The 102,444-nt window shown below is 58.2% G+C and carries 110 protein-coding genes, 2 tRNA genes, 2 pseudogenes and 1 riboswitch; of the genes and pseudogenes, 81 read left to right on the top strand and 33 right to left on the bottom strand.

Translation table 11 applies throughout. From position 1 onward, the window contains the following. Positions 1–197: 197 nt before the first annotated feature. The 3 genes from mobV to GT748_RS09590 form a co-directional block, all read right to left on the bottom strand. Positions 198–1,142: a MobV family relaxase gene (gene mobV, locus GT748_RS09605; protein WP_122790866.1), complete on the bottom strand. Its 945-nt coding sequence runs from the start codon at positions 1,140–1,142 to the stop codon at positions 198–200. A 182-nt stretch (positions 1,143–1,324) separates the two neighbouring features. Continuing rightward, positions 1,325–1,720, bottom strand: coding sequence for a replication initiator protein A (locus tag GT748_RS09595; protein WP_008666017.1), 396 nt, complete (start codon positions 1,718–1,720; stop codon positions 1,325–1,327). A 111-nt stretch (positions 1,721–1,831) separates the two neighbouring features. Next, entirely contained in the window at positions 1,832–2,245 is a 414-nt protein-coding gene (locus GT748_RS09590; protein ID WP_058722955.1) for a cysteine-rich VLP domain-containing protein, read from the bottom strand. 338 nt (positions 2,246–2,583) lie between these two features. On the opposite strand from GT748_RS09590, the gene GT748_RS09585 reads away from it, so the two are divergent. From GT748_RS09585 to GT748_RS09570, 4 genes are all read left to right on the top strand, one after another. Continuing rightward, entirely contained in the window at positions 2,584–3,381 is a 798-nt protein-coding gene (locus GT748_RS09585; RefSeq protein WP_002578724.1) for a helix-turn-helix domain-containing protein, read from the top strand. A 24-nt stretch (positions 3,382–3,405) separates the two neighbouring features. Beyond that, positions 3,406–4,176, top strand: a complete 771-nt coding sequence (locus tag GT748_RS09580; protein ID WP_002578723.1) for a nucleoside phosphorylase — start codon at positions 3,406–3,408, stop codon at positions 4,174–4,176. 24 nt (positions 4,177–4,200) lie between these two features. Further along, the gene (locus GT748_RS09575; protein ID WP_002578722.1) at positions 4,201–4,977 is read left to right on the top strand and encodes an ANT(9) family aminoglycoside nucleotidyltransferase; all 777 of its coding nucleotides are present in this window, start codon (positions 4,201–4,203) and stop codon (positions 4,975–4,977) included. 199 nt (positions 4,978–5,176) lie between these two features. Continuing rightward, positions 5,177–5,722, top strand: coding sequence for an AAA family ATPase (locus GT748_RS09570; protein ID WP_161213558.1), 546 nt, complete (start codon positions 5,177–5,179; stop codon positions 5,720–5,722). 724 nt (positions 5,723–6,446) lie between these two features. Here GT748_RS09570 and GT748_RS09555 read toward each other — a convergent pair. The 8 genes from GT748_RS09555 to asnA all read right to left on the bottom strand — a co-directional run bounded on the left by GT748_RS09555 (position 6,447) and on the right by asnA (position 13,130). Continuing rightward, positions 6,447–6,575: a helix-turn-helix transcriptional regulator gene (locus GT748_RS09555; protein ID WP_161222337.1), complete on the bottom strand. Its 129-nt coding sequence runs from the start codon at positions 6,573–6,575 to the stop codon at positions 6,447–6,449. A 401-nt stretch (positions 6,576–6,976) separates the two neighbouring features. Beyond that, positions 6,977–7,447, bottom strand: a complete 471-nt coding sequence (locus GT748_RS09550) for a hypothetical protein (RefSeq protein ID WP_021658424.1) — start codon at positions 7,445–7,447, stop codon at positions 6,977–6,979. 30 nt (positions 7,448–7,477) lie between these two features. After that, complete coding sequence (locus tag GT748_RS09545) at positions 7,478–8,239, bottom strand: hypothetical protein (protein ID WP_021658425.1); 762 nt, start codon at positions 8,237–8,239, stop codon at positions 7,478–7,480. Continuing rightward, entirely contained in the window at positions 8,239–9,108 is an 870-nt protein-coding gene (locus tag GT748_RS09540) for an ABC transporter ATP-binding protein (RefSeq protein ID WP_021658426.1), read from the bottom strand. Before GT748_RS09540 ends, GT748_RS09545 begins: the two co-directional genes overlap by 1 nt. Positions 9,109–9,131: 23 nt before the next feature. Continuing rightward, on the bottom strand, positions 9,132–9,506 hold the full coding sequence (locus GT748_RS09535; protein WP_021658427.1) for a GntR family transcriptional regulator: 375 nt from the start codon (positions 9,504–9,506) through the stop codon (positions 9,132–9,134). A gap of 160 nt (positions 9,507–9,666) precedes the next feature. Further along, positions 9,667–10,302 (bottom strand): flavin reductase, encoded by a 636-nt coding sequence (locus tag GT748_RS09530; protein ID WP_021658428.1) that lies wholly within the window; start codon positions 10,300–10,302, stop codon positions 9,667–9,669. A gap of 213 nt (positions 10,303–10,515) precedes the next feature. Then, positions 10,516–12,120: a peptide ABC transporter substrate-binding protein gene (locus GT748_RS09525; RefSeq protein ID WP_021658429.1), complete on the bottom strand. Its 1,605-nt coding sequence runs from the start codon at positions 12,118–12,120 to the stop codon at positions 10,516–10,518. Next, the gene (gene asnA, locus GT748_RS09520) at positions 12,117–13,130 is read right to left on the bottom strand and encodes an aspartate--ammonia ligase (RefSeq protein ID WP_044991981.1); all 1,014 of its coding nucleotides are present in this window, start codon (positions 13,128–13,130) and stop codon (positions 12,117–12,119) included. The genes GT748_RS09525 and asnA overlap by 4 nt, the downstream gene beginning before the upstream one ends. 343 nt (positions 13,131–13,473) lie before the next feature. Here asnA and murD point away from each other — a divergent pair, with 343 nt between their 5' ends. The 6 genes from murD (at position 13,474) to GT748_RS09490 (ending at position 19,085) form a co-directional block, all read left to right on the top strand. After that, positions 13,474–14,862 carry a UDP-N-acetylmuramoyl-L-alanine--D-glutamate ligase gene (murD, locus tag GT748_RS09515; RefSeq protein WP_021658432.1) on the top strand — a complete coding sequence of 463 codons (1,389 nt, stop codon included), beginning with the start codon at positions 13,474–13,476 and terminating at the stop codon, positions 14,860–14,862. Between the two features lie 22 nt (positions 14,863–14,884). Next, positions 14,885–15,919 carry a M42 family metallopeptidase gene (locus GT748_RS09510; protein ID WP_021658433.1) on the top strand — a complete coding sequence of 345 codons (1,035 nt, stop codon included), beginning with the start codon at positions 14,885–14,887 and terminating at the stop codon, positions 15,917–15,919. Further along, the gene (locus GT748_RS09505; RefSeq protein WP_044991983.1) at positions 15,913–16,923 is read left to right on the top strand and encodes a M42 family metallopeptidase; all 1,011 of its coding nucleotides are present in this window, start codon (positions 15,913–15,915) and stop codon (positions 16,921–16,923) included. The genes GT748_RS09510 and GT748_RS09505 overlap by 7 nt, the downstream gene beginning before the upstream one ends. Then, the gene (locus GT748_RS09500; protein ID WP_073261218.1) at positions 16,910–17,617 is read left to right on the top strand and encodes a GNAT family N-acetyltransferase; all 708 of its coding nucleotides are present in this window, start codon (positions 16,910–16,912) and stop codon (positions 17,615–17,617) included. Before GT748_RS09505 ends, GT748_RS09500 begins: the two co-directional genes overlap by 14 nt. After that, positions 17,614–18,879, top strand: a complete 1,266-nt coding sequence (locus GT748_RS09495; RefSeq protein WP_368034051.1) for an aminotransferase class I/II-fold pyridoxal phosphate-dependent enzyme — start codon at positions 17,614–17,616, stop codon at positions 18,877–18,879. Before GT748_RS09500 ends, GT748_RS09495 begins: the two co-directional genes overlap by 4 nt. 119 nt (positions 18,880–18,998) lie before the next feature. Further along, positions 18,999–19,085, top strand: a tRNA-Leu gene (locus tag GT748_RS09490). Positions 19,086–19,846: 761 nt separating this feature from the next. Here the strand turns inward: GT748_RS09490 and GT748_RS15790 are convergent. Then, positions 19,847–23,326, bottom strand: a complete 3,480-nt coding sequence (locus tag GT748_RS15790; RefSeq protein WP_161213419.1) for an SEL1-like repeat protein — start codon at positions 23,324–23,326, stop codon at positions 19,847–19,849. A gap of 247 nt (positions 23,327–23,573) precedes the next feature. Here GT748_RS15790 and GT748_RS09480 point away from each other — a divergent pair, with 247 nt between their 5' ends. Further along, entirely contained in the window at positions 23,574–24,707 is a 1,134-nt protein-coding gene (locus GT748_RS09480; protein ID WP_021660457.1) for a hypothetical protein, read from the top strand. 87 nt (positions 24,708–24,794) lie between these two features. On the opposite strand, the gene gluQRS is transcribed toward GT748_RS09480, so the two are convergent. Both gluQRS and GT748_RS09470 read right to left on the bottom strand, forming a co-directional pair. Continuing rightward, on the bottom strand, positions 24,795–25,760 hold the full coding sequence (gluQRS, locus tag GT748_RS09475; RefSeq protein WP_073261296.1) for a tRNA glutamyl-Q(34) synthetase GluQRS: 966 nt from the start codon (positions 25,758–25,760) through the stop codon (positions 24,795–24,797). An 88-nt stretch (positions 25,761–25,848) separates the two neighbouring features. Then, on the bottom strand, positions 25,849–26,805 hold the full coding sequence (locus GT748_RS09470; RefSeq protein WP_073261294.1) for an L-lactate dehydrogenase: 957 nt from the start codon (positions 26,803–26,805) through the stop codon (positions 25,849–25,851). Between the two features lie 250 nt (positions 26,806–27,055). Between GT748_RS09470 and GT748_RS09465 the strand changes: the two genes are divergently transcribed. The 6 genes from GT748_RS09465 to GT748_RS09440 all read left to right on the top strand — a co-directional run bounded on the left by GT748_RS09465 (position 27,056) and on the right by GT748_RS09440 (position 34,816). After that, positions 27,056–29,143: an elongation factor G gene (locus GT748_RS09465; RefSeq protein ID WP_021660173.1), complete on the top strand. Its 2,088-nt coding sequence runs from the start codon at positions 27,056–27,058 to the stop codon at positions 29,141–29,143. An 820-nt stretch (positions 29,144–29,963) separates the two neighbouring features. Next, positions 29,964–30,950 (top strand): nucleoside hydrolase, encoded by a 987-nt coding sequence (locus GT748_RS09460; RefSeq protein ID WP_073261292.1) that lies wholly within the window; start codon positions 29,964–29,966, stop codon positions 30,948–30,950. Positions 30,951–31,018: 68 nt separating this feature from the next. Further along, positions 31,019–32,008 carry a nucleoside hydrolase gene (locus GT748_RS09455; RefSeq protein ID WP_073261290.1) on the top strand — a complete coding sequence of 330 codons (990 nt, stop codon included), beginning with the start codon at positions 31,019–31,021 and terminating at the stop codon, positions 32,006–32,008. A 208-nt stretch (positions 32,009–32,216) separates the two neighbouring features. Then, a complete protein-coding gene (locus tag GT748_RS09450; protein ID WP_161213420.1) occupies positions 32,217–32,921 on the top strand; it encodes a Crp/Fnr family transcriptional regulator in 705 nt (234 codons plus the stop codon). A 174-nt stretch (positions 32,922–33,095) separates the two neighbouring features. Beyond that, entirely contained in the window at positions 33,096–33,581 is a 486-nt protein-coding gene (locus tag GT748_RS09445) for a DUF4830 domain-containing protein (protein WP_021660182.1), read from the top strand. Positions 33,582–33,970: 389 nt separating this feature from the next. After that, positions 33,971–34,816 carry a YitT family protein gene (locus tag GT748_RS09440; protein WP_021660184.1) on the top strand — a complete coding sequence of 282 codons (846 nt, stop codon included), beginning with the start codon at positions 33,971–33,973 and terminating at the stop codon, positions 34,814–34,816. A 73-nt stretch (positions 34,817–34,889) separates the two neighbouring features. Here GT748_RS09440 and GT748_RS09435 read toward each other — a convergent pair whose 3' ends face one another. The 6 genes from GT748_RS09435 to GT748_RS09410 form a co-directional block, all read right to left on the bottom strand. Then, positions 34,890–36,608: an ABC transporter ATP-binding protein gene (locus GT748_RS09435; RefSeq protein ID WP_021660185.1), complete on the bottom strand. Its 1,719-nt coding sequence runs from the start codon at positions 36,606–36,608 to the stop codon at positions 34,890–34,892. A gap of 195 nt (positions 36,609–36,803) precedes the next feature. Beyond that, on the bottom strand, positions 36,804–37,937 hold the full coding sequence (locus GT748_RS09430) for a DUF4179 domain-containing protein (protein WP_143161658.1): 1,134 nt from the start codon (positions 37,935–37,937) through the stop codon (positions 36,804–36,806). Continuing rightward, the gene (locus tag GT748_RS09425; protein WP_021660188.1) at positions 37,924–38,484 is read right to left on the bottom strand and encodes an RNA polymerase sigma factor; all 561 of its coding nucleotides are present in this window, start codon (positions 38,482–38,484) and stop codon (positions 37,924–37,926) included. The genes GT748_RS09430 and GT748_RS09425 overlap by 14 nt, the downstream gene beginning before the upstream one ends. Positions 38,485–38,643: 159 nt before the next feature. Next, positions 38,644–39,039 carry a D-ribose pyranase gene (rbsD, locus tag GT748_RS09420; protein ID WP_021660190.1) on the bottom strand — a complete coding sequence of 132 codons (396 nt, stop codon included), beginning with the start codon at positions 39,037–39,039 and terminating at the stop codon, positions 38,644–38,646. A 327-nt stretch (positions 39,040–39,366) separates the two neighbouring features. Further along, positions 39,367–40,929 carry a sensor histidine kinase gene (locus tag GT748_RS09415; RefSeq protein ID WP_021660192.1) on the bottom strand — a complete coding sequence of 521 codons (1,563 nt, stop codon included), beginning with the start codon at positions 40,927–40,929 and terminating at the stop codon, positions 39,367–39,369. After that, on the bottom strand, positions 40,916–41,593 hold the full coding sequence (locus GT748_RS09410; protein ID WP_044992946.1) for a response regulator transcription factor: 678 nt from the start codon (positions 41,591–41,593) through the stop codon (positions 40,916–40,918). Before GT748_RS09410 ends, GT748_RS09415 begins: the two co-directional genes overlap by 14 nt. 167 nt (positions 41,594–41,760) lie before the next feature. Here GT748_RS09410 and GT748_RS09405 point away from each other — a divergent pair. Next, positions 41,761–41,842 (top strand) — tRNA-Leu (locus GT748_RS09405). A 59-nt stretch (positions 41,843–41,901) separates the two neighbouring features. Here GT748_RS09405 and GT748_RS09400 read toward each other — a convergent pair. The 4 genes from GT748_RS09400 to GT748_RS09385 form a co-directional block, all read right to left on the bottom strand. After that, a complete protein-coding gene (locus GT748_RS09400; protein WP_161213421.1) occupies positions 41,902–43,008 on the bottom strand; it encodes a tyrosine-type recombinase/integrase in 1,107 nt (368 codons plus the stop codon). Between the two features lie 229 nt (positions 43,009–43,237). Next, on the bottom strand, positions 43,238–44,575 hold the full coding sequence (locus GT748_RS09395) for a DUF4041 domain-containing protein (RefSeq protein ID WP_243148075.1): 1,338 nt from the start codon (positions 44,573–44,575) through the stop codon (positions 43,238–43,240). Between the two features lie 75 nt (positions 44,576–44,650). Further along, a complete protein-coding gene (locus GT748_RS09390) occupies positions 44,651–45,124 on the bottom strand; it encodes an ImmA/IrrE family metallo-endopeptidase (RefSeq protein WP_161213422.1) in 474 nt (157 codons plus the stop codon). A gap of 2 nt (positions 45,125–45,126) precedes the next feature. Then, positions 45,127–45,543, bottom strand: coding sequence for an XRE family transcriptional regulator (locus GT748_RS09385; protein ID WP_161213423.1), 417 nt, complete (start codon positions 45,541–45,543; stop codon positions 45,127–45,129). Positions 45,544–45,758: 215 nt separating this feature from the next. On the opposite strand from GT748_RS09385, the gene GT748_RS09380 reads away from it, so the two are divergent. Together GT748_RS09380 and GT748_RS09375 are read left to right on the top strand one after the other, a co-directional pair. Beyond that, on the top strand, positions 45,759–45,965 hold the full coding sequence (locus tag GT748_RS09380; protein WP_161213424.1) for a hypothetical protein: 207 nt from the start codon (positions 45,759–45,761) through the stop codon (positions 45,963–45,965). 46 nt (positions 45,966–46,011) lie between these two features. Next, entirely contained in the window at positions 46,012–46,164 is a 153-nt protein-coding gene (locus GT748_RS09375) for a hypothetical protein (protein ID WP_161213425.1), read from the top strand. Here the strand turns inward: GT748_RS09375 and GT748_RS09370 are convergent. Then, positions 46,161–46,334, bottom strand: coding sequence for a hypothetical protein (locus tag GT748_RS09370; RefSeq protein ID WP_021661129.1), 174 nt, complete (start codon positions 46,332–46,334; stop codon positions 46,161–46,163). The genes GT748_RS09375 and GT748_RS09370 overlap by 4 nt on opposite strands. 69 nt (positions 46,335–46,403) lie before the next feature. Between GT748_RS09370 and GT748_RS09365 the strand changes: the two genes are divergently transcribed. From GT748_RS09365 to GT748_RS09150, 44 genes are all read left to right on the top strand, one after another. Further along, the gene (locus GT748_RS09365) at positions 46,404–46,739 is read left to right on the top strand and encodes a hypothetical protein (RefSeq protein WP_021661130.1); all 336 of its coding nucleotides are present in this window, start codon (positions 46,404–46,406) and stop codon (positions 46,737–46,739) included. Next, positions 46,736–46,900 (top strand): hypothetical protein, encoded by a 165-nt coding sequence (locus GT748_RS09360; protein WP_161213426.1) that lies wholly within the window; start codon positions 46,736–46,738, stop codon positions 46,898–46,900. The genes GT748_RS09365 and GT748_RS09360 overlap by 4 nt, the downstream gene beginning before the upstream one ends. After that, positions 46,897–47,091, top strand: coding sequence for a hypothetical protein (locus tag GT748_RS09355; protein ID WP_161213427.1), 195 nt, complete (start codon positions 46,897–46,899; stop codon positions 47,089–47,091). Before GT748_RS09360 ends, GT748_RS09355 begins: the two co-directional genes overlap by 4 nt. Then, positions 47,088–47,468: a hypothetical protein gene (locus tag GT748_RS09350; protein WP_161213428.1), complete on the top strand. Its 381-nt coding sequence runs from the start codon at positions 47,088–47,090 to the stop codon at positions 47,466–47,468. The genes GT748_RS09355 and GT748_RS09350 overlap by 4 nt, the downstream gene beginning before the upstream one ends. Then, the gene (locus tag GT748_RS09345) at positions 47,461–47,826 is read left to right on the top strand and encodes a hypothetical protein (RefSeq protein WP_161213429.1); all 366 of its coding nucleotides are present in this window, start codon (positions 47,461–47,463) and stop codon (positions 47,824–47,826) included. The genes GT748_RS09350 and GT748_RS09345 overlap by 8 nt, the downstream gene beginning before the upstream one ends. Before the next feature lie 12 nt (positions 47,827–47,838). Next, complete coding sequence (locus GT748_RS09340) at positions 47,839–48,777, top strand: ATP-binding protein (protein WP_161213430.1); 939 nt, start codon at positions 47,839–47,841, stop codon at positions 48,775–48,777. Then, the gene (locus GT748_RS09335; protein ID WP_161213431.1) at positions 48,764–49,369 is read left to right on the top strand and encodes a hypothetical protein; all 606 of its coding nucleotides are present in this window, start codon (positions 48,764–48,766) and stop codon (positions 49,367–49,369) included. The genes GT748_RS09340 and GT748_RS09335 overlap by 14 nt, the downstream gene beginning before the upstream one ends. Then, positions 49,369–49,926, top strand: coding sequence for an HD domain-containing protein (locus GT748_RS09330; protein ID WP_154669025.1), 558 nt, complete (start codon positions 49,369–49,371; stop codon positions 49,924–49,926). Before GT748_RS09335 ends, GT748_RS09330 begins: the two co-directional genes overlap by 1 nt. Positions 49,927–49,928: 2 nt before the next feature. Beyond that, positions 49,929–50,360, top strand: coding sequence for a DUF669 domain-containing protein (locus GT748_RS09325; protein WP_161213432.1), 432 nt, complete (start codon positions 49,929–49,931; stop codon positions 50,358–50,360). Between the two features lie 50 nt (positions 50,361–50,410). Then, positions 50,411–50,893, top strand: a complete 483-nt coding sequence (locus GT748_RS09320; protein WP_161213433.1) for an ERCC4 domain-containing protein — start codon at positions 50,411–50,413, stop codon at positions 50,891–50,893. Then, a complete protein-coding gene (locus GT748_RS16015) occupies positions 50,776–51,510 on the top strand; it encodes a CHC2 zinc finger domain-containing protein (RefSeq protein ID WP_368034535.1) in 735 nt (244 codons plus the stop codon). The genes GT748_RS09320 and GT748_RS16015 overlap by 118 nt, the downstream gene beginning before the upstream one ends. Continuing rightward, entirely contained in the window at positions 51,422–53,263 is a 1,842-nt protein-coding gene (locus tag GT748_RS09310) for a DUF927 domain-containing protein (protein ID WP_161213435.1), read from the top strand. The genes GT748_RS16015 and GT748_RS09310 overlap by 89 nt, the downstream gene beginning before the upstream one ends. A gap of 298 nt (positions 53,264–53,561) precedes the next feature. Next, a complete protein-coding gene (locus tag GT748_RS09305; RefSeq protein ID WP_161213436.1) occupies positions 53,562–53,978 on the top strand; it encodes a hypothetical protein in 417 nt (138 codons plus the stop codon). Further along, the gene (locus GT748_RS09300; RefSeq protein ID WP_161213437.1) at positions 53,954–54,373 is read left to right on the top strand and encodes a 3D domain-containing protein; all 420 of its coding nucleotides are present in this window, start codon (positions 53,954–53,956) and stop codon (positions 54,371–54,373) included. The genes GT748_RS09305 and GT748_RS09300 overlap by 25 nt, the downstream gene beginning before the upstream one ends. Positions 54,374–54,377: 4 nt before the next feature. Beyond that, complete coding sequence (locus GT748_RS16010) at positions 54,378–54,632, top strand: Lar family restriction alleviation protein (protein ID WP_161213438.1); 255 nt, start codon at positions 54,378–54,380, stop codon at positions 54,630–54,632. Beyond that, on the top strand, positions 54,619–54,900 hold the full coding sequence (locus GT748_RS09290) for a hypothetical protein (RefSeq protein ID WP_161213439.1): 282 nt from the start codon (positions 54,619–54,621) through the stop codon (positions 54,898–54,900). The genes GT748_RS16010 and GT748_RS09290 overlap by 14 nt, the downstream gene beginning before the upstream one ends. Positions 54,901–55,074: 174 nt before the next feature. After that, positions 55,075–55,383: a hypothetical protein gene (locus GT748_RS09285; RefSeq protein ID WP_161213440.1), complete on the top strand. Its 309-nt coding sequence runs from the start codon at positions 55,075–55,077 to the stop codon at positions 55,381–55,383. Next, positions 55,380–55,625, top strand: a complete 246-nt coding sequence (locus tag GT748_RS09280; RefSeq protein WP_161213441.1) for a hypothetical protein — start codon at positions 55,380–55,382, stop codon at positions 55,623–55,625. Before GT748_RS09285 ends, GT748_RS09280 begins: the two co-directional genes overlap by 4 nt. Beyond that, positions 55,622–56,011: a hypothetical protein gene (locus tag GT748_RS09275; RefSeq protein ID WP_161213442.1), complete on the top strand. Its 390-nt coding sequence runs from the start codon at positions 55,622–55,624 to the stop codon at positions 56,009–56,011. The genes GT748_RS09280 and GT748_RS09275 overlap by 4 nt, the downstream gene beginning before the upstream one ends. 495 nt (positions 56,012–56,506) lie before the next feature. After that, positions 56,507–56,857, top strand: a complete 351-nt coding sequence (locus GT748_RS09270; protein WP_161213443.1) for a helix-turn-helix domain-containing protein — start codon at positions 56,507–56,509, stop codon at positions 56,855–56,857. Continuing rightward, entirely contained in the window at positions 56,835–58,070 is a 1,236-nt protein-coding gene (locus GT748_RS09265; protein WP_161213444.1) for a PBSX family phage terminase large subunit, read from the top strand. The genes GT748_RS09270 and GT748_RS09265 overlap by 23 nt, the downstream gene beginning before the upstream one ends. Beyond that, positions 58,067–58,291: a hypothetical protein gene (locus GT748_RS09260; RefSeq protein WP_161213445.1), complete on the top strand. Its 225-nt coding sequence runs from the start codon at positions 58,067–58,069 to the stop codon at positions 58,289–58,291. Before GT748_RS09265 ends, GT748_RS09260 begins: the two co-directional genes overlap by 4 nt. Beyond that, positions 58,272–59,651 (top strand): phage portal protein, encoded by a 1,380-nt coding sequence (locus tag GT748_RS09255; RefSeq protein WP_161213446.1) that lies wholly within the window; start codon positions 58,272–58,274, stop codon positions 59,649–59,651. Before GT748_RS09260 ends, GT748_RS09255 begins: the two co-directional genes overlap by 20 nt. Before the next feature lie 12 nt (positions 59,652–59,663). Next, entirely contained in the window at positions 59,664–61,217 is a 1,554-nt protein-coding gene (locus GT748_RS09250; protein WP_161213447.1) for a phage minor capsid protein, read from the top strand. After that, the gene (locus GT748_RS09245; RefSeq protein WP_161213448.1) at positions 61,210–61,422 is read left to right on the top strand and encodes a hypothetical protein; all 213 of its coding nucleotides are present in this window, start codon (positions 61,210–61,212) and stop codon (positions 61,420–61,422) included. Before GT748_RS09250 ends, GT748_RS09245 begins: the two co-directional genes overlap by 8 nt. Before the next feature lie 192 nt (positions 61,423–61,614). Next, entirely contained in the window at positions 61,615–62,175 is a 561-nt protein-coding gene (locus GT748_RS09240) for a phage scaffolding protein (protein ID WP_161213449.1), read from the top strand. A gap of 14 nt (positions 62,176–62,189) precedes the next feature. Further along, positions 62,190–63,068, top strand: a complete 879-nt coding sequence (locus GT748_RS09235; RefSeq protein ID WP_161213450.1) for a hypothetical protein — start codon at positions 62,190–62,192, stop codon at positions 63,066–63,068. 10 nt (positions 63,069–63,078) lie between these two features. Next, positions 63,079–63,210 (top strand): C2H2-type zinc finger protein, encoded by a 132-nt coding sequence (locus tag GT748_RS09230; protein ID WP_161213451.1) that lies wholly within the window; start codon positions 63,079–63,081, stop codon positions 63,208–63,210. 12 nt (positions 63,211–63,222) lie between these two features. Continuing rightward, a complete protein-coding gene (locus GT748_RS09225) occupies positions 63,223–63,600 on the top strand; it encodes a hypothetical protein (RefSeq protein ID WP_161213452.1) in 378 nt (125 codons plus the stop codon). Next, positions 63,594–63,941, top strand: a complete 348-nt coding sequence (locus GT748_RS09220; protein ID WP_161213453.1) for a hypothetical protein — start codon at positions 63,594–63,596, stop codon at positions 63,939–63,941. The genes GT748_RS09225 and GT748_RS09220 overlap by 7 nt, the downstream gene beginning before the upstream one ends. Then, the gene (locus GT748_RS09215) at positions 63,938–64,378 is read left to right on the top strand and encodes a minor capsid protein (RefSeq protein ID WP_161213454.1); all 441 of its coding nucleotides are present in this window, start codon (positions 63,938–63,940) and stop codon (positions 64,376–64,378) included. The genes GT748_RS09220 and GT748_RS09215 overlap by 4 nt, the downstream gene beginning before the upstream one ends. After that, on the top strand, positions 64,375–64,821 hold the full coding sequence (locus GT748_RS09210; protein ID WP_161213455.1) for a hypothetical protein: 447 nt from the start codon (positions 64,375–64,377) through the stop codon (positions 64,819–64,821). The genes GT748_RS09215 and GT748_RS09210 overlap by 4 nt, the downstream gene beginning before the upstream one ends. Then, positions 64,822–65,541, top strand: coding sequence for a hypothetical protein (locus GT748_RS09205; protein ID WP_161213456.1), 720 nt, complete (start codon positions 64,822–64,824; stop codon positions 65,539–65,541). It abuts the gene before it with no gap. Positions 65,542–65,550: 9 nt separating this feature from the next. After that, complete coding sequence (locus tag GT748_RS09200) at positions 65,551–66,003, top strand: hypothetical protein (RefSeq protein ID WP_161213457.1); 453 nt, start codon at positions 65,551–65,553, stop codon at positions 66,001–66,003. Beyond that, positions 65,996–66,556, top strand: coding sequence for a Gp15 family bacteriophage protein (locus GT748_RS09195; RefSeq protein WP_161213458.1), 561 nt, complete (start codon positions 65,996–65,998; stop codon positions 66,554–66,556). Before GT748_RS09200 ends, GT748_RS09195 begins: the two co-directional genes overlap by 8 nt. A gap of 267 nt (positions 66,557–66,823) precedes the next feature. Next, a complete protein-coding gene (locus GT748_RS09190; RefSeq protein ID WP_161213459.1) occupies positions 66,824–69,655 on the top strand; it encodes a hypothetical protein in 2,832 nt (943 codons plus the stop codon). A 10-nt stretch (positions 69,656–69,665) separates the two neighbouring features. Then, positions 69,666–70,019, top strand: coding sequence for a DUF6711 family protein (locus GT748_RS09185; RefSeq protein ID WP_161213460.1), 354 nt, complete (start codon positions 69,666–69,668; stop codon positions 70,017–70,019). Positions 70,020–70,023: 4 nt separating this feature from the next. Further along, the gene (locus GT748_RS09180) at positions 70,024–71,955 is read left to right on the top strand and encodes a hypothetical protein (RefSeq protein ID WP_161213461.1); all 1,932 of its coding nucleotides are present in this window, start codon (positions 70,024–70,026) and stop codon (positions 71,953–71,955) included. Positions 71,956–71,966: 11 nt separating this feature from the next. Beyond that, positions 71,967–74,657 (top strand): DUF859 family phage minor structural protein, encoded by a 2,691-nt coding sequence (locus GT748_RS09175; protein ID WP_161213462.1) that lies wholly within the window; start codon positions 71,967–71,969, stop codon positions 74,655–74,657. Between the two features lie 13 nt (positions 74,658–74,670). After that, positions 74,671–74,955 carry a hypothetical protein gene (locus tag GT748_RS09170; protein ID WP_161213463.1) on the top strand — a complete coding sequence of 95 codons (285 nt, stop codon included), beginning with the start codon at positions 74,671–74,673 and terminating at the stop codon, positions 74,953–74,955. 11 nt (positions 74,956–74,966) lie between these two features. Continuing rightward, the gene (locus GT748_RS09165; RefSeq protein WP_161213464.1) at positions 74,967–75,116 is read left to right on the top strand and encodes a hypothetical protein; all 150 of its coding nucleotides are present in this window, start codon (positions 74,967–74,969) and stop codon (positions 75,114–75,116) included. Continuing rightward, on the top strand, positions 75,067–75,426 hold the full coding sequence (locus GT748_RS09160; RefSeq protein WP_161213465.1) for a hypothetical protein: 360 nt from the start codon (positions 75,067–75,069) through the stop codon (positions 75,424–75,426). The genes GT748_RS09165 and GT748_RS09160 overlap by 50 nt, the downstream gene beginning before the upstream one ends. A 58-nt stretch (positions 75,427–75,484) precedes the next feature. Then, complete coding sequence (locus GT748_RS09155; RefSeq protein ID WP_021660815.1) at positions 75,485–75,781, top strand: phage holin family protein; 297 nt, start codon at positions 75,485–75,487, stop codon at positions 75,779–75,781. Continuing rightward, a complete protein-coding gene (locus GT748_RS09150; RefSeq protein ID WP_021660816.1) occupies positions 75,781–76,365 on the top strand; it encodes a M23 family metallopeptidase in 585 nt (194 codons plus the stop codon). The genes GT748_RS09155 and GT748_RS09150 overlap by 1 nt, the downstream gene beginning before the upstream one ends. Positions 76,366–76,417: 52 nt before the next feature. On the opposite strand, the gene GT748_RS09145 is transcribed toward GT748_RS09150, so the two are convergent. From GT748_RS09145 to GT748_RS16100, 4 genes are all read right to left on the bottom strand, one after another. Then, entirely contained in the window at positions 76,418–76,810 is a 393-nt protein-coding gene (locus GT748_RS09145; protein ID WP_021660817.1) for a type II toxin-antitoxin system HicB family antitoxin, read from the bottom strand. A gap of 18 nt (positions 76,811–76,828) precedes the next feature. Next, positions 76,829–77,017, bottom strand: a complete 189-nt coding sequence (locus GT748_RS09140; RefSeq protein ID WP_044993133.1) for a type II toxin-antitoxin system HicA family toxin — start codon at positions 77,015–77,017, stop codon at positions 76,829–76,831. A gap of 335 nt (positions 77,018–77,352) precedes the next feature. Continuing rightward, on the bottom strand, positions 77,353–77,817 hold the full coding sequence (cptIN, locus tag GT748_RS09135) for a type III toxin-antitoxin system CptIN family toxin (RefSeq protein ID WP_021660819.1): 465 nt from the start codon (positions 77,815–77,817) through the stop codon (positions 77,353–77,355). An 857-nt stretch (positions 77,818–78,674) separates the two neighbouring features. Continuing rightward, positions 78,675–79,076, bottom strand: coding sequence for a hypothetical protein (locus GT748_RS16100; RefSeq protein WP_044993197.1), 402 nt, complete (start codon positions 79,074–79,076; stop codon positions 78,675–78,677). A 339-nt stretch (positions 79,077–79,415) separates the two neighbouring features. Between GT748_RS16100 and GT748_RS15785 the strand changes: the two genes are divergently transcribed. Next, positions 79,416–80,405, top strand: coding sequence for an AIPR family protein (locus tag GT748_RS15785; RefSeq protein ID WP_161213466.1), 990 nt, complete (start codon positions 79,416–79,418; stop codon positions 80,403–80,405). Next, positions 80,321–81,094 (top strand): AIPR family protein, encoded by a 774-nt coding sequence (locus GT748_RS09120; RefSeq protein ID WP_161213467.1) that lies wholly within the window; start codon positions 80,321–80,323, stop codon positions 81,092–81,094. The genes GT748_RS15785 and GT748_RS09120 overlap by 85 nt, the downstream gene beginning before the upstream one ends. Before the next feature lie 117 nt (positions 81,095–81,211). Here GT748_RS09120 and GT748_RS09115 read toward each other — a convergent pair whose 3' ends face one another. Next, on the bottom strand, positions 81,212–81,652 hold the full coding sequence (locus GT748_RS09115; protein WP_044993195.1) for a hypothetical protein: 441 nt from the start codon (positions 81,650–81,652) through the stop codon (positions 81,212–81,214). 128 nt (positions 81,653–81,780) lie between these two features. Between GT748_RS09115 and GT748_RS09110 the strand changes: the two genes are divergently transcribed. Beyond that, the gene (locus GT748_RS09110; protein ID WP_044993193.1) at positions 81,781–82,911 is read left to right on the top strand and encodes a DUF4317 domain-containing protein; all 1,131 of its coding nucleotides are present in this window, start codon (positions 81,781–81,783) and stop codon (positions 82,909–82,911) included. 344 nt (positions 82,912–83,255) lie between these two features. Here the strand turns inward: GT748_RS09110 and GT748_RS09105 are convergent, their stop codons facing one another. Next, positions 83,256–84,317: a cation diffusion facilitator family transporter gene (locus GT748_RS09105; RefSeq protein WP_021660898.1), complete on the bottom strand. Its 1,062-nt coding sequence runs from the start codon at positions 84,315–84,317 to the stop codon at positions 83,256–83,258. A 324-nt stretch (positions 84,318–84,641) separates the two neighbouring features. Between GT748_RS09105 and GT748_RS09100 the strand changes: the two genes are divergently transcribed. Next, on the top strand, positions 84,642–85,952 hold the full coding sequence (locus tag GT748_RS09100) for an MFS transporter (RefSeq protein ID WP_021660897.1): 1,311 nt from the start codon (positions 84,642–84,644) through the stop codon (positions 85,950–85,952). 57 nt (positions 85,953–86,009) lie between these two features. On the opposite strand, the gene GT748_RS09095 is transcribed toward GT748_RS09100, so the two are convergent. Further along, complete coding sequence (locus tag GT748_RS09095) at positions 86,010–87,944, bottom strand: putative bifunctional diguanylate cyclase/phosphodiesterase (RefSeq protein ID WP_021659852.1); 1,935 nt, start codon at positions 87,942–87,944, stop codon at positions 86,010–86,012. A 185-nt stretch (positions 87,945–88,129) separates the two neighbouring features. On the opposite strand from GT748_RS09095, the gene GT748_RS09090 reads away from it, so the two are divergent. From GT748_RS09090 to GT748_RS09030, 13 genes and pseudogenes are all read left to right on the top strand, one after another. After that, positions 88,130–89,320 carry an Mbeg1-like protein gene (locus GT748_RS09090; protein WP_021659854.1) on the top strand — a complete coding sequence of 397 codons (1,191 nt, stop codon included), beginning with the start codon at positions 88,130–88,132 and terminating at the stop codon, positions 89,318–89,320. 638 nt (positions 89,321–89,958) lie between these two features. Then, positions 89,959–90,150: riboswitch (cobalamin riboswitch) on the top strand. Positions 90,151–90,289: 139 nt separating this feature from the next. Beyond that, on the top strand, positions 90,290–92,392 hold the full coding sequence (locus tag GT748_RS09085; RefSeq protein WP_021659856.1) for a ribonucleoside triphosphate reductase: 2,103 nt from the start codon (positions 90,290–90,292) through the stop codon (positions 92,390–92,392). Then, positions 92,389–93,078: an anaerobic ribonucleoside-triphosphate reductase activating protein gene (locus GT748_RS09080; protein WP_021659857.1), complete on the top strand. Its 690-nt coding sequence runs from the start codon at positions 92,389–92,391 to the stop codon at positions 93,076–93,078. Before GT748_RS09085 ends, GT748_RS09080 begins: the two co-directional genes overlap by 4 nt. Positions 93,079–93,413: 335 nt before the next feature. After that, complete coding sequence (locus GT748_RS15540; protein ID WP_044992782.1) at positions 93,414–95,189, top strand: GGDEF domain-containing protein; 1,776 nt, start codon at positions 93,414–93,416, stop codon at positions 95,187–95,189. A 236-nt stretch (positions 95,190–95,425) separates the two neighbouring features. Continuing rightward, positions 95,426–95,563, top strand: a complete 138-nt coding sequence (locus GT748_RS09070; RefSeq protein ID WP_161213469.1) for a hypothetical protein — start codon at positions 95,426–95,428, stop codon at positions 95,561–95,563. Positions 95,564–95,729: 166 nt separating this feature from the next. Then, complete coding sequence (locus GT748_RS09065; protein ID WP_002604486.1) at positions 95,730–95,948, top strand: hypothetical protein; 219 nt, start codon at positions 95,730–95,732, stop codon at positions 95,946–95,948. A 128-nt stretch (positions 95,949–96,076) separates the two neighbouring features. Then, complete coding sequence (locus tag GT748_RS09060) at positions 96,077–97,021, top strand: DUF6017 domain-containing protein (protein ID WP_002604485.1); 945 nt, start codon at positions 96,077–96,079, stop codon at positions 97,019–97,021. Positions 97,022–97,057: 36 nt separating this feature from the next. Beyond that, complete coding sequence (locus tag GT748_RS09055) at positions 97,058–97,531, top strand: PcfB family protein (RefSeq protein WP_002604484.1); 474 nt, start codon at positions 97,058–97,060, stop codon at positions 97,529–97,531. Continuing rightward, positions 97,528–99,309, top strand: coding sequence for a VirD4-like conjugal transfer protein, CD1115 family (locus GT748_RS09050; protein WP_002604483.1), 1,782 nt, complete (start codon positions 97,528–97,530; stop codon positions 99,307–99,309). The genes GT748_RS09055 and GT748_RS09050 overlap by 4 nt, the downstream gene beginning before the upstream one ends. A gap of 67 nt (positions 99,310–99,376) precedes the next feature. After that, a pseudogene (locus GT748_RS09045) lies at positions 99,377–99,529 on the top strand (Maff2 family mobile element protein); the annotation flags it as partial. Between the two features lie 73 nt (positions 99,530–99,602). Then, positions 99,603–99,872 (top strand): annotated as a pseudogene (locus tag GT748_RS09040) (helix-turn-helix domain-containing protein); the annotation flags it as partial. 230 nt (positions 99,873–100,102) lie between these two features. Beyond that, the gene (locus GT748_RS09035) at positions 100,103–100,630 is read left to right on the top strand and encodes a hypothetical protein (RefSeq protein WP_007884079.1); all 528 of its coding nucleotides are present in this window, start codon (positions 100,103–100,105) and stop codon (positions 100,628–100,630) included. Between the two features lie 43 nt (positions 100,631–100,673). After that, a complete protein-coding gene (locus tag GT748_RS09030) occupies positions 100,674–101,099 on the top strand; it encodes a hypothetical protein (protein ID WP_022261510.1) in 426 nt (141 codons plus the stop codon). A gap of 44 nt (positions 101,100–101,143) precedes the next feature. Here the strand turns inward: GT748_RS09030 and GT748_RS09025 are convergent, their stop codons facing one another. Then, positions 101,144–101,965 carry a helix-turn-helix domain-containing protein gene (locus GT748_RS09025; RefSeq protein WP_161213470.1) on the bottom strand — a complete coding sequence of 274 codons (822 nt, stop codon included), beginning with the start codon at positions 101,963–101,965 and terminating at the stop codon, positions 101,144–101,146. Positions 101,966–102,444 lie beyond the last annotated feature (479 nt).

Below are 102,444 nucleotides of genomic sequence, written 5' to 3'. Positions count from 1 at the left end.
CCTGCGGCGAAGTGTTCGGAGATTTTTATACGGTTGTTCCCACATACAAAATACTGCGTGCCGTTCTCTGCTTGTATAACCTGCCCTGTTCGGGGTGTAAAAATATCGCTTTCACTTTTTGCCATCCAGTGTCCTCCATATTCAGTTTTCAAGGTACAATGCCGCACAAAGGCGGCGAAAATTTCTGCTTATATCTATCACCTTTCCTTTACCGTGTGCCGCTGCTGACGTTTCAGTTCCGCCAGTATATCCGGCGGGATACGGTCAACCAGCCGCTGTAAATTGTCCAGTTCGCTTTTCAGCTTTGCCCGTTCCATCGTATCTTTCATCTTTCCTTTTTCGCTGGCCTTTGCCCTTGCTTCCAACTTCTCATTCTCCGCCAGCAGGTCATTGATTGTGACCTTGTACTTTTTCAACTGCCCGGAGAAATTCTCCATCTGCGGGAACCACTTTTTCAGCATGGAGAGGGCTTCCTCTTTTTTCTTTCCGGCGTTCAGCGGGTTAATGCCGTCCAGTGTGGCTTCAATGGCTCTTGCCTGCCGGGAGAGGGAAACCGCCTGTTTGAAAAGCCGGGTGGGGATATGCTTCCGGCCTGTCCTGCTGGCGCTCTCCCCACGCTCCAAGTCAGGATATTTCTCCACCATATAGGCGTGAAAATCGTCCTGCCACTTCGTCAGGTTTGCCCGGTTGCCGATAATCTCCTTTGCACACAGGCGGTTGTCCTTTGTCAGCGGAACAAAGGTCAAATGCAGGTGGGGCGTTTTCTCGTCCATGTGTACCACCGCCGACACGATATTTTCCCGTCCTACCCGGCCAATGAGGAAGTCCGCCGCCCTCTGGAAAAACGCCTGTATCTCCTTTGGGGATTTCCCCTTGAAAAACTCCGGGCTGGCAGTTACCAGCGTATCGACAAACCGTGTGCTGTCCTTGCGGGTTCGGCACCCGGCCTGCTCAATCCGGCTCTGAATGAAGTGGTAATAGCGTCCCTCCGGCTTGACGATATGGAAGTTGTATTTGCTCCGGCTTGTGTCAATGTCGGGATTGCTGGCATACTGTTCTTTCTGTCTTTCGTGATGGGCTTCCAGCGGCCTTGCCGGGTTGCCCTTGTGCTTCTCAAACCGTAAAATTGCGTGTTGTGCCATTCTGCTCCTTTCCCCATTCCTTTCCTATCCGGGGTTTTCCACAGGGAAAATCCCGCAGAAAATAGCTCGGATAGGATTGGAATGGATAGAATATAAATCAATCTTTTTATCTTTGTATTTCTATATACCGTCCGGTTTTCGTACGTCTCAGGAGTGATTTCCGTACTTCATGGGTACGGTTTTCAGTCCTCCGGTGTACCAGAACGGGATTTCTTAAAGTCGGTGTTTGGAACCGCTTCATAGGATTTTGGGAAAATGCGGTTGGGTTTTCCACAGCCCTGCTTCTGGATCTCCACCAGTCCGGCGTATTGCAGTTCCCGCAGGGTATTCACCGCTTTCTGCCGCCCACAATGGAGCAGTGTGACCACTTCACAGATAGGGTAATACAGGAAAATCCGTCCGCAGTCATCCGCCCACCCATTCTTGCGGGATAACTCTGTCCGGCGCAGGATAAAGGCGTACAGAACCTTTGCCTCGTTGGACAGGGGCTTGAATGTGGGGGCTTCAAAGAGAAAATTCGGGAGCCGGGTGAAGCTGAACGCCTTTTCCGGCTGGTGGATATAGATGGTATTTGTCATAGTTCGTTTTGTGGACGGTTAGAAGCCCGTTTTCCGGGGCGGGCGATACTTTATACCACCTGCCCCGGTTTGGGGCTTGCAAAGCCTGATAAATCAAGGCTTTTTTCGCTCCTAACTGTCCACAGCAGACCTCCTTTTCCGTTCACTTTCTGTTTTCTGCCGCCTGTGAACTCTGGCGGCACAGCCGGGGCAGTATTTTGCCCGGTTGGATTTGGGGACGAACACGCCACCGCAGACCGCACAGCGTTTCAAGTCCTTATCCCGGAAAATTTCCGCTTCCAGCGTCCCGTCCAGCGGCAAGACCGCCCAGCGGAACCACTTACAGCAGACCGAGAAAGAAATCGTCTGCGGGCAGGTGCAGGTGTCCCCATCATCAAGGACAATGCAGTTGCCGTCCTCACAGCAACAACACTCCCGGCGTATCAGGCTGGCCGCCTGTTTTCTCTGCGCCGGTGTCATGCGGTAAAGGGAACCGTCCGGCCTGCGTTCCAGTGGCGGCAAGTCTTTATAGGGGTTATCTCTCATGCGTTCCCTCCATTTTGCTTTCCGTTGCCGTTCTCCCCGAAAAGGTTTCCTGCCCCATTCCTGCGGCGTGTTCCGGCGTTGGCACGCTCCCCGCAGCTTCGGGACATTTTGTCTCGAAGTCCGGTTCCTTGCGGTGCTTCCCCAGCCGGGGTATTCCTTTTCGGACGGTCATTCTGTTTTCAAGGTGCTGTCCATCGATGAACTACCCTAAGTCTACACGAAAAAAATGCAATCCCCGGAATTTTGCGAGAATTGCATTTTGATGAAGTTTACACTTTGGAAATTGCATTTTTGCAATCATTCTGTATAATGGAAGTATGCGGAGGAGGTGCGTATCTATGGCTTTACCCGGAACACCCGGACAGCGGATTTCCGATTTATGCAACGGGAACCACATCACACAAAAGGAGCTTGCGGAGAAGATAGGGGTTTCCGCTTCCCAGTTGAGCCGCATTGTCAGCGGCGAAACGAGAACGGTCAGCAGTGATATTCTCATAGGCGTGGCAAAGGAATTTAAGGTATCGACAGACTACATACTGGGCTTATCCACCGTGAGCGTCCGTAAAAGCTACGATATTTCTGAATTAGGCTTGTCCGAGGGAGCCGTGAGGGGGCTCGTGACGGGTGCTGTTGATGTGCAAATCCTCAACCGCCTGTTGGAACACAGGAATTTCCCTAAGCTGATAGATTTGATACGGATTTATTTTCAGGACACAGCGGCAAAAGGCATAACAGCAAGAAACCAGCTTATCGAGATAGCAACGGCTTCCCTGTCCGACCTGATGAAAGAACACCCGGAACACCGGGCGGAAGCAAAGCAGGATTTACAGCTTTTGAACGCCCAGAAGATGGGGGAACATGAGGCGGAGATTGAGAAAATCAAAAATGTGTTCCTTGCTATCCTGCGGGATATTAAGAAAGACATTGACAACGGGGAACAGCCGGGAGAAGCTGTGACCGCCGCGATGTTCCAAGCCATGCGGGACGCATTGGCGGAACAGAAGCAAAACCCGCTTTCCATTGACGATGTAGCGGCGATGGTTGCCGGACAGATCGGACAGCTTACGCCGATGGATGAAGAAACTGCCGACCTGTTCAAGCAGTTGGCAAAAAAGATGATGAAAGGAATAGAATAATAGCCTGTTATTCGAGATAATAATATGCCATTAGTAAAGCATGACTACCCTGTTTTAGAGTACGATACCGCATCAAAAGCTGTTTTTCAGCCGGGAAATGGGAAAAAATGTTTTCCTGCAAAAGCAGTGTTTGCTTTTTTAGGAGACGAGGTTGAAAATTATGCACATACCCATGATGGAATACAGATAGATGAATTTGAAAGTGCAACAAGACGATATCCTATTTATGAATGTCTTTATAATCAGGAGAAAATATGTCTATGTCCGGCTCCTGTGGGAAGTGCTGCTGCCGTCCAAGTTTTAGAATATTTAATTGCAGGGGGTGTAACAAAGATTATTTCCGTCGGCTCCTGCGGCGTATTGGAAGACATCCCGGAAAATAGATTTTTGATACCTGTTTCTGCATTGAGAGATGAGGGAACATCTTACCATTATCTTCCTCCCTCCCGAGAAGTAGAGATTTCAAAGGCTGGTATAAATGCGATTGAATCTGCTTTAAGCCAAAAGAATATACCATATTGGGAAGTTAAAACATGGACAACAGACGGTTTTTATCGAGAAACAGTAGAAATGGTTCAGTATCGGAAAGAAGAGGGATGTCAAGTAGTAGAAATGGAATGTTCCGCATTGGCGGCGTGTGCAAAATTTAGAAAAGTTACATGGGCTATGCTGCTTTTTTCAGCCGATACTCTTGCAGACCCTCATAAATACCAAGAAAGAGAATGGGGAAAAACAAGTATATCCATAGCCTTAGAATTAGCCTTAGACGCTGTTTTATCAGTTGTTGAGGAGTAAAAATAAATACATATAGGAGTTACAATGAATATAAATGAATTTCCACAACAAGTAAATCAAGTTATTTCAATAGCAGAAACCATATTACAAGGTCAAATATTGGGGATATATTTATATGGTTCAGCAACAATGAATGGGCTGCGTCCAGATAGTGATATAGATATACTGATAATTACTAAACAAGAATTGAGTAATTCAATCAGAGCAGATCTAACAAAGCAATTATTGAAAATTTCTGGCTCCGTAGGCTGTATTGAAAAAAGACCTTTAGAGGTAACTATTATCAATCAATCTGATATTGTTCCGTTGCAATTTCCGCCAAAATGTCAGTATATGTATGGTGAATGGCTAAGGGGAGAGATGGAAGCAGGAGAATATCCGCAAGCCTGCAATGACCCAGATATAATGATTTTATTATGGCAAGCAAGAAAAAATAGCATAACTTTGAAGGGGGCGGAAAGCAAAGAGCTTATTCCCGCTATCCCATTTCACGAAATTAAAAAAGCAATTCGGTTTTCTTTACCTGGTTTGATTTCCAGCTTTAAGGGTGATGAAAGAAATGTGTTATTAACCTTATCACGAATGTGGTTTACTTTAGTAACAGAAGAAATCACGACAAAAGATGTTGCCGCAAAATGGGTAATTTTAAAATTGCCGGAGAGATTTCCCCCCCTGCTAACAACGGCAAAGGAAGCTTATTTGGGAAATTTGTCTGATGAATGGGAGACTGTAGAAAAGGAAGCGATGGCACTTGTAGAATATATGAAAAAACAAATTGAGGAATTACTTAGAACAGAGTAGCAAAGTTAGCGGGGCCAATCAACGGTCAAGATGAACGGCGCATAAATGCGCCGCCGTTGACAGTCCCGCCCGTCTTTGCTGATGGGCAATCAAGGCGGGAAAGCCCTAAAATGGCTTCCCGCCCATTTCAATCTTGAGAGAAGAAACGCTCCAAAATCAGAAAGAGAGCGGTAAATCTGAATTGCGAGGGAGAATGTAGATGAATCAAGGAAGAATTATTGTGATTACAGGTTCGCCGGGAACAGGAAAGACAACAACTGCGTCGATTGTCGCAAAAGAATCGAACATGGATAAATCTGTGCATATGCACACAGACGACTTTTTTCATTATTTAAGCAAAGGAGCAATATCGCCGCATTTACCAGAGTCCAACGAACAAAATTTAGTTGTCATTGAAGCCTTTTTAGAAGCTGCAAAGCGCTATGCCCGCGGCGGATATGATGTAATTGTAGATGGAATTGTCGGGCCGTGGTTTTTAGAACCATGGAGAGCCCTTGTTCGAGAAGATTATGAAGTACACTATATTGTTTTAAGAGCCAGTAAAGAAGAAACTATGAAACGAGCTGTGGAACGTTCAAAATTAGACAGAAAAACAAATGTTGAATTAGTAGAAACAATGTGGGAGCAATTTTGTAATTTGGGGATATATGAATCGAATGTTATAGAAACGACAACCTATTCTATCCAAGAGGCTGTTTTTGCAGTAAAAGAAAAAATTTCAAGTGGAGCCGCATTGCTATCTTAAACGATTTCTAAAAATCGAAATTTCATTTATCAGAGAAATAGCAAAGCCAGTCAACGGTCAAGATGAACGGCGCATTTCATGCGCCGCCGTTGACCGTCCCGTCTGGCTTTGCTGATGGGCAATCAAGGCGGGAAAGCCCTAAAATGGCTTCCCGCCCATTTCAATTATGAGAAAAGAAACACTCCAAAATCAGAAAGAGAGCGGCCAAGCACTTTGAGGGATTGGTCGCCTTGTTCACCCATTCAGCGGGACGGCGGGTGGCGGTCAAGGCCGGGTGTAAGCCCGTTCATTTCAGCCTTGACGGTTGCCCGCTGTCCTGTTACTTTTCCGGGAGTGTAGCCACAACTTCGGGACACTTTGTCCACAAGTCGGAGCGTAGGACGAGGGACGGGGGCTTTCATATACGCCCAGTCTGCTGTTGAAACCAGACCTGTGCTTACGGCTCTACGCCACGCAAGCACAGCCCTGTTTTCCTGCTGCTCCAAATGCCCTTGCCCTCCCCGGCGGCAACGGCATTTTCACGGCAACGCCGACAGAGCGTATAACACACTACACTTTGCTTCGCAAAGTCGTGTGCCAAATGGGGGCGTTGCCCCCTTTGGAAACCCCCACAAGAAAAGGCGGTACGCTACCCCTCCACGGGGCGCATACCGCCTTTTCTTGTTATCCAGCCCTCCGGCTGTATCGGTTGAGCAAAAGTCAGCGTGGGATTGATGTGGTATCTTTATCTAAGTGAACCCCCGGACTCCCACTTCTGCACCGCTTGGCGGGAGACCCCCAGGATCTCGGCCAGCTCCTCCTGCGAGAGTTGGCGGCCCCTGCGCAGGGCGTACAGCTTTTCAGATATGTCCATCGATTTCATCCACCTTGTCCATTGGTTTGCCGGGCGCTGTCGCCGCGGCTGTCTCCACCATAGGGGAAAAGCCCCTCTCCTTCCACCAACCGGGGGAGGCAATTTTGACAACCGCTGGTTGCAACCGCATGGCGGCGCGGTTTTTTAGGAGAAAGCCCCGCCATTTCAGTATACCCCATCTGCGCGGGGAATCAAAGGGGGGAAGGGGAGAGCCCCCCTCTTTTGGCAGGGGGAAGGACGGGCTGCCCATTGATGGGAAGGCATCTGTGGGGAGGGCGGCCGCCGGCTGCCAAGCGGGGTGCCCTTGCCGGCAGCGCTTTAGCGGCAAGGGGCGCCCAAAGGAAAGACAGAAAAAAGCCGCCCCTTTTGGGGGCGGCTTTTTGAAGAGGGGGGAGGGGGATTCACCCCTCGATCTCCCGGCGGTGTTGCAGGTGGATGCCGATGTGCCCCACCCCCAAGACCAGGGCGGCCAGCACCATCCAGACCACCCGGCCGTAGATGCCCAGGGCGAGGAAGGCCAGCACCGGCAGGGTCGCCCCGGCCACCGGGACGCCCAGCAGTGGGCGGTAGAAGTCCCGCAGGGTGCGCCCGCTGCGAAAGTAGCGCACCCACCAGCACTCGTAGGCCATCATCAGGACGAGGGAGAGGGCCAGCCAGAGGCTGCGGGGGGAGAGGGGGCGCAGGTTGAAGTCGGAAAAGACCAGGGCGCAGCAGGTGACGCCGGCTTCCCCTATCCGCTCCAGGGCCGCCAGCAGCCGGCTCTCCCCGGCGGCGGTGTAGCCGGTGGGCTGGCGCTTGACCCAGTACAGGTTGGGGACGAAGAGCATTGCCAGCCAGAGCAGGCCGATGTAGGAAAAGCCTAGGTGTCCCATACCAATCCCCCCTTTCTGCCGCCCAGGCGGCTATTTCTTGAGGACGGCCCGCCGGGTCAGCAGCCAGCCGCAGAAAGTGAGGAGCAGCGCCAGCACCATGGCGGTGCCCATGGCGGGCCAAGCGCTGTGAGAGGTGATCCCCAGAATGGCCGCAAAGAAGCGGATCACACTGCCGGTAAAGGACTGGGGCAGGGTCGGCCACAGAAGGGAGAGGAGGACCACCAGCAGCCAGGGGATGATCCAGAGGGTCATCCGCAGGAGTTTGTTCATCCGGTAGAAGAGGGCGCTGATGAAAAAGCCGACCAGGTAGATGGAGAAGCCCAGCACCGCCAGGAAGAGGAAGCTCATCAGCAGGGTGAGGGCCTCTTTGCCCGCACTTTGGGCGACGATGGCGATGCCGTCCGGGCCAAAGACCAGCCGCTCCCGCTCAAAGCAGAGGGTGTACAGGGTGGGCATGGGGTAGAAGAGGCTGATGAGGCGGTTGATGACGATCATCACCGCCGCCGAACCGATGGACGGCAGCAGCCCGCTGAGGGCGGTGCCCAGGAAGAAGTCCCGGCGGGAGATGTTGTTGGCCATGGCGAAGAAAAAGTTGTAGCGAAAGCCCACCACCCCGCAGACAAAGAGGAAGATGAGGATGGCCAGGTCGCTGCCGACGGTGTTCCCCCCGGGGAGCAGGTAGGAGAGCAGGGCGTTGAGGAGGACGAAGGCGGTGTAGATGGAGAAAAAGATGGCCGTGGGCCGCAGGAAGTCGGACAGATTGTACCGCATGACGGTGAGGGTGTGTTTCATTACAGTGTACCTCCTTTGCCCTGGGTCAGGTGGATGAAGAGATCTTGCAGTTTGGGTCGCATCAGGGTCAGGTTCAGCCGGTCGGCCTGTTCCCGGTCGGCCGGGCCGGCCACCGTGGCCGAGAGGTAGGGGCCCATCCGCTCGGTGTGGACGACTTCTCGCCCGGAGAGGTAGCCCATCACCTCGCCCTCGGCGCCGGAGACGCAGTGGTAGCGCTCTAGCAGCCCGTCCACGCTCTCACTTGCCAGCACCCGGCAGTCCTCCAGAATGATCACCGACTCCAGCAGGTCGGAGATCTCCTCGATGATGTGGGTCGAGAGGACCACCGTGCAGCCTTTCTCCCCGTAGAGGGAGAGCACCTCTTTGTAAAACAGGCTGCGGTGCCCCGCGTCCAGTCCCAGCACCGGCTCGTCGAAGATGAGCACCTCGGCGCCGGAGGAGAGGGTGACGATCAGCTTGACGATGGAGGCGTAGCCGGTGGAGAGGGACTTGATCCGCTTTTTGGGGTCGAGGCCGAAGGCGGCGGTGAGCCGGTCGGCCCGGGCCCGGTCGAAGTGGGGGTAGAAGTCGGCCGTCCAGCGGTAGAGCTCGGCCACCCGCATGTTCTCGGGGTAGAGGGCGGCCTCGCTCATGCAGTAGATTTTGCGCAGGGGGTCCCCGGGTCCGCCCACGGGGACCCCGTCCACCGCGATCTCCCCCCGGTCGGGGAAGATGCGCCGGGTGATCAGGTTGAGCAGGGTGGATTTGCCTACCCCGTTGCGCCCCAACAGGCCGTAGATGCGTCCCTCCTCAAAGGTCAGGTCGATGTCTCTGAGCACTTCGGTCTTGCCGTAGCTCTTGCAGAGGCCGTGAATTGCAATGGTTGCCATAATCAGACTCTCTCCTCTCTCTTTCAGCCGCGGTCGGCTTTGGCGCGCTGCAACAGGGCGATGACGTCGTCCACGCTGATTTGCAGCTTTTCGGCCTCTTTGAGCAGGGCGCTCACATAAGTGCCGTAAAAGTCCTCTCTCCTCTTGGCCAGGAGGATCTCCCTGGCCCCTTCTTTGACAAACATTCCCACGCCTCTTCTCTTGTACAAAATTCCCTGTTCCACAAGGAGGTTATACCCCTTGGCCACGGTGGCGGGATTGACCTTGTAGCCCACCGAGATCTCGGTGGTGGAGGGGATCTGTCCCTCTTCCGGCAACACCCCCAGGACGATGTCGTCCTCGATGGAGCGGGTGATCTGCTGATAGATGGGCAGGTCGCTGCCAAAGTCCAGGTGCACGGCGATCCCTCCCTCTTGTTATTTAGTTCATTACTTGTGTAACTAACTATATAACTTTGCGCTCCCTTTGTCAACCGTTTTCTTCCTGAAATTTTGGTCGGGGGGTGGCAGACAAAAAAATCCCCCGCCCAAAAGGGCGGGGGAGAGGGGGCGGAAGGGGTCACAGCTTGACGAACTTGTCGGCCCCTTGGTGGCAGATGGGGCAGACAAAGTCGGGGGGAAGGGTCTCCGACTCGAGGATGTAGCCGCAGACGGTGCAGCGCCAGCCCTTGACGGCGAGCTGGGCGGCCGCCTCTCCCTTGTAGGAGGGGGCGTTTTTGGGGGTGCCGCCCTTTTTGACGGTCTGGTAATAGGTGTAGGTGAGCACCTCGTCCTGGCTCAGGGTCTCGGCCTCCTCCGCCTCGCCGATAAAGAGGATGTGGGTGCCCAGGTCCAGCTGGTCGATGACCTTGCAGCTGACAAAGGCGGCGGCGCTCTCGGTCACGTAGGGGATGCCCGCCCTGTCCCGGGCGTGGGGGGTGGCGGCAAACTTGTCCTCGTCGGCGCTGGAGCGAAAGCCAAAGCGCCCGATGAGGTCCATGCTGGCCTCCTGCAACAGCGAGGTGGCAGCAAACCGCCCCGACTTGGCGATGATCTGGGTGGTGAAGTTGTCCTTGCTCACCGCCACCGCCACCTTGACGGGCTCGGCCGTCACCTGGGTGAGGGTGTTGACGACGCAGCCGGCCGCCTTTCCCTCAAACTCGCTGGAGAGGATGTAGAGCCCATAGGTGAGTTTGTAAAATGCTTTTAAGTCCATACCTGCGCCTCCGTTATGACAATAATAGGAATCATTCCTGTTTCTGGTATTAACTATACTATGTTTATCCAAGAAATGCAAGAGGTTTTGCAAAAAAGAGGAGAGAGACAGACATCCCCCCTTCCAGGATAGGCCGCCGGGGGGCAATTTATGAGGGGGGCGGACCGATCGGCGCAAAAAAACCGCCCAGCAGGTGCGGGCGGTCTTGGAAAATCAGCCCTTGCGGGCCTCTTTGAATTTGACGTAGCCGAAGAAGGGGTTGTACTCGATGTGTTCGGCCTTTTCCCCCTGCACAAAGAACTGCGCCTGGTAGTAGAGGGGGATGATGCAGCCGGTGTGGAGGACGACCTCCTCCAGCTGCTTGCAGAGGGCCTCCTTCTCGGCGGTGGAGGTGGCGTTGTTGATCTGCTCCAGCAGATTGTCCACCGTCGGGTCGGAGAGGCGGGGCAGGTTCCACTCGCTGCCGGTGGCAAAGTCGCCCAGGTAGGCCTCGACGCTGTTCTGGGTGGAGGTCACCGGCATCAGGGCGATGTCGAAGTTGCCGGCATCCACCAGGGCCTCCACCTCCGACAGGGGCTGGGCGGCGGCCTGGACGGGGAAGAAGTTCAAATCCCGCTGCCAGAGCTGCATCAGCTCGCTGAGATAGCCCTCGCTCCCCTCGGGGCAGAGGACGGTGAGGGACTCGGGGCGGTCTTTGCCCAGGGCCGCCAGACCCTGGGAGAAGAGCTGCTTGGCCGTCGCCGCGTTGGGGGCCTCGATGACGGTGGCCCCGGCGTACTCCCGAAAGGACTGGCCCATCATGGTGACGCTGGGGGGCACCAGGCCGCCAGCCACCTTCAGGTAGTCGGGCAGCAGGTCTTTGATGGCGCTGGTGTCAGTGGCCAGCATCAGTCCGCGGCGAACGGACTGGTTTTGCAGCATCCCCCGCTGGGTGTTGAGCACCAGACACCAGGTGGTGTTGTCGTAGGTGAGGGCCCGCTCGGCCAGCTTGCCCCCCGGGTGTTCCCGGTACAGGAAGCAGTCGCTCTTGCCGCTCTCAAAGCGGGCCTTGCGCTCGCCGTAGCCCCCCTCCACCGAGAGCAGCACGCTCCCTGCCACCACCGGCGAGTCGGACTTGTAGGTGCTGTTGGCCTTTAGGAAGAGGTAGTTGGCGTCCTCGTTGTCGATCCAGGTGTCCAGCAGGAAGGGCCCGTTGGAGAGCAGGTCTTTGCTGCTGAGGCCGTAGCCGCCCTTGGTCCCCTCGAAGAAGGCCTGGTTGCAGGGGAAGGCCGCCGGGGTGGTGAGCAGGTCGGTGAAGAAGGGGTCGCTGTGCCAGAGGTCAATGACCAGGGTGCGCTCGTCCACCGCCTTGACCCCCAGCCCTTCCAGCGAACCGGTGCCCTCGTAGTAGGCGCGGCTGCCGGAGATGGAGAAGAAATCCCCCGCGTAGGGCGAGCGGGTGGCCTTGTCGAACAGGCGCTGGAAGGCAAAGGCAAAGTCGTAAGCGGTCACCGGAGTGCCGTCGGACCAGGTGGCGTCGGCGCGCAGGGTGAACCGGTAGCGCTTTTCGCTGTTTTCGGTGGTGTAGGACTCGGCCACCCCGGGCACGATCTCCCCGCTGGAGGTCTTGACCAGCAGCCCCTCGAAGATGTTCCCCACCACCGTGAGGGAGGCGCTGTCACTGGCCAGTTGGGGGTCGAGGTTTTCGGGGTTTTGCTCCAGATCGTAGACGATCTTTTTTCCCCCGCCCCGGTTGCCGCAGGCCGTCAGCGACAGGCAGAGGGCGGCGGACAGCAGGGCGGCCGTCCACCGTTGCAGCCCCTTTTTGAGCGCCCTCACAGCAGGTGGATGCCGTGGCGCGCGCAGGCGGCCACGTCCTCCTCCGGCCAGACGCTGGCCTGCACCTCGCCGATGTGGGCCTTTTGCAGAAGCAGCATGCAGATGCGGGACTGGCCGATCCCCCCGCCGATGGTCAGGGGCAGGGTCTCGTCGATGAGCATCCGGTGGAAGGGGAACTTCACCCGGTCGGTGGCCTTTCGCTCGGCCAGCTGGTAGAGGAGGGCCTCCCTGTCCACCCGAATGCCCATGGAGGAGATCTCCAGCGCCCGCTCCAACAGCGGGTACCAGACCAGGATGTCCCCGTTGAGGGACCAGTCGTCGTAGTCGGGGGCGCGGCCGTCGTGGGGCTCGCCCCCCCGCAGCTTGCCGCCGATCTGCTGCAAAAAGACCAGCTTCTTCTCCCGGCAGATCAGGTCCTCCCGCTCCTTGGGGGTGCGATCGGGCCAGCGGTCTTCCAGCTCCTGGGTGGTGACAAAGGCGATCTCGCTGGCGATCACCGGCTCCACCTGGGGAAAGGCCTCGCAGAGTTTTTGCTGGGTGGTGTAGAGGGCGTCCACGATCTGGTTGACCGTCTCCCGGAGGGTGTATTCGTTGCGGGTCTGGCGGGTGATGACCTTCTCCCAGTCCCACTGGTCGACGTAGACCGAGTGCAGGTTGTCCAGCACCTCGTCCCGGCGGATGGCGTTCATGTCGGTGTAGAGGCCGGCGTCCGGCCCAAATCCGTATTTTTTGAGGGCCACCCGCTTCCACTTGGCCAGGGAGTGGACGATCTCCACGTCCGACCCGGCGTCGCGGATGTCAAAGGAGACGGGACGCTCCACCCCGTTCAGGTTGTCGTTGAGGCCGCTGTCCTGGGTGACGAAGAGGGGGGCCGAGACCCGGGTCAGGTTGAGGTTTTGCGCCAGCTCCCGCTCAAAGGTGTCTTTGATCAGCTTGATGGCCACCTGGGTCTCCATCACCGAGAGGGGGGCGCAGTACCCCTCGGGAAAGATGAGGGCTTGTACAGACATGGGCATTCTCCTTTTTATAGGGACAGAGGGCGGCTGCCGGGCAAACAAGTTGCACAGGAACGGCCCTTGATATTTGTGACATTTATGGATAAAAATATCATACCATCCCCACCCACCGATTTCAACCGCAACCGGCGCTCTTTTGCCCTTTTTCGGGGGATTTGGTTGCCTTTGGCAGGGGGAAAACGTATAATAAAAATATCTGTGGGCAGCGCGCCGCGGGTCTGGCCCCGCCGGCTGCCGAAAATCGTGTGCAAACGGGCCGGGAGCCGGGGCGGATCGTCCGCACCGGCGATTGCCGTGCGCCCGGACGGGCCAGAATCAATGCAGGGGGGATTTGCCGATGAAGAGCAAAGCAGCACTTTTTTTTGAAGAGATGAAGGGGAAGACCGTCTCCTTCGTGGGGGCCGGGGTCAGCCATTTTGACTGCATCCGCCTGTTTCGCGAGAAGGGGATCCGGGTGCTGGTGCGCGACCGCGCCGACCGCGAAAAGATGGGGGAGACCGCCGACCGGCTCGAGGCCATGGGGGTCTCCCTGATCCTGGGGGAAGACTACTTGAAAGACATCCGCGAGGACGTTCTCTTTCGCACCCCCGGTATGAAATTTTACACCCCCGAGCTCACCGAGGCCCGGGCCCGCGGGGTGGCGGTCACCTCTGAGATGGAGGTGTTCTTCGCCCTCTGCCCCTGCACGATCATCGGGGTCACCGGCAGCGACGGCAAGACCACCAGCACCACCATCCTCTCGGAGTTTTTGAAGGCCGAGGGGAAGACCGTCCACCTGGGGGGGAACATCGGTCGGGCCCTACTGCCCATCGTCGAGGAGATCGCCCCCGAGGACTTTGCGGTGGTGGAGCTCTCCAGCTTCCAGCTGATCTCCATGCGCCAGAGCCCGGACATCGCCCTCATTACCAATGTGGCCCCCAACCACCTGGATATGCACAAGGACATGGCCGAGTATGTGGACGCCAAGCGCAACCTCTACCTCCACCAGGGGGCCTTCTCCAAGACGGTGCTCAATTTTCACAACGACATCACCCGCTCCTTCGCTGAGGGGGTGCGGGGGGACCTCTACTGGTTTGACCGCTTTGCCCCGGTGGCGCGGGGGGCCTTTTTAAGCGAAGAGGGCGTGCTCTGCATGGCCGACGGGGCGGGGGTGCACCCTCTCTTCCACAAGTCGGAGATCCGCATCCCTGGGGAGCACAACGTGGAAAACTACCTGGGGGCCATCGCCGCCGCCTGGGGCCTTGTCTCCCCCGAGGCGATGCGGAAGGTGGCCGCGGCCTTCGGCGGGGTGGAGCACCGCATCGAATTTGTGCGGGAACTGGACGGGGTGCGCTACTACAACGACTCCATCGCCAGCAGCCCCACCCGCTCCATCGCCGGGCTGCGCTCCTTTGACCGGCGGATCATCATGATCGCCGGGGGGTACGACAAGAAGATCCCCTACGAACCCCTGGGGCCGGTGGTGGCCGAGCGGGTCAAGGTTCTGGTGCTGATGGGCGCCACCGCCGAAAAAATCGAGGCGGCGGTCACCGGCTGCCCCGCATACGACCCCCAAAAACTGCAGATCCTGCACGCCGCCGACATGGCGGAGGCGGTGGCCAAGGCGCGGGCAGCCGCCCAGCCGGGGGACATCGTCAGCCTCAGCCCGGCCTCGGCCAGCTTTGACCTCTACAAGAATTTCGAGGTGCGGGGCAACCACTACAAGGATATTGTCAACGCCCTCTAGGGCGCCGGAAGGGAGAGAGAAGATGGACACATTTGAACTGCTGAAGGCCCTCTGCGACGCCGACGGTCCCGCCGGGGACGAAGGGCGGGCGGCCGACTGGGCGGCGAACTGGTTGGCCGACTGCTGCGGCCCGGTGGAGCGCAGCCCCCTGGGCAGCGTATGCTGCACCGTCGTGCCCCCGCAGGAGGGCAGGCCCCACCTGCTGCTGGACGCCCATCTCGACGAGGTGGGCTTCATCGTCACCCACATCGACGAGGACGGCTTTGTCAAGATCGCCCCGGTGGGGGGGATCGACCACCGGCTCCTCCTCTCGGCGCGGCTGAGCATCCTGGGGCGGGAGGAGGTACCGGCGGTGGTCAGCTGCCTGGCGCCCCACCTCTCCGCGATGGAGGGGTTCAAAAAGGCCCCTCCTGTGGACAAGCTCTACCTGGACACCGGCTTTGGGAAGGAGGAGCTGGAGCGGCTGGTCGTCCCCGGCGACCGGGTCTGCTACCGGGCCCCCCTGCGGCGGTTGCTGGGCGGCCGGGTCACCGGCAAGGCGCTGGACGACCGGGCCGGCTGCGCTGCCGTCTGCCTGGCGGCCAAGGCCATCAAGGAGGCGGGCTTTGCCGGCTGCGGGGTCACCGCCCTCCTCTCCACCCGGGAGGAGGTGGGCGGCCAGGGGGCGGCCACGGCGGCCTTCCTCGCCGCCCCCACCCACTGCGTGGCGGTGGATGTCTCCTTCGCCCTCTCCCCCGGCTGTGACGCCGCCGACTGCGGCGAGCTGGGGGCGGGGCCGATGATCGGCTATGCCCCCACTCTGGACAGGGGGATGTACCGGGCCCTCTGCCGCGCGGCGGAGGGGGAGGGCATCCCCTTCCAGCAGGAGATCATGGCCGGGCGCACCGGCACCAATGCCGACGGGGTGTCGGTTGCCGGGGGCGGGGTGCGCTGTGTCACCCTCTCCATCCCCCAGCGGTACATGCACACCCCGGCCGAGGTCTGCGACCTGACGGACATTGAGAACACCGCCGCCCTGCTGGCGGCCTATGTGAAAGGGGGCGAGTGGTCGTGCTGAACACCCTCAAACAGCTCTGCGCCCTGGACGGCGCGTCCGGCAGCGAAGAGCAGGTGCGCTATTTCGTCACCGACCGCCTGAGCGAGATGGGGCTTTCCTACCAGGAGGACGCCCTGGGCAGCGTGATCGTCGAGAAGAAGGGGGCCCGCACCCCCGCGCAAAAGCGGATGGTCTGCGCCCACATGGACGAGGTGGCGCTGATCGTCACCGACGTCGACGGGGAGGGCTATCTCCGCTTTGACTGTGTCGGCGGGATCGACGAGAAGGTGCTCCCCGGCAAGGCGGTGCGGGTGAACGGCCTCGCCGGGGTCATCGGCGCGGTGCCCATCCACCTGCAAAAGGCAGAGGAGCGGGAGGGGGAGATCCCCCTGCGCCAGCTGCGCATCGACATCGGCGCCGCCAGCCGCGAGGAGGCGGCCCAGCGGGTACAGCTGGGGGACATCGCCTATTTCGACACCCCCTTTACCCCCCTGGGCGAGGGGCGGATCGCCGCCAAGGCCATTGACGACCGGGCGGGGGTCGCCATCCTGCTGGCGCTGCTCAAACAGCCCCTGCAAAACGACTGCACCTTTGTCTTTACCACCCAGGAGGAGGTGGGCTGCCGGGGCGCCCAGGCGGCGGCCTACACCGTGGCCCCCGACGTGGCCCTGGTGCTGGAAGCCACCACCGCAGCCGACAACCTGGGCCTGCCCGAGGGGCAGCGGGTCTGCGCCCTGGGCGGGGGCGCGGTGGTCGGCCCCATGGACCGGGGGACCATCTACGACCGGGAACTCCTGCAGTTGGCCCGCCGGATCGCAGAGGAGCGCGCGATCCCGATCCAGCAAAAGCAGGGGGTGTTCGGCGGCAACGACGCCGGACAGATCCACCGTAGCAGGGGCGGGGTCAAGACCCTGGCCCTCTCGGTCCCCTGCCGCAACCTGCACACCGCCAGCTGCGTGGCCAGCGCCGCCGACATCCACGCCGTCTACGAACTGGCCAAAGGGCTCATCGATGCCGTCGATTGACCCCCTGGCCCCCGGCGGCGCCCTCCCCCTGAAGGGGCGGGAGGGCTCGTTGACCGCCGTCAAGCTGGCCGCCCTCTACCGGGTGTGGGAACCGGCGCTGGGGGCGCGATTTTACCGTTTTTCGGGCGGGGGGGCCCTCTGCACCCTGGGGGAACAGGCGACGGTCTGTCTGGCGGATGCCGGGCAGTGGCCCCAGGCGGAGGAGTTCCTCCGCTTTTGCGGGGTGCGCCGCTACCTGGTCGACCTGCCTGTCGGGGGGGAGGAGCGGCGGGTGCTTGCCTGCCGCTGCCCGGCGGAGGGACACCCCGCCGCCGAGAGCCCACCCCTGGCCGAGGTATCGGCCCTGCTGGCCCGGTGGGACGCGGCCTTTGGCAGCCCCGCCTTCTACGGCGAACTGTCCCACCGGCTGCGCCACGGGGCCGCCCTGCTGGCGGGGGTGCGGGCGGACGGGGCGCTGCGGGCCACCGCCGGGGTCTACGCCCTGGACCTCGTCTCCCGCCAAGGGGTGATCGAGCAGGTCTACACCCAGCCGCAGTACCGGGGCCGGGGCTTGGCTGCCCGGGCGCTGGCCGATCTGCGGGCCGCCCTGCCCGGCTGCCGGCTGCTCCTCTGCTGTGCGCCGGAGCGGGTGTCGTTTTATCAATCCCAGGGCTTCACGCCCTGTCAAAGTACATGGGAGGGAATCATACAGTGACAGCATTTTTCCATTTTTCCGAGCGGGTCGAGGCCCTTGCAGAGGCCGCCGAAAAGCGGTGCCGGGGGGCCTTTGACCGCATTGAAGAGATACAGGCCTACAACCAGCAGAAGATCCTCCACGCCTTTCAGGAGCAGCGCATCGGCGGCTCCCACCTGACCGACACCACCGGCTACGGTTACGACGACCGGGGCCGGGACGCCCTGGACCAGGTCTTTGCCACCGCCGTGGGGGCGGAGGACGCCCTCTTTCGCGCCGGCTTTGCCTCGGGCACCCACGCCATCACCGTCGCCCTCTTCGGGGTGCTGCGCCCCGGCGACGTGATGCTCTCGGTCTCCGGCAGGCCCTACGACACCTTGGAAGAGGTCATCGGCCTGCGGGGGGAGGGCAACGGCTCCCTGAAGGACTTTGGGGTGGAGTACCGCCAGCTGGAACTGCGGGAGGACGGCCGCTTCGACCTGCCCGCCATCGCCGCGGCCTGCAGGGGGGTCAAGCTCTGCTACATACAGCGCTCCCGCGGGTACAGCCTGCGTCCCTCCTTCACGGTGGAGGAGATCGCGGAGGTCTGCCGCACCGCCAAAGAGGCCAACCCCGACTGCATCGTCATGGTGGACAACTGCTACGGCGAGTTCTCCCAAAAGGTCGAGCCGGTGCAGGTGGGGGCCGACATCATGATGGGCTCCCTCATCAAAAACGCTGGCGGGGGGATCGCCCAGTCGGGCGGCTATATCGCCGGCCGCCACGACCTGGTGGAGCTCTGCGCCTACCGGCTCACCTCCCCGGGGACGGGGCGGGAGCTGGGCTGCTCCCTGGGGCAAAACCGCGCCCTCTACATGGGGCTGTTTCACGCCCCCACCGTCACCGGCGAGGCCATGAAGGTCTCCTGCTTTGCAAACGCCCTCTTCGAGGAGCTGGGCTACCAGGTCTACCCGGCGGTGGACGACACCCGGGCCGACATCATCTCGGCCATCTGCCTGCAGGACAAAGAGCGGCTCTGCGCCTTCTGCCGGGGCATTCAGGCCGGGGCGCCGGTGGACTCCTTTGTCACCCCCGAGCCCTGCCCCATGCCCGGGTACGAGGACGAGGTGATCATGGCGGCAGGGGCCTTCACCATGGGCTCCTCCATCGAGCTGTCGGCCGACGCCCCCATCCGCGAACCCTTTGCCGTCTGGTTCCAGGGCGGGCTCAACTACGCCACCGGGAAGATCGGCATCCTCAAAGCAGCGGAAGAGGTGCTGAAAGTCAATGGGCAAACCGCCTAAGGTTGCGGCCGATGTGGAAAGGGCTTTGGGCAGAATCTGAAAACGCACAAATTTCCTAAAAAAATTACAAAAACCCCTTGCCAAAGCCGGGCGAGCGCGCTATAATAACAAACGTACTCGCGGATGTGGCGGAATTGGCAGACGCGCTAGATTCAGGTTCTAGTGGTAGCAATACTGTATGGGTTCAAGTCCCTTCATCCGCACCAAAAGAGAAGCCTCAGAAATCGCATTGTTAAGCGGTTTCCGGGGCTTTTCCTTTTTGTGTATGACGGGCGTTTTCTGTTCCATTGGTTCACGCTTGAACTCAACGACTTTTGACGACTTTTGAACGGGGTTTTCGATTGCCGCCCTCAGGTCTTCCCTCCATAAATGGGCGCAGTGTTTTTGGGGGACACGTTGCTGCTTTGTCCCATCAGTCGGGCGATTGCCCTGTCGTCTGTCCCTCCTGCAAAAGGTTGAAGAGGGATGTCGCATTTTATTGAAGGTGGGGGGAGACCAGCGTTACCCTGTACTCTCATCACCCGCCGACTGCGTTTTGGGCCCAGGCATTGGATCCCTGGCTGAAATCCCCTGTTCGGCTGCCCCCGGCAACCAAAGTGGTGGGAGCCGTCCAGCCAGATAGGGGAGAGTGCCATGGCCTTTTCCTCTATACAAATAGGGCTTCCGTTCTTTAAAATGGGCTGCAGTTGACAGAACGGGCCTTTGTTTCCATTTGCACTCTGCGTCTGTCTCGCCTTCGCCCTCGCCCTCTTGCGCGTGGAAGGGCCCCGGTCTCAGCGCCTGCGAGCGCGGGAAGGGGGGAACACATTCGCCGGGGTGAGATTTTTGCGCAGGGAGAGGGGGGCTTTCTCCCACCCTGGCGTTTAAAAAGTGGAGAGACCGTCCACTTGCTAAAAACGACGGGACGGCAGGCAAACGAAAAGGGGAGCCCACAGGATGGGCTCCCCTTTTTGTTTGGGCACTTTATTTAGTTTTTCCCTTTGCGCCGGAAGAGACCGCCCAGTTTTTTGGCTAGGGAACCGCCGCCGCTCCCTTTTTTCAGCTCTTCCGTTGCCCGGCTGCTGCCGTTGTCGGCGGCCTTTTGCAGCCAGTACTGGGCCCACTGCTGGCTGTCCGGCTGAGACGCCTCGTCCCGGTACCACAGCCCCAGCCAGAGCATGGCCTCCTCGTCGCCGTCCTCCGCCGCCCGGGTGTAGAGTTCGGCGGCCTTCTGCCGGTCCACCGGCACCCCGACGCCCTGGGTGTAACAGCGGGCCAGGTCGGTCACTGCGGGGGAGAAGCCCATCTCCATCGAGCGGGTGTAGCAGGCCACCGCCTGGGCGGGGTCGCGCTCGACCCCCAGCCCGTCGCGGTAGCAGTCCCCCAGCAGGTCGATGGCGCGGGAACTGCCGTTGTCGGCGGCCTTTTGCAGCCAGGGAATGGCCTGGGCCGGGTCCCTGGCCACCCCGATGCCCCGCAGGTAGCAGTACCCCAGATTGCACTGGGCGGCCACGCTCCCCAGGTCGGCGGCTTGGCGGTAGTACTCCGCCGCTTTGGCCTTGTCCATCTGCACGCCCCGCCCGTTTTCATAGCAGAGCCCCAGGTCGCAGACGGCGGTGGCATACCTCTGGTCGGCTGCCTGGCGGTATAGTTCCACCGCCTTGCCCTTGTCCACGGCGACGCCGTCCCCGTTGAGGTAGCAGTCCCCCAGCAGGTCGAGGGCGCGGGGATAGCCGCGGTCGGCCGCCCGCTCCAGCCAGAGGACGGCCTCGGCGGCGTTCGCCTCGCAGCCAATGCCCCGCAGGTAGCAAAAACCAGCGTTGGTCTGGGCGGCCAGGTTGCCCAACTCCCCGCTCTGCAGGTAGAGCTGCAGGGCCCGGGTCTTGTCCATCTCCACCCCGGTGCCGTTTTCGTAGCAGAGGCCTAGGTCGCACAGGGCCACCGAGTAGTTTCGCTCTGCCGCCTGGCGGTAGTAGTCGGCGCCCCTCTGTTCGTCCTTTTCCACCCCGTCGCCGTAGAGGTAGCAGTCCCCCAACAGGTCGAGGGCACGGGGGTGGCCCTGCTCTGCCGCCCGCTCCAGCCAGGGGATGGCCTTGGCGGCGTCTGTCTCGCAGCCGATGCCCCGCAGGTAGCAGTAGCCCAGGTTGCACTGGGCGGCGGCGTTGCCGAGTTCGCCCGAGCGGGTGTAGTACTCCACCGCCTTGGCCTCGTCCTTCTCCACCCCGTCGCCCATCTCGTAGCACAGCCCCAGATCGCAGAGGGCGGGGGCGTAGTTCATCTCCGCGGCCTGGGCGTAGCGGCTTGCCGCCTCGGCGGCGTCCTGTGCCACCCCTCTGCCGTCGCGGTAGCAGCCGGCCAGCAGGGCGATGGCCCGGGGATAGCCGTCCTGGGCCGCCTTCTCCAACCACTCGACGGCCTTTTGCTCGTCCACCTCGCAGCCAATGCCCTCCAGATAGCAGTAGCCCAGGTTGCACTGGGCGGGCACATAGCCCCGCTCGGCGGCCTGCAGGTAGTAGGAGACCGCCTGGGCCTTGTCCATCTCCACCCCGTCGCCGTTTTCATAGCAGAGTCCCAGGTCGCACAGGGCGGTCAGGTAGCCCAGATCGGCGGCTTTGCGGTAGCAGGCCACCCCCTGCGCGGGGTCCTTTTCCACCCCGTCGCCGTAGAGATAGCAGTCCCCCAACAGGTCGAGGGCGCGGGGATAGTCCTGCTCGGCGGCCTTCTGCAGCCAGGGGACGGCCTTGGCGGCGTCCGCCTCGCAGCCGATGCCCCGCAGATAGCAGTAGCCCAGGTTGCACTGGGACGGGGCGTGCCCCAATTCGCCCGCCTTGGTGTAGAGTTCGACGGCCCGGGGCTGGTCCTGCTCCACCCCTTCGCCCATCTCGTAGCAGAGCCCCAGGTCGCAGAGGGAGGGGGGGTAGTCCAGCGCGCTGGCCTTTTCAAAGTAGCCGGCGGCCCGCGCCAAGTCCTGCTCGACGCCATTCCCGTCCCGGTAGCAGCTCCCCAGCAGCCCCAAGGCGCGGGGGTGTTCCTGCTCGGCGGCCTTTTCCAGCCAGGGGATGGCGGCCTGGGGGTCTGCCTCGCAGCCCACCCCCACCAGGTAGCAGAAAGCCAGGTTGCACTGGCCGGGAGCGTACCCCTGCTCGGCCGACTTCAGGTACTCGGCCACCGCGGCTTCGGCGTCCTTCTCCATCCCCAGGCCCAGCTCCAGGCAGAGCCCCAGGTTGTAGTTGGCGGGGGGGTGCCCCTGCTGGGCGGCCTGGCGGTAGCACTCCGCCGCCTGGACCTGGTCCTCCTCCATCCCGATGCCGTGGAAGTGGCAGTCTCCCAGGATGTTCAGCGCCCGGGGAAAGCTCTGGTCGGCGGCCTTTTGCAGCCACTGCACCGCAGCGGCCTCGTCCTTTTCCACCCCGATCTCGTTGAGGTAGCAGACGGCCAGATTGCACTGGGCGGGGGCGTAGTCCTGGTCGGCGGCCCGCCGGTAGAGCTGGGCGGCGTGGACCTTGTCCATCTCCACCCCGGTGCCGAACTCATAGCAGAGCCCCAGGTCGCAGACGGCGGGGGCATACTCCTGTTCCGCCGCCATCTGGTAGAGGCGCACGGCCTGCTCCTCGTCCTTCTCCACCTGTCCGCCGGCCTCGTAAAAGCCGCCCAGGATGCTCTGGGCGCGGGGGTTTTCCTGGGCCACGGCCCGCTCCAGCCACTCCATCCCCAGGGCGTCGTTCTTCTCCACCCCGATGCCGTTGAAGTAGCAGACAGCCAGGTTGCACTGGGCGGGGGCGTAGTCCTGGTCGGCGGCCAACTGGTAGAGGCGCACGGCCTGTTCCTCGTCCTTCTCCACGTGGGCGCCGTTTTCAAAAAAGCTGCCCAGAATGGTCTGGGCCCGAGGGTGGTTTTGGGAGACCGACTTTTCCAGCCACTCCATCCCCAGGGCGTCGTCCTTCTCCACCCCGATGCCGTTGAAGTAGCAGACGGCCAGATTGCACTGGGCGGGGGCATAGTCCTGGTCGGCGGCCTGGCGGTACCACTCGGCCGCGGCCTTGGGGTCGCGCTCGGTGCCGTCGGCGTTTTCATAGCAGAGCCCCAACTCGCACTGGGCCGAACAGCTGTCCTGCTCGGCGGCCTGGGTGAGGAGTTCCAGCCCCTTTTTCTCGTCCTTCTCCACGCCGCGGCCCTCGAAATAGCAGCGGGCCAGGGCCTCGATGGCCCGCAGGTCCCCCACCTCGGCGGCCTGGCTGAACCAGTAGACCGCCTTTTCAAAGTCGGCCTCCACCCCGTCGCCGCTGGCGTAGTGCTCGCCCAGGTCGTATTGGATCGAGGTGTCGCCCAGCTCCGCCTGCTCGAGCAAGGACTGAAAGTCCTCTTTGGACTGTTTCAGCTCCTTGGCCGCCCGCAACAGGTTCTGGGTGTCCACCAAGACGATGTTCTGGTCTTCAAACAGGTTGTCCCCGTTCTGTGTTGCCTCCATCTCTACCCATCCTCCTCTTCTTGTGCATTCGACAATCTTCTATTAAAGAATGGTACCAGCCGGGGCTGGTAAAGTCAATGCAATCTATTCCCACAGAGCGTGAAAATTCATCCTTTTTTACTATCTTGTGTCCAGGAAAAGAGGAGGAGCGGGTGACGGCTCTTTCCTTTCTCGCTATTCAAAGGTATAATAAAAACAGGCCACTTTAATATTTCGCCCCTGAAAAAGGGCAAAGAGGGGGAGCACCGTGAAGAAAAATCGCTGGGTCGGCGCACTGCTGGCCCTCTGTCTGTTGCTGGGCACCTTGCTGACCGGCTGCGGCAGGGACAAGGAGTACCAGTACAACTTTGACAACGGCTGTATCAAGGCCCAGTACGACGAGAGCTACTGGGAATACCTGGACGCCGGCAAAAGTGGGGACTACTACGAACTGCTGTTTTACGAAAAGGGGCTGGACGAGGAGGACACTTACGAGGAGGGCAACCTGGTTGTCGTCTACTACGCCGACCGCCTCTCTGTCGACGAAGAGGACTATGTTGATGAAACCAAGGCGGACGAAAGGGACGACGGCTATACCGTCAGCCGGGAGAGCCACCGCAGCGGCAGCGTGAACGGCGCCTCCACCAGCACCTATAAGTACCGTCTGAACGGCGACGTCGAGCGCACCATCATCTTCCACAGGGATGAGGCGGGCGGCCTCATCATCGACGTCTGGATGGGCGCCCCCGACCGGGCGGTGGGGGACGAAGACCTGGTCAACAGCATCCGCAAATACGGCCCCCTGTCCGACTACGAGTGGAGCTTTGGGGGGCAGACCGCCCCCGGCGGAAACTCCTCTTCCGGGAGCGGCAGCCAGTCCTCCGGCTCGGGAAGCAGCGCCCCCAAACCGGCGGACGGGTTTACCTATCTCTCGCAAATCACCCTGCAGGCCGACGGCAAGTCCCTGGGCGTCTACTGCCTCAAGGACGAGGACATCTACCTCAACGGCGACTACGCCTCCACTTCGGCCGACGGCATCGAGCTCACCACCTACCTCTTCACCAGCAGCGGCGCGGGGGCCGACACCCCCAAAGAGCGGGTGGATGCAGATGTGAGGGGGACCCTGGCGGTCAAGGGCTCGCTTGACTTTTACAGCGATGTCGCCGCCGAGGAGCCGCTCACCGGCGACGGTTGGGCCCTGCAGCAGGTCAACTTCAACTATGTCGGGTTCGACGGGGAGAAGTACCCGGGCTTTGTCATCCACAAGGTGGACCAGGTGGGGACAGACACCTTTTTGAGCATCGAGGTGGAAATCAACAGCTACGATGCAGAGACCACCACCCGTCCTGCTTTTGAGGAGGTCTGCAAGGCCTTTGGCATCCACTTTGACTTTGGCGACTAGGCGACCCGATTTGTAAAATCGATTGCAGACAAAAAGAGAGAGGCCATTTGGCCTCTCTCTTTTTGTCGCGTTTTATTGCACCGGTCTCTATTCCAGCAGCTCCCACAGCGCCGCAGGCAGCGACAGGTCCCCTTGGGGGATCTTGTCCCAGGAAAAGAGGGGGACAAGGTCCTGTGCGCGCACCGGTTCCGCCCGTTCCAGCAGCCCGCAGAGCCAGCCCAGCAGCCCCAGCAGCGGTTCGGGACCTGGCAGCCGGCGGCGGATGGCCCCCAGGTCCAGGTCCCCGTCCCGCTTGGAGAGGCGCCGCCCGTCCGGCGCGGTGAGGAGGGGGATGTGGGCAAAGGTGGGGGAGGGCAGCCCCAACAGCCGGTAGAGGTAGAGCTGCCGCGGGGTGGAGGAGAGCAGATCCGCCCCCCGCACCACCTGGGTCACCCCCATGGCCGCGTCGTCCACCACCACCGCCAGCTGGTAGGCGAACACCCCGTCGGAGCGGCGGATCAAAAAGTCGCCGCACTCCTGCTGCAGGTTTTCCGAGTAGGGGCCCAGGTGCCGGTCGACAAAGGAGACCGTCTCGTCCGGCACCCGCAGCCGCAGGGCAGGGGGCCGCTGCCGCCGCCGCTGGGCGACCTCCTGGGCGGTCAGGTCCCGGCAGGTGCCGGGGTAGAGCACCCGCCCGTCCGAGAGGTGGGGCGCCTGGGCCGCGTGGAGCTGGGCGCGGCTGCAAAAGCAGGGGTAGACAAGCCCCTGCTCCTCCAACCTGGCCAGGGCGGCTTGGTACAGGGCGGTGCGCTCGCTCTGGTAGTAGGGCCCATCCGGCCCGCCGGAGGAGCCACCCTCATCCCAGAAAAGGCCCAGCCAGCGCAGATCGTCCTCCAGCAAGTCGGCGTATGACCGGGGGCTGCGCATGGCGTCCAGGTCCTCGATGCGCAGCACCACCCGGCCTCCCTCGGCCCTGGCCGACAGCCAGGCCAGCAGGGCGCACAGCAGGTTGCCCAGGTGCATCCGCCCGCTGGGGGTGGGGGCAAACCGCCCCTTGATCGCTCCTTTCTCCATCTGCCATCCCCCTTTTGCGCTGCGCGTCTCTGGGGGTATTGTACCACCGCTCAGGGCCGCTGAAAAGGGGGGACTTGCCGCAGGGCGTTCAGAGTCCCGCCTGGCCGAGGGTGGCCTTGAGATGGGCGGCGCACTGCTGCAACTGGTCTCGCTCCCCTGGCTGCAGGGGGACCTCGATGACCTGCTCCACCCCGTTTTTGCCCAGGATGCTGGGCAGGCTCAGGGCCACCCCTGAGAGCCCGCAGGCCCCATTTTGCGCGGTGGAGAGGGGGAGGATGCAGCGCTCGTCCAGCAGGATCCCCTTGACCACCCGGGCCACGCTGGCGGCGATCCCGGCGCTGGTGTAGCCCTTGCGGGTGATGATTTCAAACCCGGCCGCCTTGGTCTTTTCCAGCAGATCTTCCCGGTTCAAGGGGGCGGGGAGGTCAAAGGCGGTGTGCAGCTTGTCCACCGGCACCCCGGCCACGTCCACCAGCCCCCAGGGCACAAAGGCCCCGCCGCCGTGTTCGCCCAGCACATAGCCGTGCACGTTCTTGCCGTCCACATGGCAGCTGGCGGCGATCATCTGCCGCAGGCGGGCGGTGTCCAGCAGGGTGCCGGTGCCGATCACCCGCTCCCGCGGGTAGTCAAACTCGGCCTGGGCGCAGTAGGTGACGATGTCCACCGGGTTGGTGACGGCGATGAGGATGGCCTCGCGGGTGTAGCGGGTGATCTGGCCCATCACCTCGCGGGTGATCTGGGTGTTCTGCCCGGCCAATTTCAGTCGGTCGGGGGTCTCGCCGGGCTTGATGCTGGGCCCAGCGGTCATCACCACAATGCCCGCGTCGGCGCAGTCGGCGTAGTCCCCCGCGCGGACTTGTGCCCTGGCGGAATAGGCAAAGGCGGTGGTGTGGCTGGCGTCCAGGGCCTCGCCCGCGGCGCGGTCCCGATTTTGGTCGATGAGGACGATTTCCGAGAGCAGGTTGTCGCCCAGCAGGGCGCCCAGCACGGCGGCCCCCACCATTCCTGCCCCGACGATGACGGCCTTGTTTGGATTTTTTTCCACTTCGTTTCCCTCCTGTTTTTCGATAGATCCCTGTCAGGGCGGGGAGGCCTGCCCTCCCGCGGCCGGCGCGCCCGGGGGATTTTGTGACATCCTACAATCCGGCGCGCCATATTTGTGACAGGATATGAATAGTTATTTTCCCCAAAGGGTGGTAGTATATACTAAAATATGACTGGAATACGCTCTGCGATTCAGTAACATTCACAACATGGCCGGGGCTTCCGGCCAACGACTTGGAGGGAAGACAACCATGAAAAACTATCGACCGGAGCAGATCAAAAACGTCGCTGTACTGGGCCACGGCAACGCGGGCAAGACCACCTTGGTGGAGGCCCTGCTGTGGAAAGCCGGCGCCAGCGACCGGCTGGGCCGGGTGGACGACGGCACCTCCTTAAGCGACTATTCCGACGAGGAGTTGAGCCGCAAGACCTCGGTCTTTTCATCGGTTTTGCCCTTTTCCTGCGCCGTGGGGGAGGAGGAGTACAAGTTCAACCTCATCGACGCCCCGGGCCTCTTTGACTACGAGATGGGCCAGTACGAGGCGCTGATGGCCTGTGAGAGCGTCCTCATCGCCGTGTCCGGCAAGTCCGGCGTCTCGGTGGGCACCGAGAAGGCCTACAAGATGGCGGTGAAAAACCAAAAGTCCAGCATCTTCTTTGTCTCCAAGATGGACCGCCCCCACGCCGATTTCTACAAGGTGCTCGAGGAGCTCAAGACCCACTTCGGCCCCTCGGTCTGCCCGGTGGTGGTCCCCTACAAGGACGGCGAGAAAAACGGCTACATCGACCTGATTTCCGGCCAGGCCTACCAGTACGACGACAAGGGCGCCCCCTCCAAGGTGCCCATGCCCGACCTGGAACACCGGGTCGACGGCCTGCGGGAGGCCATGAGCGAGGCGGTGGCCGAGGCCGACGAGGAGCTGTTTGAGAAGTTTTTCTCCGGCGAGGAGTTCACCGAGAAGGAGCTCATCCGCGGCATCAAAAAGGGCGTCAAGGCCGGCAGCATCACCCCGGTGGTCTGCGGCAGCGCCCTGATGATGGAGGGGATCGACCTGACCCTTGAGATGATGGCCGAACTGCTCCCCACCGCTGCCGACGCGGCCCCCACCGCGGCCGAGAACGAGGCGGGCGACCTGGCCGAACTGCCCTGCGACCCCGCGGGCGACCTGGCGGCCCTGGTCTTTAAGACGGTCAACGACCCCTTTGTGGGGCGGCTCTCCTTCGTCAAGGTGTTCAGCGGCACCCTGCTGCCCGAGACAAAGCTCTACAACGCCACCCAGCAAAAGGGCGAAAAGATGGGCAAGATGGTCTCCCTCTTCGGCAAAAAGCAGAGCGAGGTCAAGGCCATCGCCGCCGGGGATATCGGCGCGGTGACCAAGCTTTCAGGGGTCCTCACCGGCGACACCCTCTGCGCCGAGGGCAAGGTCTACAAGCTCGACCGGCCCGCCTTCCCCACGCCCACCCTCTCGATGGCGGTACACCCCCTTGACAAAGGGGATGAATCGAAGATCGGCCAGGGCATCCTCCGCCTCTGCGAGGAGGACCCGACCCTCCACTTCGCCACTGACCGGGAGACCAAGGAGCAGGTCCTCACCGGCCTGGGCGAGCAGCACCTGGACGTGGTGATCGCCCGCCTGAAGGCCCGTTACGGGGTGGACGCCAAGCTGGAGGTGCCGATGGTCGCCTACCGCGAGCGGATCAACAAGAAGGTCAAGGTAGAGGGAAAATACAAAAAGCAGACCGGCGGCCACGGCCAGTACGGCCACGTCTGGATCGAATTTGAGCCCTGCGACAGCGAAGAACTGGTCTTTGAGGAGAATGTCTTTGGCGGCGCGGTGCCCAGAAACTACTTCCCCGCCGTGGAAAAGGGGTTGCAGGAGGCCGTTCGCCACGGCGTCATCGCCGGGTACCCGGTGGTGGGCCTCAAGGCCACCCTCCTCGACGGCTCCTATCACCCGGTGGACTCCTCCGAGTTGGCCTTTAAGACCGCCGCCTCCCTGGCCTACAAAGAGGGGATGAAGCAGGGGGCCCCCTCCCTGCTCGAGCCCATCGGCACCCTCAAGGCCTACCTGCCCGAGAGCTATACCGGCGACATCATGGGTGAGATCAACAAGCGCCGCGGCCGGGTGCTGGGTATGAACCCGGCAGAGGACGGCCTGCAGGAGATCGTGGCCGACGTGCCCATGGCCCAGATGGCCGATTTCTCCACCGTCATGCGCTCCATGACCCAGGGCCGGGGCAGCTTTACCTATGCCTTTGCCCGCTACGAGCCCCTTCCTCCCCAGTTGGAGGAGAAGGTGGTGGAAGAGGCCAAGAAGTTCTTCCAAAAGGGCGAGTAGTCGTATACACAAGACCCTGTTTGAACCGTTTCAAGAGAGCAGACCGGTGCGGCCGGTCTGCTCTCTTTTTCCCCTTGCAGCCGGTGGTGCCAAAAGGGCCAAAGGGCGCCCGCCGCCGGGTGGGGAATGCTGCGCACTCGAAGGGGGGACACCTTCGAGCGCCGGGCTGCGCCGTCGGGCGGGGATGGGGAGAGGGAGAGGGATTGCGACCGGCTGCAAAAGGGACTCATCATCGGAGATTTGAGACGCTCTCCCGCTGAGAGGCGGTGGCCGCTCTGCCCCCTTTGCCCAGGGACGGCCCAACAGGTGGGAGGGAGTCGCCATCTTTTCCCCGCAAAAAGGCCAGGCAGGCGCGGCGTGGCCGGCGGTTGGCGGGGGGCACAGCGCCAATCGATTGCGAGAGGGGGAAGAGGGCCCCCCAGCGGCGGAGAATCGCCGAGGAGGAGCGGGCCCATCTGCAAGAGAGCCTTTTTTTCTCTTTTTCGCCCTCCATGGCGGAAGGGCGTTCCTCCCGGGAGAAAAGGCCGTCGTCCTCTCCTGCACCCTAAAGGGGGCGTGCGTGCGGCGGGTGCTTTCCGCGGCGGTTTGGCTGCTCTGTGCTGCCGCCAGGTCGGGTGTGGGTTGGTGGGGCGGATGGGGAAACAGGCCGCCCTGTCGGCGGAGCGGTCAGGACCGCTGCCGAGAGCCGGGGCCAGGGCAGCCCCGGCCCCTTTGCCGGCCTGCAGCGGGTCGGACGGATGTCCTTGTAAACGGCCGGTTTCGCGCTATACTGAAAGGCAGGAGACACCCCCACGCCAACACGAGAAGGAGGTTTTCCCCCGTGGAGAAGAGAAAGGTCATTTTGGATGTGGACACCGGGTCGGACGACGCCATCGCCCTCATCTGTGCCCTGGCCAACCCCGATTTTGAGGTGTTGGGCATCACCACCGTCAACGGCAATCGGGCGGTCCCCATCACCACCGAGAACACCCTGCGCATCAGCGAGCTGATGGGGGGCAAGGTGCCGGTCTACCGGGGCTGCGCCCTGCCCTGGGTCAGTGTGATGATGGGGCTGCGCCCCTACATCCCCCAGTACGAGCCGGCCGACCCGGCCTATGCCGGCATCCACCGCACCTATATCGAGCAGTGCCCGCCCGCCACCATCCGCGAGGAGGAGACCCCGGCGGTGGTCTGGCTGATCCAGACCCTGATGGCCGCCGAGGACGGGGAGATCACCCTCATCCCCCTGGGGCCGATGACCAACATCGCCTATGCCCTGCGCATCGAGCCCCGCATCGCCCCCAAAATTAGGGAGATCGTCTACATGGGCGGCGGCTACAAAATCGGCAATGAGACGGCCGCCGCCGAGTTCAACGTCTGGGTCGACCCCGAGTCGCTGCAGGCGGTGCTGGATGAAAACATCCCCTTCACCTTCATCCCCCTGGACGCCACCCACCAGGCCTACCTCACCGAGGAGGACGCCCAGCGGCTGCGGCGGGTCGGCACCCGCCCCGCCCAGGTGGCGGCCGACCTGGTGAGCCAGCGCATCCGGGGGTACAGCACCTGGCAGAAGGTGGCCGAGGAGCCGGCCGCCCCCATCCACGACCCCCTCTGCGTGGCCTACCTGGTGGACCCGGCGGTCATCACCGAGCTGATCTCCGCCCATTGCCAGGTGGACTGCGGCCGGGGCGCAGCCTATGGGCAGACCATCTTCGACATCAAAAACGGGCGGCTGGGGGCCAAGGCCCCCAACTGCAAGGTGGCCCTGGGGGCCGACCGCGTCCGCTTCGCCCAAATTTTGGAGGAGCTGTTGGAGCACACCCGCTGAACCCCCGCGCGCGCCCAGCGGCCGCGCAGAAAACATAGAAACCGAAATCGCAAAAGGAGAGATGAACTGTGGAAAAGAGAAAGGTCATTTTGGACGTGGACACCGGTTCGGACGACGCCATCGCCCTGGTGGTGGCCATGGCCAACCCCGCTTTTGAGGTGCTGGGCATCACCACCGTCAACGGCAACCGGGCCGTCCCCATCACCACCGAAAACAGCCTGCGCATCAGCGAGCTGATGGGGGGCAAGGTGCCGGTCTTCCAGGGCTGCGCCCTGCCCTGGACCTCCTGCATGCTGGGGCTGCGCAAGAATTACCCCCAGTACAAGGCGCCGGAAGAGGCCCTCTACAAAAATATCCACGGCACCTACATCGACCAGTGCCCCCCTGCCACCATCAAGGCCCAGCCCCAGAACGCCGTCAGCTGGCTGGTGGACACCCTGATGGCCGCTGAGGACGGGGAGATCACCCTCATCCCCCTGGGCCCCCTGACCAACATCGCCCACGCCGTGCGCATCGAGCCCCGCATCATCCCCAAAATTGGGGAGATCGTCTACATGGGCGGCGGCTTCCGGGTGGGCAACAAGTCGGCCCTGGCCGAGTTCAACGTCTGGCTCGACCCCGAGGCCGCCCAGGCGGTGATCGACGCCAACATCCCCTTCACCTTCGTCACCCTGGACGCCACCCACGCCGCCTACCTGAACATGGAGGATGTGGCCCGCATCCGCGCGATCGGCACCAAGCCGGCCGAGGTGGTGGCCTCCCTCTGCGAGCAGCGCATCAAGGGGTACAGCACCTGGCAGAAGGTGGCCGAGGAGCCGGCTGCCCCCATCCACGACCCCCTCTGCGTGGCCTATCTGGTGGACCCCACCGTCATCACCGAGCTGGTGGACGCCCCCTGCGAGGTGGACTGCGGCCGCGGAAGCGCCTATGGCGTGACCATGTTCGACATCAAAAACGGCCGGATGGAGGCCAAAGAGCCCAACTGCAAGGTGGCCCTGGCCGCCGACCGGCAGAAGTACGTAGACATCCTCTGCCAGCTGCTGGAATACACCAAGTAATCAGAGCACGCTGCGAAAAAAGGGCCGCCCCGCCTACTGCTGGGGCGGCCCTTTTGCGGCCCCTTCCAAAAAGAGGAGAGCGGATTTGTGAAAAATCACCCCCTTTCAGAGCCGGTCCCCCCCTTTTTTTGAAAAACCGTTTTTGCTATACTTGTTGTGAATGCTGATACACAGCGCCGGCAGGACCGGCAGAGAGAGGGGGTCCCCGTTGGACAGCAGAGAGTTGGAGCGGCTTTTGGCCACCTGTCCCCAATCGGTGAAAAACCGGATGGAGCGCTGCCACTACGCCCAGGGGGAGTACATCATTCGCGCGGGCGAGACGGCTCGCTGGGTCTACCTTTTGGCCAAGGGGCGCATCCGGGTGTTTTACTACACCAGCGGCGGCGACCTGGTCATCAACTACCTGGGGCACAAAAACCGCACCATCTTTGGCGAGTTCGAGGTGCTGCAGGAGCTGCCCACCATCTTTTACAACGTCCAGGCAGAGACCGACTGTGATACCCTGCGCCTCTCGAAGGACGACTTCTGGCGCTGGCTGGAGAGGGACCACGCCTTCTGCATCTACCTCATCCGCTGGCAAAACCGCCGCAGCAGCGACGCCTCCCGCTTTGGGGTGATGGCGGCCCTGCTCCCCCTGCGGGTGCGCACTGCCGTCCTCATTCAGGAGAATCTGGCCCCCGACGGCCGGGTGAAGATCGACAAGACCACCCTGGCGGGGCTGCTGGCCACCAGCATGCGCAGCACCAACCGCATCGTCAAGACCCTGCGGGAAGAGGGGGTGCTGGCGGTGGACGGCGAAAACCTGCGGGTCCTCGACCCGGCGGCGCTGCAGGCCATCGTCGACATCCGGGCCGACTTCGAGCCCGACCAGGACTACACCGTCGGCCCCGACCCAGACGGGTTGGACGACTAGGGGCGTTTCATCGAAAAGACGGCCGAGCGCAGGAGAGGGCATCCCCCTCCTGCGCTCTCTCCTTTTCTCCCGCCTCCTGCCCGCCCTGTGTCCCCCTTTGCCCGGCATACCCGCCGCCCGGCGCGCATACACTTGATAACAGAAATGAGACAGTGGGGAAGGCGGGGAACGGCGATGTTCGTTTGTATGATCAAGGCCAAAAAGCTGGCGCTGGGGGCGGGCTGTTTTGCCCTGGCCCTGCTCTGTACGGCGGGGGCGTTTCGCTATGCCGCCGACCGCAAACAACTGGGGGAGGCCAGAGAGACCGCCACCCAGCAGGTGGGTTATTCGCTGGATGGCAAGACCGCCGAAAAGCGGCTGCAGTTTTTGGAGAGCGTGGGCCTGCAGGTGGAGTCGGAGCCCCTGGAGGTGGTGGAGGTAAAGGTCCCCTCCGCCTTTGACGACACCTATACCGCCTACAACGAGCTGCAAAAGCAGGCGGGGTTCGACCTGAAGAAGTACGCGGGCAAGACCCTCAAGCGCTACCGCTACCAAAAGACCGCCGAGAAGGGGGCCCCGGCGGAGTACGTCCACCTCCTCCTCTACAAAAACACCATCGTCGGGGGCGACGTGACCCCTGCCGAGGCGGGGAGCGCCAGCGCCCCCCTGGTGCAAAAATAGCGGGCGTGCAGGCAGGGCGCGGGGCCGGGCAGGCCAGGCCGCCGCCCCTCGCTGCAAACGGGCGGGACAGCCGGAAAAGAGGGCTGTCCCGCCCGCTTTTTGCGCCCCCACAGCGAAAAACCAAAAAAATTTTCAGAGGGGATAAATGCAGATTCAAAAAACAAATCGCCCAAAATAGAGCACGTTTTTTTGGCGAAAAGGGAGAATGCGGGAGACGGTGCAGGATGCAGGAAACCGGCTTTCAGCCGTCGCCCTCCCGGGGGGAGAAACGGGCGGAAATGGCTTTGCGGCGGGGAGAAGGGCGGTTGCAAAAGGATTTGGTTGTGGTATACTGATACCGCAAATCCGGGGTCGCGGCAGCGACGGCCCCGCAGCGGGAGGCAATTTTCATGAAGAAAAAAGCGACCGATTTTCTGTTGATGACCTTTGGCACCGTCCTGGTCTCGGTGGGGACCTACTTCTTTAAATTCCCCAACCACTTCTCCTTTGGCGGGGTCAGCGGCCTCTCGGTGGTGCTGGGGCAGGCGTTTCCCTTTCTCAGTCCCGGCGCCTGGAACACCATCTTCAGCCTCCTCTTTCTGGTGCTGGGCTTTGTCTTTCTCGACCGGGGGTTTGGCTTCAAGACCGTCTATTGCAGCCTGCTCTTCGCCGGGCTCACCCAGGGGCTTGAGTACATCTTCCCCCTGGCCGGGCCCCTGACGGACCAGAAGATGCTCGAACTCATCTTCGCCGCGGCCCTGCCGGCGGTGGGGTCGGCCATCCTCTTCAACATCGACGCCAGCTCGGGGGGCACCGACATCCTGGCCATGATCATGCGCAAGTTCACCCGGCTGAACATCGGCAAGGCCCTCCTCCTCAGCGACGCGGTCATCGCCCTCTCGGCTCTCTTTGTCTTTGACATTCAGACCGGGCTCTACTCCATCGTGGGCCTGGTGATGAAGTCCTTCCTGGTGGACATGGTGATCGAGAACATCAACATGAAAAAGAGCTTCACCATCGTCACCACCCACCCGGAGGAGGTCTGCGAGTTCATCAACAAAAATCTCCACCGGGGGGCCACCATCTGGCAGGCCAAGGGGGCCTTTACCGACAAGCCCCACTGGGTCATCCTCTCGGTGATGAGCCGGATGCAGGCGGCCGCCCTGCGCAACTACGTCAAAAATGCCGACGCCCACGCCTTTATGCTCATCTCCAACGCCACCACCATCGTCGGCAAGGGCTTTCGGGAGATGTAGCGCGCCCCTTCATCAAAAAGAGCACCCGCCCCCCTGACGCCAGGGGAGGGGTGCTCTTTTTTTGTGCCGGTCGCTATTCGGCGAACTGGGAGTTATAGAGTTCGGCGTAGATGCCGCCCTGTTCCAGCAGCCGGTGGTGGTTGCCCTGTTCGGCGATCCCCTCGGGAGTGAGGACCACGATTTCGTCGGCGTTTTTGATGGTGGAGAGCCGGTGGGCCACCACCAGGGTGGTCCGCCCCTGGGACAGCTCGGCCAGCGACTCCTGGATCAGGTGCTCGGTGGCGTTGTCCAGGGCGGAGGTGGCCTCGTCCAGGATGAGGATGGGCGGGTTTTTCAAAAAGACCCGGGCGATGGAGATGCGCTGTTTCTGCCCGCCCGAGAGGCGGACCCCCCGCTCGCCCACATAGGTGTCGTAGCCGTCGTCCAGGGAGAGGATGAAGTCGTGCAGGTTGGCCCGCTTGGCCGCCTCCACGATCTCCTCGTCGGTGGCCCCCAGCCTGCCGTAGGCGATGTTGTCACGGATGGTGCCGGTGAAGAGGAAGATGTCCTGCTGGACGATGCCGATGTGTTCGCGCAGCGAGTGACGGGTGTACTGGCGGATGTCCCGCCCGCCGATTTGGATCGAGCCATCGTCCAGTTCGTAGAAGCGGGGTAGCAGGTGGCAGAGGGTGGTCTTGCCGCCGCCAGAGGGGCCCACCAGGGCCAGGGTTTTGCCGCTGCCGATGTGCAGGTCGATGTCCCGCAGGATCTGGGTGTTGTTGTCGTAGGAAAAGCGCACCCCCTCAAAGGCGATGTCGCCCCGGGCTTCCTCGTCGCCCATGGGGACGGCGCCGGGGTCGTCTCGCTCCTCGGGCTGGTCCATGATCTCGCAAAAGCGCTTGAAGCCGGTGATCCCCTCCTGGAACTGCTCGACAAAGGCCAGCAGCCGGCGGATGGGGTTTAGGAACATCGAGACGTAGAGCAGGTAGGCCACAAAGTCCCCCACGGTGATGGCCCCGGCAAAGAGGAAACAGGCCGCAGCGATCAGGACGGTGAAGTTGAGGGCGTCGGTAAAGAAGTTGGTGCTGGCCGAGAACTGGCCCATCACCTTGTAGGCGTCGGAGCGGGCCTCCACAAACTCCCTGTTGCGGTGCTCGAACTTGCGGATCTCCCCCTCCTTGTTGGTGAAGGCCTTGGCCACCCGGATGCCGGAGATGCTGTTTTCCAGCTCGGCGTTGACCTCGCCGGTCTTTTCCCGGGTGACGCGGAAGGCGTGGTTCATCCGGGTGCGGAGTTTGGCCACCAGAAAGACACCGACGGGCAGCAGGGCAAAGACGATGAGGGTCAGGGGGACGTTGATGCCGCAGAGGATGATGAAGGAGCCCAGCAGCATGATTAAGGAGATGAACAGGTCCTCCGGCCCGTGGTGGGCCAGCTCGGTCACCTCCATCAAGTCGTTGAGGATGCGGGACATGATGACGCCGGTCTTGTTCTCGTCAAAGTAGGCGAAGGGCAACTTTTGCAGGTGGGTGAAGACGTCCTTTCGCATGTGGGCCTGAATGCGCACCCCCATCACATGGCCGTAGTACTGGATGAAGTAGTTGAGCCCGGCCTTGAGCAGGTAGATGCCCAGCAGCACCGAGGCCCAGACGATGATCAGCCGCAGGTTTTTGTTGGGCACGTAGTCCTGGATGATGCTGCGGGTGATCATGGGGTAGAAGAGGTCGCAGACCGCCACCACCAGGGCACAGAGCATGTCCGCAAAAAAGAGCTTTTTCTGCGGTTTGTAATAGCCGATGAACTTCTTTAACATCTTGGCACTCCTCTTTTTAAAATGTCAATACAAAATTCATTATAAAAGCCGGGGTGGGGAAAAGCAACCGCTCCCGCGAGAACCGGCGATATGCCCCCGGATCTCCTGCTTTTTCTGTGCCTTTTGCCGGGGCGGGCAAAAGGGAAGAGCCCGGCGCAAACTTTGCGCCGGGCTCTTTGGGGTGTTGGGTGGGGGTTATTCAAAATAGTAGTAGATGGTGTAATCCTCTGGGTTTTCTTTGGGCTCATAGACATCGCTTCCGTCGGCTTTGGTTATGGTCCCAACGGCCATTGCCCGAATCTGGCTGGTGTCGATGGCCCAGTAATTTTTGCCAAGGTAAGTAAGCTCTTGACTTTTTCCGCCGCCAGGGGTGGTTTCCAATATTCGCACAGTGCCATCGTTGAAATAAAGAATGATAGGGATATATGCCCCCTCTTCGGACGACCGCCCTTCATCATTGAGGAGAAATCGCGCGTCTTTGTATTGGGGTGTCAATACAACCCGGACAGTTAGGGGGGAGACGGCAATTTCGCTAAGGGTCCAGTCGTCCCCTGCCGTGATTGACAGGTTGGGATGATAGCGTTCCGTTTTCAGCAATAGGTCGTAGTCCACTCGGAAGGAGACCTCCCAGGTATTAGCTATATCGGGGGTTGCTGTCTGCTCGTCTATATCGGCATTGTACAAATCGAGAAAAGAACTGTAAAAGAAGTCGGAAAGGCGGATCGTGACAACTCGTTCGTCAATGGATTCTTGTGGTTGAATAGAAAAAGTGTAGTTTTGAAGAGCTTTTCCATTCTGTCTATTTCCTTGGGTCGCATCACCTGCTTGTTCCCAGAAGCCGCCCTGACAAACCTGCCAGTCGGTCGCCGTTCCGTCAAGGAAAAACTCCTTTGTGCGAAAACCGCCCTGCCACCCTCTGCCGTCCACGCTCTCGACCTGGCAGAGCACCTTGATTTCATTCTCGTCCCCAATCACCTGCTGAAAGGTGACGGCCACCCCGTCGTGTTCCACCCGGTAGTTGAGGTCTTTGCCGGTCTGGATCAGCTCCTCGCGGATGGTCTCGGGTGGGTTGTACTGCTCCACCAAAGGCTGGTTCCAGCGAAAGATCGCCGCCGCCAGGGCGGTCCCCGCTGCCGCCACACAGACGGCCGCGGCGATGAGCAGCCCCCGCTTCCAGCGCTTGGCGTGCTGCTTTTCTGCCTTTTTTACCCGCTCGGCCCGCCGCTGGGCCTTGGCCCAGATGGCGTCCAGGGGCGGTTCCTCTTCCTGCCGGATCAAGCGCGCCATCTCCTCCGCCGGGAGGAGGTCCATCCAATTAGACAGCTTCAATGTGATCGATCCCCCTTTCCGCCAGCTTCTTTTGCAGGGCCTTGCGCCCCCGCAGCAGCCGGCTCTTGACGGTGTTTTCGTTGAGCCCCAGCAGTTGGGCGATCTCGTTCACCCGCTGGTAGAAGTAGTAGTGGCGAACGAGGATCTCCCGGTCCAGTTCCTCCAGTTCGTCCAGGGCCTCCCGCAGCAGTTGGGTCTGCTCCCTGGCCTCCAGTTGGGCAGCCGGGGTGTCTAGTTCGGGGTCTTGCACCCCCTCTTCCAAGGGAAGGCCGGGGGTGAAGCGCCGCAGTTTATTCCTGGACAGGTTGCGGGCGGTGGCGGCCAGGTAGGCCTTCAGCCCTCCCGGTCGGCCGTCCAGCCGTTCGGCCACCCGCCAGAGGTTGGCGAAGGCGTCGGCCGCCACCTCCTCGACGTCCTCCTCGGCCATCCGCCCCCCCAGCACCGCCTTGACGATGGTGTAGACGTAGCCGCCGTACTGGTAGACCACCGCCTTTAGCGCTGTGGCGTCGCCCGCTTGCAGCCGGGCGACGAGCTCGCTCTCCTTCAAGACAGCTCCCTCCTTTCCAAAAGCTCTTCACCCTTCAATACACCGCCCGGCCGCATTTGGGTGCACCGTTTGCGCCTTTTTTTGCCGGCTGCGCAAAAAAGAAAGGGCCAAACAGCCCGCTGCTGTTTGGCCCCAACGCGAAGGACACCGTCCCCGCCTTCAATAGACCACCGCCGCCTGCAAGATCACGTTGGGGTAGGGGGTGAACTCCCCGGTGCGCACGGCAAACTTGATCTGCTTGGACATCTCCTTTAAATCCACGTGGTCGATCATCTCGTGGCTGACCCCCGGCAGCTTTTCCTGAATGTAGGACCAGATCACCGGGTTGTGCTCGCCGATTTCTTTGGCCACGGTGTAGTGCTCCACCGCCACCTCGCCCAGGACCGCGTCCATCACCTGGCGGAAGGTGGGCACCCCGCCGCAGACCGCCAGATCCACCACCGGCACCCCCTTGGGGATGGGCATCCCCGCGTCGGTGACCATAAAGCACTCCTTGTGGGCCAGCCCGGCGAGATACCCCGCCAGTTGGGCGTTGAGAACTCCCTTTTTCTTCATGCCATCGCACTCCTTTCAGCCCGGCGGCAGGGAGGAGGTCTCCCCTTTGTCGAACCGTTTTTTCACACCTTTGATTATAGCCGATTTGGCCGATTTGGCAACCGTTTTGCCCCAACAAATCCGGCGTTTCCGACGATTTTGGCGGCTTGGCCAAACCCGGCTGTCTCCGCCTGGGCAGGTTGGCGAAAAAAATGAAAAAACGGCCCGTTTTGACAGGCCGTTTCGGGGCTGGGGGGCTGCTCCCGATGGGGGATGGAAAATTGGGAGGAATGCCCAGGGAAGCCTGCCCTCCGGCGAAAGGCCTGCTTCGGAGGGATCTGGCCGCCCCTACCGGCCGGCCGGGGGGGCATCCCCCTCCGCCAGGGGGATGGCGAACCAGAAGGTGGTCCCGGCGGAGCTGCTCTCCACCCCGTAGGGCAGTTGGTGCAGTTCCAGCACCCCCTTGACGATGGAGAGCCCCAGCCCGGTGCCCACGGTGGGCCGCTTGTGGCTGCCGGTCTGCTTGTAGTAGCGATCCCAGATATAGGGCAGGTCGTCCGGGGCGATGCCCTTGCCGGTGTCCCGCACCTGCAGGTAGGCCATCCCCTCCCGCACCGTCTGGCTGACAAAGACGGCCTTGTCCGCCCCGGTGTAGGTGACGGCGTTGTTGACCAGGTTGTAGAGCACCTGGTAGATCTTGTTCTCGTCGGCCTGCACCTGCACCTCCCGGTCGGCCGACCAGATGAGCCGGTAGCCCTGGGGGGCCAACAGGGCCCCCAGCCGCTCCACCGTCTCCCGCCCCAGCTCGGTGAGGGAGAAGCGGGTGGGGGTGAGCTTCTGGGCCCCCGCCTCCAGTTGGGAGAGGTCGAGGACGTCGGTCACCAGACTGCTCATCCGGTTGACCTCCTCTAAGATCACGTTGAGGTTTTCCGGGGTGTTCTCCCCGGGCAGGTCCCGCATCATCTCGGCGTAGCCGGCAATCAGGGTCAGGGGGGTGCGCAGGTCGTGGGAGATGTTGGCCACCAGCTCCCGCCGCAGGTGGTCCACCTTGGAGAGCTCTTCGGCGGCGTAGTTGAGGGTCTCGGCCAGTTCGCCCGCCTCCCGGTAGCCGCTCTCGTGGAAGGTGACGCTGTAATTGCCCCCGGCCAGCTCCCTGGCCGTCTGGCTGATGCTGACGATGGGGGAGGTGATCCGCCGGGAGAGGAAGAGGGCCAGCACCGCCGAGAGAGCCACCAGCAGCAGGCTGATGTAGATGAGCTGCACCTGCAGTGTCTGGGTGGTGGTGCTCACCGGGGTCAGGGCGGTGCTCAAAAAGAGGTAGCCCTCCTCCCCGCCGGGGAGGGAGACCGCCGTCCCCAAAATCAGGGTCTGGATGTTGTCGATGGTGCTGTCGCGGGGCTGGATATTCAGTTCGGGCGGGGAGAGCTGGGTGGGGAACTTGCTCTTGCCGAAGAGGTAGCCCCCGCCGTCGTCCGCGGCCATCCAGCTCTTGTACTGCAGCCGGGGGGCGGAGACGAAGAGGATCTCCCCCGACGCCTCGATCTGGGCGGCCAGCTGGTCGATGGTGTTGCTCCCCAGCCGGGTGATGGTCTCGCCGGGGCTGGTGACCACGCTGTATCGCAGCTGCCCCTGGGTGGTGTAGATGGCCGCGGCCACCCCCTCCTTCAGGGCCAGGGTGGCGAGAAAGTCCTCCGGGCTCTCCTGGCGGGCCAGCTGCCGCACCACCTGGGCCCGGCAGTCCTTCAGGTTTTGCTCCTTGATGGACTTGTAAAAGCTCTCCAAAAACACCACCTGAAACAGCCAGAGGCAACCCAGCATCACCGCCACGAAGCAGAGCAGGTAGACCAGCAGCTTCCACTTGATGCCCAGCCGCCGCCGGCCCCGGCGCCCGGGGCGGTCAGCGGTCTTCAAAGCGGTAGCCCACCCCGCGCAGGGTGGTGATCAGCCCGGCGCAGTCGCCCAGCTGGCGGCGCAGCAGCTTGATGTGGGTGTCCAGGGTCCGCTCGTCCCCAAAGAAGTCGTAGCCCCAGACGGTGGTGATCAGCCGCTCCCGGCTCAGGGCGATGCCCCGGTTTTTCACCATGTAAAAGAGCAGGTCGTACTCCTTGGGGGAGAGGTCCACCGGTTCCCCCTTTACGTAGACCAGGCGGCCGGTGAAGTCCACCGTCAGCTCGCCGCTGGTGTAGATGTCCTTCTTGGCCTCCTCGGCGCCGCCGGCGGTCCGCTTGGCAATGGCGGCGATGCGCAGCATCAGCTCCTTGGGGGAAAAGGGCTTGCAGACGTAGTCGTCCACCCCTGCCTCAAAGCCGCGGATGCGGTCGAACTCCTCCCCCCGGGCCGAGAGCATCAGCACCGGGGTGTCGGTGAAGGCACGGATCTTCTGGCAGGCGGCAAACCCGTCCATCCCCGGCATCATCACGTCCAGCACGATCATGTCGAATGGCTCGCTCCGGCAGAGGGCCACCGCCGTCTCGCCGTCGGCCGCCTCCTTTACCTGGTGCCCCTCGTGCCGGGCGTACTTGGCCACCAGTTCGCGGATGCGTGCCTCGTCATCGACCACCAATAGGCGCATCAAAACCCCTCCTCCACCTGTTTTTCTGCTATTATACAGCATATCGGCACAATGTGAAACCCGTGTGAAGGGGCCCTCTTTTCGCCCGGGGAGGAGATTGACAAAGCGGGGGAATGTGGGGTATCATAAAGGGGCACAAGGCGGCCGGCGGCCGCCTTGTGCCCCTGTGTGCGGGAGTGGCGGAATGGCAGACGCGCTGGTCTTAGGAGCCAGTTCCTCGGAGTGTGGGTTCAAGTCCCATCTCCCGCACCAAATAGAACCGCTTGACAATGCGATTTGTCAGGCGGTTCTATTTTTGTGTAACCCACTTTTTAACCCACTTCGTTTTTCAGGATGCCGTCAAAGACTCCTTCTATCAGCTTCCCGGCTTGCTTGAGTTCGCCGTCTACCTCGTGCCCGTAGACCCCGAAGGTGTCCATGGATTCGCTGTGTCCTACAACGAGCTTGAGCAGTTCCGCTGGTACGGCTGATTTTGACACCGAAATGAAGGTATGCCGCAGCTCATAAGGGGAGCATGTTAGCCCGTGCTGATCAGCGTACTTTTTCCACCGCTTGTATAGTTTTTTGGGGTTTAGGGGCTCACCGTCGGCGTCCGGGAATAGCCATTGGCAATCCTCCAACCCATGGGCCTTGAGGTTCTCCAGCTGCTGGTTGATAAGGGTGTTGATGTATGTGGTTCTGGGGAGTTTTCGACGCGCCCGCTCGTTCTTCCCGGTGGTGAGTTCCCCGTATATGTTAATGCTGTTGGTGAATTTCAGGTATGTCTTTTTGAGATCCGTTTTCCGCAACCCGCACATTTCTCCGGGCCGGTATCCAGAGACGGCGAGAAAACGAAAGGCGTAAATATGGAAACACGGGCCAGCCTTCCCGCGAGTGGTTACTGTATCCTCTGTGAACAGGGTTCGCAACTGCGACGGCTGCAAGATGTTCTTCTCTTGTTCCGGCGCATCGTCTGGTATTTTTAGCTTTCTAGGATATTTTATCGGTACATCGCAATCTTCCATGTACCCGCAAAACGAGGTGATGTATCCCCGTATGTTTTTCAAGGTCTTTTTGCTTCTCCCAGCGGTGTAGGCGTCTTTGATGATGTTTTTCCAGTCCTGTTGGGTCATGTCCGCCGCTTTTTTGTGCTCGTATTTTGGCGCGATCCAGTTGCGGTATATGCTTTCGTGCTGCCGGTTGTTTCCTGTCCCGTACATGGCGGACTCGTACTCCGCAAATTCTTTGGCGAGAGCGCCAATTCTGGCCGCCTCTTTTCGGCTTCCTGTCTCAAGCCAGCGATCGGCCTTCCTCTCTGCTTCGGCCTTTCCCCTTTTTTTGGGGTCAGGTGAATAGAATGCCCTGCGAACCCCGTCCTTCTGAACTTTGATTTGCCACCTCTTGCTTTTTTCAATCCAGATGGCTTCATTTTTTCTCATGGTTGCTCCCTCCTGCCAATTTGTGCTATAATGACAGGGTAGATGGCCTAGACAACTATCTACCCTAATTCGGCGGCTCGTCTGGTGCGCCAACACCAGGCGAGCTTCTTTTTCTAGAGCTTCAAACGGCGGCGGTAAAGCCAATGCCGCCAGCCAACTCATCGTGTGCAACGGCTTCTTGGCTGGTTGACTTTCTACGTTATGCGCAAAATATTATGGACACCTCCAACTATTCTTTTTCTTGTTTCATTTTTAGACTGATTCTGTATTGCTCTGCCGGGGGAAGTTCAATGAATTCGACGGTCTTATCATAGTTCTCTTGAACCACTTTCCTAATTTCATCAAGAGATACATTGAAGAACTCTCTTCTCTGATTTACCATATTAAGTTTTCTGTCAGAAAAGGCGTTATGTAGAGCTGCTTCTAAAGCAGGGGCGTCGTCAGAGAAAATCATAGCGTGAACGTCAAAGTTAAAGGGGACAGATGCGTCTCCCAATTCGTCCACGCGCTCCATTGGGTCAAGCCGCCTTGTCATTCCAATTTTATAGACATTTTCTCCAAAAGAACCTACATTTGAAATTACATACACGTAACCCGCTCTCTGGTTTGCTTCCCGATAATCAATATCTTTCAGGGATTTTTCCACATCTCCAAGGTGAGATTCTATTTCTTCTTTCTTTGATAAAAGGGCAGGCAGTTCGCTCTCAGATGCGTTTTTTATCTGGCTTTCAATTTTGGCCAACGCATTCTCGTAGTGTCCTTTTTCTTTCTCTGCTTTTTTACGCGCTTCTGCTATTTCTTTTTGGAGCTTTGCTTCTTCCCGCATTCTGGCACGAGTTTCTTTCATCTCCTCTTTTTCCTGCTGCTTTTTTTGTTGATACTCTAGGGCTAAAGTCAATTCATTTACTTTTGAAATGTAGTATGGTTCCGCGACAGAAACCCCCATCATTGAGCCAAGTTTTGAAATGGCATCTTTAGAACTGCGCAACCTTTTCAGGCTAGACTCATAGTTGTTATATTTTACTTTTTCAATGACGGAGTCGCATTCTCCATTAAATGCTCGTAATAATAACTTTTGCATATCTTTGACCATTTTCCGTCCTTGTGCGACACTGTTGTTTACCGTCCAATTGGTGCTTCCAGTGACTGCTGTTCCGGCCTTTATCATAGCCTTTTGAGATTTTCTGAGCTCATCCAGCTTGATCTTGTATTGTTCAGAGTGAACGAAATCATACCTTGGCTCGTAAAGCCCAAACTCCTGTAATAGGATTTTCTCATCAGTTTCAATCAGCTCTGTTTTCCGCTCCTGAATGGAATCAGATAGCTTTCGCAATTCCTTTGCAGAAGATTCAACGCTTTTCTCAATCTCGGTTTTTTCAGATTGTAGCCTGCTGATTTCGTTTTTCAATTTTTCGATTTGGTTGTGCTCTGGGGACAGCGTTTCTCGAAGTCTCTTGATTTCTGACCGGCAGTTTTGCAGTAACTCTAGGCTGCATTCAGGGCACATTCCCTCTACATTCACCTTAAGCGTTAGACCTTTTTTCCCGCACTTTACACACTGGCCCATTTTTCCACCTCGTACTCTACCAATATTAAGAAAAATATGGTAAAATAATATTCGCAGATGGCTCGCACCGCTGCATTATAGCTCATCCAGCGCAGCAACACTGGGTGGGCTTTTTTCTGTTTTTGAGAGTTCTACCCTATATTGGCAAATATCAGGCGGAACACCCCAGCACCTAGAAATTTGTGGAATGGTCAATTCTTCAATTTCTTCAACCTCATCATCATCAAAGAGCAGACAGGCGGCAAAGCAATTTGCTTCCTTCTCATATCTCCCTGTCACCTGATATGTGTTTTGGTTGAGAAAAATTCGATTGAATTTCCGGTGCTCTATTCCATGCCACAATTCATGGGCGCAAACCAATTTCCTTTGCTGATCGTCAAGTTGGTCATCAATATAGATAATGTTGCATCTTTTGGCCCGCTGGAAAAAACCACGGACGCCTTGTAGTGGAACAAATACTGTGATGAATCCTAAAGCATCAGCAATAGCAAACGGGTCTCTCGTCTGGTATTTTTTGGCCAGCTTGTCCGCTATTTGCTTTATGTACATCTCTATTCCTTCTTATATTTTTTAGGGGTATATTTTTCCTTGTTCCGCAGTTTGGCGGCCTCAAGGCCCAATTTCATGGCACTCAGAATAGATTCTCGCGCTTCCTCTGACATGGGATCGCCATCAAACATCAGCCCCTCGCCACTCTCCAATGATTCCTTCAACCGCTCTAAGTCCTTGGCTATATCGCGCTCGTCCTTCTTTGTAAGGGCGGGCGTTTCTTTTTTTGGATCGCCTAAAAGCATTCCAACAGGAACTCCAAAGTAATCAGCAACTTTATTAAGTGTCTCTCCATTGGGAGTGGCACCAGTATTTTTCCATTTAGTTCCTATGGTGCGACTCAGCCCCATTTCAACAGTAGCGCGCGTGACGCTTACTCCTTTTTCTTTACATAGCTGATAAAACAGGTCATAAAACACAAAACCATCCTCACTTTTTTGTGCAACAAATAGAAGCTTACTTTTATCAGCTCAAACGCTTGACTAGCTTACTTTTATCGTCTATACTTTAAGCACAGGCCGACTTAAGTAAGCAAAAAGAAGCTCATCGTGCATATTAATTTTACTCGCAATGAAATAATACCACGAAAGCTTACTTAGGTCAACTAAGCTTAAGGAAAGGAGATAACTTTTGTATGCCTGCACAATGGACTGCGGATATTGTCGGCAAAATGCACTTGCATGGGATTACTGCAATCGAACTGTCTAACCAGCTTGGCTATAACCCCAAGTATGTAAGTGCCGTGCTGAATGGGCGCAGAGAGCCTAAAGGCGCTGAAGAAAGATTCCGCAAAGCACTTGATGAACTTATCTCAAAGGATAACACAAAGGATGTCCAATAAAACGGACAGTAAAAATCCCCGCCGAAGCGGGGAAGGAGGTGGAGAAATGGAAGATAAAACGCGCCTTGTCGGCGCTTTGCTCGGATTTGTTGAGCGCGTGACAAACGAAGACAAGGCAACCAGCGAAACAGAAATAGCCGTTCTGCCGCAGGTTGCCAAGGTTCTTGCCGAAATTTTGTACAAATCCGAGTGGAACTAGACGTTCTCCTGGTCAAGAGCTTCTTTTACCTTTTTGTAGATAGAAACAAAGAAATCGCCGGCCTTTTCGCCGCTTTCTTTATCCACCCTCAAGTCGCAGTGCCCCATTTTTGCGACGAATGCCTGGGTAGATATATCAAGAGCAATCCTTTCCGCACGTTCTGTCAACATAATAATCACCTCCTTTCAACCAGATTCTACCATGTTCGCCGAAAGGGGGCAAGAAAGGAGTGAACACCAATGGGCAAGCCCCTTGATACATACCGTTACCTCCGGAAAAGGCTCCGGGAACTCGGCATAGACCTCCCGTATTTTGCGGAGTTGATGGGATTCTCCGTCCAGCAAACAGTCTACGACCGTCTCTCCGGGAGAACCCCTTGGAAAATCCGAGAAATATATCAGGTCATGGACATCATCAAGGAACCTTATGAGCGAATTCCAGTGGTTTTCCCGCCAGATGGTGTGGAGTACAAGCAGAGAGGCCGCCCAAAAAGGGAGCGGCAGAAAAGCCCAAAAGAACTGCTCATCGAAGCGCTAGGCCTCATGGAGGCGGAAGAAAGGAAGGGAACAGCATGACACCCACAAAATTAACCGCCATCGGCTCGGCGCTCTTGCTGCTGTCTGGCGGCATGAGCGATGCAGGAGCCAGTCTAACCCACGTAATTGGGCTTGCTGCTTGTGGCCTTGGCTGCATTGTGGCGGCGCTGCTGATTTGGAGAGGAGAGGCGAAAAGATGATCTACCCCTGTATGGATTGCCCCAAGCACAACGAGTGTTGTGACCACGATAAATGCATCCACTACCGCAAAGCCAAGCAGGCAGCAGAGGAGCTCAAGCGCAAGGAGCGGGAGTGGAGGGATGACTACAACGCCAAAACCGTCATCGAGATAGAGAGGACGGAAAGAATCAGGAAAAGGAAAGGGAAATGAAGATGCAAGGCAAGTTGTTTCGTCCCGTGAAGTACAGGTATCTCCGCTTTCTGGCCAATCAGATGGGGTACAAAACGTCAGCCGAATTGGCAGAGGCCATCGGGATAACGACTGAAACCCTGCGGACCAGACTGAATGATGGGACGGCAAAGGGTGCAAGCAGGTGGCGGTTGGATGAGGTCTATCGGGTGATGGACATTCTCCGCGAACCGTTAGAAAACATTTATTTGATATTCCCGCGAGACGGGCGAGACAGCCCCGAGATGGCCCTGGAAATCGAGAAAGCCGCCCTCGATGGTGCAAACATCGAAGACGGCAGTGCAAAGAAAATCTACACCCACAGTATAGTCCGAGAAGGGGGAAAAGTCAATGTGTGAGATTTGCAGACAGGTGAACTGCCCTTCCGGCTGTCCCAATGCCCCTTTGGACGACTGGCCTCGCTGTGAGTGCTGCGGGCAGGATGCAGTCGGTCTTTTCGAGGGAAAAGCCCTTTGTGTCCGACACCTGGAGCAGTCGGCCTTCTCCCTTGCAGGAGCAGAAGACAGAAACGAGTTCTTGCAGGATCACTGGCAACAATTTTGTGGCTATCTGCGGGTTGTAGGAGGGAAAGCATTCCTTCTCTCTCGGGAGTACGATGTGGGAAGCCTGGTTGCCGATTTCTGCGAAGACTTTTTGGCGGAAACCTATTTTTTCTGGTTGTGCAACCACGGCCAGTTCGAGTATGAGACCATTTAAGGAGAGATAGAGATGGCGATTTTACAGCCGGCTGAAATGGATTTCAGCAATCAGAAATTTTCCATGATCATCAGCGGGAGCCCGGGGATTGGGAAGACCACACTGGCCCTCTCGGCGCCGGACCCGGTGCTCATCGACTTCGACAAGGGGGTTGCCCGGGTCAGGGCCGCTCACCGCAAAACCACCATCGAGGCAGATACATACGAAGAGGTGCTCAAAGACCTGGAAAGCCCGCAGGTAAAGGCCTGTCAGACCATTGTCATCGACACCGGCGGCAGCTTTGTCACCTACCTGCAGGACTGGGCCATGCGGGACAACCCCTCCCTCAACCGGCAGAAGAATGGAGCCATCTCCCTGAAAGGGTTTGGCGCGGTAAAGGCGGAATTTGTCCGGTTTACCAACTGGCTGAAATACACCCTGAACAAAAACATCATCTATGTTTTCCACACGGTGGAGCAGAGGGACGGAGACGTGACCCGGCAGAGGCTCCTCTGCGAAGGGGCGGCCCGGGACATCGTCTGGCAGCCCTGTGACCTGGGGTGCTTCATGCAGATGGTGGGGGATGACCGGCTGGTGGGGTTCACTCCGACTGAACAGTATTTTGCCAAGGGGTGCTATGGGGTGCAGGGTCTGCTGAAGCTGCCTCGACTGGACGACGGTGTCCCCAACGATTTTTTGGGCCGGCTCTTTGAGCGGGCCCGGGAGAATATCCGGCAGGAGGCGGCAGCCCATCGGGGAGAACAAGAAGCCTATGAGGCGGTCATGGAACAGGTGCGGGATCTGATCGAGGGAATCCGCGACCCTGCCACTGCCCTGGAAACAGCCCACCAGCTGAAGAAGCTCTCCCACCACCTCACCAGCGAACGAGAGGCCAAAGCCTTACTGGCGGCCAAAATCAAGGCCCTGGGGATGCACTGGGACAGGGAGGCAGGGGCCTATGTCAAGGAATAGGTTGCTACTGACCCAGTCACTCCTTTCGGCCTGGCTGTGGATGTACAAGGCCGGCGACCCAGAACGGGCACAGGAGGACTTTTTGAAGACCCTGCGCCGGCAGCCTACACCCCGAACAAAACCCATCCAGGACGGCATCCAATTTGAAAATCTGGTCGCCGCCTGGTGCGAAGGTGAGGAGCCGGAAGAGGGGCACAAGTGGGCAGAGGGGATTCGGCAGGTGGGACAAATTGTCCAAGGAGGAGCTTTTCAGGTGGCCGCCTATCGGGACATGGCCATTGACGGGATCCCATTCCTTCTCTACGGCCGTCTGGACGTCCTCAAGGCCGGGGAGATTTACGACATCAAATTCTCCCACAGCTACCGTCCGGGAAAATACCTAGACAGCCCTCAGCACCCCATGTATTTTGCCTGCTGCCCGGAGGTGGAGAGGTTCACCTATTTGGTGAGCAACGGGAGAGACCTGTATCGGGAGATCTACACCCGAAACGAGACCCCGGAAATTGAAACGATTGTAAAACCATTTGTTCAGTATTTGGAGTTTTCCGAGCTGGATGAACTGTACGCAGAAAAATGGAGGGCAAGAGACTGATGCCGAATATGGACTTTATGAACGCATATCAGAAGATCACCCGGCCGGGGGCCGACCGGCTGTTGGCTTGGCTGGAGACCACCGACTTCTTTACTGCCCCGGCATCCACCCGATTCCACGGCGCTTATCCTGGCGGGCTGTGCGAGCACAGCGTGAACGTTTACAAGCGACTTTGCGCCCTGGCGCCGGAAGAGACACCCGAAACCCTGGCCGTCTGCGGCCTACTCCACGACCTCTGTAAAGCCAATTTCTACAAGGTCAGCAGCCGCAACGTGAAGGATGAACAGACCGGCCGGTGGGAGAAGGTGCCCTTCTACCAGGTAGAGGATCAGTTCCCCTACGGCCACGGCGAGAAGTCAGTCTTTCTCATTGAACGGTTCATGCGCCTTAAGACCAGCGAAGCTCTGGCCATCCGATGGCACATGGGTGGCTTTGACGATGCGACTAAGGGTGGCAGTTACGCGGTTTCTACAGCCTTTGATCATTGCCCACTGGCAGTGAAGCTGCATCTGGCAGATATGGAAGCCACCTATCTAGACGAAAAGAGAGGAGAATAAAAATGAGTATTTTTGACGGATACCGCAGAGAAGAGAGCGCCCGGCTGGAGCCCGGAGATTACCGGGTGGCCATCACCGAGGTGGAGGAGACGGTGAGCAAAAGTGGTAACCCTATGCTGGTGGTGGCGGTACGGCCCAGCGGGTCGAACATCCGCATCAAACACTATATCGTAAAAAACGACTACTTCAACCGCAACCTGACCTCCCTCAAAGACAGCTTTGGCATTGCCGACGAGGACAACGAGATTTTGGGTTGGATAGGTGCAGCCGGTGCCGCCAGGTTGGCAGAAGACGATCGAGGGTACCTGAAGGTGCGGTGGTTTATCCACCGGGACAAACAAGGTACCCTCCCTCCTTGGGAAGGAGAGCAGCCCAGCCGCCAGCAGGTGCAGGGCTTTGAGGAACTGGCGGACGATGATGACCTGCCATTCTAATCATGCGTAGGAGGTATAGCGAAACCCAGGTAAAAGGGCGGCTGCAAGAGATGGGCGTCCTGGTGGACACCCGGGAGCAGGTGTGGGACCACATAGAAGACACCCTGGGGAAAAAGAAAATTCCTGTGCAGCGAGGGAAGCTTCCTTGCGGGGACTACACCGCTTTACTCCCCGACGAGCAGGGAGGGTTCTTGAGCCTGGAGGACGAGGTGGTCATCGAGCGCAAGGCCAACCTGGACGAGATCGCCGGAAACTTTACAGTAGACCGGCGGCGTTTTGAGGCGGAGTTCCTGCGGGCTAAAGCGGCAGGGGTGAAGGTGTTTCTGCTGGTGGAGAATGCCAGCTGGAGGAAGATATACTCCCATGATTACCGCAGCAAGATGGCCCCCAAGGCCCTGGCCGCCAGCCTGTTGGCATGGCAGGTGCGCTACGGTATCACCTTGCTTTTCTGCCAGCCGGAGGACAGCGGTCGAATCATCTACAGCACCCTTTACTATTGGGCCAAGGAACGATTGGAAGGCGGTGCAGCATGAGCACGGCGGAGGAGGTCAAGGCGCGGATCACGGTGCCCGAAGTGCTGCTCCGATACGGTCTCCCCACCTCCTCCAGGGGGCGGATACCTTGCCCCATCCATCAGGGGGAAGACCCCAACTTTGCCTACACAGACGGGCGGTTCCACTGCTTTGTCTGCGGGGCGGGGGGCTCGGTGATTGACCTGGTGATGGGCCTTTTTGGCATTACATATCCACAGGCACTGGTTCGATTAGACGAGGACTTCGGCCTGGGTCTTATGCGCGGGCAGAGGGACGAACGGACCAGAAGAAAGGCGGCAGAAGTCGCCCAAAAACGAGCCCAGGAGCGCCGCAGGAGAGAAGATGGGAAGAAGGTTTACCAGTCGCTGACAGCGGCCTTCTGCGCCGAAATCCGGGGCTTGAGGTTAGGAGAAGAGCGCCCTTCTCAATGGAATGGGGAGGGAGAACCGCCGGCCTTGCCGGCAAGTTGGGTAGAGGCCGCCCATCGGATCCCATACCTGGAGTACTGGCTGGAAGAGAACAGCAATTTTGAAAGATGGGAGGCGAACAGCCATCGAAGCCATTCAAATTCCCAATTACACTCGGGAGGACTACCTGGAGGGGACGGACCCCTATGAGTTCCTCTACCAATTTTATGACGACAAATTTGTGCTTGACAGGCTGCTCCAGCGGATGAGCGAACAGGCCCGGAAGGTGCGGGTCACCGGCTTTAAGAAAGCCTTTTCGGAGTACGTGAAAAAGCAGATGGCCCTTGCTCGGCCGGTGGGGATGGCTGTCACCCAGTTCGAGGGGCAGGAGGTGGAGTTGGACACTGGACCCTGGCAGGCGGACGAGTACGGCGTGACCATCAGCGAGGACTACCGGGAGGTGGTGGCCTGCAATCACCCTATCCTCCCGGTAATGCGGCTGGTGAACATCGACACCGGGGTGGAGAAGCTGGTGCTGGCCTTCCGCAAGGGGAAGCAGTGGCGCCACACCACGGCGGACAAGCGAACCCTGGCCAGCCGGCAGAGCATTCTTGAGCTGGCCAATGTAGGGGTGGCGGTGACTTCAGAATCGGCTGCCTACCTGGTGCGCTACCTTCACGACATCGAAGGGCTCAACTACGATCAGATCCCAGAAAAACAGAGCGTGGGAAGACTGGGGTGGATCGGCGAAGAGGGTTTCTCGCCCTATGTGTCCGAACTGGTCTTTGACGGAGATGCCAACTTCCGCAGCTTTTTTGAGAGCGTCAAGGCCAGAGGATCACTGGAAGAGTGGCTCGACTTGGCACGACAGGTGCGGGCAGCGGAGGGGATCACTGCGCGAATCGTGCTGGCGGCGTCTTTCGCCAGTGTGCTGGTGGGTCCGCTGGGGTGCCTGCCTTTCTTTGTCCACCTCTGGGGCGGAACCGAGGCGGGCAAGACCGTAGGGCTGATGCTGGCCGCCTCGGTATGGGCCAATCCGGAGATGGGAAAGTATATCCACACCTTCAACTCTACCGCCGTAGGGCGGGAGCGGTCAGCAGCATTCTGCAACTCTCTGCCCCTGATTCTCGATGAGCTCCAGATCGCCAAGGACAAGAAGGAGTTTGACAAGGACATCTACATGCTCTCCGAAGGGGTGGGGCGAACCAGAGGCAACCGCTCCGGCGGCACTGATCAGACCCCTACCTGGCAAAACTGTATCCTCACGTCGGGAGAAATGCCCATTACCGGCGCATCTTCTGGCGGAGGAGCGGTCAACCGAATCGTAGAGGTGGAGTGCCGGGAACGGCTGTTTTCCGACCCGCGCGGAGTGGCCAACACCGCCAAGCGCCACTATGGCCATGCCGGCCGGCTGTTTGTGCAGCGGCTGACAGAGGGTGGGGTTGAGGAGGCAGAGGGCCTTTTCAACCGGTTTTCGTCGGCTCTGCGGGAGAACGACACAACCGAGAAACAGGCCATGGCTGCCGCTCTCATCCTGACGGCCGACCAACTGGCCACCCACTGGCTTTTCGAGGATGGGCGAGCTCTCTCTTTAGAGGACATCTCCGAGTTCCTCCGCACCCGGGCCAGTGTAGACCAGAACGGCCGCTGCTACGATTTTCTCTGTGAGTATGTGGTGCAAAATCGCCACCGCTTCTGCGGGGAGAGTGAGCAGAATGAGGTTTGGGGTGCAGTTGACCGCGGGAGGGCGTACATCGTCCGCAGCGTCTTCAACCGCATCTGTCAGGATGAGGGATATAGCCCTCGTGCATTCCTCAGCTGGGCGAAGTCAGCAGGAAAAATTGAAGTCGGGAGCAAGGGGTTTGACATGACCAAGCGAATCAACAGGGCCCCATGCCACTGTGTGGTGTTGGTTTTGCCGGAGGAAGATGAGATCGGAAACGACCTTTTGTCGGAAGAATAAGGAGTTGTGCGACTTATGTGCGACTTTGGATATTAGAACAAATCGCATGGTTATGCGGTTGTGCGAAATGTGCGACTTGTGCGACGTTTTAGACATACCCCCTAATAGAAAAGAATTTTTTGTTCATTTTAATTCTTTATCACTTTAGCATAACAAAAAACGTAAAATCCCTATATAGCAAAATTCGCGGAAAAAGTCGCACAGTCGCACAACGCTTTAAAAATCGCATAGGTAAGCCAAAAAAACCGTGCGACCACAAGTCGCACACAGTCGCACAGGTCGCACAAAGGAGGCACAGATGAAGTTTCGAGAAATTGAGCGCGATGCATCCGCCGGCGGAAAATACCCCCATCGCGGAAGCCTGTCGCAACAGGCCTGCTTTCTGGCCCTGCGGTGCCTCTACGGCGAATGGCGGGCTGGACGGATCACCAAAGAACAGGCCCAACAGGAGAGAAGAACACTAGAAAGTACATATCTGCGAGCTGTAGAAGACGAGAAGCGGCAGGCGGCCTGTTTGGCGCAATACCAGGAGAATCTGCGAAAGTTAGGGGAGGGGTTGAGTCAACTGGTCAGGAGTGCCCAGGAAGGGGAAAGCACAGAAAGCTTGCTAGAACTGTCATTGGATTGCCTCTCACGGATGACGGGGGAACAAGTCACCAAAAAGGCAGTGTTGGAAGGGGTGAGAATGGGATGCGTGAGTTTGCCCAATACCTGATCATGCTGTTGGCCCTGCTCACCATACAGCGGCCAGCGACTGCCGCCGAACCCAGATTGCCGGAGCCAATGATGGCTCACGTAGAATCTCAACAGCGAATTTTCGCCGGTGAGTTTGCGGTCTACGCCTACTGCACCGAGCAGTACCCCCACATCTGCGGGGGCAACCCCACCACCGCCAGCGGGGATCCAGTGGCGCCAGGGGTGACCGTGGCCGCAGACCCCGACGTGATGCCGCTGGGCACCCGCATCTACATAGATGGCATCGGGGAGAGGGTGGTACAGGACACCGGCGGGGCAATCAAGGGGCACAAGATTGACCTGGCGGTAGAGAGCCACCAGGAGGCGGTGGAGTTTGGATGCAAAACCGCAAAAATATATATTTTGGAGGGCTAAGCCGATGAATGACATAATCAGACGCGCCCTGGTGGGCGACCGAGAGGCGCAGGAGGAGTGCACCAAGCAGGGGATTGTACTGCCGTGCCCGTTTTGCGGGGGAGAAGCAGAACTAAAACAACTGAGTGGCAGATGGGCGGTGTGCTGCAAGACACACTGCGTGGGTACTAAGATATATGGCAATAAGAACAAAGCCCTTACCGCCTGGAACACCCGCCAGGCTCCACCGAGAGAGGAGGCAGACCATGAGGCTGATTGATGCAGACACCGTCTGCAAAAAACTTGAGGGATATGCAAGAGACTGCGAGGAAGCAGATGACCGGGTGGCGGGAGGGGTGTTCCTGGACGCAATTAGTGAGATACAAGACGCCCCCACCATAGACCCCAAAGACTTGCAACCGCACGGTCATTGGATTGAGCACCCCACCGGTGGGCTGGTCTGCTCTCACTGCCACAGGTACAAGCCGGACGAATGGCGGAGCATGTGCTGTCCCAACTGCGGCGCGAGGATGAGGGAGGAAATGTAAAGTATGCAGCTAATCAGCAAGAGCGACCTGCTAAAGTGTATGGACGAAAGTGAGCCATACGACGAGCATGAAGACTGCCATTGCGAATGGCTCCAATGGAGGACGGTGGTTGCGAGATTCCCATCTATTAGTGTCAAAAATACAGTTGGAAGACGAGTTAAAGGGGGAAGCATAATGGATAAAAACGATAGACTGACCGCACCCAAACGAGCAATCGAAAAATGGGGGAAAGAGGCCCAAATCCGCCAATGTATGGAAGAATGCGCTGAACTGATCCAGGCCCTCAACAAGTACCTGCGGGCCGAAGGGTCAAAAGACATCTACCTGACCGAAGAGGCCATGGTCCACGCCAGGAAGGAAATAGCAGACGTATCCGTTATGCTGGACCAGATGGAGGAGATATTCGGCGATAGTTGGGATGAGTACCTGGCGGCCACTGATCACCTGGTCGAGTTGCTGGCGGATGGAAAGGGCGAGCAGTGAAAGCCCGCGTCCACCGCATCACCAAGGAGCAGCAGGTCGCCGAAAGGGCCGTCCGCCAAACAGTCAAGCAGATGCTGCTGGCGGTGAGGGCGGAGGGTTTCGGACAGGCCCGGCTCGAACGTGTACTTATGACCTGGGCGGAGATTGCCTCCCGCTGTGCGGACGACCCAGACCAATTGCTGGTGGTTGACCATGAGTTGCGGGAGGCTGGGGTCTGGTTGAGATTGGAGGAGATGTTTTGACCAAGAGGGAACTGTCACAGCTATACTATCTCAACCGCGAAATCGAGCAGGAAAAGCGCCGCCTCGGAGAGTTGGAAGCCGCCGCACAGAACATCTCCCCTAAAATTACTGGTTTGCCGCACGTAGGCGGAATATCTGACAAGACCGCCATAGCCGCCGAAATAGCCGACTGTAGGGCTATTATCGAGGGGAAAATCAAGGCATCAATCGCTGAATACAACCGGCTGAATCGGTACATTGCCGGGGTGAACGACTGCCTGATGCGGCAAATCCTTAGCTTACGGTACATCAATGGGTTTTCATGGGCAGCGGTGGCCCTCCACATCGGCGGAGGAAATACGGCAGACGGCGTGAGGGTGGCGCACGACCGCTTTCTTCATCAATAATCTGTTCGTTTTGTTCGGTTCATAGTGGTAAAATAATTATAGTGATTCAAGTGAGGATGGACGCGCGCCTTGCTTGGACACAATGGCCGGAGCGCGACGGCCTTGTTAATCAGCCCACCGCAGTAACCTCCCCAACATCTGGGGACAGGCGAGACGGCGGGTTTTATGGGCGGGCTGTCTGCATGAGGACGGCTTGCCCACCAATTGCCAAAGCTGGCAGAGCGCAGGGTCATAGACCCGCCAGCAGGCCCCTACTCCATGGGAACTGGGGAGCGGCACCGGCTACAATGATTGGTGCAACCAACTTGCCTGCCCAGTCGAAGCCCTGCGTCCCTACGTGGGGTATTTAGTAGGCTGGGTGGGCCGAAGATTCAAGCCTGCACCTGACGGTGTGGGCTTTTTCGCGCCCATTTTTGGGCAACGGGTGTGCCAGTGCAAGCGAATCGCATAGGTGCTGGAGGGTGGGTTTGGGGAGACGGGAGAAGGGAGGCCGGGGTGGCAAAAGGAAAATACGAAGAATGGCTAACCCCGGAGGGCCTTGTATGCCTCGAGGGATGGGCCAGAGACGGACTTACGGACGAGGACATTGCGGGGAAAATCGGGATTGCAAGAACCACGCTGTATGCCTGGAAAAACAGATACAGCGACATTTCTGACGCCCTAAAAAAGGGGAAAGAAGTCGTTGACTATCAGGTAGAAAACGCGCTGCTCTATAAGGCGTTGGCGGGAGACGTAACCGCGCAGATTTTCTGGCTGAAAAACCGGCGGCCTGGCAAGTGGAGAGACAAACTGATTGAACCGGGGGCAGAGGGGGGCGTGCAGATTGTCGACAATATCCCTGGATAAGGTAATCGCCCCCGCCTTTTACCCTATCCACGCGGCCATTCGCAAAGGGGAGGCCCAAGAGGTTGTCTTGGCGGGCGGGCGAGGCAGTCTCAAAAGCAGCACCGCGTCCCTTGAGGTCTGGCTTACCCTCCTGCGGCGCCCGGACTGCCATGCGGTAGTCCTCCGCAAGGTGGGAAACACCCTCCGCAACAGCGTCTACGCGCAGATGATGTGGGCGGCAGATGTGCTGGGGATTACGCCATACTGCAAGGCCACGGTTTCGCCAATGGAGATCATCTACACCCTAACTGGGCAGAAGGTCATGTTTTTCGGGCTGGATGACCCTGGAAAGGTCAAGTCCATCAAGATGCAGCGAGGGTATGTTGGCATCGTCTGGTTTGAGGAACTTGACCAATTTGCGGGCCCGGAGGAAATACGCAACGTGGAGCAGTCGGTGCTTCGTGGCGGGCCTTTCTCGCTGACCCTGAAATCTTTCAACCCGCCGGCGGCGGCCAGAAATTGGGCCAACCGCTATGTGCTTGAGAACAAGCCGGGCAAGCTGGCCCACCACTCCACCTACCTGACGACCCCTACCGAATGGCTGGGGCAAAGATTTCTCGATGATGCTGCGCATTTGGAAAATACCAACCCCATCAAGTACCGACATGAGTATTTGGGTGAGGTGGTGGGTAACGGCACTCAAGTATTTGACAATCTCCACCTTGAGCCAATCTCGGTCGACCAAATCAAGCATTTTGACCGCATCTACAATGGCGTTGACTGGGGCTGGTACCCAGACCCATGGGCATTCAATCGGATGCACTACGACGCTGGGCGCCGGGTGCTCTACATATTTGGCGAGGAGGAGCGGCAGAAGGTGCGAAACCAGGAAACGGCAGAGATTGTCAAGAAGTGGATTGACCCGGACGAAATAGTCACCGCAGACAGTGCAGAAAACAAGAGCTGTGATGATTATCGGGCATTTGGAGTGCGTTGCCGAGAGGCGGAGAAGGGGCCGGGCAGCGTGGCCTACTCTATGAAGTGGCTGCAAGGGCTGTCCGCCATTTGCATTGACCCGGAAAGATGCCCCAGGACAGCCCGGGAGTTTGCGGAATACGAATACACGACTACCAAGGACGGGGAGCCCACGAACGAATACCCGGACGCGGACAATCACCACATAGACGCCGTACGGTATGCAATGGAAAGAGTTTGGAGGAGGCGGGGCAGATGAAGAAACTGAAAATATGGATTTTTAAGCGATTCCTGCCCGAGTGGTGCCGGGGAGACCTACTTCGCCAGCTGGCCGAGAAGGAGATGGAGATTCGGGATCTGAAGCGCCAGCTCTCCGACAAAGAGGCCTATATAGAGGGGCTGCACGACGGAATGAAGATGGCTGGAAGACTGACAAAACGAGTGGGAAGGAGGGCGGCGGATGAAGGGGTCGCTGATTGAGCAGGCGCTAAACTGCAAGGACGTCACTTCTGCCGAGATGCAGGCGGCAATCGGAGACTGGCTGAACCTCTACTACAGAACCCGAGAGGACGAGGAGACCAGGGAAGACCCATGCCAGAGAATGGCATACGCAGTGGTGAACAAGCTGCAAAAGACCATTTTTGGAGAGTATTCCGCCAGCCTCAAGGGGAATGATGAGGCGGCGCAGAGATGGCTTGAAGCTGCCGACCGGGTGAAAAAGAGAGCCATGCAAAATATGCTATCTGCCGGAGACGCCTACATCAAGCCGGTGCCGATGGGCGGAGGAATCCATTACTCGGTTGTCCGCCGGGACTGCTACGTGGTGCTGTCCAGAGACGACCAAGGAAACGATACCAGTGTTGGGATGCTGGAAATCACCGAGGAGGCCGGAAAAGTCTACACCCTGGTAGAGCGCCGCACTGTGGGGCCAGATGGCCGTCTCACAATTGACTACAAGCTGTTCCGCAGTTACACCCGTGGGGAGCTGGGAAGCCCGGTAAGCCTCCATTCGCTCGCGAAATATGGAGGCTTAGAGGAGAGCCACACCTACCGGACGCCCATGGGGCTGGGGATGGCAAAGCTGCACTCCCCGGCAGATAATTGTGTGGATGGGTCGACAGATGGGGTCGCGGTATACGCCCCTGCGGCAGCTCTCATCCACCGCATTGACCGCAACGAATGGCAGCTCGGACGAGAGTTTGAGCACGGCCGGTCTCGTATCATCGCCAGCGAGGATATGCTGGCGAGGGACAGAAAGGGGAACAAGCGGCTGGAAGACGACGTTTTCCTGGCTGTAGATGACAGTACAAAGAATGTCGGCGTGACCGTATTTTCGCCGGCCCTCCGGGAACAGAGCTATCTTGCCCGAAAAAATGAATACCTGCGAAACATCGAAACTGCTATCGGGATGAAGCGCGGAATTCTTTCCGAGGTGGAGGCGTCCGAGCGGACGGCGACAGAAATCACCTCGAGCGAAGGGGATTACAACCTCACCATCATCGACCTACAGCAGGCATGGGAAGAGACCCTACGGGAATTGCTCCGAGTAAGCGCAGCTGTCGCCAAGGAGTACAGATTGCCGGGCGGAACGGACAGGTGGAACCCTGACAACTTGGTGATTGACTGGGGCGATGGCGTCCTCTATAACCGAGACCGCACCTGGGGAGAGTACCAGCAGATGGTTGCCGCAGGGATGCTCCGGCCCGAGATTGCTCTGGCGTGGTATTTTGGGGAGAAGTGGAAGGCAGAAAAAGACCTCGAAAAAATCGCCAAAAAATATATGCCGGAAATGGAGGCGCTGCTTGTCGAAGGTGAAGAAATGCCTCCGCAAAAGGGATAGGGGTGAGCGCCAATGCTGACCCCGAAACAAATTAAAGGGCTACAGGATGCCGCCGAGAAGACGGTCGACCCAATTGCCGAATTCTTGCTGCGGGACATCGCCCGGCGAGTGTCGGAGGCCGGGCAGCTCACCAGTACTGCCGCATACCAGACCTGGAAAGTTCAGGAGTTGGGCATAAGCCAGAAGCAGGTAAAGAAGGAACTCCAGAAAATCCTCAAGGTGAGTGCGGCGGATGCGGAAAAACTCATGCAGCAATCGGCGGAGGTTGGCTACCGCTTCGATCTTTCACGCCTGCCTACAGCGGCAGCTATCCCATTTGCCGCGAATGCAACTCTTCAGCAACAGCTCAAGGTGGCAAAGCGGCTTGCCAAAAAGGATTTTTCCAACTTGACCCAGACCCTGGGAATGGTTGGGCCAGATGGAAAAGTGTACCCTCTACAAAAAGCGTACCACAAGGCCACGGATTTTGCCTTTAAGCAGGTATTTACGGGCGCGTCCGATTACAACACCGCCGTCCGCAATGCCTGCCGGAATCTCGCAAAATACGGGGTTCGGGTGATTGACTATGAAAGCGGTGTCACCACCAAGTTAGAGGCGGCAATACGGCGAAATATCATGGGCGGAATTGGCCTCATGCAGGAGCAGATCAGCCAAGAGACCCACGATCGCATGGGGGCCACTGGGTGGGAAATCAGCGCCCACCCAGACAGCGCCCCAGACCATGAACCGTACCAGGGCCGGCAGTATTCGGATGCCGAGTACAAACGGATCAACGACAACCTCAATCGCCGAATTGGGACGCTCAACTGTGGGCATATCGCCTACCCGGTCATTTTGGGCGTAAGCGCTCCCGTCTACTCCGAGGCGGAGTTACAGGAGATGCAGGAGCAGAACCAGAAGGGCATCACCTACCAGGGTAGACACTACAGCCTGTACGAGGCGAGCCAGAAGCAGCGCCAAATCGAGCGGGCCATGCGGTCGCAGAAAAACTACATACTGACGGCAGAAGGCGCGGGAGACGCAGATGCGAAGCTAGCCCATCAAATCAAATTGAAGCGGTTGGAAAGCGAGTACAAGAAGTTTTCGTCTGCCGCCGGTCTTACCACCCAGAAGGAACGAGCGTGGGTCGCTGGATGGGGTAAGAAAGAGGCGGCGGAGGCCTCGAAGGCGGTGCGCAAAAATATTGAAAAATATCGGCAGTACAGGTACAATGAAGATGGAACCATAATTGTAACGGATGACTGGAAGGAAAAAGAAAAGCCATCTATCCCCAAGGTGTACCGCCCTCACGCTGTCATTGAAAGCAAGATCAAGTACAGAAGCGGCAAGATACAGATAGACCGAAGTATCTACGATAGCGAGGGGATGCTCAAACGTCAAGTCCATTCGTCGGACCACAGCAGGCCTAAGCAACATAGGTTTGGAGAGGATAGGACTGAACCATATCATGTGCACGAATACACATGGGGAGAAGATGGGGTGCTGGAAGAGAGAACGACAAGGTCTCTTACAGACGAAGAGAAAATAGAGAACGCGGACTTGCTAGGAGGAGGTAAGGGTGGATAGAAAGAAAGTTGAACAGTGGCTTTTGGTAAATGAACCTGCCTTCCAGTATGGTGGGAAACAGTACTCTGTCTGCTCTGTGGATGGGATGTATTACACCTGGAATTCCGATGGAGAAGAGGAAGATTTTTCGGGAGTTGATAACTTGTTGGACAACTGGATGGTTGGAGGCAAGCGATTTAAGGATATTTTGGATGAGATAATGTGAACCACCTGTTTCTACGGGTGGTTTTTTCATGCCATGAAAGGAGGCGATGCTGCCGGTAAGTGCAGAAATAGAACCAAAAGAGCAGGCCGAAAAGGGCCTGCTATTATTTTACCCCCGGCCCAGGGGACAAAAGAACGGGCGCCGCAAAACGGGGGCTGGCCCGAAAAAAAGGACAGCGGAGGAAGGAAAGCGATGCTTGAGTTTTTGAAGGAAATTTTGGGAGACGGCTATACCGCCGAAATTGACCAGAAAATCAGTGCCGAGATTGGTAAGCGATTTGTCGGCCGGGATGACTACAACAGCAAGAACGAGGCGGTCAAGGCTCTGAAAGCCCAACTGGGCGAAGCGACAAAAGCCATCCAGGAGATGCAGGAGCAGGGCAAGGACATTGAGGCGGTCAGAAAATCTGCTCAAGAGTGGGAGGAAAAGTACAAGGCAGCCCAAAAAGAAGCGGAGCAGAAGGTTGCCGAAGTACAGTTCCAATCCATACTTGACCGGGCGATTGGAAGAGCGAGGGGGCGAAACACCAAGGCCATTGCCGCGCTGTTGGACATGGAGGAATTGAAGTCCAGCAAGAACCAAGAGCACGACGTAGAGGCGGCCCTGTCCGCCCTGAAAGAAGAAAACGGGTATCTCTTTGAGGAAGAGGAAACACCGCCCTCCATTGCTACAGGCACAGGAAGCGTCCAGGCAAATGGAGGGGACGCCGATGAGGCAGTCTTGCGCGCGGCGTTTGGGCTGCCCAATGAATAGGAGGAAATAAGAAAATGGCAAACAACATTAAACTTGCGCAGAAATTCGTACCCATGCTGGACGAGGTCTACAAGCTGGCGTCTCTGACGGCCAAGCTGGACGGCAACCCCGATTTGGTGAGAGAGGGGGCGAACGCAAACGAGCTCGTTATCCCCATGCTGGATATGCAGGGGCTTGGCGACTACAGTCGCAATGATGGGTACGTGAACGGCGATGTCACCCTCACCAACGAGACCGTCAAATGCAACTACGACCGGGGCCGGATGTTCACCGTTGACACAATGGACAATATGGAGACCGCCGGAATTGCTTTTGGGCGGCTGGCCGGTGAATTTGTCCGCACCAAAGTTGTGCCCGAACTGGACGCTTTCCGCTTCGCCTGCTATGCCGGAAAAGATGGAATTTCCAAGGTGAGTACCGGCGCGACCCTTGCAGACGGCGCCGCCGTTTTGCAGGCTCTGCGGGTGGCGGTCGACAAGATGGACGAGGACGAAGTCCCCGATACTGATCGACATCTGTTCATCACTCCCACTCTGTATGGGATGATTCGAGATTTGGACACCACCAAAAGCAAGGAAGTTCTGGCGGCGTTTTCGTCTGTTACCAAGGTGCCGCAGAGCCGATTCTATACGGCAATCGAACTCAAGAGCGGGAAAACCGGCCAGGAGGCTGGCGGGTATGCCAAGGCATCTGGCGCTGCAGATATTAACTTTTTGATTGTCCACAAGCCGGCCTTGATTCAGTTCGAGAAGCACGTTGCCCCCAAAATCATCGACGCCGCTGTGAACCAGAACGGAGACGGCTACAAATTCGGCTACCGCAATGTCGGGATTGCCGACGCATACAAAAACAAGTTGGCCGGCATCTACCTGCATCATAAGGCCACTGCGTAGGAGGCGCGAAATGGGTAAAATCGTTGGCTTGATATTCCCTGAAAAGGAAGAGGGGTTCTCGTGCCCCATCTGCGGGAAGGAATATAAATCCGCCAAGGGCCTTGAAAACCACATGGAAAAGGAGCACCAGGACGGTAAGTAAGGGGGGAAAGCATTGCAGTATGCGGATTATGCCTACTATTCGGGAACCTACCACGGCTCCCTTGTGCCAGAAAGCCAATTCCAGGCGCTCGCTCGTGACGCCGGCGGGGAAATAGATCGGCTGACCTTTGGGCGATTGAAAGAAGGCGCCGAGCCGGACGAGGCGGTAAAAAACGCCGTCTGTGCGGCTGTGGATGTCCTGTACAGCTGGGAGAACACGGAGAAAGGGCGCCCTGTGGGGTTGAAATCCGAGACAGAAGGGGCGCGGTCGGTGTCTTATGACACGTCAGCCGAGTGGGAAACGCAATGGGGGAAGAAGCTGGAAAAGGCCATCGACCGAAACCTGCCGCGTTCTCACCCTCTCCGCTATAGGGGCGTGGGAAGATGCTGACCAACGCTGATTGCACCCTCTACCTCTGCCGGCCAGATGGAAGCTATAGGCGGCTGGCGGTGGGAAAGGTCTACTGGGAGGGCACCAGGGGAACCGCCCTCAACAAGACTGGGGGCGCTGCGGTAGACAGTGTGCTGGTGCATCTCCCCATCGACGCCGACCTCCCCGAGAAGACCAGCGGGAAGGATTACCTATTGAAAGGCCTGTGTACATTTGAGGTGTCGCCAGAAAGCCCAATCCGAGACCTTGTGAAGCAGGGAGATGCATACACGATAACCAGCATCGCCAAGTGGGACGGCGGATCTGCATATCTGCAATACTGGGAGGTGCGGGCCAAGTGAGAACTAATATCCACTATATTCCGCTGCCAAAAGGGAAGCGATTTCGAGCCGGAGAACTGTCGGCGGAACTCACTTGGTATCCGCAGTACAGCCAAAGATGGTCTGGGCGATTTAACAGGGGGCAAGGAGTGCTTGACAGCGCCGTACTGCAATACTCGGATGCCTATGTGCCCATGCGAAGCGGCTCCCTGAAGCAGCGCGCCGTGGTCGCTACAGCGGTTGGAAGCGGGCTTATTGTCTACCCTGGGCCGTATGCAAAAGTAAACTGGTACGGGAAAGTGATGGCCGGGAAAGTTCCAAAACATGTCACCATAAAAGACATCGTTTTTCACCGCGGCGCACCAAAGCGTGGCAAGATGTGGGTGAAGAGGATGTGGGCAGATAGAGGGAAAGCAGTCATGACGTTGGTGAGAAAAACAGCAGGTGGCAGAAAATGACAGTATTTGAAATTATGCGGGACTGGCTCTCTACCTGCCCGCACCTGGAGCAGTTCACCGGCGGCCAGCATGTGGACTGGACAGGGCCGGAGCCTGGCAACTATGGCATCATGCCGACCGGCAGCGCCGACGTCAGCGTGGAGGAAGACGTGCTGGGGAACATCTTCAAAACCAAGCAGTACAACCTCGCCCTCTACGCCAGAGATTGGACAATTGACGACGTGGTGCGGGTGGAGAATACCGAGTTTCTCGATCTCTTTGCCGACTGGGTGGAAGAACAGCAATGGACGGGGCAAATCCCGCCAGTGGGTGACCGGCCAGAAATGGAGGTTGTCACCGCGCAGAATGGGATGCTCTTTGAGCTCTCGGAGGACGGTCAAACCGGGCTCTACCAAATCCAAATCGCGGTGACCTACGAAAAACATTACAGGAGGAATAGTTAAATGGCAATTGCAAGCGGAAAACAAAAGCGCAAGTCCTTTGCGCTCTTCTACGCGCCGGCGGGGAAGACGCCGGAAATCATCGGTAAGGGAATCGAATCGGTGGCTATCGAGCAGAGCCCCACGGTGGAATCTACTGCGGATGTGCTGGGGAATGTGGAGACCGAGCTCTCGTCCTATGAGAAAACAACCGAGCTCGACCCCATCTACGTGACCGGCGGAAATCTCTTCTCGGAAAAGCTGGACGAAATTGAGGAAAAAGAGCTGATTCTGGAGGATGTGGTGCAGCCCTTCATCTGGGCAAAGCTCTACAAGACCGCCGGGGCCGGGAAATATGTCGCCTGGAAGCAGGACGCGGTAATTGAGCTTACTTCTTTTGGCGGAGATACCAAGGGCGTTGCCTGCCCCTGTACCCTGCACTGGATTGGGGAGCGCACCTTCGGCACCTTCGACCCTGCGACCAAGACCTTCGCCCCGGACGGCGGGGCCCAGCAGCTGGTGACCTTCCTTGTCAAATCTGGCAGCAATGCTGTTTCCGGGGCAAAAATTACCGTGAACGACGGGGTGCTCACCACCAACGGCAACGGCGTGGCGGAAGTAGAACTGCCCACCGGCAGCTATGCCTATACGGTGATGGCTGATGGGATGACTGCCGCCAACGGCAACATTACCGTAGCTTCGGCGGCACTGCTCCAGGAAATCACCATGACGGCAGCTGGCTAAGGAGGAGCAATGGCAAACACTAAAAAGCTTACAAATTCCATTCGGGTAAATACTGGTGCAAAATGGATCGAGGTCAACGATGACGGCGAAAAAATCTGCTTGAATTTCGGCGACCAGGACTTCCCCAGGCGGTTCTTTCAAATGATGGAGGAGTTTGACGCATACATCGAAAGCATCAAGGGCAGAGCAGAAGAGCTCGGCGAAAGAGAATGGCCAAATGAGCGCGAACAGGCGAAGGCAAGGGCAGAGCTCAACGCAGAAATCCACGTTCACCTGCGCGACCGAATTGACGATGTGTTCGGGACTGACACCTGCCGCAAGGTGTTTGGGCCCATCATCCCGTCGGTTGACCTGTACGCGGAGTTTTTGGAGGCTATCACCCCCTATTTTGCCGAGTACGCCAAGGAGCGGGAGGCAACCCTGAAGAAGAAATACAGTGCCACCCGCAAGGGGAATGTATAACTTCCTGCTTGACCCACTCCCGGACGAGTTCGAGGGATACCTCATCCGCACTGACTACCGCATTGGTATCCAGATTTCGCAGATTTTGGGCGATCCCGAGTGCGACGAGGTGGAGCGGTTGGTGCTTGCGTCGCAACTCCTTTTTGGGGCCGGTGTCCCCGACTACGAAACAGCCATTCGCGGGTTGCAGTGGTTTGTGGCTGGTGGTGAAGAGGATAAGCCAACGGAGGAAGAAGAGGGAGAGAACATCAACTATTTCTCCTTTGATGCCGACGCGGGGCGAATCTACAGCGGATTCCGCCGAGCTTATGGGATCGACATTGACCGGGAACGGATGCACTGGTTCCGCTTTCTCCGTCTCTTTGGAGATTTGGGGGAATGCGCCTACACCCAGGTGATTGACTTCCGCACCGCTGACCTCTCCAAGATGGACAAAGACACCCGTGCGGCATATATGAAGATGCGCCGAAAATTCGCCCTACCGCAGCCCAAAGACCCGGATGAGGAGAAATTTATGGCAGCACTGAATGGGGGCGATGGCAACGGAGAGTAAGCGGGAAAAGGTGCTCTGCCCCTATTGCGGGCATCCACAGCAGATTGCCCGGGAAGCCAGGGCGCAATGTCGGGGGCTCTACATCAAGTGTCGGGCGCGACATTGCGGGAAAGTGTTTGAAATCCGCATAGAACAACAAAAAAATAGACCCCAAGGGTGAGGCCGGGCGCAGTCGAAAGACCGCGCCTGCCCTTGCTTTTGGGGCATTGATAGGACAATGCTCAAGTAGTGCCACTGTGCCGATGAGCGGCGCAGGAGGTGTATACATTGGCAATGGGGCAACTGGATGGGAGTATCCGCATCGGAACACAGATGGATACTTCCGGGCTACAAGACGGAGTTAAAAATATAACTTCACAGGTGGGCGGCCTAAAAAGTGCCTTAAAGAGCCTGGGCAAGGTAGCCATTACCGCATTCGCCGTCCGTGGGCTCGTCAATTTTGGCAGAGAGGCAATCAGCATATCGTCTGACCTCACCGAGGTGCAAAATGTCGTCGAAACAGCTTTCGGCGGGATGTCTGGAGCTGTTGACGAGTGGTCAAAAGGCTCCATCAAAAACTTCGGAATGTCAGAACTAGCGGCCAAAAGAACAGCCTCCACCTATATGGCAATGTCCAAGGGCATGGGTCAGTACGGAGAGGCCGCCGGCAAAATGGCAATGGAGGCGGCGGAACGAACCGCTGATATTGCGTCATTCTACAATGTGTCTCAAGCCGAAGCCGACACCATGTTGAAATCTATCTGGACGGGTGAAACCGAGAGCCTCAAACGAATCGGCGTGGTAATGACCCAGACCAATCTCGACGCATATGCCCTAGCGAACGGTTTTGGGAAAACCACTTCGGCTATGAGCCAGGCGGAACAGGTACAGCTGCGTTTCCAGTATGTGATGGAGCAGACCAGGCTTGCGGCCGGAGATTTCGCAAAAACACAGGACAGCTGGGCCAATCAGACCCGTATCCTCTCCGAGCAGTGGAAACAGCTCATGGGGATTGTCGGAAACGGTTTGGTGCAGGTTTTGGCCCCGACGGTCAAGATGCTCAATGCCCTGCTCTCCCAGCTGATTGCATTTGCCCAGACGGCAAGCACGGCCCTCTCTGCCCTGTTCGGGAAAAAGGTAGCCAAGACACAGGTGGCGGCAGCGGCGGCCACGAACGCCAACGCAGCGGCACAGGAAGGGCTGGGCTCCGCCATCAAGGGGGCCGGAAACGAGGCCGCCAAGGCCGGGAAAAAGGCAAAGGGAGCCTTGGCCCCGTTTGACGAGCTGAATGTCCTGTCAAAAAGCAGCGGTTCATCTGGCGCCGGCGGCAGTGGCAGCTCCCCCGGCGGAGCGGGGGCGGCGGTTGGCCCTATCGATTTCCCGGTTACCGGCGTCGAAGAAATCAGCACCGACATCACCGCATTGCAGGCGTTATTACAGCCGACCATTGACGCCTTCGGACGCCTGGGCGACCAGCTTTCCCGTCTGGGCGGATTCGCTTGGCAAGGGCTACAGGACTTCTACAATACCTTCCTGGTGCCGGTTGGGAAATGGGTGATGGGTGAAGGTTTGCCCCGGTTCATTGATGCGCTTGCAGACGGCTTCGCAAAGGTGGATTGGAGAAATATAAACGATTCGCTTCACAGATTGTGGGAGGCACTGGCTCCTTTTGCGGTTCATGTGGGGGAAGGCCTCCTTTGGCTATGGGAAAATGTATTGGTGCCATTTGGCTCCTGGACGATGAACAATGTAGTTCCATTGTTTATCGACATTCTAAGCGGAGCTATCGAATCTATCAATACAACTATTGAAAACTTTGCGCCGGCTGCTCAATTTTTGTGGGACTATTTTTTGAAGCCTATCGCAGAATGGACGGGAGGCGTAATTGTAGGGATCCTGCAATGGCTTGCAGATCACATGAGCACTTTAACCCCTATTATTTTAGGGTTGGTGGCGGCGTGGGGAGCTTATCAGGCAATAATTCTCGCGGTCGAAATTGCGCAGAAAGCTGTAACAATAGCTCAATTAGCTCTTAATGCGGCGCAAAATGCAAACCCGATCATGCTGATAATTACAGTCATTGGAGCGCTGATTGGCGCATTTATCGCTTTGTGGAACAACAACGAGGACTTCCGAAATTTTTGGATTGGTTTGTGGGATAAAATCAAAGAAGTTGCAAAGGCAGTAGCTGACTGGTTTTGCGAAACATGGGATGCTATATGCGAATGGTTCGGAAATTTATGGGACGGGGTCAAAAATTTTGCTATTTCCGCGTGGGAAGGAATAAAAGCGGTTTGGAATACGGTAAAAGACTGGTTTAACAATTATGTAATTCAACCGATCGCCGACTTTTTCAGCGGTTTGTGGGATGGGGTCAAAAACTTCGCCAACAACTGCATTGTGGGAATCAAATACATCTGGGGGAGGGTTTCCGAGTGGTTCAACAATACCATCATTCTGCCCATCAAAAATTTCTTCGGCGGAATGTGGGACGCCCTTAAAAATGGTGCTTCCGCCGCCTGGGAAGGCATCAAGTCGGTGTTTTCGGGGGTTGTCAACTGGTTTAAAGATAAGTTTTCTGCGGCTTGGAATGCTGTTAAAAACGTGTTCTCTGTCGGCGGGAAAATATTTTCTGGGATTACCGAGGGAATCTCAAACATGTTCAAAAAAGTGGTGAATGCAATTATTGACGGGCTGAATAAAATTATCGCGTTCCCGTTCAACAAAATCAATGGCTTTTTGAACACTATTAGAAATATCTCAATCCTAGGAGTTTCCCCGTTTAAAGGTCTTTGGGGGCAAAACCCTCTGCCTGTTCCTCAAATCCCGAAGTTGGCAAAGGGCGCGGTCATCCCCCCGAACCAGGAGTTCGCAGCCATCTTGGGCGACCAGAGAAGCGGGCGCAACCTGGAGGCCCCGGAGGGCCTCATTCGGGATATCGTGAGCCAGGAGGCCGGCGGCGAATCCATGTATCAGGCGATGATGAGGGCGTGGAGGGACGCCAGAGGGAATCGTGGGGACATGGTGTTGCAGGTCGGTGAAAAAGAGATTGGCCGCATCGCCATCCAGTCCATCATTGACCACTTGGCAAAAACCGGGGAACTCCCCTTCCCGGTGTAAGGAGGAAGACTTGGAAAATCTCATTGCTATTGACGGCATGGCCTTGCCTGTGCCCGATGCAATCACCGTTACAATCATGGACTTGGATGGTGAATCTGAACGGAACTCGCTGGGGCAGCTCATCCGGGACAGAGTGGCGACAAAGCGAAAGGTGGAAGTCGAATATAAGAAGCTGGACGGCCCGACCATGAGGACGGTGCTGGAGAAGGTGGAGCCGGTATTTTTCGCATTGGCCTACCCAGACCCCTATACTGGGGGCAGAAGAACCATCACCGCATACTGCGGCGACCGCTCAGTGCCCATCAAGTACATACGAAACGGGCAGATATATTGGAACGTCAAGCTGTCCATGACAGAGAGGTGAATCAATGTTTCCCGTAAGCGAAGCATACCTGAATGACATTTTTGCGCCCAGCAGAAGGGCAAAGGGGCAGCTGGCGGATACTTCCGGCAACCTTCTCCTCTCCGCCGAACAGGTGAAGACCATTGAGATTTCCGGGTTAGCCAACAGCGGCGGCGACATAGCGCCGGGGGCGTTTTTGTCCGATGAACTGAAGGTAGCTGTCACAGACCCAGATGGAGCCATTGCCGCCATCCAGTGGGAGGGGAAAGAGGTTGTCCCTCAATTGGGGATAGAGACAGCGGCAGGGCTTGAGCTGGTGCCAATGGGCGTTTTTGTGGTGCAGAAGCCGGAGCAAAAAAACGGGGCGTTGCTGACGCTCAAAGGGGCCGACAGGGCCTGCAAAGCAGAAGCTGCCTGGACAACCGAAAATGAGGTCTGGCCCATGACCTTGGCCCAGCTTGTTGGCCGTGCTTGTGAAATAGCGGGAATTGAGCTGGGAAGTGCCAATTTCCCCAACGCCTCCTTGCTCATCGAGCAAGGGGCCGCTGTGGAAACCACTGCCCGGGCGATGATTGCATATGCGGCCCAGGTAGCTGGGTGTTATGCCCGGATGGGGCGAGATGGCCGCCTTTACCTCCGCTGGTACTCCTCCTCCAACAGAGAGATTGGCCCAGAGAGCACAACAGAGGCCATGCGCGCGCAATACGCCACCCGTCCAATCGACCAGGTGCGCGTCATCGCCGAAGAGGGTGACCTGGGCATGAATTACCCGGAGGGAGCAGAGGCACGGGCACCGCTGGTGATTGAAAACAACCCTCTCCTGTACGCCCTTACGGCGGCATCCAAAGAGGAACAACAAGACGTGCTAAAATCCATCTACGATGGCGTGGCTGGCTACAGCTATGCGCCGCTTGAGTGGAGAGGACAAGGAGACCCATCCATTGAGCCAGGCGACATCGTGACGATCAAAAATGCGTATGGCGAGGCCGCGCAGCTGCCGGTGATGGAATGGGCAATCACCTACAATGGTGGGCTGAAAATGGAGCTGCGAAGTGTCGGAACGTCGCCGTCCACAGAGCCGAAGCGCGGCCCGCTGAATGAATCCATCAAGGTCCTGCGGCAAAAGTCTAATGTGCTTGAGCGAGAGCTCGACTACACCCGGTCAGAGATCAAGGAGGTATCCCACACCGCAGACGCCATCGTCACCGAGGTTACGGAGTTGACCCAACGAGTGGACGGCCTGGTGTTGTCCGCGTCTCGGACCGGCGGCGCCAACAGGATCAAGGGCAGCTCGGGCCGCCTGGGGCTGGATGATTGGCAGGTGGATGGGCAAGTGGTCTGTGACACCTCTACCGCCGTCTACAATTCCACCGCGGCCGGCGGCTGTTTTGCCCTCGGCCTGACTGGGCGTCTGGGGCAGACGATCCCCACGGTGGCGGGCAAGAGGTACGCTTATTACTGCCAGTACAAGCTGGAGACAGGGGCCTCCACCTCTGCCTACATCTCCCACGGCGGGCACCGCCGAGAACTGGCCGCCGCAGAGGAGTGGACAGAGATCACCGGCAGCTTTGTGGCGGATTCACCGGCGGCCCTCGTTGAGGCCATGGTGGAGGGGGGGACGTTGTGGATTGCCGACTGGACGGTCATACAGGGGGAAGTCTGCACTGCCTGGCAGCAGGCCCAAAATGAGATTGACGCCGGCGGGGTGAAAATCACCTCGCGGGGTATCGACATCACCAAGGAGGGGGACCCCTTCCAGGCGTCGCTGGACAACCAGCAGGTACGCTTCCGCAATGCCGACACCGGCGAGGATGTGGCCTATTTCAACAAGGACAGCGGGCGCATCCGCCAATTATCAGCCCTGGGGGAGTTCACGGTTCAACGCCCGGACGATATAAGCGGCGCTCTGCGGGTCATCCCGGTGGCTGGCGGGGCATTTTTTGTTATCAATGACTAGGGGGTGAGACATTGGCTCTCAATCATTCCGGCAATACCGATTTTGGAGGCGGCCACTATGGGCTCAATCTTATCTGGTCAGCCAGCCAAAGCATCAGCGGCAATTACAGCGACATCACCGCCACCCTGCAAATATCCGCCTACGGCGGCTACTCCATCGTGGCCAATGCCACGAAATACGGGCACATTACCATAGACGGACAACAGTTCGACTTTTCGGCAGTGGTGGGGACCTTGAAAGCGTCCAACTCGCCTAAGACATTGGCCACCGCCACCAAGCGGGTCTACCACAATGCGGATGGCAGCAAATATCTGTACGCGTCGGCCTCGTTCGCGCTCAATGCCACCCTGTCTGGGTCGTGGGTGGGCACGATTTCCACTGCGGCGGACTACTCCATAGACACCATCCCGCGAGCCAGCAGCATCTCCACTCCCAACTTCACAGTTGGGGACAATGTGACGGTGAGCATCAGCCGGGCGTCCAGCAGCTTCACCCACTCCATTCAGCTGGACGTGGGCGGTGTGGCCATCAAGACCGCCAGCGGGGTGGGGGCAAGCCACACCTGGACATTTACAGAAGCGGATGTCAAGAGGATCTACGCGGCCATGGGCAGCGCTACCAGCGGAGCAGTCGTCCTCTGGTGCAACACCTACTCCGGAAGCACCCTGGTGGGAGACGCCAAAGGGACGGCCACCTGCTACCAAGTGGGCAACAGCACATTGCAGACGGCCCCCACCTTTGTGGTGGGAGACAGCCGAACCTACGCTGTCAATCGGCTGCGGGGCTCGGTGACTCATACCTTGCAGCTGTACGCGGGGTCAACCCTCGTCCGCACCGCCACAGGAGTGGGGGCCTCCTACACCGTAGACCTGACCGCTGCCGAAATTGCCAAGGTCTACGCCCTGGGAACGTCGGTGGCCATGAAGATGGTTTGCACCGCCTACCATTACGGGCGCAACATCGGCACCAGCCAGCAGACCGGCACCGCTTCGGCACCGCCGGTCAGCAGCATCACCAGCAAGCCTGACCACACCATTGGCGGCGGGTACACTGTCTCCATCTCCCGCAGCCGGAATGCGGTGAGCCACACCCTGCGGCTCTATGTGGCGGGCAAACAGATCAAAGAGATCGGCGGGGTGGCAACCTCCTACGCCTGGACGCCCACAGCGACAGAGATTGCGGCAGAGTATGCGGCCACCCCCAACAGCAACACGGCGGCAGCCCAAGCTACCATCTGGTGCTACCACTACGGAAAGCTAATTGGCACCGCCACAGCAAGCGGGACGGCCACCGTCAACCCGACAGCAGCCGCGCCGGTGTTCGCCGGTTACTCCTTCGCGGACATCCGCCCTGAAACGGTAGCTCTCACTGGCGACGATCAGATACTGGTGGCGGGGGAGAGCACTCTCAAGGTGACAATCCCGGCAGCCCAGGCAGCCAGCAGCACCACCTCCGCCACCATCAAGCAGTACATCCTCTACTGCGGCGGGGCCACGGCGTCCGCCGCCTACTCCGCCTCTGACGTGGCCATCCAACTGGCCGGGGCCTCCTCCGGCAGCATTCGGGTGGCGGCGGTGGACAGCCGGGGCAACCAGACCGTTGTGGAGCGGCTGGCCTCTCTGGTGGCCTACACCCCGCCGCGCGTCACCCAGATGCAACTTCGCCGGGACAACAACGTGGACAACAAGACCAAGCTCGCCGTTAAGGGGGTGTGGTGGCCGGGGAATTTCGGTGCATCCGACAACTCCCTTGCCTCCACCTACCAGTACAAGGCCACGTCCGCCGAGCAGTACACCGACGGCGGGGCCGTCTCTATCGCCATCACCGGCGGAGAGTGGGCATTCGAGGGCTACCTTCCGGGCGACCTGGGGGCGGGGGGCTTTGATTTTCAGAAGTCCTTTTCGGTGATGCTTTCTGCCACTGATGCACTCAATACGGCAACCAGCGTCGGCATCATAGACCGGGGCATTCCCACCATGCACCTGGACAAGGGCGGCGTGGGGATCGGGAAAATCAGAGCTTCCGGGGCGCTGGACGTGGCGGGAGTGATTATTACCGAAGGAAGCGAAGTGTACCATCCAGGCAACAAACCAACCACAGAGCAACTGGGAGCCATGCCATCGAGCGCGAAAGTCGAACTGCTTGACGAAACGAGAAGCTATAACCTTGACGACTACTGGATGCCGGGCCAGACAATACTTGTGCGCCAATCGGTGGCAGCGTCGGGAAAAGTTGCAAATTGCCCATCGAAGTCCGCTGGGATCGTCCACGTGGAAGGAAGCTCGATCCTCATTATGCAGGCTTACATCGAAACTGCGGGGGGAGCGATATATTCTAGGTATCGGGCAATTGGAGGGAGCACAACGGAGTGGGTAGGACCGTCGGGAATCCAATCTGGCAGCAACTCCAATGGGTCCTGGACGAAATGGCCGGACGGGACAATGGCGTCCTACGGCGTGGTTACAAGCCAATCAGTACCGGCGCATAGCACTATCGGGATAACAGGGCAGAGTATCTTGTTCCCGGTGGGGTTTTTGGCACCCCCATCAATGACTATAACAGTCCTTGCTGACACTGTTGGGGAATTTTCGGCCAAGCTGGGCGGAGTGAATGCGACGCTTTGGTGGGGGTCAGTTACCAACAACAGCGATTATGCACGAGTTACGCCGGTCCACTGGCATGCCATTGGCCGGTGGAAATAAGGGAGGGAAAATTATGGCATTATCAAAACAAATCACCTATGATAACGGCACCACCGCCAGCTACCACCGCATTGATGGGCTGCTGGTATGCTGTCACCCGGACAACGGGGCGACGGTGACCGCCACCCTGTACAGCTACCTTACTGAGGACACCCGGGCGGCCAATGCAGGCGCACCGGTGTCTACCGAGGACGTGACCGCTGAGTTGACCGAGACCCAGGTCAATGGCAACCTGCGCAAGACCATGTATGCCAAGATTAAGGCGCAGCCCGAGTGGGCGGACGCCGAGGACTGTTAGGGGGAGACGGGGTGGATGAACTGGCGCAATTCGCCGGCCGGTACTGGCTCGAAGCCGTATCTGGCAGTCTACGTCTGGAAGCGGACGGCATGAAAGGAGGTGAAATAGGTTGTGGAGAATGTGGAATCTATCGCGGTCGTAAACCAAAAAACAAAATCTAATGGCCGGCGAATCGAAAAGCTGGAACAGAGCCAGGAGATCATTGTGGCGGTTGAGCAGCGTGCCAAATCCAACAGCCACAGAATCGACAAGCTGGAGGAAAACCAGGAAGCCATCCAGCAACTGGCATTGTCTGTAAAAGAACTTGCTACCCAGATGCAGGGCATGAGGGAAGACCAGGCCGACACCAGCAAGCGCCTGGCCGAATTGGAACGCAAGCCCGCGTCCATGTGGGACAAGCTGGTGGCGGCGCTCATTGGGGCCATTGCCGCCGGTCTTGCCGGCGCTGCCCTCTCGCTCATTATCAGATAAGCGCCCTGGGTGGGCGCTTTTGTTTTGCCCCCACGTGGGACAGAAAGGAAGGAACAAAATGGAACAGATTATCAACTACATCAAGCCGGAACTCGTCCCGGTCGCGGTGGTGTGCTACATCATTGGGGCCGCTCTGAAACACACCGAACTGCTCAAGGACAAGTATATCCCAGTCGTGCTGGGGGCGTTTTCGGTCGCTGTCTGCGCTATCTACGTCTGCGCGACCTCCGACCTGTCCACTGTCCAAAACGTCCTGATGGCGGTATTTGTGGCCGTGGTGCAGGGCCTACTCCTCGCGGGTGGGAGCGTGTACGTCAACCAGATCATCAAACAGGCTAAAAAGGAGGAAAAATAATGGCGCAAAAACTAATCCAGCCCATCAACAAGGCCCGGCTCACCGCATCCTACAAGTGGGGGAGCGCCTACCAGCGAGACTTCGGCGGCGTTCACTACGGCCAGGACATGACCGGCGGCCCCATCGTCTACGCCCAGGGTAACGGCGTGGTGGCCTTTGCCGGCTGGGACGATGTCTGCGGTTACGTGGTGGGGATCGTCTATGATGACTGCGTCAACCACTTTGACGGCGGACACCGCCCACTGGTGGGGCGCTACTACCACATGGCAGACGTGCGGGTGAAGCCGGGGCAGCGGGTCACCAAGGACACTCGCATCGGCACGGTGGGGAACACCGGGAAGTACACCACCGGCGCGCACCTCCACGTAGAGCTCGACACCGACACCAAGTATCCTGCCTACACACCCACCCTGGCGAGCAACTCGAACATCCTCAAAAAGGGCACCAGAGGGGCGAAGGACACCACGGTGGACCCCATGCGCTGGACGCACACCAAGGCCAGTGCCCCGGACAACCAGACCATCGTCGCCGGGTATGGCAGTGACTGGGTCGACCCCAGAGACGCCTGTCTCCCCAAAATCTAAGAGTACATAGAGAGCGCCCCGACTTGCTTTTTAGCAGGCCGGGGCGCTTTTGCTATGCGCGCAGTTTTTCGATGAGCGCCTCTTGAAGAACTTGGGAAAAATTTACCCCTTTAGCTGTGGCCTCCTCGTCGAGCCATCCCGGGATGGTCAATGTCTTTTTTACTGCGCGGGGGTTGGCGCGCTTTTTGTAGGCGAGCATATCAAACTCCACAACTACTAAAAATCCGTCTTCTACGGATACTTTATCGGGTTCTGAAGGTTTGGGCAGGGGCTCTTTGTTTTGCTCCTTGGAGACCAAGCAGAGGCCCAGCGCATCGACCGCCATCTCATAGGCCTGGGCCATATCGTCCCCCTGGGTCAAACATTCGGGCAGGTCAGGGAAGGAGACCCAGAAGCCCCCTTCCTCGGCCCAATGAAATACTGCCGGGTAAAATAACTTGTTCATGGTGTCCTCCTTCTGGGCTTATTTCAGCCCCGCCTGTTTCAGTATTGCCTGCTCCAGCCCCTTTTTGAGGTCTTTCGCATGGAGGGGAACCGTTGTCTGCTTTCCTATCTCGGGGTTTTTCATTTTAACGTGCGACCCGTTTTGGGCGACTACCTGAAACCCGTTTTTGGTGAGAAGCTTTATCATCTCTTTGGCGGTCATCGGCATTTGTTTCCCCTTCCTTACTGTATTCATATTATAACACGTATTAGCACGTATAGTCAAGGGCTTTCGTGAATTTTCCACAACTATTTTTGTACATCAGTAAGTTACTGGCAAGTTAAACTTGATCTATATTTGGGGTATTGGATCTGGATTGGGGATACATCTTGTATCATTGGCGCACTCGAACGCGGCCAGCTTTTTTGTAAAGCAAGTTACCAACAAGTTAAATCATACCGATTTTTGTTTATAAAAACTAGAGCCGTGGATCATATCCACGGCTCTTACAAAACATGAAGTTTTTCTTGGTGTCTATATTATATGCGATTTTTCTCAAAAAGTCAATGAAGAAGCTTTTCGTGGATAGTAAAAATATCTATATTAGGGCGCAGTCGTTTTTGCTTGACCAAGGTCAGATATTTTTTGTGCTTTCTTTTTATATTATTGAGCAGGGCTTGAGATTCGATGACATACGGGATCCCCCTTACAGTATATGCCTGCTTGATATATCTGGGTGAAACGGGAATAGTGTTCCCTACTAAAAATACGCTTTCTTTTCCCATCATTTTGCCTATATGGTAAAAAACACATTTTCCGCGTCCGAACTTTGCTTCGTATTTTTTGATTTTAGCCCGGTAATTCTCTACCTTGGAGCTAAGTGGGATCATCCAAAAAATATTGTCGGATTCTTTTAGAGCATAAAAATAAGGGCGGCTTTCAAGTTTGTTTAACATAAGGTGTTTGTCTTTGAAATCAGAAAAATAAGAGTCCTTTATCACATACAATCCGTTTTCTTCGAGTTCCATCTTACCTCCCTAAAGAAAATGCCCTTCTTTTCAGAAGGGCACCTTTCAAGCCAGACACTTATGAGTCGCTGCTGGCACGCGACAATCTAAAGCACGTCAGACACTTATGAGTCGCTGCTGACACGCGACACGCAGAGGACGGCGGTGGGGCCTATCTCTCTGCCTATATAATATACCATCTTCCGCATGGTGTAAAACGTCAAAATAGGTAATGGGTGTTTGAAAGCTCGTTTTAGAGCCGTTTTAATGCTGTTTTTGCTATTTTACACCATTTTACGGGAAATAAAATCAAAATAGCACCCCATTATTTTTCTTAAAGTCTGATGCTTGCTTATAAGAAAAAAGAACTTAAGTTAGCGAGAGTTGAGTGGCACCTCCTCTGCGACTGGATCAAGACCCTGCCCTATATGGCGGAAATTTTAGAGGCGGTAGAGGCTGGGAAACGCCCGAATTTGTAACCCACTTTATAACCCACTTGTATTTGATTTTTTGCTTTTTTGGCAAGTATTCCGCTTGAACAATTTTGCGAAAAACGGTATAATCATCACGTTTGTCAGCAATTTGGCTAGTGCCAAATTTGCTGCACGCTGGTTCAAGTCCCATCTCCCGCACCAACAAATACAGACCCGTTTTTTATTGAAAGATAAAAGACAGGTCTGTTGCTATTTTGTAACATTGTGTTGGGATAACTGTAGCATAGTAATCGCATTTTATCACATGTAAAAACATTTTGTCTTGCTTATGAATTTGGTCATTATTTACTTTAGCTTTTTTATATAGTCTTTGAGCGTCTCCAAACATGTAGATAATTGTGTTTAGAGTACATTTTAAGTTATAAGGCACCTATGCGTGCCCATTTATAAAGAAAGGTCGGATGATACATTCCGTATGGATTTATACGGAAGCCTAACGGCATTTTCGTCGAACCACAGCAGGCAAAAGTAGTCCAGCAAATCTATCAGCGATATCTGGAGGGTGACAGCCTTAAGGGTATCGCTGTTTTTATTTTTCAAGAGGGCATCCTCTCCCCAGAAAGGAAAGAATGATGGACCCGCCCGGTTATTAACAGCCTGCTTTCCAATCAGAAATATATCGGCTACATCATCAGTTTTGATGACTTCTTCATTGTGCAGAGTGAAAAAGGAAAGTGTAGTAACGTAGATGAATATACAGGCAAACGAAAGGCCACTCGGTACAGTTTGTAGAACGTACTGCGCGGCCTTTTGATCTGCGCGGAGTTCGATGCCAACTATCGACACATCACCCGGCCTTCCGGTGAGGTTGTCTGACGCTGTGCAAATCGCGTGGAACATGGAAAACGAGCCTATAAACACTCCCCCTCTATATCGAAAGGGCGCATTAAGTAGGATCTGTGCAGAAGATTGGAAATGGGTAGCTGTGATGAATGGGCGATCGCAGAAACCATCGACACGATTTCATCCAAGAAAATGGCCTTCTGGAAATAGAATACAAGGAACAGGAATTCTCCCACATTATGAGGGGTTTAGGCTATCTTTGTAGAAACTCATCTGGTATAATGTTTTTGTCAAATGATTAAATAAGTATGATTATTATCATGGATAAAAGGGAGAACAAACATGGCTAATATTAATATATTGCGAATACAGACAAGGTTAAGAGAGATGTTTGAGGGGAAAATTGATCTGTCCGATTGTAGGGATGATATTAACCATCACTTTGATACTCGTGCAATTGCTGCATTAGCTCTAATGATGAAATGCGGTCTAGACCCTTCACAGGCTGGATTATGTATCACAGATGGATACCATGACTTAGGAATTGATGCACTATATCTTGATAACTCTCAGAAAAAATTATTTGTTGTCCAAAGCAAATGGAGAAATGATGGTAATGGCTCAATTACTCAAGAGAAAATGCAAAACTACATTGAAGGTATTAAGAGATTGCTTAACTTTGATTTGGATGGAGCAAACGATAGAATCTTAGGTAAAAAAGCTGATATAGATTTTGGAATCAGCCAAATTGGATATCAAATAAGCTTAGTGTTTACTCATACGGGCAACGCGTATATTCCGGACTATGCCAAGCGTCCTTTAACTGAGTTAATGAATTCTACTAATGATGATATAAGTACTTTATTACTGTTTGAAGAACTAACATTTCGGGATATCTATAGCTATTTGGCTGAGGGGCAGAATCCTGAAACAATTAATCTGGAGGATGTTATTCTCAGTAATTGGGGTAAGATAGATGCCCCATATGCAGCATACTATGGGATAATTTCCGCCGCTGCTATAGGTGAATGGTTTGACAAATATGGCAATTCTCTGTTCGCAAAAAATATCAGATTTTATAAGGGGAGTACAGAAGTAAATGATGGAATTAAGAAGGTCCTTTTACAAGATCCGGAAAATTTCGTATATTACAATAATGGGATAAAAGTTCTCTGTAATTCAATAGAGCGAAAGGCAAAGGGAAGCACAACTACAGCGACTGGGCTATTTCACTATCAGGCGTTTCTTTGGTTAACGGAGCACAGACAACAGGGACAATTGGAAGCGTCTATGCCCAAGATCCAGAACAAGTTGCCAAAGCAAATGTCATGATCCAGATTATTGATCTTAGCAATGCAACTGTAGACGCAGTAACCCAGATCACAAAATTATCTAATACACAAAACCGGATAGATAGTAAAGATTTTGCCGCTCTTGATTATCAACAAGAAAGGCTTCGAACAGAGTTAGCTTTTTCACATATTCTTTATTTATTCAAAAGCGGCGATACATTAACTGATCCAGAACACCAAATTTCTTTTGATGAGGCCATTATTGCTTTGGCATGTTGGCATGAGGACTTATCATATGCAACCTTGGCGAAACGCAATGTTGGCGGCCTTTCAGAGGACATTAATAAACCACCTTACAAAATACTATTTAACGCAAGAACAAATTCATTTGTACTGATTAATAGTGTAAGAGCAGTTCGTATAGTTGAGGCCTATTTGCAGCAAAAAAAAGATTTAACATCTGGCCGTGAACGTTTGGTATGTGTACATGCGAACCGTTTCATTTCATACTGTGTTATTCAAACCATTAAAAATGATCCCAACTACGAAAAGAGCGCGCTAAATGTTGACTACCTTAACGGGCTTATAACAACTGCACTTGAAGAAAAATTGCCACGGATAATCTTGCAAATGAACGCCCTTTATTCCGAATCTTATCCCGCAAATATATTTAAAAACACAAGAAAATGTAAAGAGATATATAAGCGGTTAACTGAGGCGAACGATTAGACCCAAGTCGCATTTTCAAAATATCGATTTTGCACAGTAGTGGCATCCAAAAAGGACCGGGAGCCGATGTGCGCTCCGGGCCCTTCCTTTGCCCCCGACCGCCCCTGTGCGGCCGTTTTAGCAGAAATAGGCCGCAGGGGCGTAGTAGGTGCAGGCGGTGGTCTTTCCCGCAAAGTGGAGGGAAAGGCGCACCGTCTCGGCCCAATCGGGGATGGAGAAGGTCGCCATCTGCCGGCTAAAGCAGTAGCAGACCCGGCAGGTGATGACCTCCTCCCGCCGCTCGGTTTGCCCGTTGGGGCCGCAGAACTCGGCCGCCAGGCGGATGTCCTGGGCCTCCACCGCCCGCAGCACATACCCCCAGGTGATGGCCTGCTGTCCCCGCACCGGGATGGCGGGGTCGTACTGGTCGTAGCCGCTGCCGCCCTCGGGCAGGGTGGTGGTGCAGGTGCGGTAGCCGCAGACGCAGAGGTTGTCGTAGGTCGCCCCGCTCCCCGAAAAGTAGAGGGGGCCGCCGTCGGGCCCGGGGCACCAGCGCGAATTGCAGATGATGTTTTTCACAGTCACATCACTCCCACAGAATGTTGGGCGCCGCCGGAAGGGGGACGCCCTTTTTACAGGATATTGCAGAGGGGGCCCGGGGGTGTATCGCCCCCGCCCCGGACAGAGCGAAAGGAAGAGAGTTTGCCATGACCGAACGGGAAATCGCCGAGATCCGCCGCCGCTACCGGCCGGAAAAGACCAACATCACCCACCTGCGGGGCTGCTATGTCAACGAGAAGCGGGAGATCGTCTCCCAGTTTGACCAGCCCCTCTCGATGATGAGCGAGGAGGAGGCGGAGAAGATCCTCGCCACCCTCAAGCGCACCCTCTCGGGGGCCCAGGGCCGCAACCTCTTTGATGTGGAGTTCGCCACCCAGCAGGTGGTGGACAGCGAGGAGCACCGGCTGCTCATGTCCCTGCGCAGTTCCGGTCTGGGGGACGAGGAGGCGGTGCAGGCCTTTTTGCAGAAGGTCATCGCCTCCCTGTCGATGGAGGGCAGCTACCTCATCCTCCTGGCCCACGAGACCTACGACGTCCCCTACCGCTCGGCCGACGGGGGCCGGCAGGACGACGCCTCCGACCAGGTCTACACCTATTTTCTCTGCAGCATCTGCCCGGTCAAGCTCACCACCCCCGCTCTGAGCTATTTCATCTACGAGAACAAGCTCTCCAACCGGCCGGCGGACTGGCTGGTCTCGCCCCCCGAACTGGGGTTTCTCTTCCCCGCCTTTGACAGCCGCAGCGCCAACATTTACAGCGCCCTCTACTACACCCGCAACCCCGCCGAAAACCACCAGGAGTTTGCCGACGCCGTCTTCAACCGGGAGATCCCCATGCCCGCCGCCGAGCAGAAGGAGACCTTTCAGTCCCTTTTGGGGGAGAGCCTGGGCGAGGACTGCAGCCTGGAGGTGGTGCAGGCGGTGGAGGGCCAGCTCACCGAGATGATCGAGGCGCACAAGGAGCGCAAAGAGGAGGAGCCCCTGGCCGTCTCTAAGTACGCCGTCAAGCGGGTGCTGGAGGGCTGCGGGGTGCCGGAGGAGCGGTTGAGCACCTTTACCCAGCGCTACGACGAGGCCTTTGGCCCCGATTTGGATTTGAGCCCCCGCAACCTGGTCAACGCCCGGGCGCTGGAGGTCGCCACCCCCGACGTCACCGTCAAGGTGAACCCCGAGCGGGGGGATCTGGTGGAGACCCGGGTCATCGACGGCATCCGCTACATCCTCATCCGCGCCGAGGAGGGGGTACAGGTCAACGGGATCGACATCCACATCTCCTGATTTCTTGCCCCCGGCAGGGGGGCTCCACGGCGATTCGGTTTGCAGGGGAGCAATTTGCCCTGAGGGGCAGGTTGCTCCCCTTTTTGTCGGCCGAAGGGGGGAGGCGACATTTCGCCGCCATTTCGCGGGGCAAAGGGGGTCCTTTTGCCCCGCGTCCTTCTCCCCGGGCGAAGGCCGACGGGGTCCAGGGTGGCCGGCGGCGCCGTCCCTCTGCCGCGCCCTTCACTGCCCGGCCCTATCGGCATGGCCGGGGCAGCAGATTGCGGCGCTGTGGGGAGATGCCGACGAGAGCGGCCCTGTCCCGGGGAGGGCAGGCCGCCCTGGCCCGAGGGGGCCGGGAGCTGTCACCGGCCGGACCCCGCCCTGTTGCGGGCGACCGGGGAGCGCTGCAAGGGCACCTGCCTTGATTCCCCCTGGGGACCGGGTGCTTTTTCCAGCTGTCCGCAGGCAGCCGGAGGGGGCGGTTTCAACGGGGCCGCCCTCTCTGAAATCGCGTCTCCTTCTCTCGGCCCCGCCTTGCCCCCTGGGCGGGCGGGGTTGACGTGCACCATGCAGTGTTTGACCTGGGGGAACCCCGCCTCGACGGCCCGGTGCACCCCCTCGGCGATTTGATGGGCTGCCTCGAGGGAGAGGCGGCCGTCCACCGCGATCTCCATGTCCACATAGGCCCGGGCCCCAAACTGCCGGGTGCGCATCTCGTCCAGCCCTGCCACCCCCTCCTGGGCGCGGACGGCCGCGGCAATGGCCTGCACCGTCTGGGTGTCGCAGGCTTTGTCTACCATCTTGTCCACCGCGTCGCGAAAGATGTCCAGGGCCGCCTTGCAGATGAAGAGGGAGATGACGGCGCTGGCCAGGGGGTCGAGGATCGGCCACCCCAGCCGGGCCCCAAAAATGCCCACAAAGGCCCCCACCGAGGAGAGGGCGTCGGAGCGGTGGTGCCAGGCGTCGGCCATCAGCGCCCCCGAGTGCACTCGCCGGGCCGCCTTCCGGGTGTAGCGAAACATCCACTCCTTCACCGCGATGGAGACGGCCGCCGCCGTCAAGGCCAGCGCCCCCGGCGCTGCCAACGCCTTCCCCCCGCTGCACATCTGGGCGATCCCCTGGGCGCCGATGGCCGCCCCGGTGGCCGCCAAAATCACCGCCAGCAGGATGGCGGCCACGCACTCCAGCCGCTCGTGGCCGTAGGGGTGGTCCCGGTCGGGCTGCCGGGCGGCCAGGTTGATGCCCCCCATCACCACCAGGGTGCTGAAGACGTCGGAGGCGGAGTGGACCGCGTCGGACACCATCGCCCCCGAGCGGGCCAACAGCCCCGCCGCCAACTTGAAGGCCGTCAGCGCCAGGTTGACCGCAATGCTCACCCCCGACACCCGCATGGCCACCCGCCGCCCCTCGTCCGCCTCTCTCACGGCGATCCCCTCCTTTATCCTGCGGCGCCGCCCCTCTTTGCCGGAAGGGCGGCGCCGTGCCCCCCAGCTTATGCGCCGCCCCCGCCATGGTTGACAAAGGGGAGAGGGGGGCGGTACGATAGAGGAAATTTCTTGCGAGAGGGGGCGCCGGCTTTGCGCCTTTGCATTGAGGGAGCTCCGCGCAAGGTCCGCTAGTCGGGCGGCGCTGCGCGGAGCAAATCATTAAGTAGTAAAGATACGCTTTTCGCCCGACAGAGGGATTTTGCGCGTTTGGAACAGCCATCCGGCCCGGCCGGAAATCCAAACAAAGGAGCAAAGTCCATCGTGTTTTCAAAAATCAAAGCCCGCTATCGCGGTCTGGGGCCCTTTTTCGTCCTCTGGTCCACCCAATCCCTCTCGGCCCTGGGCAGCGCCATGACCAGTTTTGCCCTGGTGGTCTGGTCCTACCAGCAGTGGGGCTCGGCCCTCTCCACCGGCCTGCTCTCGGTCTGCTCCTACGCCCCCTATGTGGCGCTGAGCATCTTCTCCGGCGCCCTGAGCGACCGCTGGGACAAGCGAAAGACCATGCTGCTGTGCGACAGCGCGGCGGCCTTCTGCACCCTCTGCGCCCTCGCCCTCCTCTCCACCGGGCGGCTGGCCATGGGACACCTCTACCTCCTCAACGCCGTGAGCGGGTTGATGAACACCTTTCAGCAGCCCGCCTCCGACGTGGCCGTCAGCCTGCTGGTTCCTCGGGAGCAGTACCACCAGGTGAGCGGGCTGCGGGCCCTCTCCAACTCCCTGGTCACCGTGCTCGCCCCCATCCTGGCCAGCGCGGTCTTCGCCTTTGGGGGGCTGGGGGCGGTGATCGCGGTCGACCTCTCCACCTTCGCCGTGGCCGCCGCTGCCCTCTGCCTGGCCGTCCGGCTCCCCCACACTGCCGCCGAGACGGGCCCGCGGGAGCCGACCTGGCAGGTGGCAAAGGCGGGGCTCGTCTTTCTCGCCCAAAATCGGGGGGTGCTCCACCTCATCCTCTTTCTGGCCGCCATCAACCTTACCGCCTCGATGTACAATGCGGCCCTGCCCGCCCTCCTCCTCTCCCGGGCCGGGGGGGGGGAGGTGGCCCTGGGGCTGGTGAACACCTGTGCGGGGCTTGCCAACCTGGTGGGCAGCGCCGCGGTCTCCCTCGCCCCGGCCCCCAAAAGCCGGGTGCGGGTGATCATGGGGGCCCTCCTCTTCTCCATGAGCACCGAAAACCTCCTCCTCTCCCTGGGGCGGGGGCTGCCGGTCTGGTGCCTGGGCTCGGTGCTGGGGTGGCTCTGCATCCCCGCCATGAACGCCAACCTCGACGTGCTGCTGCGGCTGCACATCCCGGTGGAGATGCAGGGCCGGGTCTACTCGGTGCGAAACGCCCTGCAGTTCTTCACCATCCCCCTGGGCTATCTGGCCGGAGGCGCCCTGGTGGACGGGGTCTGCGAGCCCCTGATGGCCGCCCAGCCCGCCTGCAGCCCCCTGCACCTCCTCTTTGGAGAGGGGAAGGGCGCGGGGGCCGCCCTCCTCTTTTTCTTCCTGGCGGCGCTGGGGGTGGGCACCTGCCTCCTCTTTCGCCGCTCCCGGGCCATCTGGGCCCTGGAGGAACGGCCGCCCCGCCGGTAAACGCACAGAAAAGAGCGCCCGCCCCCCTGTAAAAGGGGGGGGGGCGCTCTTCTGCCTTTAGCGGGCGGGGACTTTGGCGGCAAGGAGGGGGGCGGCCTCCTCCCCGGTCAGGGGGCGGGCGTAGAGGAAGCCCTGGATCAGCTCGATACCGCAGTCGAGGACAAAGCGATTTTGCACCTCGTCCTCCACCCCTTCGGCCAACACCCGCATTCCCATGCGGTGAAAGATCTCGGTCAGGGCCCGGACCATGACGGCGGTGTTCTCCTGCTTCACCGCCGCCCAGATGAGACTCTTGTCCAGTTTGACGGTGTCGAAGGGGAGGGCTAGCACTGAACTCAGGTTGGAGTAGCCGGTGCCGAAGTCGTCCAGCCCCAGGCGGATGCCCATCTGCCGCATCTCCCGGGCGAATTCGCCCACCAGCTCCGGCTTTTCGGCCAGGGCGGTCTCGGTGAACTCGATCACGATTTGAGAGAAGGGGACGCCGCTGTCCCCGATGATCCGGCGCACCCGCTCCACCACCCCCGGCTGCCCGAACATCACCGCCGAAAAGTTGACGTGTATCCCCTCCACCGAGATGTCCCGCTCTTTGAGCAAGAGCAGGTAGCGGCAGACCCGCTCCAACACCTGGTAGGTCAGCTCCACAATGTCGCCGGTCTCCTCGGCCAGGGGGATGAACTCCGCCGGCGAGACCGGGTCGGCGGGGGTGCCCTCGATGCGCATCAGCGACTCGGCATAGGGGAAGCGGCTGCTGGACACGTCGTAGATGGGCTGGTAGCGCAGGGAGAAGGCGCCCTGGGAACAGGCTCGCTTCACCGCCTGCAGCACCTGCTCCCGGCGGCGGATCTCCCCCAGCATGGCGGGCCCGCAGTAGCAGATGTTGCGGCCAGGCTGGCGCTTGGCCTGGGAGACGGCGTAGGCGACCCCACCGGCCAGCCCCTCGCCGGTGTCGGCGCTGCTGGGGTACTGCACCACCCCCATGGCCCAGGGCAGGGGGCGCAGGTAGTTGCCCGCCCGCCAGGGCAGGGCCATCCGCTCCCGGATGGCCCCCAGCACCCGGCCCACCTGTGCCCGCCCGCCGTCGCGGATGAGGACGGCGAACTCGTCCCCGCCGAAGCGAAAGACGTTTTTCTCTCCCGCCAACTGCCGCAGCCAGCCGCAGACCTCTTTTAGAAAGAGGTCCCCCACCGACTGGCCGAAGCGGCTGTTGATCTGCTTGAAGTCCCGCAGGGAGAGGACCGCCACCGTGAAGGTGGGCAGCCGCTTTTCAAAGAGGAGCAGGTCGATGAGGTTGACCAGTTCCTGCCGGTTGGGTGCGCCGGTGAGGGAGTCCAGAGACATCTGCTTGTTCTGCAGGTGCAGGTAGATGATGAGCAGGGCGCAGGTCGCCGCCGAGCCCGAGAGGATGACGGTGGGGAAAAACTGCTGCACCAGGATGACGACGAAGGCCACCGCCGGAAAGGAGAGGAGGATGGTCCTCGTCGAGCGCTCCACCGAGTGCCGAAAGCGCAGCACCAGCAGGATGCTGGCGGCGCAGTAGGCGTAAAAGAGCAGGTAGGTCAGGGCGATCCACTCCCCCTGCCGGTAGCCGCCTTCGGGGGTGATGGAGAAGAGCTTGCCGGTGAGGGGGTCGGCCAGGGCCAGCAGGGCGTAGAGGACGCCGAGGGTGATCCCCCCGGCAAAGACCCAGCGCAGCATGGGCTGCCCCTTGCAGAGGATGGCGGCCGAGTAGAGAAAATAGGCCAGCCCCATCAGGGGGGTGCAGATGAAGTAGAGGGTGGTCACCCCCCAGACCAGCCACTGGGGGGCCAGGCCGGGGCGCATCAGCAGCAGGGTGGAGAGGATGTTGGTGGAGACCGCCAAAAAGGTGATGATCAGGCAGCCCTGAAACACCCGATTTTTCAAGCTGGGCAGCGGACTGCCCCGACGGGAGTACCCCCAGATGATGAGCAGTATGACTGCCGAAACGCACTCCGGCGCGATGTCCCAGCGCATGCGATCCCTCCGCCGCCCCACAGGGCAAAGAATAAAATCAAGAATCAAAAATCAAAGGATAAAATATGTCAAAACTGTGAAGATACGTTCATCATAGTCGAAAACCGCCAAAAAGGCAATGAAAATCCACTGCCGTCATCCCCGCGCCGCCCCTCTGTTTGGAAAAGGGCACAAAAAGGGGTATAATGAAAAGCAGAAAGCGCCCCCGCACCGGCTGTCGCCCGGCGCAGGGGGCGGAGGAGGCAAAAACGGTGGCCAACATCTTTGACTATCTGGAATGGCGGGGCGACCTGCGCTTTGACCAGGCGCCCTTTACCTGCGTGGACAACCTCATCCTCTGCCGGCTGTCCTATGTCCCCTTTGACGGGGTGGTCCCCCCGCCGGGGGAGGGGGGACCGATCCCCCTGCGCCGGGCGGCGGAACGGCTCCTCTCCCCGGCCTTTGCCCGCCAGACAGAGGCCATGTGGGCGCGCGACCGCGACCTGCTGCGGGCCCTGGCCGCCAGTGCCCGCTTTGGCGAGATGCCCCTTTTGGGCTATGTCAACGACGTGGACGCCGACGAGCAAAAGCAGTTTTCCGCCCTCTGCGCCCTGCCCGGCGACGGCACCGGCTTTGCCGCCTTCCGGGGGACCGACAACACCCTGGTGGGCTGGAAGGAGGACTTCAACATGGGCTTTGCCACCCCGGTGCCCGCCCAGAGGGAGGCGGTCTCCTACCTCTGCCGAGCGGTGGAGCGAGGGCCGGCGAGCTGGCGGGTGGGGGGCCACTCCAAGGGGGGCAACCTGGCGGTCTACGCCGCCGCCTTTGCCCCGGCCCCGGTGCAGGAGCGGCTGCTCTGGGTGCAGAACAACGACGGCCCCGGCTTTGACGGCGGGGTGCTGGATGGCCCGGGCTACCGGGCGGTGCGGGAGCGGGTGCACACCTACCTGCCCCAGTCCTCGGTGGTGGGGATGCTGCTGGAACACGAGGAGGCCTACACGGTGGTCCACAGCGGCCAGGTGGGGCTGATGCAGCACGACCTCTACTCCTGGGAGGTGAAGGGCCCCGGCTTTGTCTGCCTCGACGAGGTGAGCGCCAGCAGCAAGTTCATCGACAAGACCCTCAAGGACTGGGTGGCCGGGATGAGCAGGGAGGAGCGGGCCACCTTCTTCGACACCCTCTACCAGCTTCTGGCCGGCACCCAGGCCAAGACGGTGGGCGAGCTCTCCGGCGACTGGCTGCACAGCGCCGGGGCGGTGCTGCAGTCCCTCAAAAATGTGGACGAGGACACCCGCCGCCTGATGGGCCAGGTGATGGGCGGCCTCTTTCGCTCGGCGCGGGAGAACCTCCGCCCTGCCCGCCCACGGAGCGAGGGAGGGGAGCGGCGTCTGGAGTAGAGTGCCCTCTCGCCCCGGAGAGCGGGGTCGGCTGCGGCCCGGTCTCCTGTTGCCGCCAGGAAGGGGGGATTGCTTCCCGGCAGGGGGCGGCGGACGTCTCTGTCAAGAGGGCCAGGGCGGCGGAAAGAGCTTGGGAGAAGGGGGACGATTGCCCCCTTTTTCGCCGGGAGGACCTCCATACCGCCCGCCCCCGGGGTAAGAAGTCAGGGTGGTGTCTGAAGTAGGGAACCTTTCGCCCCGGAGAGGGGAGCGGGATCGGCTGCGGTCCGGTCTCCTGTCGCCGCCGGGAAGGAGGGCTTGCTTCCCGGCAGCGGGCAGCGGCCTCTCCTGTCATCTAACGGCCCGCCCGACCTCTGCGCCCGTTGTCCCTTTGCCGCCGGGTGGAAGGTCCACCCGGCGCCCCTGTGGGAGGGACGCGTCCGCCCCTGGTTGGGGCGGGGTGAAATGGGCCTTCCCCCCGACGCTCTGCCCAAACCCCGCCAAGGGCTTCTCCATGCGCCTCGGCGCTTCGGACCCCCTCTCAAAACGCGCCTGTTGTGGCACTCTTTCACCGCAATATCGGCGAAATGACGGTTGACTGGGTGCACAAGATGTAGTATGATTTGATCAATCTGTTTCAGAATCAAAACTAGATATGGAAACGAAAGCACGCGGGTGCCCGGCCTGTCATCGGGCCGGGCGGCAACAGGGAAGACGGGTGAAAAGCCCGCGCGGTCCCGCCGCCGTAAGGAGAGAGCACGCCCCAACTGCCACTGGTTCCCCCGGGAGCTGGGAAGGCGGGGCGCGCGTGGAATCCGAGCCGGAATACCTGCCCGCTGTGCGCGCGCTGCCACGGTGTATGGCGTCAAACGGGCTCTGGTGAGTGACTTTTGTCGCGCCCCTGCCTGCCTTTGGCCGGCAGGGGCTTTTCAGCGCTCTGGGCGTCTCCAGCGGTTTTCTGAAACCACTTTGATGGGAGGACACAATACGATGATCGAATCGATTCGCAAGCGCAGCGGGGACATTGTCCCCTTTGATCCGGAGAAGATCACCTGGGCCATCTTCAAGGCGGCCGCCGCCGTGGGGGGAGACGACTGGCATCGGGCGGAGGAGCTCTCCCGCCAGGTGGTGGAGATGGCCTCGTCCCGCACCGGCGTGCTGGACGTGGAGGAGGTGCAGGACATGGTGGAAAAGGTCCTCATCGAAAACCGCCACGCCCGCACCGCCAAGGCCTACATCCTCTACCGGGAGAAGCGCCAGGGCGCCCGGGAGGCCAACGCCCTCATCGGCGCCACCATCGACATGTTCTCCCAGTACCTGGACGACATGGACTGGAAGATCCAGGAGAACGCCAACACCCAAAAGTCCATCAACGGGATGAACAACTACATCCGCGAGGCCTTTACCAAGCAGTACTGGCTCCACGAGATCTATCCCGAGGAGATCCGCCGCGCCCACACCTCGGGGGACCTGCACCTGCACGACCTGGGCTTTTTCGGCCCCTACTGCGCCGGGTGGGACCTGCGCCAGCTGCTGATGCAGGGCTTTGGCGGGGTGCCCGGCAAGGTGGAGAGCGGCCCGGCCAAGCACCTGCGCTCCTTTTTGGGGCAGATCGTCAACTCCACCTTCACCACCCAGGGCGAGTCGGCCGGCGCCCAGGCCTGGTCCTCCTTTGACACCTACTGCGCCCCCTTCATCCGCTACGACCACATGGACTACGCCGCGGTGAAACAGGCGCTGCAGGAGTTCATCTTCAACCTCAACGTCCCCACCCGGGTGGGCTTTCAGTGCCCCTTCTCCAACCTGACCTTCGACATCGTGGTCCCCTCCACCCTCAAGGACGAGTGCGTGGTCATCGGCGGCCAGCCCATGGACGCCTGCTACGGCGACTTTCAGGCCGAGATGGACCTGCTCAACACCGCCTTCTGCGACGTGATGATGGAGGGGGACCGCCACGGCCGGGTCTTCACCTTCCCCATCCCCACCATCAACGTCACCAAGGAGTTTGACTGGCAGAGCCCGGTGGTGGACAAATTCATGGAGATCACCTGCAAGTACGGCATCCCCTACTTCTCCAACTACATCAACTCCGACCTCTCCCCCGAGGACGCCCTCTCCATGTGCTGCCGGCTGCGGCTTGACACCAGCGAGCTGCGCAAGCGAGGCGGTGGCCTCTTCGGCTCCAACCCCATGACCGGCTCCATCGGGGTGGTCACCCTCAATCTGCCCCGGCTGTGCTACCTGGCCCAGGACGAGGAGGACCTGATGCGGCGGCTGGACGGGCTGCTGGAACTGGCCAAGAACAGCCTGGAAATCAAGCGCAAGACCATTGAAAAGCAGACCGAAAATGGGATGTACCCCTACTCGGCCCACTACCTCAAAGAGGTCAAGGCCCGCACCGGCTCCTACTGGTTCAACCACTTCAACACCATCGGCCTGGTGGGGATGAACGAGGCCTGCCGCAACTTCCTGGGCTGCGAGATCACCGCCCCTGAGGGGCAGCAGTTCGCCCTGCGGGTGCTGGGCCACATGCGGGAGGTCATCACCCGCTTCCAGGAGGAGACCGGCCATGTCTACAACCTGGAGGCCACCCCCGCCGAGGGGACCAGCTACCGCCTGGCCCAGCTCGACCGGGACCGCTACCCCGACATCCTCACCGCCGGGGAGGAGGTGCCCTACTACACCAACTCCACCCAGCTGCCGGTGGGCTACACCGACGACATCTTCGAGACCCTCGACCTGCAGGACGACCTGCAGTGCATGTACACCGGCGGCACGGTGCTCCACCTCTACCTGGGCGAGCAGATCCGGGACATCGAGGTGGCCAAGGCCCTGCTGCAAAAGGCCTTTACCAACTACAAGCTGCCCTACCTCTCTCTGACCCCCACCTTCTCGGTCTGCCCCGAGCACGGCTACATCAGCGGCGAGGTGTACAGCTGCCCCGACTGCGGCGCCGCCACCGAGGTGTGGAGCCGGGTGGTGGGCTATCTCCGCCCGGTGCAGAACTTCCACAAGGGCAAGAAGGAGGAGTACCGCCAGCGGGTCAAGTACGTCATCAAAGAGGGCGAACTCTCCGAGGCGGCCGCCCAGTGAAGGTCGCCGGCATCCAGCGCACCAGCACCATCGACTTCCCCGGGGTGCTGGCCTGCGTCCTCTTCACCCGCGGCTGCGACACCGACTGCTTTTACTGCCACAACCGCGACCTGTTGGGTCCCGGCGACTGCCTGCCCGAAGGGGAGGTGGAGGCCTTTTTGAAAAAGCGCCGGGGGCTGCTGGACGGGGTGGTGGTCAGCGGCGGGGAACCGCTGCTCCAGCCCGATCTGGAGGGGTTTTTGGCCGCCCTCAAGGCCATGGGCTACCGGGTCAAGCTGGACACCAACGGCCGCCAGACCCAGCGGGTGCTGGCCCTGGTGGAGGCGGGGCTCTGCGACTACCTGGCCATCGACTGGAAGGCCCCCCGCCAGCAGTACCTCCAGGTGTGCGGCGTTCCCCCCGAACAGGGGTACGACGCCACCCGCGAGACCCTCTGCCGGCTGGCCGAAAAGGGGGTTCCCTGCGAGGCGCGGACCACCCTCTACCCCGGGCTCACCGCCGGGGCGCTGGTGGAGTTGGCGGGGCAGTTGCCCCCGCTGCCCCGCTACCGGCTCAACTTCTTTCGCACCCCCGCCTGCGCCCGGCAGCGGCACCTCCCCCTGTTGGAGCGCCCCTTCCTTACCCCCGAGCAGGTGCGGGCGGTGGAGCCCCAGCTCCGGGCCGTCCAGCCCGGCCTCACCTTTTAGACAGGCCTGTTTGATATGCGGCCCCGGCGCGGGAGAGCGGCAACGCTCTCCCGCGCCTTTTTGCCGTCTCTTCCCGCCCGGCCGCGGGGAAACGCGGGGCGGGAAACGGGAAAAAGGGGGGCTTTTTATCCCCCTTTTTCCCGCCGCCAGGGCCGCCGCGGAGGGGAAAGGGCCGCCCCCGCCCCCTGGGGACGGCGAAAGGGCTGGCGCCGTCCCTCTGCCGCCCCCTGCACAGGGGCGCTGGGGGGGACAAAAAACGCCATTTTTTTACAGCTCCCCTGACTATATTGGGAAGGAGACCCAATTGGGCGTTCACAGTAAAAGGGGGAGATTTGGTGAACGAGAGGATGAGCGGCGAGGCGCTGCTGGCGGCGGCGGCCCGGGGGGTCAAGGGGGGACTGGTCCGGCTGCAGCTGGGACAGGCCAAACCCCACTGGTCGCCCGACGGCGGATTTCTGGCCCTGCTGGACTGCACGCCGGAGCTCTTTGCCCGCACCCAGGGAGGGGACCCCTGGTTTTTCCTGGGGGCCCAGGGGAGGCGGCTGGCCGCCCGCAAACTGGCGCGGGCCCGGCGGGCGGGGCGGGTGCAGGCCGACTTTCCCTGCTACACCCCGGCGGGCCAGCTGCGCTGGCTGCGCTGGTGCGGGGTGCTGGAGGCCCCGCACCGCTGGCGGTTTTTCTGCCTGGACATCGGCCGCTGGCGGCAGATGCAGCGAGAGCTGGAGGGGGAGCGGGAGCGGCGACAGGTGCTGCTGCGCTGCACCGATGGGCTGGCCTTTGAGTACGACGGGGCGGAGGACGTGATGACCTTCTGCGACCGCCGCCCCGGCCGGGCGGGGGGCGGCATCTGGCGGGCAGAGGGCTACCTGGCCGCCCTGGAAGGGAGCGGCTGCCCCGGGACGGCGGACTTTGCCGCCATCTGCCGGGGGAAGAGCGCCGGCCCGGCCGAGGTGCGGCTGGAAGGGCGGGCCTTCCCCGGCCACGAGGGGGGCTGGTTTTCGGCCTCCGGCGCGCCGGTGGAGGGCCCGGGGGGCCGCACCTGTGTGCTGGGGGTGCTGCGGGACATCAGCGCCCACAAAAAGGAGACCCAGAAGCTGCGCTCCCGCTGCTGCCGCGACCCCATGACAAGGCTCTACAACAAGCTCTCCACCGCCGAGGCGGTGGACGGCTACCTGCAAGGCCCCTGCCGGGGCAGCTCCGGCGCCCTGCTGCTCATTGACCTGGACGACTTCAAGGGGGTCAACGACCGCTACGGCCACCAGTTTGGCGACGCGGTCCTCACCGAGGTCAGCGCCCGGCTGCGGGCCAACTTTCGCGCCACCGACATCGTGGGCCGGGTGGGGGGCGACGAGTTTGTGGTCTTTATGAAGGACGCCGCCGCGCCGGTGGTGGGGGAGACGGTGGAGCGCCTCTGCCAACTGCTGGAACAGGAGCTTCCCTCCCGCCGGGGCCTCTCGGTGCGGGGGAGCATCGGCGTCGCCCTCTGGCCCCGGGACGGCGCCAGCTACGAGACCCTCTTTGCCGCTGCCGACCGGGCCATGTACGAGGCCAAGCGGGCGGGGAAGGACCGCTACCGGATGGCCGCCGGGGCCCCTGCCCCCGCCCTGGGCGGGGACAGGGGAGGGGAGGCCGACTGCCCCCTCTGCCTGGGGCGGCTGCTAGAGCGGGCGACGGCCGCCCCCGCACCGGAGGAGGGGGTGCGCCGGGTGCTGGCCGACCTGGGGGACGCCCTGGGCGCCCACCGCACCTACTTTGTCTGGAAGGGGGAGGCCCCCCTGCACGTCTGGACGGCCCCCGGGGTGGCTGCCGGTCTCCCCGACGGGCCGGCGGCGCCCGCCCTTCTCGATCGGGTGGACCTGCAGCCCTATTATGACCCCGCCGCCGGGCTGCTCTACTGCCCCGACGCGGAGGCCGCCGGGGAGAGCGCCCCCCGCTTTGCCGCCTTCTGCCGGGCGCGGGGGGCCCGGGCGGTGCTGCAGTGCCGCGTTGCCGGCGGCGGGCGTCTGGGCCTTTTGGGGGCCGAGGTCAACGGCGCCCGGCGCTACTGGAACAAGGAGGAGGTCGCCCTGCTCAAAGGGGCGGCCCGCATCTGCCAACTGCTGCTGTGCTAGGGGCGGTTGGGGACCGACCGCTTGCCGGCCTTTGCGAGGAATTTTGCAAAGGCCGGCTTTTCTTGGTGAAAACACAACAAATTTTGTCTATAAATGGCCACTTCCAATTGTAAAGATTGGAAGATAATGATATGATAATAGAAAAATCGGCCGCTCTGCCCGCAGGGCAGAGACGGGCGGGAACGGCGCGATGTCTGGCGTGGGCGCGCCCCGCCCCGCCGAGAGGAGAGAGTACTGTGTCAAAACAAGGAAATTGTCGTCCCCGCCGCGGTCTGCGGGCGGTGGCCCTGGTGCTGAGCGTCGCCCTGGCCTCCCTGGGGCTCTTCACCGGCTGCAAGGACAAAAACCACGGGCTGAAAAATAATGAGGTGTGATAGCGATAGCGGCAAAAAGCTAATAAAATCAATGGTTTTGCGGACAGCGGATAGACAGGGAATGTGTTAAAAACTGAATACGCACACAAACGGCGTTACCTTAACCCCTTTGGGGGAGAAAGTAACGCCGTTTTTTTATGCCCGCAGGAAAGGAGGTGCAGCCGGAATGTATTTCACAAAGGGCAAGCAGCGGGCGTTTGAATTGCTCATGCAGCAGAAGCCGGGATTTGACCGCTATCAATCCGGTTGTGCCGGAGATGATGAAGATTGCGGCACTTGCCGTTTCTACCGCCCCGGGTGGAAATATGAGTTTTGCGTTTTCAAAGAGTGTCCCTATTGCCCCGGCAAAAGGACGCGGAAAACGCACGCCAGCATGGACAAATAGACGGGCAAAAGCCCTTGTGCCATGCGGCTTTGCAGACGCGAAAACGGCAAAGGGCATATTGCAATACCAAAACAGCCGAAAACGGCTTTCTAATTGTCCACGCATACCAAGAGAGGAAGTGAGGAAATATGGCAGTTTTCAGAGTGGAGCGAAATACGGGATATACCGTTATGAGCAACCACCACTTGCGAAACAAGGAATTGTCCTTAAAGGCAAAGGGCTTGTTGTCGCAAATGCTTTCGCTGCCCGAAGATTGGGATTATACCCTTGCGGGCTTATCCCATATCAACCGGGAGAAGATCGACGCAATCCGCGAAGCGGTAAAGGAACTCGAAAAAGCCGGATATATCGTGCGCAGCCGGGAGCGCGACGAAAAGGGACGCTTGCGGGGCGCAGATTACGTCATATACGAGCAGCCGCAGCCGCGAGAGCCGGAAGCAGCTACCAGCGGCGGACAGCCGCCTATATTGGATTTACCTACATTGGAAAATCCAACATTGGATAATCCAACGTTGGAAAAACCTACGCAGGAAAAACCTACGTTGGAAAATCCAACGCAATTAAATAAAGATATATTAAGTAAAGAACAATCAATTACTGATTTATCAAGTACCGATTCCATTCCTTTCCATTCCCTAAACCCCTTGCCCTTTGCGCATGGCGAAGCGGCTACGCCGCCGGAAAGGAAAAGAACGGAAGCGAAAAGCAATAGCGCAGTAGAGATTTACAGGGAGATTATCAAGGACAATATCGAATACGACCATCTCATTCAAAACTGCAAAATTGACAAAGACCGTTTGGACGAGATTGTTGACCTTATGCTGGAAACCGTCTGCACAGCCCGAAAGACAATCCGTATTGCCGGGGACGACTACCCCGCCGAATTGGTGAAATCCAAGTTTTTGAAGCTGAACAGCAGCCATATTGAGTTTGTTTTGGATTGCATGAGGGAGAACACAACCAAAGTGCGCAACATCAAGCAGTATCTAAAAGCGGTGCTGTTCAACGCGCCGAGTACCATTGACAGCTACTATACCGCCCTTGTCAATCACGACTTATACGGCGGCGAATGAGCATAGCCGCACTTTACCGGGAAAGGAGTTGATACCTTGCAGGAGGAAGTAACCCAAAAAACGATTGCCCTATACGTCAAAGTGGGAAAAGGCGCGGCGCGGCTTACCGAACAGGCGTTACAGAAAGCAATCCAAAAGTTTTTGGAGCAGAAAAGCAAACCCGCGCATGGGAAACAGACCATGCGGCAGCTTATGAAGCAGAACGCGGGTGTTTCCAACATCGAGATCACCGACAGCAATATTAAAGCCTTTGAGAGTACGGCGAAGAAATACAACATAGATTTTTCGCTAAAAAAGGTTAAGGGCGAGCAGACCCGTTACCTTGTGTTTTTCAAAGGCCGGGACGCGGACGTTATGACCGCAGCGTTTCAAGAGTTTTCCGCAAAGAAGCTGAACCGGGAGAAAAAGCCCTCTATCCGCAAAGCCCTTGCCGCTGCAAAGGACAAGGCGAAGCAGCTTAACGCCGCCCGCGACAAGGTAAAGAAAATGGACAGGGGGCGCGAGATATGAAGCAGATCAACTACAAAAAGCTGATACTTCCGAATATCCCCTATGTGTTCTTTGTCTATCTCTTTGATAAAGTCGGACAGGCGGTGCGGCTTGCCCCCGGCGCGGATATTTCTGCAAAGATACTGAATATCACACAAGGATTTTCCGCAGCCTTTGAAAACGCCTTGCCGAGCGTTTACCCGTTGGATTTGCTTGTCGGCATTGTCGGTGCGGTGATTATCCGCTTGATAGTCTATGTCAAAGGGAAAAACGCGAAGAAATACCGCAAGGGCGCGGAGTACGGCTCTGCCCGATGGGGAAACGCCGAAGATATAAAGCCCTACATAGACCCGGATTTCCAAAACAACATCATTTTGACGCAGACGGAACGGCTTACCATGAACAGCCGCCCGAAGCAGCCGAAGTACGCGAGAAATAAGAACGTCGTCGTGATCGGCGGCAGCGGCAGCGGAAAAACAAGATTTTTTGTCAAACCTAATCTAATGCAGCTTCATTCCTCTTACGTCTTAACCGACCCGAAAGGTACGGTTTTGATTGAGTGCGGGAAGCTGCTGCAACGGGCGGGCTACCGCATTAAGGTACTGAATACGATTAACTTCAAAAAATCTATGCACTACAACCCCTTTGTGTATATCCGCAGCGAGAAAGATATTTTGAAGCTGGTAAATACGTTGATAGCGAATACCAAAGGTGAGGGAGAAAAAAGCGCGGAGGATTTTTGGGTAAAGGCAGAACGGCTTTTGTATTGCGCGTTGGTGGGCTACATCTGGTACGAAGCCCCCGCCGAGGAAATGAACTTTATTACCCTGTTGGAACTTATCAACGCCAGCGAAGCCCGCGAGGACGACGAGGAATATCAAAGCCCCGTCGATTTGCTGTTTGCCGACTTGGAAGAACGCGACCCCGACCATTTCGCGGTGAAGCAGTACCGAAAATATAAATTGGCGGCGGGCAAAACCGCAAAATCAATCCTCATTTCTTGCGGTGCGAGGCTCGCTCCTTTTGATATAAAGGAATTGCGCGATCTTATGTCCTACGACGAATTAGAACTTGACACGTTAGGCGACAGAAAAACAGCTTTGTTTTTGATTATGAGCGATACGGACAGCACGTTTAATTTTGTTATCGCTATGCTGCAATCGCAGTTATTTAATCTCTTGTGCGACAAGGCCGACGACGAATACGGCGGCAAGCTGCCGGTTCATGTTCGCTGCCTGTTAGACGAGTTTGCAAACATTGGACAAATCCCGCAGTTTGAAAAATTGATTGCCACAATCCGCAGCCGGGAAATCTCGGCTTCTATCATTCTGCAATCGCAGAGCCAGCTAAAAGCCATTTACAAGGACGCGGCAGAAATCATACTTGACAATGCCGACAGCACCTTGTTTTTGGGAGGGCGCGGGAAAAATGCAAAGGATATTTCGGAGAACTTGGGACGTGAAACAATCGACAGTTTCAACACTTCCGAAAATCGCGGCACGCAGGTTTCTCATGGCCTCAATTATCAGAAATTGGGAAAGGAGTTGATGACACAGGACGAAATCGCAGTTATGGACGGAGGAAAATGTATTTTGCAGTTGCGCGGCGTGCGCCCCTTTTTCAGCGATAAGTACGATATAACGCAGCACCCGAACTACAAATACCTTTCCGACTTCGACAAGAAAAACGCTTTTGACGTTGAACGGTATATGTCCACCCGTCCGGCAATCGTAAAGCCCGACGAACCCTTTGACATATACGAAATAGATTTGTCCGACGAGGACGCAGCCGCCGAATAAAAACGGCGGCATTTTTATTTCCAACAACATTTTTTGAGCCGTTTTAGCGGCAGAAAGCGAGGTTTATATGGATTTTTTCAACAGCGCAGTTGACGTATTGCAGACTTTGGTAATCGCGCTTGGCGCAGGACTTGGCATTTGGGGCGGCATTAACCTCATGGAGGGGTACGGCAACGATAACCCCGGCGCGAAGTCGCAGGGCATGAAACAGCTCATGGCTAATTAGATGTAATAAAAGCGGAGAAAGGAAAAGCACAATCCAGACGGAACCGGCGGTGTAGTCAAGAAATATTGTGGAAACGCAAGATTTCTGCTATAATGGGTATAAAACACTTGACGATGGAAAGAAAGGCGGGAAGCCTATGCACATTAGTTATCAGCCACTATGGAACACACTGAAAGAGCGTGGCATGAGGAAAGAGGATTTGCGGCTTGCCGCCGGTCTTACCACAAATATGATTGCCAACATGGGCAAGGGAAAGAATATCAGCATGGAAACGCTGGTTCGCATTTGTGAAGCCTTGAATTGTGGTATTATGAATGTGATTAAATTAGAACAGGACAATATCTAAAGCGATATAATTTTATATTTGATTCGATTTGCACAAAAAATTAAATTTTAATGGTGTATATTTTCTATTGTACCCAATGTAAATAAGTGCTATCATAAAATAAAACAAGTACATTTGAAACATTTTATGATTTGAGAGTGTGCTTGCAGGTTAGTAGCATATTGCCAATAACTGAATACAAAAAATGTAGGTTCTGGTCATTTTAGAAAGGAGCATTGTTTATGAAAAAATTTAGTAAAAGATTGTTTACCTCGTTGGTAGCGTTTTGTATGCTTTTTTCTGTGAGTGCGGTTCCTGCTTTTGCAGCGGAAACAACAACGGAAATAACGGATACTCAACAGCCGGTAGTCATTGGAGAATATGACGGATACTTAACCGATGTTATGATTTCCGATGGTGTCACCAAAAGAGCAGTCGCTAATGTTCGTATTAACTCTTATGCAACTTATGATGAGGATGATGGGATTCAAGTTCATGTGAAGTTGTATGTACCGTGGTATGAATCTCCAAAACCGGAGTTCACTGGTATGACTGGTACAGTTAATGTGCTTATGAACAAAAAATCCACCAATACGGCATTTGCAGAATTAGCCGACGGTGAAGAAACAATCGAAACTGATGTGGATACTGGAAGAACAGGTAATAGCGGAGATAAGGGAACGGTTTCTGTTTCTGGTGTTGCTACCGCTAATAATGCCTTGGCAGGCGGTGGAGCTTTCGCTATTTCTTACCCTGTGACACTTCCCTAATTAAATGCAAAACAGTTGTGAATTAAGGTTGGTAATAGGTAAAATGAAACGGTTATTGGCAATATGCGTATGTTTTTTTATGTGTGTAGGCTTATGTTCGTGTGATTCTTCCCAAACTCGGTCGGTATCATCATATAACTGGTCTTTAGAATTTATTACTGATTTAGATGGTAATATGTTATTCTCAGGTTCAGTGCATGATGACATACCAGTATTGGATTTGACATTGAGTTTTGAAGAAAAAAGTTTTATCTTAACAGATAACACTCATAAACAAGAATGGACAGGTACATATTCGCTTGAAAAGATTGACAATTCTTCTTCGAAACTCGGATTAACTTTTGAAAATTTAGAGGAGCCTGTTACAGGCGTATATGGAACAAGAGTTTATTCTGATGATTCAGAAAGCGCAACAATTACATTACAAACTGATGAAAATATCCTGTCTTTTGTTGGAGAAGATTCATAAATAAAAACAGCCGCTGTAGGAACAAAATCCTACAACGGCTGTTTTTATTTCCACGGCCTGCGCCGGAAGTTCATACCAGACTGTTTTATCAGCGGGGATTTCTTGAACAGCTTTTTCAAAAGGCTTCGTTCCTCTTGTGAGAGCCGCTTGTATTTGAGCCGGAACGCCTTGCAGAATATCTCCGTGAATTGCTGAACCCTGTCCCCCGGAGATTGCATGGCCTTTTGTACTTCCCGTATAAGTTCATCGGCAGGCGTGGTATCCGGCGCACTTTCGCTGTCATTTTCGTGCGCCTTGCGTATATCATGGAGAATGACGTCCCATGTTTTGTGCGTCACATGGCAGAAAAAATCTTCTTCCTCTATCTGACAGGCTTCCAACACTTTGATTGCCCGGTCTGCCGCAGCTTCGGGGTGTTCTTCCAGTACCATAGCCCGTAAAGCAGCCAGTGAGCTGTTTGTGTCATGGAAGTGCATGGTTGCTATCCCGTCCACATAGATTTCTGCGTCTGCCAGCAATTCCTTAAATTTTTCATGGGAGATAATCTCACACAGCAGCCGGTTATTGAAGTGTTCACTTTTCAGCAGTTCCACGACTTCATCACTCAAATGTAATTCTTCTATCGGGGTGTTTTCATATCTCCGATTATTGGTAAGGCCGAGCAGATAGTCAACCGACACCTGATAGAAGTCTGCCAGCTTCAACAGGCTGCCGTGGTTAATTTCCTTGTATTCGTCGTTGTCGTTTTCATAACTGCCGAGGGCTGATTTTGAAATGCCGGTTTCCTGTGCCAGTTCTTCCAGATTCAAGCCCCGTTCCACCCGTAAATCTTTCAGGCGTTCCTGTACGGAAATGCGGGTTTTCATAAACACATCGCTCCTTCCTGCGGCTGGCTGCCGCTGTTATTCCTTATTATACCATATACCGTTCCGAAATCGTGGAATTTTTCGATTTTGGGGCGGTTTTCCTATTTTATGGACATACGGGAAAGGGTTCAAAAATGAGCTATGATTAAGTCAGTTCATCGATGGATTATTTCCAATCGAATGACCGGCCTGATGGGATATGCTCCCCGGCGATGTAGCGCAACGACCTGCGGCAAGGAAATGGAGGAACCTTGACCGCAGCGAGCGTACCAACGGGAACGAAACGCCGCTGTGAGATTCAGGGGCAGGAACGACAGCAGGACAACCCGGCAGAACTGATACCAAAACGCTACCCAAACACGACAAATCGGCGGGGTGTAGTCTGCCCCGTCCGTAATACTATGGGGCATTTCAAAGCGGCTCTATGGCCGTATTTTCCTTGAAAATCGCCCCGAAACATGACACCAAAAACCTTTATC

The sequence above is a fragment of the Bittarella massiliensis (ex Durand et al. 2017) genome, from assembly GCF_009876955.1.
GTDB classification, from domain to species: Bacteria; Bacillota; Clostridia; order Oscillospirales; family Ruminococcaceae; genus Bittarella; species Bittarella massiliensis.
Note: the sequence above shows the minus strand (reverse complement) of the source record. Positions and strands in the feature narration are given on the sequence as shown.

Excerpts from the sequence above, each read along its gene's own strand:
- GT748_RS09095 (WP_021659852.1), bottom strand. The coding sequence starts at position 87,944 with ATGCGCTGGGACATCGCGCCGGAGTGCGTTTCGGCAGTCATACTGCTC.
- GT748_RS09555 (WP_161222337.1), bottom strand. The coding sequence starts at position 6,575 with ATGGACATATCTGAAAAGCTGTACGCCCTGCGCAGGGGCCGCCAACTC.
- murD (WP_021658432.1), top strand. The coding sequence starts at position 13,474 with ATGAAGAGCAAAGCAGCACTTTTTTTTGAAGAGATGAAGGGGAAGACC.
- GT748_RS09305 (WP_161213436.1), top strand. The coding sequence starts at position 53,562 with ATGAAGTTTCGAGAAATTGAGCGCGATGCATCCGCCGGCGGAAAATAC.
- GT748_RS09510 (WP_021658433.1), top strand. The coding sequence starts at position 14,885 with ATGGACACATTTGAACTGCTGAAGGCCCTCTGCGACGCCGACGGTCCC.
- GT748_RS09395 (WP_243148075.1), bottom strand. The coding sequence starts at position 44,575 with ATGGGCCAGTGTGTAAAGTGCGGGAAAAAAGGTCTAACGCTTAAGGTG.
- GT748_RS09205 (WP_161213456.1), top strand. The coding sequence starts at position 64,822 with ATGGCAATTGCAAGCGGAAAACAAAAGCGCAAGTCCTTTGCGCTCTTC.
- GT748_RS09580 (WP_002578723.1), top strand. The coding sequence starts at position 3,406 with ATGCCATTAGTAAAGCATGACTACCCTGTTTTAGAGTACGATACCGCA.
- GT748_RS09035 (WP_007884079.1), top strand. The coding sequence starts at position 100,103 with ATGAAAAAATTTAGTAAAAGATTGTTTACCTCGTTGGTAGCGTTTTGT.
- GT748_RS09240 (WP_161213449.1), top strand. The coding sequence starts at position 61,615 with ATGCTTGAGTTTTTGAAGGAAATTTTGGGAGACGGCTATACCGCCGAA.
- GT748_RS09330 (WP_154669025.1), top strand. The coding sequence starts at position 49,369 with ATGCCGAATATGGACTTTATGAACGCATATCAGAAGATCACCCGGCCG.
- GT748_RS09065 (WP_002604486.1), top strand. The coding sequence starts at position 95,730 with ATGTATTTCACAAAGGGCAAGCAGCGGGCGTTTGAATTGCTCATGCAG.
- GT748_RS09285 (WP_161213440.1), top strand. The coding sequence starts at position 55,075 with ATGGATAAAAACGATAGACTGACCGCACCCAAACGAGCAATCGAAAAA.
- GT748_RS09350 (WP_161213428.1), top strand. The coding sequence starts at position 47,088 with ATGAAGATGCAAGGCAAGTTGTTTCGTCCCGTGAAGTACAGGTATCTC.
- GT748_RS09235 (WP_161213450.1), top strand. The coding sequence starts at position 62,190 with ATGGCAAACAACATTAAACTTGCGCAGAAATTCGTACCCATGCTGGAC.
- GT748_RS09325 (WP_161213432.1), top strand. The coding sequence starts at position 49,929 with ATGAGTATTTTTGACGGATACCGCAGAGAAGAGAGCGCCCGGCTGGAG.
- GT748_RS09345 (WP_161213429.1), top strand. The coding sequence starts at position 47,461 with ATGTGTGAGATTTGCAGACAGGTGAACTGCCCTTCCGGCTGTCCCAAT.
- GT748_RS09250 (WP_161213447.1), top strand. The coding sequence starts at position 59,664 with ATGCTGACCCCGAAACAAATTAAAGGGCTACAGGATGCCGCCGAGAAG.
- GT748_RS09170 (WP_161213463.1), top strand. The coding sequence starts at position 74,671 with ATGGCATTATCAAAACAAATCACCTATGATAACGGCACCACCGCCAGC.
- GT748_RS09340 (WP_161213430.1), top strand. The coding sequence starts at position 47,839 with ATGGCGATTTTACAGCCGGCTGAAATGGATTTCAGCAATCAGAAATTT.
- GT748_RS09140 (WP_044993133.1), bottom strand. The coding sequence starts at position 77,017 with ATGCCGATGACCGCCAAAGAGATGATAAAGCTTCTCACCAAAAACGGG.
- cptIN (WP_021660819.1), bottom strand. The coding sequence starts at position 77,817 with ATGGAACTCGAAGAAAACGGATTGTATGTGATAAAGGACTCTTATTTT.
- GT748_RS09390 (WP_161213422.1), bottom strand. The coding sequence starts at position 45,124 with ATGTACATAAAGCAAATAGCGGACAAGCTGGCCAAAAAATACCAGACG.
- GT748_RS16015 (WP_368034535.1), top strand. The coding sequence starts at position 50,776 with ATGGCAGGTGCGCTACGGTATCACCTTGCTTTTCTGCCAGCCGGAGGA.
- GT748_RS09440 (WP_021660184.1), top strand. The coding sequence starts at position 33,971 with ATGAAGAAAAAAGCGACCGATTTTCTGTTGATGACCTTTGGCACCGTC.
- GT748_RS09400 (WP_161213421.1), bottom strand. The coding sequence starts at position 43,008 with ATGAGAAAAAATGAAGCCATCTGGATTGAAAAAAGCAAGAGGTGGCAA.
- GT748_RS15790 (WP_161213419.1), bottom strand. The coding sequence starts at position 23,326 with ATGGAGGCAACACAGAACGGGGACAACCTGTTTGAAGACCAGAACATC.
- GT748_RS09145 (WP_021660817.1), bottom strand. The coding sequence starts at position 76,810 with ATGAACAAGTTATTTTACCCGGCAGTATTTCATTGGGCCGAGGAAGGG.
- GT748_RS09365 (WP_021661130.1), top strand. The coding sequence starts at position 46,404 with ATGGGCAAGCCCCTTGATACATACCGTTACCTCCGGAAAAGGCTCCGG.
- GT748_RS09575 (WP_002578722.1), top strand. The coding sequence starts at position 4,201 with ATGAATATAAATGAATTTCCACAACAAGTAAATCAAGTTATTTCAATA.
- GT748_RS09550 (WP_021658424.1), bottom strand. The coding sequence starts at position 7,447 with ATGGGACACCTAGGCTTTTCCTACATCGGCCTGCTCTGGCTGGCAATG.
- GT748_RS09355 (WP_161213427.1), top strand. The coding sequence starts at position 46,897 with ATGATCTACCCCTGTATGGATTGCCCCAAGCACAACGAGTGTTGTGAC.
- GT748_RS09500 (WP_073261218.1), top strand. The coding sequence starts at position 16,910 with ATGCCGTCGATTGACCCCCTGGCCCCCGGCGGCGCCCTCCCCCTGAAG.
- GT748_RS09530 (WP_021658428.1), bottom strand. The coding sequence starts at position 10,302 with ATGGACTTAAAAGCATTTTACAAACTCACCTATGGGCTCTACATCCTC.
- GT748_RS09210 (WP_161213455.1), top strand. The coding sequence starts at position 64,375 with ATGACAGTATTTGAAATTATGCGGGACTGGCTCTCTACCTGCCCGCAC.
- GT748_RS09110 (WP_044993193.1), top strand. The coding sequence starts at position 81,781 with ATGACCGAACGGGAAATCGCCGAGATCCGCCGCCGCTACCGGCCGGAA.
- GT748_RS09545 (WP_021658425.1), bottom strand. The coding sequence starts at position 8,239 with ATGAAACACACCCTCACCGTCATGCGGTACAATCTGTCCGACTTCCTG.
- GT748_RS09540 (WP_021658426.1), bottom strand. The coding sequence starts at position 9,108 with ATGGCAACCATTGCAATTCACGGCCTCTGCAAGAGCTACGGCAAGACC.
- GT748_RS09200 (WP_161213457.1), top strand. The coding sequence starts at position 65,551 with ATGGCAAACACTAAAAAGCTTACAAATTCCATTCGGGTAAATACTGGT.
- GT748_RS09595 (WP_008666017.1), bottom strand. The coding sequence starts at position 1,720 with ATGACAAATACCATCTATATCCACCAGCCGGAAAAGGCGTTCAGCTTC.
- rbsD (WP_021660190.1), bottom strand. The coding sequence starts at position 39,039 with ATGAAGAAAAAGGGAGTTCTCAACGCCCAACTGGCGGGGTATCTCGCC.
- GT748_RS09370 (WP_021661129.1), bottom strand. The coding sequence starts at position 46,334 with ATGTTGACAGAACGTGCGGAAAGGATTGCTCTTGATATATCTACCCAG.
- GT748_RS09435 (WP_021660185.1), bottom strand. The coding sequence starts at position 36,608 with ATGTTAAAGAAGTTCATCGGCTATTACAAACCGCAGAAAAAGCTCTTT.
- GT748_RS09570 (WP_161213558.1), top strand. The coding sequence starts at position 5,177 with ATGAATCAAGGAAGAATTATTGTGATTACAGGTTCGCCGGGAACAGGA.
- GT748_RS15785 (WP_161213466.1), top strand. The coding sequence starts at position 79,416 with ATGGCTAATATTAATATATTGCGAATACAGACAAGGTTAAGAGAGATG.
- GT748_RS09300 (WP_161213437.1), top strand. The coding sequence starts at position 53,954 with ATGCGTGAGTTTGCCCAATACCTGATCATGCTGTTGGCCCTGCTCACC.
- GT748_RS09360 (WP_161213426.1), top strand. The coding sequence starts at position 46,736 with ATGACACCCACAAAATTAACCGCCATCGGCTCGGCGCTCTTGCTGCTG.
- GT748_RS09085 (WP_021659856.1), top strand. The coding sequence starts at position 90,290 with ATGATCGAATCGATTCGCAAGCGCAGCGGGGACATTGTCCCCTTTGAT.
- GT748_RS09380 (WP_161213424.1), top strand. The coding sequence starts at position 45,759 with ATGCCTGCACAATGGACTGCGGATATTGTCGGCAAAATGCACTTGCAT.
- asnA (WP_044991981.1), bottom strand. The coding sequence starts at position 13,130 with ATGTCTGTACAAGCCCTCATCTTTCCCGAGGGGTACTGCGCCCCCCTC.
- GT748_RS09060 (WP_002604485.1), top strand. The coding sequence starts at position 96,077 with ATGGCAGTTTTCAGAGTGGAGCGAAATACGGGATATACCGTTATGAGC.
- GT748_RS09375 (WP_161213425.1), top strand. The coding sequence starts at position 46,012 with ATGGAAGATAAAACGCGCCTTGTCGGCGCTTTGCTCGGATTTGTTGAG.
- GT748_RS09090 (WP_021659854.1), top strand. The coding sequence starts at position 88,130 with ATGAAAAGCAGAAAGCGCCCCCGCACCGGCTGTCGCCCGGCGCAGGGG.
- GT748_RS09150 (WP_021660816.1), top strand. The coding sequence starts at position 75,781 with ATGGCGCAAAAACTAATCCAGCCCATCAACAAGGCCCGGCTCACCGCA.
- GT748_RS09195 (WP_161213458.1), top strand. The coding sequence starts at position 65,996 with ATGTATAACTTCCTGCTTGACCCACTCCCGGACGAGTTCGAGGGATAC.
- GT748_RS09445 (WP_021660182.1), top strand. The coding sequence starts at position 33,096 with ATGTTCGTTTGTATGATCAAGGCCAAAAAGCTGGCGCTGGGGGCGGGC.
- GT748_RS09255 (WP_161213446.1), top strand. The coding sequence starts at position 58,272 with ATGAAGGGGTCGCTGATTGAGCAGGCGCTAAACTGCAAGGACGTCACT.
- GT748_RS09180 (WP_161213461.1), top strand. The coding sequence starts at position 70,024 with ATGTTTCCCGTAAGCGAAGCATACCTGAATGACATTTTTGCGCCCAGC.
- GT748_RS09260 (WP_161213445.1), top strand. The coding sequence starts at position 58,067 with ATGAAGAAACTGAAAATATGGATTTTTAAGCGATTCCTGCCCGAGTGG.
- GT748_RS09030 (WP_022261510.1), top strand. The coding sequence starts at position 100,674 with ATGAAACGGTTATTGGCAATATGCGTATGTTTTTTTATGTGTGTAGGC.
- GT748_RS09335 (WP_161213431.1), top strand. The coding sequence starts at position 48,764 with ATGTCAAGGAATAGGTTGCTACTGACCCAGTCACTCCTTTCGGCCTGG.
- GT748_RS09585 (WP_002578724.1), top strand. The coding sequence starts at position 2,584 with ATGGCTTTACCCGGAACACCCGGACAGCGGATTTCCGATTTATGCAAC.
- GT748_RS09050 (WP_002604483.1), top strand. The coding sequence starts at position 97,528 with ATGAAGCAGATCAACTACAAAAAGCTGATACTTCCGAATATCCCCTAT.
- GT748_RS09155 (WP_021660815.1), top strand. The coding sequence starts at position 75,485 with ATGGAACAGATTATCAACTACATCAAGCCGGAACTCGTCCCGGTCGCG.
- mobV (WP_122790866.1), bottom strand. The coding sequence starts at position 1,142 with ATGGCACAACACGCAATTTTACGGTTTGAGAAGCACAAGGGCAACCCG.
- GT748_RS09590 (WP_058722955.1), bottom strand. The coding sequence starts at position 2,245 with ATGAGAGATAACCCCTATAAAGACTTGCCGCCACTGGAACGCAGGCCG.
- gluQRS (WP_073261296.1), bottom strand. The coding sequence starts at position 25,760 with ATGGAGAAAGGAGCGATCAAGGGGCGGTTTGCCCCCACCCCCAGCGGG.
- GT748_RS16010 (WP_161213438.1), top strand. The coding sequence starts at position 54,378 with ATGAATGACATAATCAGACGCGCCCTGGTGGGCGACCGAGAGGCGCAG.
- GT748_RS09320 (WP_161213433.1), top strand. The coding sequence starts at position 50,411 with ATGGGCGTCCTGGTGGACACCCGGGAGCAGGTGTGGGACCACATAGAA.
- GT748_RS09230 (WP_161213451.1), top strand. The coding sequence starts at position 63,079 with ATGGGTAAAATCGTTGGCTTGATATTCCCTGAAAAGGAAGAGGGGTTC.
- GT748_RS09220 (WP_161213453.1), top strand. The coding sequence starts at position 63,594 with ATGCTGACCAACGCTGATTGCACCCTCTACCTCTGCCGGCCAGATGGA.
- GT748_RS09290 (WP_161213439.1), top strand. The coding sequence starts at position 54,619 with ATGAGGCTGATTGATGCAGACACCGTCTGCAAAAAACTTGAGGGATAT.
- GT748_RS09025 (WP_161213470.1), bottom strand. The coding sequence starts at position 101,965 with ATGAAAACCCGCATTTCCGTACAGGAACGCCTGAAAGATTTACGGGTG.
- GT748_RS09465 (WP_021660173.1), top strand. The coding sequence starts at position 27,056 with ATGAAAAACTATCGACCGGAGCAGATCAAAAACGTCGCTGTACTGGGC.